This is a genomic window from Streptomyces sp. NPDC060064 (assembly GCF_042736455.1).
Classification (GTDB): Bacteria; Actinomycetota; Actinomycetes; order Streptomycetales; family Streptomycetaceae; genus Streptomyces.
This window is the reverse complement of sequence record NZ_JBHWWF010000021.1, coordinates 55233-166737: the sequence shown is the minus strand read 5'-3', so window position 1 is coordinate 166737 and position 111505 is coordinate 55233. Positions and strand designations below refer to the sequence as shown.

At 69.0% G+C, this 111505-nt stretch carries 83 protein-coding genes and 5 pseudogenes (1 of these 88 running past the window's edge); 52 read left to right on the top strand and 36 right to left on the bottom strand.

Annotated features, from left to right (window positions below; genetic code table 11):
- Window positions 1–25: 25 nt before the first annotated feature.
- Together ACFWDI_RS24800 and ACFWDI_RS24795 are read right to left on the bottom strand one after the other, a co-directional pair.
- Window positions 26–832, bottom strand: a complete 807-nt coding sequence (locus tag ACFWDI_RS24800; RefSeq protein ID WP_385306915.1) for a class I SAM-dependent methyltransferase — start codon at window positions 830–832, stop codon at window positions 26–28.
- Window positions 833–1304: 472 nt separating this feature from the next.
- Window positions 1305–1685, bottom strand: a pseudogene (locus ACFWDI_RS24795) (ATP-binding domain-containing protein); the annotation flags it as partial.
- On the opposite strand from ACFWDI_RS24795, the gene ACFWDI_RS24790 reads away from it, so the two are divergent.
- The 13 genes from ACFWDI_RS24790 to ACFWDI_RS24730 all read left to right on the top strand — a co-directional run bounded on the left by ACFWDI_RS24790 (window position 1651) and on the right by ACFWDI_RS24730 (window position 17940).
- Window positions 1651–1782: a hypothetical protein gene (locus tag ACFWDI_RS24790; RefSeq protein ID WP_385306913.1), complete on the top strand. Its 132-nt coding sequence runs from the start codon at window positions 1651–1653 to the stop codon at window positions 1780–1782. The pseudogene ACFWDI_RS24795 and the gene ACFWDI_RS24790 sit on opposite strands and share 35 nt — an antisense overlap.
- A gap of 164 nt (window positions 1783–1946) precedes the next feature.
- The gene (locus tag ACFWDI_RS24785) at window positions 1947–2279 is read left to right on the top strand and encodes a hypothetical protein (protein ID WP_326653779.1); all 333 of its coding nucleotides are present in this window, start codon (window positions 1947–1949) and stop codon (window positions 2277–2279) included.
- Between the two features lie 12 nt (window positions 2280–2291).
- A complete protein-coding gene (locus tag ACFWDI_RS24780; RefSeq protein ID WP_326653780.1) occupies window positions 2292–2603 on the top strand; it encodes a pore-forming ESAT-6 family protein in 312 nt (103 codons plus the stop codon).
- 52 nt (window positions 2604–2655) lie between these two features.
- Window positions 2656–3045, top strand: a complete 390-nt coding sequence (locus ACFWDI_RS24775) for a DUF6507 family protein (protein WP_326653781.1) — start codon at window positions 2656–2658, stop codon at window positions 3043–3045.
- Between the two features lie 2 nt (window positions 3046–3047).
- Complete coding sequence (locus ACFWDI_RS24770) at window positions 3048–5630, top strand: hypothetical protein (RefSeq protein WP_385306911.1); 2583 nt, start codon at window positions 3048–3050, stop codon at window positions 5628–5630.
- Entirely contained in the window at window positions 5627–6487 is an 861-nt protein-coding gene (locus ACFWDI_RS24765) for an immunity 49 family protein (RefSeq protein WP_385306910.1), read from the top strand. Before ACFWDI_RS24770 ends, ACFWDI_RS24765 begins: the two co-directional genes overlap by 4 nt.
- A 178-nt stretch (window positions 6488–6665) precedes the next feature.
- Window positions 6666–6938, top strand: coding sequence for a hypothetical protein (locus ACFWDI_RS24760; protein ID WP_385306925.1), 273 nt, complete (start codon window positions 6666–6668; stop codon window positions 6936–6938).
- 46 nt (window positions 6939–6984) lie between these two features.
- A complete protein-coding gene (eccD, locus tag ACFWDI_RS24755; RefSeq protein ID WP_385306908.1) occupies window positions 6985–8316 on the top strand; it encodes a type VII secretion integral membrane protein EccD in 1332 nt (443 codons plus the stop codon).
- A gap of 247 nt (window positions 8317–8563) precedes the next feature.
- Complete coding sequence (locus tag ACFWDI_RS24750; protein WP_326653786.1) at window positions 8564–9487, top strand: type VII secretion protein; 924 nt, start codon at window positions 8564–8566, stop codon at window positions 9485–9487.
- Window positions 9484–13476: a type VII secretion protein EccCa gene (eccCa, locus tag ACFWDI_RS24745; RefSeq protein WP_385306906.1), complete on the top strand. Its 3993-nt coding sequence runs from the start codon at window positions 9484–9486 to the stop codon at window positions 13474–13476. The genes ACFWDI_RS24750 and eccCa overlap by 4 nt, the downstream gene beginning before the upstream one ends.
- The gene (locus ACFWDI_RS24740; RefSeq protein WP_385306904.1) at window positions 13473–14873 is read left to right on the top strand and encodes a DUF6177 family protein; all 1401 of its coding nucleotides are present in this window, start codon (window positions 13473–13475) and stop codon (window positions 14871–14873) included. Before eccCa ends, ACFWDI_RS24740 begins: the two co-directional genes overlap by 4 nt.
- A gap of 690 nt (window positions 14874–15563) precedes the next feature.
- Window positions 15564–17399, top strand: a complete 1836-nt coding sequence (locus ACFWDI_RS24735; protein ID WP_385306902.1) for a DUF262 domain-containing protein — start codon at window positions 15564–15566, stop codon at window positions 17397–17399.
- Window positions 17392–17940, top strand: a complete 549-nt coding sequence (locus ACFWDI_RS24730; protein ID WP_385306900.1) for a GNAT family N-acetyltransferase — start codon at window positions 17392–17394, stop codon at window positions 17938–17940. The genes ACFWDI_RS24735 and ACFWDI_RS24730 overlap by 8 nt, the downstream gene beginning before the upstream one ends.
- A gap of 120 nt (window positions 17941–18060) precedes the next feature.
- Here ACFWDI_RS24730 and ACFWDI_RS24725 read toward each other — a convergent pair.
- From ACFWDI_RS24725 to ACFWDI_RS24710, 4 genes and pseudogenes are all read right to left on the bottom strand, one after another.
- Window positions 18061–18243, bottom strand: a pseudogene (locus ACFWDI_RS24725) (hypothetical protein); the annotation flags it as partial.
- A gap of 638 nt (window positions 18244–18881) precedes the next feature.
- A complete protein-coding gene (locus ACFWDI_RS24720) occupies window positions 18882–19289 on the bottom strand; it encodes a redoxin domain-containing protein (RefSeq protein WP_385306898.1) in 408 nt (135 codons plus the stop codon).
- Between the two features lie 202 nt (window positions 19290–19491).
- The gene (locus ACFWDI_RS24715; protein WP_385306896.1) at window positions 19492–21321 is read right to left on the bottom strand and encodes an AMP-dependent synthetase/ligase; all 1830 of its coding nucleotides are present in this window, start codon (window positions 21319–21321) and stop codon (window positions 19492–19494) included.
- A 103-nt stretch (window positions 21322–21424) separates the two neighbouring features.
- Complete coding sequence (locus tag ACFWDI_RS24710) at window positions 21425–22174, bottom strand: CDP-alcohol phosphatidyltransferase family protein (RefSeq protein WP_385306894.1); 750 nt, start codon at window positions 22172–22174, stop codon at window positions 21425–21427.
- A 106-nt stretch (window positions 22175–22280) separates the two neighbouring features.
- Between ACFWDI_RS24710 and ACFWDI_RS24705 the strand changes: the two genes are divergently transcribed.
- From ACFWDI_RS24705 to ACFWDI_RS24685, 5 genes and pseudogenes are all read left to right on the top strand, one after another.
- Window positions 22281–23273 (top strand): zinc-binding alcohol dehydrogenase, encoded by a 993-nt coding sequence (locus ACFWDI_RS24705; protein WP_385306892.1) that lies wholly within the window; start codon window positions 22281–22283, stop codon window positions 23271–23273.
- A gap of 103 nt (window positions 23274–23376) precedes the next feature.
- Complete coding sequence (locus ACFWDI_RS24700) at window positions 23377–23775, top strand: 6-pyruvoyl tetrahydropterin synthase family protein (protein ID WP_385306890.1); 399 nt, start codon at window positions 23377–23379, stop codon at window positions 23773–23775.
- 47 nt (window positions 23776–23822) lie between these two features.
- Window positions 23823–24893, top strand: a complete 1071-nt coding sequence (locus tag ACFWDI_RS24695) for a glycosyltransferase family 4 protein (protein ID WP_385306923.1) — start codon at window positions 23823–23825, stop codon at window positions 24891–24893.
- Window positions 24821–25735, top strand: coding sequence for a class I SAM-dependent methyltransferase (locus tag ACFWDI_RS24690; RefSeq protein ID WP_385306888.1), 915 nt, complete (start codon window positions 24821–24823; stop codon window positions 25733–25735). Before ACFWDI_RS24695 ends, ACFWDI_RS24690 begins: the two co-directional genes overlap by 73 nt.
- A pseudogene (locus ACFWDI_RS24685) lies at window positions 25732–26562 on the top strand (lysylphosphatidylglycerol synthase transmembrane domain-containing protein); the annotation flags it as partial. The gene ACFWDI_RS24690 and the pseudogene ACFWDI_RS24685, both read left to right, overlap by 4 nt.
- Window positions 26563–26838: 276 nt before the next feature.
- Here the strand turns inward: ACFWDI_RS24685 and ACFWDI_RS24680 are convergent.
- Together ACFWDI_RS24680 and ACFWDI_RS24675 are read right to left on the bottom strand one after the other, a co-directional pair.
- Window positions 26839–27486: pseudogene (locus tag ACFWDI_RS24680) on the bottom strand (RibD family protein); the annotation flags it as partial.
- Window positions 27483–28229: a creatininase family protein gene (locus ACFWDI_RS24675; RefSeq protein ID WP_327327095.1), complete on the bottom strand. Its 747-nt coding sequence runs from the start codon at window positions 28227–28229 to the stop codon at window positions 27483–27485. The pseudogene ACFWDI_RS24680 and the gene ACFWDI_RS24675, both read right to left, overlap by 4 nt.
- 127 nt (window positions 28230–28356) lie before the next feature.
- Here ACFWDI_RS24675 and ribA point away from each other — a divergent pair, with 127 nt between their 5' ends.
- On the top strand, window positions 28357–29010 hold the full coding sequence (gene ribA, locus ACFWDI_RS24670) for a GTP cyclohydrolase II (RefSeq protein ID WP_385306886.1): 654 nt from the start codon (window positions 28357–28359) through the stop codon (window positions 29008–29010).
- A 15-nt stretch (window positions 29011–29025) separates the two neighbouring features.
- Here ribA and ACFWDI_RS24665 read toward each other — a convergent pair whose 3' ends face one another.
- The gene (locus tag ACFWDI_RS24665) at window positions 29026–29646 is read right to left on the bottom strand and encodes an L-threonylcarbamoyladenylate synthase (protein WP_385306884.1); all 621 of its coding nucleotides are present in this window, start codon (window positions 29644–29646) and stop codon (window positions 29026–29028) included.
- Between the two features lie 309 nt (window positions 29647–29955).
- Window positions 29956–30129: a CsbD family protein gene (locus ACFWDI_RS24660; RefSeq protein WP_327328560.1), complete on the bottom strand. Its 174-nt coding sequence runs from the start codon at window positions 30127–30129 to the stop codon at window positions 29956–29958.
- Window positions 30130–30462: 333 nt separating this feature from the next.
- Here ACFWDI_RS24660 and ACFWDI_RS24655 point away from each other — a divergent pair, with 333 nt between their 5' ends.
- Window positions 30463–30810: a PRC-barrel domain containing protein gene (locus ACFWDI_RS24655; protein ID WP_385306882.1), complete on the top strand. Its 348-nt coding sequence runs from the start codon at window positions 30463–30465 to the stop codon at window positions 30808–30810.
- Window positions 30811–31185: 375 nt separating this feature from the next.
- Here the strand turns inward: ACFWDI_RS24655 and ACFWDI_RS24650 are convergent, their stop codons facing one another.
- From ACFWDI_RS24650 to ACFWDI_RS24635, 4 genes are all read right to left on the bottom strand, one after another.
- Window positions 31186–34032 carry an NHLP bacteriocin export ABC transporter permease/ATPase subunit gene (locus ACFWDI_RS24650; RefSeq protein WP_385306880.1) on the bottom strand — a complete coding sequence of 949 codons (2847 nt, stop codon included), beginning with the start codon at window positions 34030–34032 and terminating at the stop codon, window positions 31186–31188.
- Between the two features lie 88 nt (window positions 34033–34120).
- A complete protein-coding gene (locus tag ACFWDI_RS24645) occupies window positions 34121–36391 on the bottom strand; it encodes an NHLP family bacteriocin export ABC transporter peptidase/permease/ATPase subunit (RefSeq protein ID WP_385306878.1) in 2271 nt (756 codons plus the stop codon).
- Window positions 36388–37194 carry an HlyD family efflux transporter periplasmic adaptor subunit gene (locus tag ACFWDI_RS24640; RefSeq protein WP_385306876.1) on the bottom strand — a complete coding sequence of 269 codons (807 nt, stop codon included), beginning with the start codon at window positions 37192–37194 and terminating at the stop codon, window positions 36388–36390. Before ACFWDI_RS24640 ends, ACFWDI_RS24645 begins: the two co-directional genes overlap by 4 nt.
- A 191-nt stretch (window positions 37195–37385) precedes the next feature.
- Window positions 37386–37622 carry a type A2 lantipeptide gene (locus ACFWDI_RS24635; RefSeq protein ID WP_385306874.1) on the bottom strand — a complete coding sequence of 79 codons (237 nt, stop codon included), beginning with the start codon at window positions 37620–37622 and terminating at the stop codon, window positions 37386–37388.
- A gap of 598 nt (window positions 37623–38220) precedes the next feature.
- Here ACFWDI_RS24635 and ACFWDI_RS24630 point away from each other — a divergent pair.
- Complete coding sequence (locus ACFWDI_RS24630) at window positions 38221–40098, top strand: endoglycosylceramidase (protein WP_385306873.1); 1878 nt, start codon at window positions 38221–38223, stop codon at window positions 40096–40098.
- Window positions 40099–40240: 142 nt separating this feature from the next.
- Here ACFWDI_RS24630 and ACFWDI_RS24625 read toward each other — a convergent pair whose 3' ends face one another.
- Both ACFWDI_RS24625 and ACFWDI_RS24620 read right to left on the bottom strand, forming a co-directional pair.
- Window positions 40241–41878 carry an IS200/IS605 family accessory protein TnpB-related protein gene (locus tag ACFWDI_RS24625; protein ID WP_385306871.1) on the bottom strand — a complete coding sequence of 546 codons (1638 nt, stop codon included), beginning with the start codon at window positions 41876–41878 and terminating at the stop codon, window positions 40241–40243.
- Window positions 41871–42446: an IS607 family transposase gene (locus ACFWDI_RS24620; protein WP_385306869.1), complete on the bottom strand. Its 576-nt coding sequence runs from the start codon at window positions 42444–42446 to the stop codon at window positions 41871–41873. The genes ACFWDI_RS24625 and ACFWDI_RS24620 overlap by 8 nt, the downstream gene beginning before the upstream one ends.
- 107 nt (window positions 42447–42553) lie before the next feature.
- Between ACFWDI_RS24620 and ACFWDI_RS24615 the strand changes: the two genes are divergently transcribed.
- A complete protein-coding gene (locus ACFWDI_RS24615) occupies window positions 42554–43249 on the top strand; it encodes a CPBP family intramembrane glutamic endopeptidase (protein WP_385306867.1) in 696 nt (231 codons plus the stop codon).
- Window positions 43246–43584 carry a hypothetical protein gene (locus tag ACFWDI_RS24610; protein ID WP_385306865.1) on the top strand — a complete coding sequence of 113 codons (339 nt, stop codon included), beginning with the start codon at window positions 43246–43248 and terminating at the stop codon, window positions 43582–43584. Before ACFWDI_RS24615 ends, ACFWDI_RS24610 begins: the two co-directional genes overlap by 4 nt.
- A 55-nt stretch (window positions 43585–43639) precedes the next feature.
- Here the strand turns inward: ACFWDI_RS24610 and ACFWDI_RS24605 are convergent, their stop codons facing one another.
- Window positions 43640–45271, bottom strand: coding sequence for an FAD-binding oxidoreductase (locus ACFWDI_RS24605; protein WP_385306863.1), 1632 nt, complete (start codon window positions 45269–45271; stop codon window positions 43640–43642).
- 60 nt (window positions 45272–45331) lie between these two features.
- Here ACFWDI_RS24605 and ACFWDI_RS24600 point away from each other — a divergent pair, with 60 nt between their 5' ends.
- A complete protein-coding gene (locus ACFWDI_RS24600) occupies window positions 45332–46021 on the top strand; it encodes a TetR/AcrR family transcriptional regulator (protein WP_385306861.1) in 690 nt (229 codons plus the stop codon).
- A 263-nt stretch (window positions 46022–46284) separates the two neighbouring features.
- Here ACFWDI_RS24600 and ACFWDI_RS24595 read toward each other — a convergent pair whose 3' ends face one another.
- On the bottom strand, window positions 46285–47082 hold the full coding sequence (locus ACFWDI_RS24595; RefSeq protein ID WP_385306859.1) for an N-formylglutamate amidohydrolase: 798 nt from the start codon (window positions 47080–47082) through the stop codon (window positions 46285–46287).
- A gap of 831 nt (window positions 47083–47913) precedes the next feature.
- On the opposite strand from ACFWDI_RS24595, the gene ACFWDI_RS24590 reads away from it, so the two are divergent.
- The 4 genes from ACFWDI_RS24590 to ACFWDI_RS24575 all read left to right on the top strand — a co-directional run bounded on the left by ACFWDI_RS24590 (window position 47914) and on the right by ACFWDI_RS24575 (window position 62633).
- The gene (locus ACFWDI_RS24590; protein WP_385306921.1) at window positions 47914–54174 is read left to right on the top strand and encodes a protein kinase; all 6261 of its coding nucleotides are present in this window, start codon (window positions 47914–47916) and stop codon (window positions 54172–54174) included.
- A 29-nt stretch (window positions 54175–54203) separates the two neighbouring features.
- Complete coding sequence (locus tag ACFWDI_RS24585) at window positions 54204–57116, top strand: DEAD/DEAH box helicase (protein ID WP_385306857.1); 2913 nt, start codon at window positions 54204–54206, stop codon at window positions 57114–57116.
- Complete coding sequence (locus tag ACFWDI_RS24580) at window positions 57116–61261, top strand: Eco57I restriction-modification methylase domain-containing protein (protein ID WP_385306855.1); 4146 nt, start codon at window positions 57116–57118, stop codon at window positions 61259–61261. Before ACFWDI_RS24585 ends, ACFWDI_RS24580 begins: the two co-directional genes overlap by 1 nt.
- A gap of 67 nt (window positions 61262–61328) precedes the next feature.
- A complete protein-coding gene (locus ACFWDI_RS24575; protein ID WP_385306853.1) occupies window positions 61329–62633 on the top strand; it encodes a hypothetical protein in 1305 nt (434 codons plus the stop codon).
- A 61-nt stretch (window positions 62634–62694) separates the two neighbouring features.
- Here the strand turns inward: ACFWDI_RS24575 and ACFWDI_RS24570 are convergent, their stop codons facing one another.
- The 3 genes from ACFWDI_RS24570 to ACFWDI_RS24560 form a co-directional block, all read right to left on the bottom strand.
- Entirely contained in the window at window positions 62695–62901 is a 207-nt protein-coding gene (locus ACFWDI_RS24570; protein ID WP_385306851.1) for a DUF397 domain-containing protein, read from the bottom strand.
- The gene (locus ACFWDI_RS24565) at window positions 62898–63755 is read right to left on the bottom strand and encodes a helix-turn-helix domain-containing protein (protein WP_385306850.1); all 858 of its coding nucleotides are present in this window, start codon (window positions 63753–63755) and stop codon (window positions 62898–62900) included. Before ACFWDI_RS24565 ends, ACFWDI_RS24570 begins: the two co-directional genes overlap by 4 nt.
- A 135-nt stretch (window positions 63756–63890) precedes the next feature.
- Window positions 63891–64244, bottom strand: a complete 354-nt coding sequence (locus tag ACFWDI_RS24560) for a hypothetical protein (RefSeq protein ID WP_385306848.1) — start codon at window positions 64242–64244, stop codon at window positions 63891–63893.
- A 185-nt stretch (window positions 64245–64429) separates the two neighbouring features.
- On the opposite strand from ACFWDI_RS24560, the gene ACFWDI_RS24555 reads away from it, so the two are divergent.
- Window positions 64430–64906 carry an ATP-binding protein gene (locus tag ACFWDI_RS24555; RefSeq protein ID WP_385306919.1) on the top strand — a complete coding sequence of 159 codons (477 nt, stop codon included), beginning with the start codon at window positions 64430–64432 and terminating at the stop codon, window positions 64904–64906.
- Window positions 64907–64915: 9 nt separating this feature from the next.
- Window positions 64916–65326, top strand: coding sequence for a hypothetical protein (locus tag ACFWDI_RS24550; protein ID WP_385306846.1), 411 nt, complete (start codon window positions 64916–64918; stop codon window positions 65324–65326).
- A 19-nt stretch (window positions 65327–65345) separates the two neighbouring features.
- Here the strand turns inward: ACFWDI_RS24550 and ACFWDI_RS24545 are convergent, their stop codons facing one another.
- On the bottom strand, window positions 65346–68657 hold the full coding sequence (locus tag ACFWDI_RS24545) for a type ISP restriction/modification enzyme (RefSeq protein WP_385306844.1): 3312 nt from the start codon (window positions 68655–68657) through the stop codon (window positions 65346–65348).
- A 663-nt stretch (window positions 68658–69320) separates the two neighbouring features.
- Between ACFWDI_RS24545 and ACFWDI_RS24540 the strand changes: the two genes are divergently transcribed.
- Window positions 69321–69923 (top strand): hypothetical protein, encoded by a 603-nt coding sequence (locus ACFWDI_RS24540; protein ID WP_385306842.1) that lies wholly within the window; start codon window positions 69321–69323, stop codon window positions 69921–69923.
- A gap of 138 nt (window positions 69924–70061) precedes the next feature.
- Here ACFWDI_RS24540 and ACFWDI_RS24535 read toward each other — a convergent pair whose 3' ends face one another.
- Both ACFWDI_RS24535 and ACFWDI_RS24530 read right to left on the bottom strand, forming a co-directional pair.
- Complete coding sequence (locus tag ACFWDI_RS24535) at window positions 70062–70736, bottom strand: class I SAM-dependent methyltransferase (protein WP_385306841.1); 675 nt, start codon at window positions 70734–70736, stop codon at window positions 70062–70064.
- Window positions 70737–70893: 157 nt separating this feature from the next.
- Window positions 70894–71334: a hypothetical protein gene (locus tag ACFWDI_RS24530; RefSeq protein ID WP_385306839.1), complete on the bottom strand. Its 441-nt coding sequence runs from the start codon at window positions 71332–71334 to the stop codon at window positions 70894–70896.
- Window positions 71335–71534: 200 nt separating this feature from the next.
- Here ACFWDI_RS24530 and ACFWDI_RS24525 point away from each other — a divergent pair, with 200 nt between their 5' ends.
- Window positions 71535–71927 (top strand): ATP-binding protein, encoded by a 393-nt coding sequence (locus ACFWDI_RS24525; RefSeq protein ID WP_385306838.1) that lies wholly within the window; start codon window positions 71535–71537, stop codon window positions 71925–71927.
- 40 nt (window positions 71928–71967) lie between these two features.
- On the opposite strand, the gene ACFWDI_RS24520 is transcribed toward ACFWDI_RS24525, so the two are convergent.
- Window positions 71968–72459 (bottom strand): DUF4240 domain-containing protein, encoded by a 492-nt coding sequence (locus ACFWDI_RS24520; protein ID WP_385306836.1) that lies wholly within the window; start codon window positions 72457–72459, stop codon window positions 71968–71970.
- 552 nt (window positions 72460–73011) lie between these two features.
- Between ACFWDI_RS24520 and ACFWDI_RS24515 the strand changes: the two genes are divergently transcribed.
- From ACFWDI_RS24515 to ACFWDI_RS24495, 5 genes are all read left to right on the top strand, one after another.
- Window positions 73012–75390: an AAA family ATPase gene (locus ACFWDI_RS24515; RefSeq protein ID WP_385306835.1), complete on the top strand. Its 2379-nt coding sequence runs from the start codon at window positions 73012–73014 to the stop codon at window positions 75388–75390.
- On the top strand, window positions 75387–75764 hold the full coding sequence (locus tag ACFWDI_RS24510; protein WP_385306833.1) for a hypothetical protein: 378 nt from the start codon (window positions 75387–75389) through the stop codon (window positions 75762–75764). Before ACFWDI_RS24515 ends, ACFWDI_RS24510 begins: the two co-directional genes overlap by 4 nt.
- 301 nt (window positions 75765–76065) lie before the next feature.
- The gene (locus tag ACFWDI_RS24505; RefSeq protein ID WP_385306832.1) at window positions 76066–77994 is read left to right on the top strand and encodes a DUF4357 domain-containing protein; all 1929 of its coding nucleotides are present in this window, start codon (window positions 76066–76068) and stop codon (window positions 77992–77994) included.
- A complete protein-coding gene (locus ACFWDI_RS24500) occupies window positions 77991–79199 on the top strand; it encodes an McrC family protein (RefSeq protein ID WP_385306830.1) in 1209 nt (402 codons plus the stop codon). The genes ACFWDI_RS24505 and ACFWDI_RS24500 overlap by 4 nt, the downstream gene beginning before the upstream one ends.
- Before the next feature lie 39 nt (window positions 79200–79238).
- Entirely contained in the window at window positions 79239–81380 is a 2142-nt protein-coding gene (locus tag ACFWDI_RS24495) for a UvrD-helicase domain-containing protein (protein ID WP_385306828.1), read from the top strand.
- Between the two features lie 11 nt (window positions 81381–81391).
- Here ACFWDI_RS24495 and ACFWDI_RS24490 read toward each other — a convergent pair whose 3' ends face one another.
- On the bottom strand, window positions 81392–83050 hold the full coding sequence (locus tag ACFWDI_RS24490) for an N-6 DNA methylase (protein WP_385306827.1): 1659 nt from the start codon (window positions 83048–83050) through the stop codon (window positions 81392–81394).
- A 333-nt stretch (window positions 83051–83383) separates the two neighbouring features.
- Complete coding sequence (locus ACFWDI_RS24485) at window positions 83384–84133, bottom strand: hypothetical protein (RefSeq protein ID WP_385306826.1); 750 nt, start codon at window positions 84131–84133, stop codon at window positions 83384–83386.
- 122 nt (window positions 84134–84255) lie between these two features.
- On the opposite strand from ACFWDI_RS24485, the pseudogene ACFWDI_RS24480 reads away from it, so the two are divergent.
- Window positions 84256–84375 (top strand): annotated as a pseudogene (locus tag ACFWDI_RS24480) (SAM-dependent methyltransferase); the annotation flags it as partial.
- Between the two features lie 112 nt (window positions 84376–84487).
- On the opposite strand, the gene ACFWDI_RS24475 reads toward ACFWDI_RS24480, so the two are convergent.
- Window positions 84488–84637 (bottom strand): hypothetical protein, encoded by a 150-nt coding sequence (locus tag ACFWDI_RS24475; RefSeq protein ID WP_385306824.1) that lies wholly within the window; start codon window positions 84635–84637, stop codon window positions 84488–84490.
- Window positions 84638–85113: 476 nt separating this feature from the next.
- Here ACFWDI_RS24475 and ACFWDI_RS24470 point away from each other — a divergent pair, with 476 nt between their 5' ends.
- The 4 genes from ACFWDI_RS24470 (at window position 85114) to ACFWDI_RS24455 (ending at window position 88656) form a co-directional block, all read left to right on the top strand.
- Entirely contained in the window at window positions 85114–85926 is an 813-nt protein-coding gene (locus tag ACFWDI_RS24470; protein ID WP_385306823.1) for an SAM-dependent methyltransferase, read from the top strand.
- A gap of 70 nt (window positions 85927–85996) precedes the next feature.
- Window positions 85997–86902: a LysR substrate-binding domain-containing protein gene (locus tag ACFWDI_RS24465; protein WP_385306821.1), complete on the top strand. Its 906-nt coding sequence runs from the start codon at window positions 85997–85999 to the stop codon at window positions 86900–86902.
- A 102-nt stretch (window positions 86903–87004) separates the two neighbouring features.
- Window positions 87005–87592 carry a cysteine dioxygenase gene (locus ACFWDI_RS24460; protein ID WP_385306820.1) on the top strand — a complete coding sequence of 196 codons (588 nt, stop codon included), beginning with the start codon at window positions 87005–87007 and terminating at the stop codon, window positions 87590–87592.
- Window positions 87592–88656, top strand: coding sequence for a YeiH family protein (locus ACFWDI_RS24455; RefSeq protein WP_385306818.1), 1065 nt, complete (start codon window positions 87592–87594; stop codon window positions 88654–88656). Before ACFWDI_RS24460 ends, ACFWDI_RS24455 begins: the two co-directional genes overlap by 1 nt.
- A gap of 89 nt (window positions 88657–88745) precedes the next feature.
- Here ACFWDI_RS24455 and tsaA read toward each other — a convergent pair whose 3' ends face one another.
- The 3 genes from tsaA to xylB form a co-directional block, all read right to left on the bottom strand.
- Entirely contained in the window at window positions 88746–89180 is a 435-nt protein-coding gene (gene tsaA / locus ACFWDI_RS24450) for a tRNA (N6-threonylcarbamoyladenosine(37)-N6)-methyltransferase TrmO (protein WP_385306817.1), read from the bottom strand.
- The gene (locus tag ACFWDI_RS24445) at window positions 89177–89638 is read right to left on the bottom strand and encodes a pyridoxamine 5'-phosphate oxidase family protein (protein ID WP_385306815.1); all 462 of its coding nucleotides are present in this window, start codon (window positions 89636–89638) and stop codon (window positions 89177–89179) included. Before ACFWDI_RS24445 ends, tsaA begins: the two co-directional genes overlap by 4 nt.
- A gap of 219 nt (window positions 89639–89857) precedes the next feature.
- On the bottom strand, window positions 89858–91333 hold the full coding sequence (gene xylB / locus ACFWDI_RS24440; RefSeq protein ID WP_385306813.1) for a xylulokinase: 1476 nt from the start codon (window positions 91331–91333) through the stop codon (window positions 89858–89860).
- A gap of 171 nt (window positions 91334–91504) precedes the next feature.
- Between xylB and xylA the strand changes: the two genes are divergently transcribed.
- Entirely contained in the window at window positions 91505–92674 is a 1170-nt protein-coding gene (gene xylA, locus ACFWDI_RS24435) for a xylose isomerase (RefSeq protein WP_385306811.1), read from the top strand.
- A gap of 67 nt (window positions 92675–92741) precedes the next feature.
- Here xylA and ACFWDI_RS24430 read toward each other — a convergent pair whose 3' ends face one another.
- Genes ACFWDI_RS24430 through ACFWDI_RS24410 form a run of 5 tightly spaced genes read right to left on the bottom strand, consistent with a single transcriptional unit; the run spans window position 92742 to window position 97874 of the window.
- Window positions 92742–93995, bottom strand: a complete 1254-nt coding sequence (locus ACFWDI_RS24430; protein ID WP_385306810.1) for an ROK family protein — start codon at window positions 93993–93995, stop codon at window positions 92742–92744.
- A 34-nt stretch (window positions 93996–94029) separates the two neighbouring features.
- Entirely contained in the window at window positions 94030–95475 is a 1446-nt protein-coding gene (locus ACFWDI_RS24425; protein WP_385306808.1) for an FAD-dependent oxidoreductase, read from the bottom strand.
- Window positions 95472–96659 (bottom strand): MAB_1171c family putative transporter, encoded by a 1188-nt coding sequence (locus ACFWDI_RS24420; RefSeq protein WP_385306806.1) that lies wholly within the window; start codon window positions 96657–96659, stop codon window positions 95472–95474. Before ACFWDI_RS24420 ends, ACFWDI_RS24425 begins: the two co-directional genes overlap by 4 nt.
- A gap of 3 nt (window positions 96660–96662) precedes the next feature.
- The gene (locus ACFWDI_RS24415; protein WP_327328562.1) at window positions 96663–97196 is read right to left on the bottom strand and encodes a toxin-antitoxin system, toxin component; all 534 of its coding nucleotides are present in this window, start codon (window positions 97194–97196) and stop codon (window positions 96663–96665) included.
- Between the two features lie 45 nt (window positions 97197–97241).
- Window positions 97242–97874: a helix-turn-helix domain-containing protein gene (locus ACFWDI_RS24410; RefSeq protein ID WP_385306805.1), complete on the bottom strand. Its 633-nt coding sequence runs from the start codon at window positions 97872–97874 to the stop codon at window positions 97242–97244.
- 238 nt (window positions 97875–98112) lie between these two features.
- Here ACFWDI_RS24410 and ACFWDI_RS24405 point away from each other — a divergent pair, with 238 nt between their 5' ends.
- The 9 genes from ACFWDI_RS24405 to ACFWDI_RS24365 all read left to right on the top strand — a co-directional run.
- A complete protein-coding gene (locus tag ACFWDI_RS24405; protein WP_385306803.1) occupies window positions 98113–99192 on the top strand; it encodes a helix-turn-helix domain-containing protein in 1080 nt (359 codons plus the stop codon).
- Between the two features lie 90 nt (window positions 99193–99282).
- Window positions 99283–100740 carry a M20/M25/M40 family metallo-hydrolase gene (locus ACFWDI_RS24400; RefSeq protein ID WP_385306801.1) on the top strand — a complete coding sequence of 486 codons (1458 nt, stop codon included), beginning with the start codon at window positions 99283–99285 and terminating at the stop codon, window positions 100738–100740.
- A 120-nt stretch (window positions 100741–100860) separates the two neighbouring features.
- Window positions 100861–102681, top strand: coding sequence for a glycoside hydrolase family 15 protein (locus ACFWDI_RS24395; protein WP_385306800.1), 1821 nt, complete (start codon window positions 100861–100863; stop codon window positions 102679–102681).
- Between the two features lie 90 nt (window positions 102682–102771).
- Complete coding sequence (locus ACFWDI_RS24390; RefSeq protein ID WP_385306799.1) at window positions 102772–102972, top strand: hypothetical protein; 201 nt, start codon at window positions 102772–102774, stop codon at window positions 102970–102972.
- Between the two features lie 49 nt (window positions 102973–103021).
- Window positions 103022–104797 (top strand): fatty acyl-AMP ligase, encoded by a 1776-nt coding sequence (locus ACFWDI_RS24385; protein ID WP_385306798.1) that lies wholly within the window; start codon window positions 103022–103024, stop codon window positions 104795–104797.
- Window positions 104794–106728, top strand: a complete 1935-nt coding sequence (locus tag ACFWDI_RS24380) for an acyl-CoA dehydrogenase family protein (RefSeq protein ID WP_385306797.1) — start codon at window positions 104794–104796, stop codon at window positions 106726–106728. The genes ACFWDI_RS24385 and ACFWDI_RS24380 overlap by 4 nt, the downstream gene beginning before the upstream one ends.
- On the top strand, window positions 106722–108464 hold the full coding sequence (locus ACFWDI_RS24375) for an acyl-CoA dehydrogenase (protein ID WP_385306795.1): 1743 nt from the start codon (window positions 106722–106724) through the stop codon (window positions 108462–108464). The genes ACFWDI_RS24380 and ACFWDI_RS24375 overlap by 7 nt, the downstream gene beginning before the upstream one ends.
- Window positions 108465–108492: 28 nt before the next feature.
- Complete coding sequence (locus tag ACFWDI_RS24370; RefSeq protein WP_327327128.1) at window positions 108493–108822, top strand: acyl carrier protein; 330 nt, start codon at window positions 108493–108495, stop codon at window positions 108820–108822.
- A 2-nt stretch (window positions 108823–108824) separates the two neighbouring features.
- Window positions 108825–111505 carry the 5' portion of a type I polyketide synthase gene (locus tag ACFWDI_RS24365; RefSeq protein WP_385306794.1) on the top strand. It continues 355 nt past the right edge of the window, so the window shows 2681 of its 3036 coding nt (coding positions 1–2681); the start codon lies at window positions 108825–108827; its stop codon lies beyond the right edge, outside the window.

The following is a 111505-nucleotide window of genomic DNA, read 5'->3' as shown; positions in this document are numbered from 1 at the left end:
CGAGGTACGACAAACTCGCCGTCCGCTACGAAGCCACCGTGCTGGTCGCAGCCATCAACGAATGGCTTTGACCAGCACTTTCGCAACAGACCCTAGAGGACTCCCCACCTCGCTGGCCGAGGATGAACGCGAAGCGGTCCGGAAACACCAGCACTGGCTCCGGATGAGCGACTCGCATCTCTTCGATGCCCTTCTCGATCTCGCTGTCGCTGAAGGTGGAGAGCAGGGACATGTAGCGGGCGCGCACCATGCCGAGGTACTTGTCCCGGTCGATGCGCAGCTCATGCTCGACATAGCTGAGACCGGCTTCCAGCCCAGCAGCTCGCATGTGTCCCTCGATAACGGCCGGATCCGGCTGCAGTTCCTCGAAGCGTGCGAGTGCCGCCTCGAACAGCGGGTACTGGATGGTGGCCGGGAGCATCACCACCAGCAGCCAGCCTCCGGGCGCCAGTCGGTCGGCCAGGCCGCGAAGCGTGTGCGCCGGATCGGCCACGTGATGCACCGACTCTTTCAGCCACATCGCATCGAGCTGTTCGTAGGGCAGCTGCGTACGTCCTTCGGCGATGTCCTCGGCAGAAGCAACGATTGGCGTCAGGTCGGCCGGAGGCGGCGTCCCGAGCTGACTGAGCATCGCTTCGGAAGGATCGACGCACAGAATGGGATGGCGAGGCTGGAGCTGCTGGGCCACTTCCCTGGCGAACAGGCCCGTACCGGAGCCGATGTCGGCGATCCGGCCCGCAGGGCCGAGCTGCAGTGCCTCGACGATCCGGCCGGACATCCAGGGAATGTAGTCCGGACCGTAGACCCAGTGCTCGTCGTACTCGGACGCCAACTCCTTGTAGTGCCCTCGCACATCGCGCCCCTCCACGATCCCCCTCGTGCCCCTCGCGTGTGGCCGGTTGTGCCGCACTGGGCAGGTTATCGCGGGTGCTTGCGCGGCAACAGTCGGTAATTCGACGATCGTTGGACGTTGATCGACTTATCTCGGGCACATGTGAACACTGGACGTGTAGCCGTGGGATGTGACGGTGGAGGTCGTCGGAATCCCGGAATCGGAGCTCGCGGCCGACGCTGGGCCGGGATTTCGCAAGTCCGCGTAGGCAAGAGCGGGCGAGGCTGGGTGGTGGAGCGGCGTCCAGCGGGGTGTCAGTCCCAGGCCAGTTGCCCGGCCGGGTCTGGGGGCGAGGTTCCGGTATGGCGGCCTCAGCGTGGGTACTGCGATAGGTGAGGGCTGTGTTGCGGCGCTGGGTCCGGTTGTTGGCGATCGCGCGTTCGACGGCTTCACTCTGGCCGATGAGCATGACGCCGTTGCGGGCGCGGGTGACGGCGGTGTAGAGCAGGTTGCGCTGGAGAAGCATCATTCCGGCGGCGTTGACCATGGGGACGATGACGTACGGGTATTCGCTGCCCTGGGAGCGATGGACGGTCAGCGCGTAGGCATGGACCAGCTCGTCGAGGTCCGTGAAGGGGTAGGCGGCCGCCTCGCCGTCTTGGAAGGTGACGGTGAGCTGGTGGGTCTCCTGGTCGAGGGCGGTGATGGTGCCACTGCTGCCGTTGAAGACCCCGGCTTCGCCGCGATGGGGGTTGTTGCGGACTTGCTGGACTCGGTCGCCGAGCCGGAAGGCGGTCCCGCCCTGATAGTGCTGGGGCTTGCCGTCAGCCGGAGGGTTGGGCCTGTCCTGCAGGCGCGTCGACGCCCCCGAGGAGAAGACCGAAGCCCTCGCCGCAACAAAGCAGCTTCTCAACCTACTCAAGCTGATCGACCACGATCCGCTGCCCTGACCACACACACGTGGCCGGATTCCTGTCAATAGGCGCTGAACCTCATTGCGTATGCAACATGCTTTCGATACACATGAGTTCTGCGCAGTGGGGCGCGCGGGGCACTTGTGCACACAGCGACGGATGCCCGGCCGCTACGCATACGACGATTCGGGGGTGGGTGCATGAAGTTCGACATGGGCAGTACGACGCTGTCCGACCTCGGCAAGGCCACGGAGGGGTCCGGTACTGATCTGGGCACGCTGATCCGGCAGTTGATCGCGGCGGCGGAGCCGCTGGAGGGGAAGTTCAACGGGGCCGGGAAGGTCGCGTTCGACACCTTCAAGATTCATGCGGACGAGATCACTGCGGACCTGAACGGTTCGCTGCACGACATCCTTGGCGGGCAGTCCGGCATGAACACCGCGTTCGGCACCGGCGACCAGGAGCAAGAGTCCAACGCCCACCAGAGCATGGCTGGGGCGAATTTCGACGCGGCCCGGTTCTCCGGGCGATAGGGGGATTAAGTCATGGGGCAGAACCTGGACCGGCTCAGCTACGACACCGGCGCCTCCACCGAGGTGCAGGGCGGGCTGCACGGGATCGTCGGGCAGCTGGAGGCCGTGCTAGGCGATCGGGACCGTGCGGTGAAGGCCGCGATGACCGAGTTCCAGGCCGACGGGGTCTCCGACGAGTACCACGGCAAGGAAATCCGCTGGAACAAGGCGGCGCACCAGGTACGGGAGATCATCCGACTCGTACGCACGACGCTGGAGCAGAACGACGGCACGGCGCAGTCGACGCTGGCCAAGGCCAAGGCTGCGGTCGACGCCATCGGCTGACCGAATCGGCGGGCGAGGGTAACGGGGGCAGAACAGCAAATGGGGGATTGGCATGTCGGGGTGGGACATCTCGCCGTCCGGGGTCTCGTCGGTGACGTCGCTGGTCGGGCTGGCGATGGACGACGTGGCCAAGAGCGCCAAGTCGTACGGGACGAACATCGACAGCGCGGCAAGCTCGGCGGGCACGATAAGCGAGGCGTACTGCGGGCCGACGCCGACCGGTCCGATCGGGGCGGCACTGGCGCTGTTCGTCGAGAAGACGGCTGTCGATGTGCTGTTTCTCGGGGCGCGTGCGGCGAAGTCCGTGAACGGCGCGCGTGAGGCCACCGCGTACTACGTTGCTGGGGATCTTGAGCATGCCGCGAACGCGGAGCATCTCGCCCTGGCCGCGCCGGAGGTCAAACTGCCCAAGCCGGATGGCTCACAGGGCGGGAAGAAGTAGCGATGATCGAGCCGTCTGGCATACCCCAGTTCGTCGGCAACCTCGACCAGCTGGAGAAGGACGTCTCCGCGCTGCGCAGTGATGCCATCGGCGTCCGCAACGGCGGCAAGGACGTGCATTCCCGCTTTCAGGCACTGGCCGGCGTCTACAAGGCGCCCGAGGACACCCAGCTGTTCGACACCACCCGTCCGGTCATGGACAAGGCCGAGGCGTTCGCGACGAAGCTGGAGACGGTGGCCGACGCACTGGACACCTTCTCCATCGAGGCCCGGCCGCTGGCCAAGCAGCTGGCCCAGCTCAAGGCGGATGCCCTCGCGTTCGTCGACAGTGTCGCGGGCGACGACGACTGGACGTACGACGAGGACAAAATCGACCGCCATCAGAAGCTCATCGATGGCGTGAGCGCTGCGGAGAGCGCTTTTCGGGACGCCGAGCGAAGAGCCGCCAGCAAGATCTCGGCGCTCGTGGGCGGTCCGCGGTTCGTGGTCGACGACGGCAGCCACACCGTCAACGACAAGTCGGTGATGTACGGCTACGGCCTCGAAGCCCTCAAGCATGCAAAGGAACTGCCCTGGGGCACGCCCGAATCCGAATCCCACCACGCCTGGGAGGTCGGTTACTGGGCCAAGAGCTACGTGTGGGACGGGCTGGTCGTCGACAACATCTGGGGCGGCATCAAGGGCCTGGGGACCCTGGTCGGTATAGGCCCGGAAGACACCAGCGACGCCTGGGGCCACATCTGGGACATGGTCGGGGGCATCGGCCAGTACACCGCCAAACCCTACGACTGGGTCATGGACCATACGATCGGCCCGGACGAGGAGAGCGCTGACGAGCTCCGGCAGAAGCACGCTGCCAAGGATTTCGGCAAAGGCCTGGTCGCCTGGGACATGTGGGGCGAGAACCCCGCCCGCGCGTCGGCGACCGTCACCTTCAACCTCCTCACCCTCGGCGCGGGACCAGCCGCGATGGCGGCCAAGGGAGGCGAGGCCGGCGCGCTCGCCAAAGCAGCCGGTACGGCCTCCAAGGTCGGCACCTACCTCGACCCGCTCTCAGCAGGCCTCACGGTCGGGGGGAAGGCGATCAGCGCTCTGCCCAAGCTGTCCGAGGTCACGGCCGGGATCCGCAACGTCTTCGACACCACGGCGAGTTCGCAGCGCCTGCACAGCGTCATCGAACTCCCCGACGGCTCCAAAGTCCTCATCAAGGACGGCAAGTTCATCCCCGTCAACGCGGAAGGCAAGGTCAACACCACCGCTCCTCACCAGGAGAAGCCCCCCGTCGAGCGGACAGGCCCTGAAGAAGTACCGTCCCAGCGCGAGCCTGCCCTGGTCGGCGCCGGCGCCCGGGCGCCTGAGGATCCAGCCCCTGCGGGCGGAAACCTCCCGCCACAGGCCAGTCATGACGCTGCGACCAGAGGGGGCGGCAGCCATACCCCTCGCGGCCCGGGAGAGGCATCGGGCAGAGTCGGAGCCGCACACGCTGTCGGTTCCGAGACGCCCAGGTCGGGTGCTGGAACGGTCGGCAATGGCCATGCCGGTACTGGCTCCGGTAGCCACGGAAGGGGCGGACTGGACGACCTCGGCCGGACCGGCGACGACGCGACCGGCGATGGTGTGGATGGCGCGACCGGGCCGGACAGTGACATCGCCGGTGGGCACACGGAGGTCCAACGCCCCAGCTTCATACGTGAGGGAGCCAACCCTTATGGCCCTCGCGGGTCGCTCACGCTGAAGCAGATCGAGGAGATCCAGCTCTACCGGGCCAACCATGAGCCCGGATACTTCGAGCGCTACTACAGGAAGGACGGCACGCGCCGAAGCCTGGAGATCCACGACGAAAGCGGGTTCACTCCGCCTCAGCTCACCCGGCTGTCGGACGACGCCCCGTTGATTCGCGCCAGGGACGTTCCTGCGCCGCCCAAACCGCATTTCCTAGATGACGAGTACATCAGCGTGGGGGCGGACACCGTCAAGAGCAAGGCGAGGCTCCGGGTCCTGGAAGAGGCCGCGCAGACACGCCACTTCGCCGTCGAGTGGGACAACAAGGTCGCGGACTGGAAGGCAGAGACCGGCAGGGCCCACGAAATCCAAGGCACCGTCGATTCGGCCGCGCAGTGGGGAGAAGCCAGGGGGACGTACAAGGAATCCCACACCGCGATGGGCGAAGCAACGGAGAAATTCGGTGAGAAGGCAGCGGAACATCACTACATCGCCGAGCGCTACGCGGACTTCGAGAAGGAGACCCTCCTCGGGCCCAAGAACGGCAATGACCAGTTCGACCAGGTGTGGAAGCACGAGGACGGCCGAGTGGTCGTCATCGAGGCCAAGAGCAGTCCTGGCACCGAGCTCGGCAGGCGCACCCTTCCGGATGGTAGGCAAGTGTCCCAGGGAAGCCGGGAGTACTTTTCCGACATCCTCGCCGCCATGGAAAAGCGAGGTGAATTCGAGCTCGTAGATTCCCTGGAAAAGGCGCTCAAGGAGGGCAAACTGGAATACGTTGTCGTCAAGGGGGAGAGGAACACGGGAACGTATACTGGCTATCAGTATCGACGGTTCGACATCAGCAAGGGGACCCTTCCGTGACTGTGACTGTTGCCCGGCATGGTGCGCCAGGACCCGACGCCGAGCGATTCGCGGAGCGGCTGGGCCGGCGAGTGGCCAGCCGAATCGACGATCTCGAAGAGTCAGCGGACATGATCGACTTCGCGTTCAGCACAGCTGTCATGGCGTTGCGCGCTCGCTGCATCGTCGATCCACGAGCGGCGGCGGCGGAGACGTGGGAGGCCGCAGTCAAGGCGATGCAGCTGGGCTCGGCGCTGTTCGCCGTGACGAGTGCGAGCGAGGGCACCGTCGAGTGCCGTATCGACCGGAAGATGCGGACCCTTCCGGCTATCGGACCACGGTCGTTCGCCGACGCGGGGAACTGGCTGACGGCATTCTGGCTGGCAGTCGTCTGCCGTGAGCAGCAGAGGATGACGCAGCTGTGCGAGATTCCGCTGGAGCGGCTGCGTTCGCCGGAGGGGCAGTACGACGAGTACATCTACTACTGGGTGGACACTCTGCAGACGTACTGGCTGCAGCGGCCGGGGCTAGTGGAGAAGCTCACCGCCGCGTTCCAGGTGTCGGATCCCGCTGTGGCGCGGGTCGCCCCGCGGGACATGCTGCAGGGTCTGCTCTATCCGCCGATCAACCTCTTCTACCACTTCGTGCGCAAGGACGAGGAGGGCTTCAGTCCGGCCCTGGTGGAGGCACTGAAGCTGCACAAGGCGTACTGGACCTTGGACGAGGACCGGGAGGCGGACCTCGACGGCACCATCGCCCTCGGCCCTCTCGCCATCGCCTGCCTCGCCCACGACGGCGGAATCCCCATCCAGGTCGAGTCCGAGTACCTGCCCAAGCACCTGCTCCAGCACGGCTGGCTCGGTGAGTTCCCCACCTGAGGCGCACGTGACGGCAATCGCTCCCTCGGCCCTCTCGCCATCGCCTGCATAGCCTACGATGCCGGATTTGCCGTTGAGGTCGGGTCCGAGCGCCTGCCCAAGTACCTGCTGGAGCGTAGCTGGCCAGGCGAGTTCGAGACATGACAGTCGATCAGCACGAGGTAGGTGATGGGTAGTGGTGGCGGCGCAGGATTATGACAGCCAGTTGCTGGAGTCTGTGTCGGTGCGGCGCCGCCGGTTGCGGGACGCGTTGTTGTTCGGCGGGCAGCGGCAGCGCCGTACGTTGGATGAGCGGCTCGGCAAGGCATTTGCCGGGATTGTGATCGCGGCTGTGCTGTGTGCGGGGTGTGTGGGGTGGTCGTTCGTTTCGCATCGGCTCATCGGGAAGAGTCCGTACGGGCCCTCGGTGCAGCAGACTTCCGCGCCCAGTAAGGCTTCTTCTTCTCGATGATAGGTTCGAACGCGTGATATCTGCGGGATCGTTGAACCGTACAGCGTTGAGTCGGGTCACTCTGGTCGGCGAGCGGCGGCGGGTGGATCTCGTACTGCCTTCCCGGGAGCCGGTCGGTCTGCTGCTGCCCGAAGTGATCCGGGTCCTGGACGATCAGACCTCGGCCCGGCCGCAGTTGCGGCATCTGGTGAGGGCGGACGGTTCGGCGCTGGCCGATGACGCCACGCTGGAGTCGGCGGGTGTGCCAGATGGTGCGGTGCTGCGGCTGGTGCGGGCGGAGGATGCGCCGTCGGCGCCAGTCGTGCATGACATCACCGATGAGGCCGCGGATGATCTGGATGTACGAGCCTGGCGGTGGCGGCCCGCGGCGCGGCGGGTGGTGGCCGGAACGGCTGCCGTGCTGTGGGCGCTGGCCGCCGGTGTGCTGGCCCGAGGTGAGCTCAGACTGTCGGCTGTGGGTGGCGTACTCGTGGCCGTCGCCACTGTGGCTGCGCTGGTCGGGGCCCTGCTGGGGAAGGCCGGTCGGGGCGCACTGGCCACCCCTCTCCTTGTCATGGGCGGGGCCCTCGGGGTGCTCGGCGCTTGGACCCTCGCAGACGCGCACGGCTGGCAGGGCGGGTTGCGGCTCGCGGGCGTGGCCGGGTCTGTGGCTGTGGCGTTGCTGCTGCTCGGCTGGGTCTCGCCGCTCGGGCGGGGCGGGATTGCCGGCGCCGGAGCGGTGACCGTGACCACGGTCTGCTGGGAAATCGCCCTCGCGGCGCAGTCGGGAGCCGGAACAGCCATGGGGCAGGCACGCACAGGTGCGGTGCTCGCTGTCGTGTCGGCGGCGGTGCTGGGATTGTTGCCCCGGCTCGCGTTGATGTCTTCGGGGTTGTCGGGGCTGGATGACCGGCGTTCGGGCGGGGCTTCGGTGAGCCGGTATGAGGTGTCGACCGCGCTGGCAGCCACCCATCGCGGGCTGGCACTCGCCACCATTGTCCTGGCGGTCTCTGCGGCCATGGCCGGGGTTCTGGTGCTGCGCGAGCCGACCGTGTGGACGGTTTCGCTCGCGGTGGTCCTCGGTGTCGTACTGGCGCTGCGGGCACGGGCGTTCCCGCTGGTCGCCGAGGTGGTGGCGCTGCTGGCGGCCGCGGCTGCGGTGACCGGGCGGCTGGCCTGGGTGTGGCTGGAGCATTCCGGGACAGTGGGGGCCCTGGTACTTCTGGTGGCGCTGGTCGTCATGCCGCTAGTCCTGCTGTCCGTGCAGCCGGCCGAGCATGTACGGGTGCGGCTGCGGCGGTTCTGGGATGCGGTGGAGTCGGTCGGCGTGATCGCTCTGTTCCCGCTGCTGCTCGGGGCGTTCGGTGTGTACGGGCGTCTGCTCGGCACCTTCGAGTAGGGGGTCGGGCATGGGGCAGGGCGACTGGCAGCGGGATTTGGTGCGGGAGCTGGAGCAGCAGACAGCCCCCGTGATGCCCGCCGCAGGGGGCCCGGCAGAGAGCGCGGGACCGGAAGTCGGGGCCGCCGTGCCGCCTCTGTCACCCGAACCCGTATCGGGACCGGCCCAGGCACGGCCCGCGCATCGCACGCCTGACCCGAGCACCCCATCACCTGCGCCGCGCGCCTCCTCGGCGCCCCGGCTCCCGATGACCACCCCCGAGTCCGTACCGACCGTGGATCCGCGGCTGGCCATTGCCCTGGGCCGCGCCCAGCACGGGGATTCACTGACCCGCCGCACCGGGCGCTCGCTGCGCAAGCTCGCCGCGTCCGCCTCCCAGGATGTGACCGCCCGGTCGCACCTTGCCCGGGAGATCCAGCAGCCGGTGACAACCGGGCGGGTCATCGCCGTCACCGCGATCCGCGGCGGGGTCGGCAAGACCACCGCCTCCGCGCTGCTTGCCCGTACCTTCAACCACTACCGGCACGACCCCGTCCTCGCCCTGGAGGCGGACGCAGCGCTCGGCACCTTGCCGGTGCGGCTCGGGGCCGAGTCGGTGCGCTGGTCGTGCCGGGAGCTCGCGGAAATCCTCACCCCGGCCATGCAGTTGACCGACATCACCGGGTACCTGGTCCCGGTGGCAGACGGGGGGTGGCTGCTGCCCGCGAGCCAGGGGCGCGTCGGCGCACCGCTGGACATGCCGACGTACCGGACGGTGACCCTCGCCTTGCGACGCTACTTCGCGGTGACGGTGGTGGACTGCGAGAGCCTGCCGGGGGAGGTGGCCCGCACCGCGATGGATACCGCGCACGCGCGGATCGTGGTCGCCCCGATGACCGCGGAAGGCGTCGGCGGCACCCGCCTGGTGCTCGACTGGCTGGCCCAGCTGCCGCACTCGGCGCTCGCCACCACAGTGGTCGCCCTCACCTCCCACTCTCCGGACATGACGCTTGATCTCAAGGCGGCCACCGCCCATCTGCGGGAGACCGGCGTCACGGTCGTGCCGCTGCCCTATGACCGGCATCTGGCCCAGGGAGGCCCCATCCACACCGCACAACTGGGCGAGGCCGTCCGGCAGTCAGCCATGCGACTGGCCGCCGAGGCGATGGAACGGGCGGTACGCGTGCGATGACCCAGCAGCTCATCCACCGCCCGGCCCGCTCCACCCGCCCCCTCGCCCCGCCCCACGCCCGTACGGTCGAGCCGCCGCCCAACCTTCCCGAGGGCAAGATCGGCACCCCCGCGACCGCGCTGCTGCCGATGGCTGGTGTCCTCAGCTCGGTCGTGATGATGACCGTGATCCGCAACAGCCAGTTCGCCGGCCTGGGCGCCATCGTCCTCATCGTCGCGCTGCTCGGTGCCGTGGCGCTGTTTCTGTCCCAGCGCGGCAAGGCCCAGCGCACCCGCCGCACCCAGCGCGAGCGCTACCTCGAATACCTGGAGGAGCAGCGCGAGGAACTCGGGGGTATCGAGTGCGAGTTGAGGCGGCAGGCGCGGCTGCTCAATCCACCACCGCAGGCCTTGTACGACCTGGTGCAGGATCCGGCACGGCTGTGGGAGCGGCGTCGAAGCGATTCCGATTTCCTGCGGGTGCGTATCGGCACCGGGAACGTGCTCACCCAGGAGTTGTCGGTGGGGCGCAACAGCACCGGGGGTGTCCTCACCCCGCCGGATCCGTTCATGCTGAACGAGGCGCGGGCCCTGGTGGCCCGGTTCACCACAACCACCGACTTCCCCCTGACCGTCCCCCTGGACCGGGCCGGGAATGTCAGCGTCGTCGGGGACCGGGAGGGCGTGCTGCGCGTCGCCCGCGCCCTGCTGATCCAGGCCGCCGTCACCCACGCGCCCGACGACTTGGCACTCGCGCTCGGCGTGCCCGGCGAGCGGCTTGAGGAGTGGGAGTGGGTCAAGTGGCTGCCCCACATCCTGGATACGCAGACGAACGACGGGCCGGTCGCGGCGCGCCGTATCGCACCGAGTCTGCCGCAGCTGGCGCGGTTCATCGGACCGGATCTGCGGCAGCGCGCCTCGTACGCGGCCGAGGTCCGGCGCGGGCTGTCCGACAGAAACGCGCTCGCGCTCATCGACCGGCTCCTGGTCGTCAGCGACGAGTACGGGCAGAACGCCGATGAACTGCCCCGCCCCGACGTGGCAGTTGGCCTCACGGACATGGGTGTGACCGTGCTGCATCTGCTGGAGCATCAGGTGCACGAACCCGACCAGGTGGCGGTGCGGATCACGGTCGACGGCGACCAGGTCGTGGTCGAGGACCTGCGTACCCCCGATGCCCCCACCACCTCCGGAACGTCGGACAACATCGGCACCGCCGGGGCCGAGGGCATCGCCCGGATGCTGGCCCCCCTGCGTCTGTCAGCCGAGTCAGTGGCCGAGGGCACCCCGGTGTCCGGCCCCATCGACTTCCCCGCCCTGCTCGGCATCGACGACCCGGCCGCCCTCGACCTTGACCGGCTCTGGGCGCCCCGCAGCGAACGCGACTTCCTGCGCGTACCCATCGGCCTCAACGACCGCCACGAACCGGTACTGCTGGACCTGAAAGAGTCCTCAGAACTCGGCATGGGCCCGCACGGCCTGTGCGTCGGCGCGACCGGCTCCGGCAAAAGCGAACTCCTGCGCACCCTGGTCCTGGCCCTGATCGCCGCCCACCCGCCGGAGGATCTTGCGATGGTCCTGGTCGACTACAAGGGCGGCGCGACCTTTGCCCCCTTCGCCGGCCTGCCCCACGTCGCCGGAGTGATCACCAACCTGGAGAACCAGGCCGGGCTCGTCGAACGCGTCCACACCAGCCTCGCCGGCGAGGTCAAGCGCCGCCAGCAAGTACTCAAGGACGCCGGCAATGTCGCCGACATCGGACACTACGCAGCCTTGCGCGCCCAGCGCCCCGAACTGGAGCCGCTCCCACACCTGTTCGTCGTCATCGACGAGTTCGGCGAACTCCTCACCGCCAAACCCGACTTCATCGACCTGTTCCTCTCCATCGGCCGCATCGGACGCTCCATCGGCGTACACCTGCTCCTGTCCAGCCAGCGCATCGAGGGCGGCAAGCTCAAGGGCCTGGACACCTACCTCTCCTACCGGCTCGGCCTGCGCACCTTCTCCGCCGATGAGTCCCGCACGGTCCTGGAGACCACAGACGCCTTCCACCTGCCGCCACTGCCGGGCTTCGGCTACCTCAAGGTCGACACCTCGACATACGAACGCTTCAAGGCGGGTTACGTCTCCGGCGCCTACCGAGGACCTGCCCTGCCCGAATCTGCGGAAGAGCGACCGCTCGCCCTGCCCTATCCCGCCTTCAACTCCCCCACGCAGGCGGACGCTTCGGATGCAGCGGTCGACGCGCCCGCGATGCGAGAACGCGAGACCGGACCGACCGTGATGTCGACCCTGGTCGACCAACTTCGCGACGCCGCCGAGCCGGTACGCCGCATCTGGCTGCCCCCGCTGCCGCACGCGATCTCCCTGGACGCGGCCGCAGGCCCCCTTGACGTTTCCGAACGCGGCATGCAGCTGACCCGCCGGGCGGGCACCATGCGAGTACCCCTGGGGCTGCTCGACGATCCAGGCCGCCAGTCGCAGGGCCAGTGGATCCTCGACCTCACCGTGGCCGGTGGCCACATAGCGGTCATCGGCGGCCCGCAGTCCGGCAAGACCACCCTGCTGCGCACCCTCGCGCTCTCCCTGTCCCTCACCCACACAGCGACCGAAGTCGCTCTCTACGGACTGGACCTGTCGGGAGGCGGGCTTGCCGCCCTGGCGGGTCTGCCGCATGTGGGCGGCATCGCCGGCCGCGCCGACCGCGAACGCGCGGCCCGCACCGTCGCCGAGGTCCGCGCCATGCTGAGCGCCCGTGAAGAAGCCTTCCGCACGCACAGCATCGACTCCCTCGACCAGCTCCGCCACCTGCGCGCCCAGGGCGGACTTCCCGAGCTCGGCGCCACCGACATCGTCCTGTTCATCGACGGATTCGGTGCTCTGCGCGACGAGTTCGCGGATCTCGACGACGCGGTGGTGGATCTCCTCAAGCGCGGCAGCGGCTACGGCATCCACATCGTCGCGGGCATGCTCCGCTGGAACGACGTCCGCATCGCCTCCCAGTCCCTGTTCGGCACCCAGCTGGAGCTCCGGCTCAACGACCCGACCGACTCCTCCATCGACCGTAAACTCTCCGAGACCCTCAGCCCCGACACCCCCGGCCGCGCCCTCACCGGTGGCAAACTCTTCGCCCAGGCCGCCCTGCCCCGCATCGATACCGTCCCCACCGCCGACGGCCTCGGCCCGGCACTGGAAGACGCGGCCCGCACCATTCGCGCCACCTGGAACGGCCACCTCGCCGCCCCCGTACGGGTATTGCCCACCCACTTGCCCGCACAGCGACTCCCGTCGGTGGCCGCCGAGCCGAAGAAGATCCCGATCGGCGTCGACCAGGACACCCTCGCACCCGTCCTGCTGGACCTGTTCGAGCAGGACCAGCACCTGCTGATCCTCGGCGACAACGAATGCGGCAAGACCAACCTGCTGGGGCTCATAGCCCGGCAATTCACCGCCCGCTACAGCGAAGACGAACTGGTCTTCGCCGTCTTCGACCCACGCCGGGGACTGCGCGCCGTCGTCCCCGAGCCGTATCGCGGCGGTTACGCCCACAACGCGAAACTCGCCGCGGCGCTGGCCACCGGCATCGCCGCCGAACTGGAAAAGCGGCTGCCGGACGGGAGCGTGGACTTCGACGCGCTGGCAGACCACTCAGGCTTCACCGGCCCCCGCATCGTGATCCTCGTCGACGACTACGACATCCTCACCACCGCCGGCCAGCAGCCGCTGGCCCCGTTCCTGCCCTACATCTCCTCCGCCCAGGACATCGGCCTGCACTTCGTCGTCGCCCGCCGCACCGCCGGCTCCTCCCGCGCCCTGTACGAACCGTTCCTCACCGCCCTGCGCGAGACCGGCACCGCGGCCCTGGTCATGACCGGGGACCGCACCGAGGGCCAGCTCTTCCCCGGCCTGTACGCATCCGCCCAGCCGCCGGGCCGCGGTGTGCTGGTCCGCCGCGGCCGCCCCCACCAGCTCATCCAGACCGCTCTCGCAGACCAGGAACCCACTCTGTGACCAAGGACGTCATCGCCCTCACGCCCACGATGCCGGATATCCGTACGTTGCTTGCGGGTCTCTACGCGGGCGGCCCCGACGTGCGGGTGGACTCCGCGGGCGACGGCGCGGTCGTCCAGCTCCGCGCACCCGGCGGACATCCCCTCATCTCAGTGGAGGCCCCCATCTTCGTCCAGGTCCCCGGCGAGGCCTCACGCCTCCTCGGCACGGCCATCGATGACGCCCAAGGTCCGTTCTGGTGGACCGAGACGCGGTCCACCACCGCCGTCCCCGACGCCGAATCCCTCGCCCGCGCCTTCGCCGGCCGACTCGTCTCCGTCCTGGGCGGCACCACTTGGCCCCCCGGCCCCGTGACCACTGATGTCGTCCCGCTCACCTCCGACAACGCCCAAGCCCCGGCAACGGACACCTCGCCTCCTGGCATTGACGTCCTCACCGATCAGGCTGCCGTGGTCATCCAGGACCGGCCCGTCGTCGCCATGAGCAGCTGGCTCTCCGACGCCCTGCGCACCGCGGCCACCACCAACCGCGCGCTGCAGATCGTCACCCCCCACACGACTCGACTCACCGTCCCCACCCGCACCGCACTCCAGGGCCACCCCAACCGCTGGATCGTCCAGGACCCCGAGCATGGCTACTACGACGGCCTCTCCGGCGCCGCACTCCGCTGGCACAACGGCGCCTTCACCCCCATCCGTACGCATCCCGGCCCGGTCCCCGCCTTCACCGAGCAGCCCGTGTCCGGTGACCGCCAGCTGATCGTCTCCCTGCGCACACAGCACGCCCCGGACGCGGGCCTGCTGCTGGGCGGCGCCCTGGAAACCACCTGGCAACACCTCACCGGCGCGCCCCCGACAGGCTGGAGCACCGCCGAACCCGTCAACCTCCCCTGGTCAACACGCCAGCTGACCGACCTGGCCCGCACCCGGGCCCCCCGCCCGACCTGGCTGATCGCCGTCGGCCACCCCGACCGCCCCGCCATCGCCACCCAGCGCATCACCCGCACCACCGCCGGAGTCGAAGAAGACATCACCCTCGCCCTCGGCTACGGCCCCGTCGAAACTCCGCCCCTCGACACCATCCAGCCCCTCGCCGAGGCGCTCGTGAGCAGGCACAACCTGACCTCGATGCTCACCTCCCTCCGCCCGGGGCGCCGCGACCTCACTGTCCCCCCGCACTTCGAGAAGCCACCGGTCCCGGTCACCTTCACTCTGGGCGCCGGTCCCGTCAGCGACATCGGGTTCGCCCACGCCAGTCGCCCACCTCTGAACCTGCACCCCATACAGCTCGGCCCCACCGCAGCGCCCGCCCTGCACTACCCCCTCGGCGACAGCGCGACCACCTGGGGCGCCCTCCAACAGCTCACGACCCACCTCACGGCCGCCCGGGAGAAGTGACAGGATTCTGGAGTCCCTCACCCGCCGCGATCGACGAAGCAACGGCCACGCACACCCATCGCTCCGGGGCCAACCGGCACCGGCCGGGACCGCCGCTCAGCCCGTCCCCCGGCCCGAGTGATCAGTCAGCGCCGTAGACCCGACCAGGCACATCTTGCGGTCGCGATCAGACAACGCGCGTCTTAGGAAGATGCGTCGCCATCTGCACGACCGGCGAATCTCCGCAGGTCACGGCGGATGCGGCACGACCAGCCCTTGACGGCGGCTCCCGCCAGGGACTCGAACCTGCGGCCAAGCGCTGACGGCCTACCGATTGAGCCGAACGACCGTCCGGATCACGAGCTGCCCACCCCCGACCACCGGCTCCCCCCGTTCCCATGTTCCGTGTCCCCCGCCGGGGATTCGCACCTGCGTGGACGCACGACCAACACTTCCCCTCGCCCAGACTCCGGTCGGCAACTACGGCAGAGCCAGCTCCAATTCGGCGCTGAGTGGCGCGATCCGTGGGCTCCCGGTACAAGTCCCCCCTCGGACACCATCACATTGCGGGATATGCGGATCGTGACTTACTCGTCACGATCCGCTTCTGCGTTGTGCCGCCGGTCGGCTGTAGCGGGCTGGTGCAAAGCATCTGCAAGCGGTTCAACTGATCGATACGGTGATCCCTCGTATGCCGAGGGAGGGGCGCACATGCGTGCAGACACGGTCGATCTCAAGCGGATTTTCGGCAGGGACATCCGGTACATGGTCCCCCTGTTCCAGCGTCCGTACGTCTGGAACAGGGACGACAACTGGACCGCGCTCTGGGAGGACATCCGCCGCACAGCGGAACACGCTGAGCTGGCGGCCGAGACGGGGGACGCCGTTTTTCCGCACTTCCTCGGGGCCGTCGTCTTCGATGAGATCCCCTACCTGTCATCGAATCTCGAAGCCCGTCAGGTCATCGACGGACAGCAGCGGCTGACGACCCTTCAATTATTCGTGTGTGCCCTCAGGCTGGTGGCCCAGGAGCTGAAGCACGACCGTTCCGTACGCCTCCTCAGCAAGTTCCTCGAGAACGACCAGGATCTGTACGACAGCGTCAAGGACCCCGACCACCGGTTCAAGGTGTGGCCCACAAACGCCGACCGGGACGAATTCCGCTCGGTCATGCGCGGAGATGGCGGCACGGGCCGCCTGGCCGGAGCGGTGCTCTACTTCCAGCAGGGCATCAGCAGCTGGGTCGCGGAAGTCTCCCGACCCGAGGAGCGGATCGACGGCCTCGTGCAGACCCTGCGCGAACATCTGCGTCTTGTCATCATTGATCTTGAGGAACACGATGACGCCCAGGTGGTCTTCGAGACGCTCAACAGCCGCGGCACGCCGTTGGAACACGCGGACCTGGTGAAGAACCTGCTCTTTCGCGAGGCAGAACATGGTGGTGCCGACGTACACCGCCTCTACGACTCGTACTGGGCGCCGTTCGACCAGGACGAGTGGCGGACCGACCAGACCACCGGACGGATCACCCGCAGCCGGCTTGATGTCTTCCTCACCCACTGGCTGAGCATGCGCACGCAGCGGGAGTTCACATTCCCGGCCCTGTTCAAGGAGTTCGAGCGCTGGCAGCGCACTCGCAAGGGGGCTGTCGAGGACATCTTTGCCGAACTGTCGCGCTATGCGGGCATCTACGACGAGCTCGATTCCCACACCCCGCACGGGGTCGAGGGCCGATTTCTCTACCGCATGAAGGTCATGCAGGTCTCCACGCCCATGCCGCTGCTCCTCTGCCTGTACGGACTCGGTGACCAGCTCTCCGTACCGCGCCGGCGACGGGCTGTTCGGGCCCTCGACAGCTATCTGGTGAGACGCGCTGTCCTCAACCTCAGCAACAAGGACTACAACCACGTCTTCCGGGAGCTTGTGACGGCGGCGTCTCTGCAGCCGGAACGGGCGGACGAAGCCATCGTCAAGACGCTGGCAGGCATGCAGGGCCACCACCGGCAGTGGCCGTCGGACGAGGCCTTCCAGTCCGTCCTCGAAAACGATCCGATCTATGCGCGCCTGTACCGGCACCGTGTCCGCATCCTCCTTGAGGCGCTGGAGGATGCGCTGCGTTCGGATCTGACGGAACAGCTCACCGTGCCGAACGGGGAACACTTCGGCGCCAAGCTCACCATCGAGCACGTCATGCCACAGAGTTGGCAGGACCACTGGCCCATCAGCGACGACAGCACCGAGGGGTGGGCGGTTCGTGATGAGCTCGTTCACACCCTGGGCAACCTCACCCTCGCCACCGGCAAGCTCAATCCGGCACTCGGCAACATGGGATGGGACGACAAGCGGAACTGGCTCAGCGAGCACAGCCTGCTGCGGCTCACTCACGGCACTTTGCTCACTCCGCCGCCCGGCGCCGCCAAGGAGCATTGGGGGCAAGGGTGGGACGAACAACTCATCCGGCAGCGAGGCCACTACCTCGCGGGGATCGCGCGTCGGGTCTGGCCGTCGGCGGCTGAACTGCTCGCCGAGGACGGCATCAGTGAGTAGGGGAGCCCCTGACGCGGTTGTGGGTGTCCACTGGCCGGCATCTCTCACGACGGCCCGTCTGGTTCTGCGTCCCATCGAGACCTCTGATGTGCCGGCTATCTCGCGTCTGTGGACGGATCCAGAGGTGCGCCGCCATCTCGGCGGGCCCGTAGCCGAGGACGAAGTCCGCGTCCGCGAGCAGCGCTGCGTCGCTGCCCCAGGTGCGTTCAGCGTGGTGCGGCGTGCGGACGGCGTCGTCGTCGGACTGGTGACAGTGCAGCCAGGAGCACGGGACGGCCGGACGGAGGTCTCGTATCAACTGCTCCCGGAGTACTGGGGCTGTGGTTATGCCCACGAAGCGGTGGCCGCCTCCGTCGACTGGGCGCTGGACGAGGTGCCTTCGGTCGCCGCCACTGTGGTGGCGGTGACCCAGGAGGCCAACCGCCGCTCCCGGCGGTTGCTCGAAGGACTCGGCGCCGTCCTGGTCGACACGTTCGTCGAATGGGGTGAACAGCAGGTGCTGTACGTCCTCGAGAGGCAGAGCATGCCCGCCGCCGACTGACCCGCGAGGGCTGAGGCGGCCGGGCCGACGACCGTTCTCAGGCAGGTCTCTGTTCACGCAGGGAAGGACGTCGGCCAAGGCCGCTTCGGCGTCCTGTACCGAACGCTCGACCGCGCCGACTCAGGTGCCTGGCTTACGGGGAGGGGTCTCCTGGCCGCCGGCCGTGATCCGGTGGCCTGGGGTATGGGCGACGAACAGCAGGCACCGTTCGGACATCATGTCCGCCTCGTGCTGAAGCTGGCCCACATCGACCGGGGTGACCGCACGCGGGAAGGGCAAGACTCCGTCGTCGACGCCGATGACAGGCGGCGATCCGGCGAGGGCACTGCCTCACCGACGTTGGGTCCGGCTCCTACGCGACCTCGGGGTTGAGCGTGTCGAAGTAGACGCAGTCGGTGCTCGGGTCGAAGTGGAACTGTCCCTGGTAGGCCGACTTGGTGATGTGCTGGTCATAGCGGGGGCTGCTCATCCACTCAGGGTGCTCAGGAAGGAATTGCGCCAGCGCCTCGGGCACCTTCGACGGGCCGCCGAGAGCAAAGCCGTACGCCGGACTCCTGACGATCGATGTGGCTGCGCCTGCCGGCAGCTGAGCGATTCCGACAACCCGGATCTGAGGATCTTGGTTGGGGATGGGCTCACGTCCGGAGTCGTTCGGGTTGTAGCCGAGCCAATGTGGATCGGAGAGCTGCCCGACGGCACGGAATCGACGCAGCAGGGGTTCAGCGTCTTTGCGCACTCTCTGGCGATCAGGGACGGGCGAGTCACCGCTGGCCGCATAGACGCCAGTCCCGCCGCCCAGCACAGCCACCCCACTCAGGACGAACAACGTGCGGCGGCTCAGAAAGCTTGGTCTGGTCACTCGCGTTGCCCCCTTGTCCGGAGGACGGATCTTATCCCGTCACCCAATCCTCAACCCGGGGACGAACAGATCAGCAGCCCCATCAGGCGCCGCTCTCCCCGGCGAGGCCGTCAAGCCTGTCCAGTTCGTCCAGCACGAGGGCGGCATGCTGCGCGGGGTCCGGGACCGGGTGCAGCAGCGCCCGTACTTCTCCCGAGCGGTCGAGGACAACGGCGGCCCTGGAGAACAGGATCCGGTCGCCCACCTGGACCTCGGGCACCCCCACCGCGCGGCCGAGCGTCAGTTGGCTGTCACCGACGAGCGGATAGCCGAGGTCGCGCTCCTTTGCGAAGGCGGACAAATGGCCCGGTGTGTGAGCACTGACGCCGAGTACACGGGCGTCGGCCCGTGCGAAACGCGCCGAAGCGTCGCGCACGGAGCACAGCCCGGTCGTGCAGCCGGCCAGCTCAGGGAGCACCTCTCCGATGCCCGGCTCTGTGATGAAGAACAACACGGTCCACCTGTGATCCGGTGAGGGAACAGCAACTGAGCCTTCGGAGGTCTCGACGATGTGGTCCATGAAGGTCCTTGCCGGTGGTTGTTCGGATGGCGAAACGGAATCAGACCGTCTCCGCCTGCTGCCCAGGTTCTCAGGGGTGAGCATGCAGTGCCGGTTGGATGTCCCGTTCGAATCCGGACCATAAACGACAAGATCAGCGCGTGTACAGCGCGTCGATGTCCGCCGCGTACGCCCCTGCGATCGCCCGCCGTTTGAGCTTCAGCGTGGGTGTCATCAGACCGGCGTCCAGACTGAATTCGTTCGGCAGGATCCGGAACGCCCGGATGGACTCCGCCCTCGAAACCCGGGTGTTGGCCCGCGAGACCGCCCGCTGGATCTGCGCCCGCAGGTCCTCGTCGTCCGTCATCGCCGTCATGTCCGACGGCTGCTTCCCCTTCAGCGCCTGCCAGTGCGCCAGCGCCTCGGGGTCCACCGTGATGAGTGCCGCGATGTACGGCTGGTCGTCGCCCACGATCAGACACTGCGAGATCAGCGGATGGTGGCGCAGCTGCTCCTCCAGGGGCAACGGGGCCACGCTCTTGCCGCCGCTGGTGATGATGACGTCCTTCTTGCGCCCCGTGATGACGAGGTAGCCCTCGTCGTCGAGGTGGCCCGTGTCGCCGGTGGCGAACCACCCGTCGCGCAGCACCGCTTCGGTGGCCTTGGGGTTGTTGAGGTAGCCGGCGAAGACCGTGTCGCCGCGTACCCACACCTCGCCGTCAGTCGCGATGTGTACCGCACAGCCCGGAATCGGCCGGCCCACCGTGCCGAATCTGACCGCTCCCGGCGGCTGGGCCGTGATCCCGCCCGCGGTCTCCGTGAGGCCGTACCCGTCGTACACGGTGACGCCCATGCCCGCGAAGAACAGCCCCAGCTCCCTCCGCAGCGTCGAGCCGCCGGACACCGCGTTGCGTACCTGGCCGCCCAGTACGGCGCGCAGCTTGCTGTACACCAGGTGGTCGTAAACGGAGTGCAGGACCTTCAGGGTCGGGCTCGGGCCGTGGCCCGAGCCGATGGAGTGGCGTTCCACGGCCTCGGCGTAGCGCACCGCGACGGCCGCGGCCTTGTCGAAGAGGCTGACGCGACCCGCATCCTCGGCGGCGCGGCGGGCCTTGTGGAAGATCTTCTCGAAGATGTACGGCACGGCGAAGAGGAACGTGGGCTGGAAGGACGCCAGGGCGGGGAGCAGCGTCTCGGGCGTCAGATCCGGCTGGTGGCCGAGGCGGACGCCGCCACGCAGACAGGCGACCACGACCATCAGTCCGTAAATATGGGCCACGGGGAGGAAGTTGAGGATCGCCGGCTGCACACCCGGCTCGGCGATGATCCCGCCCCAGCCCTCGAGGAGGATGTCGCATTCGGCGGCGAGATTGGCGTGGGTGATGAGGCAGCCCTTGGGCGTTCCGGTGGTGCCGGAGGTGTAGCAGATCGCGGCGACCTGGTCCGGCAGTACGGCGGCGCGGTGACGGTGGATCAGGTCGTCGTCCGTACCGAGGCCCTGGTGGATCAGGGCCGGCACACAGCCCAGGTCCATCTGCCAGATCGCGGACAGCTGGATCTCCGCGTCGGATGCCGCCGCCACGGTCATCGCATGGTTCTCGTGCTCGACCACGATGGCCCGGACCTGGGCGTCGTAAAGGATCCAGCGCACCTGCTCGATGGACGACGTGGGGTAGACCGGAACGATCTCTGCGCCGACGGACCACAGGGCGTATGCCAGCACCGTCCACTCGTAGCGCGTACGGGACATCAGCGCGACCCGGTCGCCGAACCGGATGCCGTTGGCCAGGAATCCCTTTGCCACGGACAGGACTTCGTCGCGGAACTGCTCTGCGGTCGTCGGTTCCCAGTCGTCCGACCGTGTCGACGCCCGGCGGGAGAACTGCACCAGGGAGGGGTCGTGCTCAGCGGTTTCGTAGACCGAGTCGGCGAGACTCCCCGACCGCGGAGGTTCGGTACGGCGCGGAGGACCGATACCCGGCATTTGGCGTCTCCCTTCCCCGAGTTGGGGCGCCGCACTGTTCAACTCAGGGAGCGAAAGGTACCTGTCGGAAGCACTTTTGCCTAGTTTCGGGGCACATCAAGCGTCAGCCGGCGGTCGGCTCCTGGACCCTGACGCGCCACAGCCACCGTATGTCCCGTCCGAAGGACCAGATCAGCAGCATCAGCGCCATGAGGACCGCCGCGAATGCCGGCAGAGGCGGGAGGATTCCCGCGCCGGCCACCAGCAGCACGATCCCTTGCAGCGCGGCCACCGTCTTACGGGCCGTGCTCGGGGGCAGCGGCCCGTACGACAGCCACGGCATCACCCGGGCCGCCGCCACGAAGGCGTACCGCAGGGCGCCGATCAGCAGCACCCATGGGCCCATCGAGGTGGCGACATAGATGCTGAGCACCAGGATGAGGAACGCGTCGACCTCCATGTCGAAGCGTGCCCCCAGGGCGGACGACGTGCCGGTGCGCCGGGCGACCTTGCCGTCGACCGCGTCGAGGATCAGCGCCACCGTCGTGAGAGCGACCAGGACCGTGACCGGCGGCGGACTCTCGAAGGAGTCCGCGACCAGCGCGGTCACACCCCCGACGAGCGTCGCGCGGGCCAGCGTGACGCGGTTGGCCGCTCCGAAGGACTGGAGCCACGACCGGCGCAGGGCGCGGGTGAGCACGGCCCAGGTGCCGACCGCGAAGGCCAGGCCCGTCAGCCAGCCCGCGGGCCCCAGACCGATTGCCGTGCCGAGCAGGGCCAACAGGAGGACCTGAGCGCCCGCTCCCACGGCGGTCTCGTGCCGCAGCAGCTCGTGCCGCAGCAGCCTCGTGTCGTACGCGTTGTTCAAGGCCACCGTGCATCCTCCGGCCGAGTGACAGATCCATGAGCGCCGCGTACCGTGTGCGCGGCTTCTTAAAGATCAGTACGCGAATCGTCGCCCGATTGCTCAGGAGACGCCAATGGAACGTGAGGCCCGAGCCTTCTGGCTTCGTTCGCCGGGTCATGGCGAGATGCGGGATGTCCGCCTGCCGGAGCCCGGCGACGGCGACGTTGTGGTGCGCACCCTGTGTTCCGGTGTGAGCCGTGGAACGGAGACCCTTGTCTTCCGTGGCGGCGTGCCGGAGAGCCAGCACTCCACGATGCGGGCACCGTTCCAGGACGGCGACTTCCCCGGGCCCGTCAAGTACGGCTATCTCAATGTCGGCCTTGTCGAAGAAGGACCGCGGCACCTGCTGGGCCGAACGGTGTTCTGCCTCTACCCGCACCAGACTCGGTACGTCGTCCCCGCGAGCGCCGTGACGCCCGTCCCGGACAGCGTCCCCGCCCCGCGAGCGGTGCTGGCCGGCACGGTGGAGACCGCGGTGAACGCCCTGTGGGACGCCGCGCCGCTGATCGGCGACCGTATCGCCGTCGTGGGAGGGGGCATGGTCGGCTGCAGCGTCGCCGCCGTCCTGGCCCAGTACCCGGCCGTGCGCGTCCAACTGGTCGACGCGGATCCTCAGCGCGCCGGCATCGCCAGGGCGCTCGGCGTCGACTTCGCGCTCCCCGAGGAGGCCGCGGGCGACTGCGATCTTGTCGTCCACGCCAGCGCCACGGAGGCAGGGCTCGCGCGCTCACTGGAACTCCTCGCCCCGGAGGGGACGGTTCTCGAACTGAGCTGGTACGGCGACCGGCGGATCAGCCTGCCGCTGGGCGAGGCCTTCCACTCCCGCCGCCTGGTCGTGCGCAGCAGCCAGGTGGGGACGGTGTCCCCGGCCCGGAGCTCCCGCCGGACCTTCGCCGACCGGCTCGCGATCGCGCTCGACCTGCTCGCCGACCCCGCCTTCGACGCACTGGTCACCGGTGAATGCGCCTTCGACGAACTGCCGGAGGTGCTGCCGAGGCTCGCCTCCGGAGAGCTGCCCGGACTGTGCCACCGGGTTCTGTACGACGCCGCCGCGGATCCGGCCTGAACAAGCTGCAGATCTGGCCTGAACAAGGAGGCCAGGTCGGCCGTACTACACGACAGGCCCCGGCAAAAAAGGGCCGGACGCGCCGCACCTGGAGGGTCGCCCGTTGTTCAGCATCACCGTCCGTGATCACATCATGATCGCTCACAGCTTCCACGGAGAGGTCTTCGGACCCGCGCAGCGCCTGCACGGAGCGACGTTCCTCGTGGACGCCACCTTCCGCCGCGCCGAGCTGGACGCCGACAACATCGTCGTCGACATCGGACTGGCCACTCAGGAGCTCGGGACCGTCGTCGGCGAGCTGAACTACCGCAATCTCGACGACGAACCCGACTTCGCCGGCACCAATACCAGTACGGAATTCCTGGCCAAGATCATCGCCGACCGCCTCGCCGACCGGGTGCACGCAGGGGCACTGGGCGAGGGCGCCCGCGGCCTGGCCGGCATCGCGGTCACCCTGCACGAATCGCATATCGCCTGGGCGAGTTACGAGCGCACCCTGTGAACCGCGCCGCCGTTACCACCGTGACCGCACGCTCCGTGCACATCGTGATGCCCGGCGGCGTCGACGACCCGGCCGCGCCGAGTGGCGGCAATGTCTACGACCGCCGCGTGTGCCGGGACCTGCCCGGCATCGGCTGGCAGGTCTACGAACACACCGTCGCGGGCACCTGGCCACAGCCCGGAGCGGCCGCTCGCGCCGAGCTGTCCCGCATCCTGGCGGAGGCGGCGGACGGCACCGTCGTCCTCCTCGACGGACTCGTCGCCTGCGCCGTTCCCGACATCGTCGTCCGAGAGACCGAACGGCTGCGCCTGGTGGTACTGGTGCACCTGCCGCTGGGCGACGAGACAGGACTCGTCCCCGCCCGGGCGGCGGACCTGGACGCCCTGGAGCGCGAAACTCTGCGCGCCGTTCCGGCGGTCGTGGCGACCAGCAACTGGGCGGCCCGCCGGCTCGTGTCCCACCACCGGCTCGCCTCCGGCCGGGTCCATGTCGCCGCCCCCGGCGCCGACATCGAGCCTTCGGCGCCCGGCACCGACGGAGCCTCGCGGCTGCTGTGCGTTGCCTCGGTGACCCCGCGCAAGGGGCAGTACCGGCTGGTGAAGGCACTTGCGACCGTCGCGGACCTGCCCTGGACCTGTGTATGCGTCGGCGGCCTCGACCAGGATCCCGGCTATGTCGCCAGTCTGCGGGAGCTGATCGAGAAGTCCGGTCTCGGCGACCGGGTCCACCTCGTCGGACCGCAGGCCGGCGCGGAGCTGGACGCGAGCTACGCCGCCGCCGACCTCATGGTGCTCACCTCGTACGCCGAAACGTACGGCATGGCCGTGACCGAGGCACTCGCGCGCGGTATTCCCGTGCTGGCGACGGCCGTCGGCGGGCTCCCGGAGGCTGTCGGGCGCGCGCCCGACGGCAGCGTGCCGGGCATGCTCGTACCGTCGGAAGACCCCGCGGCACTCCCGACGGCACTGCGTCGCTGGTTCGGCGAGCCCGGCCTGCGCCGCCGGTTGAAGACAGCCGCACACGACCGGCGCACCGCGCTGGACGGTTGGGAGACGACGGCGCGGAATCTGGCCGGCGCGCTCGAACAACTCCGACTCGAACCCCGGAGGGCCGCGTGAGTACGACCGACGCGCCTGGTTATGCACCCGAGTGGCTGGAGCTGCGGGAGGGCGCCGACGCCGACGCCCGCGCAGCCGGGCTCCTCGAGCCGCTCCAACACTGGTTGGCGGGTCAGGAGCGAGGGCCCGACGGGATCGTGATCCGCGATCTCGGCTGCGGCACCGGCTCCATGGGACGCTGGCTCGCACCCCGGCTGAACGGTCCCCAGCACTGGATCCTGCACGACCGCGACCCCGTTCTGCTCGACCTGGCCGCCGTGCGAACGCCCCGTACGGCGGCAGACGGCAGCCGCGTGACGGTGGCGACCGAACGAGGTGACATCGACCGCCTGACCGCGGAAGACCTGGACGGCGCCTCGCTGTTGACGGCCTCCGCTCTGCTGGACGTGCTCACCCGCGACGAGGTGGACGGGATCGCCGCGGCCTGCGCGGAAGCCGGCTGTCCGGCCCTGCTGGCCCTCTCCGTGGTGGGGCGGGTCGAGCTGACACCGGCCGATCCGCTGGACGCGGAGTTCGCCGACGCCTTCGACGCCCACCAGCGCCGCAGCGGGCTGCTCGGACCCGATGCCGTGTCGGTGGCCTCGGTGGCCTTCGCACGGCAAGGGGCGATGGTACGGGTGCTGGCCAGCCCGTGGCGGCTCGGCGCCGATGAGTCGGCGTTGATGGCGGAGTGGCTACGGGGCTGGGTCGGCGCGGCCTGTGAGGAGCGCCCGGCCCTGGCGCAGCGCGCCGACGCGTATCTGCGCCGCCGCCTGGAGGCGTGCGCGGCGGGGGAGTTGCGGGTGGTGGTGTACCACAGCGATCTCCTGGCGCTGCCCCGGCCTGCGGGCGGGACATCATGAGCGCGCAGACGGTCCGGGCCCGGGTCGGCACGATCGCCGGAGCGGGCATCCTCGCGGTGCTGGTGTGGCGTCTTGGCACCGGCGCATTCCTGGACGGGCTGAGCAGGATCGACGGCCCGACCCTCCTGGCCGCTCTCGGACTCGGTCTGCTCACCACCGTGTTCAGCGCCTGGCGCTGGCGCCTCGTCGCCCGCGGCCTGAGCATCCGGCTGCCACTGGGCCGGGCCGTCGCCGACTACTACCGGGCCCTGTTTCTGAACGCGGCGCTGCCCGGCGGCGTACTCGGCGATGTGCACCGCGCGGTGCGGCACGGGCAGAACACGGGTGACGTCGGCCGCGGCGTGCGCGCGGTCGTCCTCGAACGGACCGCGGGCCAGCTGGTCCTGATCGCGGTCGGTGTGACGGTACTGGTCGCCCAGCCGTCCCCGGCCCTGGCGGAGACCCATCACCTCGCCACGTCACCGGTGGTCGCTCTGGCTCTCGCCGTGGTGGGCGGGCTGATGATCACGGCAGCCGTACGTCTCGGCAGGAAGCCGGGCACATCCCGATGGCGCCGGGCGGTCCGAGCCGCGCTGGCGGAAGCGCGGCTCGGACTGCTCGCCCGCAGAAGCTGGCCGGGAGTGGTGATGTCGTCGGTCGTGGTGCTCGCGGGGCACCTCGGCACGTTCCTTCTCGCCGCCCGGGCAGCGGGGTCAACGGCTCCGTTCGCCCAGCTCGTGCCCCTGATGGTGCTGGCCCTGCTCGCCATGGCGCTGCCGCTGAACGTCGGTGGCTGGGGTCCCAGGGAAGGCGTCACCGCCTGGGCCTTCGGCGCCGCCGGCCTGGGCGCCGCCCAGGGGCTGACCGTCGCCGTGATCTATGGAGTGCTCACCTTCGCCGCGAGCCTGCCCGGTATCGGGGTGATCGCCGGTCAGTGGCTCGTCCGTCTGCGGCGCCCGCAGCTCCAGCTCGAACAGCGTGTCCTCGCCGAGGACGGCGCGTCGTACCGGCGGGCGAAGGGCGTCCCGCATCACCGGCTGACCGGCGAAGCGGAGCCCCGGGATGCCGTCGCCGAGCAGGACCGGTGCCACGGTGACGTAGAGCCGGTGCAGTGCGCCCTCGCCCAGGAAACGCGACACGGTGACACCGCCGCCCTCGATCAGCACCCGGCCGAGGCCGCGCCGGGCGAGCGCCTGCACCAGCCGGTTCGGGGCGAACGCGTCGCTGTCCGGCAGCGTCAGGATGTCGACGCCGTCCGGAACGGCCTCGCGGTGGTCACTGCCCGCGCCCACCACCCACAGGGTCGGTGCTGCCCCGTCGGTGAACACCCGGTGACTCAGCGGTACGCGGCCGTGCGGATCGACGACGACGCGCACCGGGTTGGCCCCGGGGCAGGCACGCACGGTCAGTTGGGGGTCGTCGGCGACAGCGGTGCCGGCCCCGACGACCACCGCGTCGGCGAGCGCGCGCAGGCGGTGCAGATGGCAGCGGTCCTCCTCGCCGGTGACATAGTCGGCGTCGCCGGTACGGGTCGCGATGAACCCGTCCAGGCTCTGCCCGAGTTGGGCGAAGGTGAGGTGCGGACCGGCCAGGCACAGCGGCAGATAGCGGTCGGCGAGCAACTCCGCCTCGGGCGAGGCCTCCTGCCTCCAGAGCCGTCCGCCGTCCGCTCCCCGGACCAGCCCGGCGGCCTCGGCGTCCGGCTCGGACCGGATGCCCCGCAGCCGCTCCCAGGCCTCTGCCGCGTCGAGTACGGTGCTGCGGCCGGTCATCGCGTCTCCCGCGGGGTGAGAAGTGAGACGTACTCACCGAAGGAGTCGACAAGTCCGGCCAGCAGCTCCTTTCCCTTCTCGGCGGACGCCATTGACGGACGGCCGATGACACCGGACTCCGTATAGGAAGGCATGCCCAGAGTGAGTAGATGCTTACGGTCGTCGGCAAGGAAATCGGCGGTTTCATAACCGGAGCGGACGAGTTCGGGGTGGGCGTGCAGCAGAATCGATGTCTCGACTTCACCCGCGTGCATATCGCTGTGCGACGGGGTCTGGACACCGGCCCTGACCCGTGCCGCATCCCAGTCCGCCGAGCCCGGGAAAAGCGCCATACGGATTCCGCTGCCGGCGGATTCCTGAACCACATTGCGCAGTACGTAATTTCCGCCGTGCCCGTTCACCAGAATCAGGGCGCCGACACCGGACCGGCGGAGCGAGTCGGCGATGTCCCGTACGACGGCGTAGAGGGTCGCGGCGGAAATGCTCACGGTTCCGGGCCAGGCAGCATGCTCGTGCGAGCAGGAGAACGTCAGCGGAGGAAGGAGGTGAACCGGATGGGCGGCAGCGACCTCCCCGGCGATGGTGGAGGCGATGACCGTGTCTGTCACCAGGGGGAGAAACGCCCCGTGCTGCTCGAAGCTGCCGATGGGAAGGACGGCGACATCGGCCCGCCGGGTCCTCACGTCCTCCGTGGAGTCCAGTGGCCACAGGCCCCATGGCTGTGGCGTTCCCGAACCGCTCATGTCTTTCCGGCCTTTCGTTGTGCACTCTGCGCGCCCGTGGTCGAACGTGATGAAACGGGCAGCCAGTTGATGTACCTTCGCCATTTTCCCTCACACTGCCAGAAGTTTGCCAGATAGGATCAGGGTCATGACAGAAAGTGATGGCGTGCTCGTTGACAGTGTTCGTCCATCAGGTGTCGAACGAGTGGTGGAAGTGCGGCTGGCCACCATGCACGGCGAGTTTCTCGCTATCGGCTACCTGGACCGCCAAAGCGGCGATGAACAAATGGTGCTGGTATACGGCGATATCGAGAGAGACGGAGCGCTGACCCGTGTGCATTCCGAGTGCCTGACCGGAGATGTCTTCGGGTCCAAGCACTGTGAATGCGGCGACCAACTGTCCGCCGCGCTGCACACCATCGTGACGGAGGGGCGCGGCATTCTCGTCTATCTTCAGGGGCACGAGGGGCGAGGAATCGGTCTCTTGGGCAAGCTCCGGGCGATGAAGCTCCAAGCGGAGGGTCTTGACACGGTCGAGGCGAATCTCGCCCTCGGGTTCCCGGCCGACGCCCGCGACTACCGGGTCGCGGCGGACATCCTGCACGACCTCGGTGTGCAATCCGTGCGGCTGCTGTCGAACAACCCGCTCAAGAGCGAAGCGCTGCTGCGGTACGGCATCAAAATCGCCGAGCCGGTTCCGCTGCTGATCCCGCCGCGCGAAGAGAACATGGCCTACTTGTGGACCAAGCGGGAACGCCTCGATCATTTCTTGCCGCACTTGGACGGCGCGGCCGACGGTTAGGGGTTGTCCTCGCGGCTACTCGAACCGTGTGGTGTCGCCTGCCCCTCGGCGTACGATCTCGAGTTCGCCGCCGGAGAAGTCGATGACCGTGGTCGGCTCGGTGCCGCAGTCGCCCGAGTCGACCACGGCGTCCACCACGTGGTCGAGTCGTTCCTTGATCTCCCAGCCCTGCGTCATCGGCTCGTCCTCGTCGGGCAGGAGCAGGGTGCTGGAGAGCAGCGGCTCGCCGAGGTCGGCGAGCAGAGCCTGAGCAACGACATGGTCAGGAATCCGGACTCCGACCGTCTTCTTCTTCGGGTGCAGCAACTGGCGCGGCACCTCCTTCGTCGCAGGCAGGATGAAGGTGTAACTGCCGGGCGTCGCTGCCTTGATCGCGCGGAACACGTCGTTGTCGATGTGCACGAACTGACCCAGCTGCGCGAAGTTCTGGCACACAAGGGTGAAGTGGTGACGATCGTCGAGGTTCCGGATCGACCGGATCCGGCTGATGCCGTCACGACTGCCCAGCTGGCATCCCAATGCGTAGCAGGAGTCTGTCGGGTACGCGACGAGCGCGCCGGATCGGATGCTGTCGGCCACATTGCTGATGGTGCGCCGCTGAGGATTCTCGGGGTGCACGTCGAAGTACTTCGCCATTCACCGAGTCTAATGGCCCGTTCCGTAAATGATCTCCGACTGGGTGCGGGCACGGCCGAGTGGCTTGTGGCCGGACGGTCTGTCCGGCGAGATTCCCGGGCGCCGCGACCAGCAGCGGCATGTCTTCCAGGGGCCGACCCCAAAGCCGGCCCCTGGACGACATTGCCGGCTCCCTCGCGCGCAGCACGGTCTCCGGCTTGCAGAACTGGCACGGAGAACAGTGCAGTTGCGAGGTTTCGAGGTCCGCCGTTCACAAACGGACCAACGAGAGCCGTGCTTCATGCGCGGTGAGGCGTCGGACGTACTCGGCTAGTCGCGGAAGACGTCCTTGATCTTCTCCTTCGCCTGGCGGGCGTCACCCTTGACCTGATCGGCACGGCCTTCGGCGGTCATCCGCTCGTTGCCCACCGTCCGGCCCGCCGCCTCCTTGGTCTTGCCCTTGGCCTGCTCGGCCTTCGCCTTGGCCTTCTCATCGGCAGCCACAGTGCTCACATCCCAACAATCGACATCAGCAGTTCGTCCTCCGTGTGACCTCGATACGTGGCCGCAAACTCGCGCACCCGCGATTCTGGGAATCGAGGCGCGATTTCGGCCATGCTCCAGCCCGGCGCAGAGCGGTGCGCCCCCGGGATCTGCGCCTCCAGTTCGCCGCCCCCCCGCCCGTTTCAGAAAGAAGCTCGTTATTCGGTGTGAGGAAGAAGATGCAGGGAACTCGCCTGGAGTCGCCGCACCGAAGGGAAGCGCATCTTCTCGGCCGATGTGCGGCGGTTACCGATTCAACTGTTTTCCCTGCGTCTTCAATATGAGGGAGTTTCCATGAGTGAGCACATCTGGGGCTACGTTCCGACCGCGGGCCACACCCCGGACGACGATCTGACGGGCTACAAGGTCGAGGCCACCGACGGGCATATCGGCAAGGTCGACAAGCACTCCACCGAGGTCGGCTCGCAGTACATCGTCGTCGACACCGGTGTCTGGATATTCGGCAAGGAGGTCATGCTCCCGGCCGGCACGATCACCAGCATCGACCACGAGGACAGGACGATCCGGGTCTCCCGCTCCAAGGACGAGATCAAGGCATCGCCCGAGTTCGACAAGGAAAAGCACCTCGGTGACCCCGCCTACCGCGACCAGCTCGGCGGCTACTACAGCTCCGGTCACTGACGAAAACGCAATGCGGCCGGTCCGGGGGCGGATTCCTGCGGGGATCCGCCCCCGGCGTATGCGCGGCCACGGATCGTTCCGCGACAAGTCGAACTCGACGCCGGGTCCGATGCTCTGCTTGATGGTCCACACCCGCTGAAATTCGTGGCGTTCCTCCTGTTGCAGACGGTGCGTTCGCCTTCAGTTCCGCCTGAACAGCCGATGTGCGCCACATCGGGCACAGCGCTTCTGGATTCGCCCGAAGAGAAACGGCAGGCGAATTACCTGACCATGTCAATGAGACCTCCGAACACGGCTCGGTCATAGAGCCGGTGGTGCCACTCATTGGCGTCCGGAGCGGGCTGGGCCGACCGTTGTCGTCGGTGCGGGCGGCCATCACGTCATCTGGCGGCGCACCAGTTCGTGCAGATGGCCGCCCGCACGCGCGAGCAGTTCGGACGGTGCGCCCTCCTCGACGATCCGCCCGTCCGACATGACGATCACGCGGTCGGCATCCATGACCGTGGAGAGCCGGTGGGCGATCACCAGCCGGCTCGCGCTCAGCCTGCGGGTGCTCTCGATTACGATGCGCTGGGTCTCGTTGTCCAGCGCGCTGGTGGCCTCGTCGAAGAAGAGGATGCGGGGGCGGCGAATGAGGGCCTGGGCGATCATCAGGCGTTGGCGCTGGCCGCCGGAGATCGCACCGCTGCCGGCGATCATGGTGTGCAGACCCATCGGCATCCGCTTGATGTCCTCGGCGAGGCCGGCCATCTCGGCGGCCTCCCACGCCTCTTCCTGGCTGAAGGCCTCGGCGCCGCAGATGCAGTCCAGGATCGATCCGGTGAGCGGCTGCGCGTTCTGCAGGACCACCCCGCACTGGCGGCGTACCGCCGACTGGTCCAGAGCGGCCAGATCCTGGCCGTCGTAGAGCACGCTGCCCGAGGCCGGCTTGTCGAAGCCGATCAGGAGCCGGAGCAGTGTCGACTTCCCGCAGCCGCTGGGGCCGACGATCGCCACGAACTCGCCCGGCTGCACCTGAAGCGACACGTCGTCGAGGACGAGTGGGCCGTCGTCGGAGTAGCGGAAGGAGAGCTTTCGGGCCTCGATCCCGCCGGAGAGTGCGCCGGGCTGCGCGCTGGTGCCGCGGACCTCCGGCGCCTCGTCCAGGACCGGCTTGACCTGTTCGAACATGGGCAGGACGGCAGCGGCCGAGACCAGCGCCCCGGAGATCTGCGTGACCGAGGTCAGCAGCATTGTCACCGAGGTGTTGAAGGTGAGGAACTCGCCGGCCGACATGCTGCCGCGGGCGGGACCGGCCAGCAGCATGAACATCAGGAGCGAACAGAGCGGCAGGTAGACCGCGTCGAGGACGGTGGTCAGGTTCCTGATCCGGCCCGCCCGCTGCTGCAGTTCGCGGGAGCGGGCGAACTCCCGGGCCCAGGCGGCGTACGCGAAGCTCTCCGCCGCGGCGACGCGCAGCTTGGGAAGTCCGCGCAGGGTCTGGAACGCCTGGTTGTTCAGCTTGTTGCCGAGCTCGACCAGCTGCCGCTGCCACCGCAGCTGCCACATGCCCATCCCGAGGAACACGGCTCCGATGACGACCAGCATGGCGATCGCCGCCAGCGCCAGCGGCACGCTGTAGCAGAGCAGCAGAACGAGGTTCATCGCACCGACCGTGCCTGCCTGTACGGCCACCGGGCCGATGCCGGACAGCACCCGCCGGATGGTGCTGATCCCCATCGCCGCACTGGCCAGCTCTCCGGTGGAGCGCTCGGTGAAGAACTTCGTCGGCAGCCGCAACAGCCGGTCCCATACGGCCGGCTGGAGCGCGCTCTCCATACGTCCTTCCATCCGCAGCACGGTCAGGTTCTGCAACAGCATGAAAGCGGCGGAGACAATGCTGGCGATCATGACGGCCAGTGAGAGCTGGACGATGAGGCTTCTCTCGGCCGTCGGTACGTACACGCCGAGCACCTGGCCGGTCGCGATCGGCACCAGCGCACCGAGAGCGACGGTCACCAGCCCGGCGAGGGCCAGATTGCGTACGTCGGTGCCGGAGTCGCGCAGGCTGAAGCGGAGCAGCCGCCACGGGGTCATGGGACGTTCCGGCAGCGGGCGGTAGAACATCACGGCGCGCGGCTCGAACTCGTCCGCGCTGTCCTTGCCGATGCGCCGTCGCAGCCCCGATGCCGGGTTCACCGCCTCGTACCGCCCACGGCGCCACAGCAGCGCCACCGGTGCTCCGGACTTCGCCCAATGGCCCACCAGCGGACCGGAGTTCGTACGCCACCAGCGGCCGTCGAGCCTGATCGGGCGGGTACGGATCCGCGAGCCGACCGCGATCCGCTCGACCGGAGTGACGCGGTCGTTGACCGCGCCGCTCTTCGGGGGCTCGGTGAGGGTGATCCCGGCTGCCTCCGCGACCCGGCGGCAGACGGCGAACGTGGCGTCGTCGGTGGCCCGGTCCACGGCGGCAGTTGCCCGCCCCGCCCGGTCCCGCTTGCCGATGGACGCCAGCAGCGCCTGGTCGGCCCGCGCGCGGACGGCTTCGCCCGCCTTGATGCCGGCCGCCGTACGGTCCTCGTGAGCGCGCTCGAGCCGTTCGATCCAGCGGTCCACCGCGGACAGCAGCCGGTACTGCTGGTTGACCATCTGCTGCCACATCGCGCCGTCGACCAGGAGGTCGCCCGCCGCCTCGGCGCTGTAGGAGGCGCCGTACTGCACGCTGCCCGGCGGGACCGGCATCCACAGAATGTCGTCGTCGGCCACGGCCTCGTCGATGGCCGGGCGGTCCTCCAGCGGGGCCTCGAACAGGACGCCCAGGCTGCGGCCGATGCCGAGCGCGAAGGCATGTTCCAGCGGAGTCGGCGCCTGGTACTGGGTGTCGTACTGCGCTGCGTACGGGTCGTACCCGTCGTACCCACCGTGCCCGCCGCCGTATTCGCCGTACTCGGGCCGGTACAGCTCCCGCAGCGCGATCCGGCGCAGCAGACAGTCCTGCGAGGGCCTGCCGAGCAGCGTGTGCTGCGGGCCTTCGACCGGGCCGAGCAGCAGCGTTCCCGCCTCGAGACGGCCGAGGAAGTGCCAGTGCCCCTGCTGAGCGGTGTCGACCGTGAACAGATCCAGGGACCCGCCCACGACGAGCCACAGCACCAGCGGCCCTTCCAGCGGCACGCTGCGCAGGCCGGAGCAGTCGACGGGCGTGCCGAGGCCACCGAGCGCGTACGTCACCGCGTCGGTCACGCCCGGCCCCAGGACCCCGGACGGGTGAGTGGACGGTTGAGCGGACGGGTGACTGGACGGTTGAGCGGACGGATGTACGGATGACACGTCAGTGCTCCTTGACCAGCTCGGCGTACGGGCCCCCGGCGGCGACCAGGTCCTCGTGCCGGCCACGCTCGACGACCGAACCGTGGTCGAGGACCACGATCTCGTCGCTGTCGCGCACCGTGCTCAGCCGGTGGGCGATCACGACGCACGCGCAGCCGCGCCGCCGCAGATTGTCGATGATGGTCTGCTCCGTCTGCGCGTCCAGAGCGCTCGTCACCTCGTCGAGGACGAGGATGCTCGGCCGCCGGACCAGCGCCCGGGCGATCTCCAGACGCTGCCGCTGCCCGCCGGAGAAATTGCGGCCGTCCTGCTCGACCCGGCTGTGGATGCCGTCGGGCCGCCGTGCGATCACGTCGTCGAAGAGGGCGGCGTCCTTCAGAGCAGTGACGACGGCCTCGTCGGTTATCGACGGGTCCCACAGCGCCACGTTGTCCCGGACGGTGCCTTCGAAGAGGAAGACATCCTGGTCGACGAAGGAGACCGAGGCGGCCAGCGCGCTGCGGGAAATGTCCTCCAGGCGCTGCCCGTCGATCCGGATGGTCCCCTCCCACGGGCTGTACAGGCCGGAGATCAGCCGCGAGACGGTGGACTTGCCGCTCCCGGATCCGCCGACGAGGGCGACCTGCCGACCCGGACCGACGGTCAGCGAGAAGCCGCTGAGCAGCGGCTTGTCCAGTGGGCTGTAGCCGAAGGTGATGTTCTCCAGCGTCACATGGCCCTTGAGCCTGCGCGTGCTCGCATCCCGCTCCCGGCGCGAGTACAGCGAGTCGACCGGGAAGCTCTCGACGTCCTTCAGCCGGGCCACATCGGCCGCGAAGTCCTGAATCCTGCCCGCCACTCCGTTCAGCCGGGTGATCGGCGCGGTGAAGCGGGTCACCAGCGCCTGGAAGGCGACGAGCAGACCGATCGAGATATGGCCTTCCACCGCCCGCAGTCCGCCGATCCAGAGGATCAGCGCACTGTTGAGCGCCGCGAGGGTGGGGGCGACGACGGCCAGGGCCGCGCTCGGCACGCCCAGCCGCTGCTGTTCCTCCAGCGTGGTGGCGTGCTGGCCGGCCCAGCGCCGGAAGTAGCCGTTCTCACCGCCGGTGGCCTTCATGGTCTCGATCAGCTGAAGGCCGGTGTACGAGGTGTTGGTCAGCCTGGCGCTGTCCGCGCGCAGCTTCTGGGTGTGGGTGGCCCGCAGCCGGATCACGATGCGCATCGCGACCACATTGAGCAGTGCGATCAGCACGCCGATGACGGTCAGTTGAGGGTCGTACGTCCACAGCAGGACGGCGTAGAGGATCACCACGACCCCGTCGACACCCGCGGCGGCGAGGTCTCTCGCCAGTGTTTCGGCCACCGCGTCGTTGGACTGCAGACGCTGGACCAGATCGGCCGGGCTGCGCTGGGCGAAGAACGTGACCGGCAGTCTCAGCAGATGCCGCAGGAACCGGGCGCTGCTGAGCGTGGACGAGATGATGCGTCCGCGCAGCAGGTTCGCCTGCTGAAGACCGGTCAGTACGGCGGTGAGCCCGATCATCGCGGCCATCGACGCGAAGAGTGGTCCCAGCAGCGAGGTCTGATTGCCGATCAGGAACATGTCGATGTACGTACGGCTCAGCGCGGGCACCGCCGCGCCGACCGCGACGAGCAGAAGGCTGGCCAGCAACGAGGCCAGCAGGGTGCCCTTCGTGCCCCGCAGCCTCGCGGGCACGGCGCCCATGACTCCCGGCTTGCGGCCGCCGCGGCGGAAGTTGTCGGCGGGCTCGAAGACCAGGGCGACACCGGTGAAGCTGGTGTCGAAGTCCTCCATCGCCACAAAGCGGCGGCCCTTGTCGGGGTCGTTGATGTGAACGCCCCGGCGGCCGAGCTTGCGTCCCATGCCGTCGTAGACGACATAGTGGTTGAACTCCCAGAAAAGGATGGCCGGAGCCTGCACCTCGGCGAGCGCTGCCGGTTCCATCTGCATGCCCTTGGCCTGCAGACCGTAACTGCGCGCGGCCTTCAGCAGATTGCTGGCCCGCGAGCCGTCGCGGGAGACGCCGCACGCGATACGCAGCTCCTCGAGCGGGACATGCCGCCCGTAGTGCGCGAGCACCATGGCCAGCGAGGCGGCACCGCACTCCAGGGCCTCCATCTGGAGGACGGTGGGCGTACGAACGGTCCTCCGTTTCTTGACCTTGGGGGCAGGGGCGGGGGCGCGGCGCGCACGGCGCCCAGGGGTCGGCGCGTTCTCGGGGCGGTGCCGGCCGCGGCCCGCCGGTGGCAGTTGCTGCTGCGCGGTCATGGAAGCAGCCAATCGATCGGATGCTGCTCGGCCAGATGGATGGCCCCGGTGGCCAGGGTCATGGAGTCGACCGCGTACGGCGGACCGTCCGAAGAGGACCAGGCGTAACCGGACTTGGTCTGCGACGACCGGTCCAGGCGCACCAGGACCGCGACGGGCTGGCCGTGCTGCGAGAACTGCTCGCCCAACTGGCTGCTGCCGAGGAGGGCGGTGATCCGCTGGCGGGTCTGGGCGGTCCGGCCGACGGCCTTCACCTTGCCGCGCAGCACGCCGTACTGCTGCGTCGGCACCGACTGGACGGTGATGTCCACCGTCGCGCCCACGGGCACCGTCGATCCGCTGTCGGCCGGCACGTACAGCATCGCCATCAGGGGATCGTCGGCCTTGTCGACCCGCTCCACGGCCGCCACATCCGATCCGGTCGTGACCACGGAGCCGATCGTGGCGGCGAGTGTGGTCAGCCGGCCTGCGGCGATCGTGCGGACGACCGTGCTGCCCTGCGCCGTACGGACCTTCACCAGGGGCGTGTTGGCGGGAACCCGCTGGCCTTCCTCGGCGAGTACGTCGGTGACCTGGCCCGCGACGGGGCTCTGCAGGACGTAGCTGCCCTGCGCATGAGTGAGGATTCCGGGTGCGCCGATGGTGGACGACACGGAGCCGGTCAGTGCCCAGACGGATGCGCCGATCATGACGATGACCGTGACGGTCAGGACGAGCCAGCCCTGTGGCCGGGCGAAACGCACCGGCAGATCGATGTCCTCGGGCGACTGCAGCTTGGAAAGGGCCTGTTGGCGGAACTGCACGACACTCTTCCCTCAACTGCACTGGTTCTTCGGGGGGTCAGCGCGCACCCATGGTGGCGCGCGGGCGGCGGCCGCATGCCCCGGACCCGTGGGGGATCCGGGGCATGAGGTCCGGCGCGTCGGCAGGAGGGGAACGCCGACGAGCCGTAGTCACCGCTTGGCTGTGCCGCTCTCAGCGGCACAGGACCGGCTCAGAGACCGGCGACGAGGCCCGTGACGCCGGCGGTGTTCAGACCGGTGAGGCCCTCGGCGGTGCCGACGACGGAGCCGACGGTGCCGGAGGCGGCGCCGAGGACACCGGAGACCGGGACGACGGAGTCGACGGTGCCGGTGAGGGCGCCCGCAGCCTGGCCCACCAGACCACCGGACACGTTGTCCAGGTCGGCGTCGGAGATTACCTGGGTCTCAACCTGGGGGGTGGAGTTCATGATGAGCTTCCCTTCGCATGACTAACTCGAATTGCTGCGATGGAGTCTTTCGACTCCCGCAGTGCGAAGGATCAAAGCACGCAGGCGCGTTGTGCGGCGAATCGGACAGCTCCCGATCGGGGCGGTACAGGGCCGTTGAATAACGTCGCGTGCACGCGCATCCATGGATTGGGGTCATCTTCTTCACGTATCCGCACAGCTCAATTGCGCTGAACCGGCGCCCCCTTGGCGCCGAAGGGGACATTCCCGCATCAAACGACGGATGGGCAGGTCAGCACGGGGAGGGTGCACCGGAGGCCGTGTGACGCCTGCGTATTCCGTGTGCAGATTCACTGAAGAACCCCTCCTTGTGTCAGGTGTCGCGCGCGCCGCAGGCGTCTATGTGTAGGGAGTGTTTCCGGCAGGTGTTGAGAGGGTGTTACTCGGTCTTATGGGTGCCCATTTCGGAGAAAGTGGTTCGGCCACCCGGAGAAGTGAAATAGCCGTATAACGGAGCTGCGCCGGACCCGGGCGGAATGGTCGATTCCGGTCGAAAGTGCGGTGTGTGGGGGTCTCGACGCCATTGACAATCTGACGGTCCGTCAAGATTGTGGTGGGCATGTCGAAGATGCGCATGCGTCTGATCGGTGTCCTCATCCTGCTGGCCACGTCCCTGACCGTCGAAGGCGCGCCGTCCGCCGCCGCGCCGTCCGCTGCCGCGCCGCTGCCCGGCTCACTCTGGTTCGACGAGCAGGCGGCCGCGGCGTTCACGGTCGACCACGGACGCTTCACCGACGGCCTCGGTCGCGAGGTGGTACTCCGTGGCTACAACGTCTCCGGCGAGACCAAGCTGGAGGAGAACGGCGGACTGCCCTTCGCCTCCGTCGCCGATGCCGAGAAGTCCGCGACCGCGCTGCGCGCGCTCGGCGGTGGCAACAGCGCGCGCTTCCTGCTGTCGTGGGCCCACGCCGAACCCGTACGAGGCCAGGTGGACCGCGCGTACCTCGCCGCCGCCACCGCACAGATGCGGGCCTTCCTGAAGGCCGGCGTCCGCGTCTACCCCGACTTCCACCAGGACCTCTACTCCCGGCACCTGTTCAACGAAGGCAGCTGGTACACCGGCGACGGAGCTCCCAAATGGGTGGTTGAGGCGGGTGGCTATCCACGCGAGTCGTGCGGGATCTGTCTCTTCTGGGGCCAGAACATCACTCAGAACGAGGCCGTGAAGCGGGCGGCGTACGACTTCTGGCACAACCGCGGCGGGGTCCAGGACGCCTTCCTGGCGACGGCTCAGGCGACGATGACCTACTTCGCCGAACACCTCGACGGCGCCGAGTTCGCGGCGGTCGCAGGCTTCGACCCGTACAACGAGCCGCACGCCGGCTCGTACGACTCCGGCCAGAGCAGCCGCATGTGGGAGCGGGACGTGCTCTGGCCCTTCTATACGAGGTTCCGGGCGCGCATGGACGCGGCCGGGTGGCAGAACAAGCCCGCCTTCGTGGAGCCGAACCTCTTCTGGAACTCCAATCTCTTCTTCCAGAAGCAGGAGGGCGGCCTCCTCGACGCCGGCGTGCTCGGCTCGCGGTATGTCTTCAACACCCACTTCTACGACCAGAAGGCGATCTCCGGCGTCTTCATGTGGGGCAAGGCCGCCGACGGCCAGTACGCCGGGCACTTCGGCGCCGTCCGTGACCGCGCGGCCGCCTCCGCGACAGCGGCGGTCGTCAGCGAGTTCGGCCATCCGCTGACCGGCACGGTCTCCGACAAGGCCCCGACGGTCGGCAAAGCGATGTACCAGGCCCTGGACTCCCGGCTGCCCGGCGCCACCTGGTGGTCGAAGCCCGAGCAGTCGGGGCCGGTGCTGTCCGGTTCGCAATGGCAGTGGGACATCTACCACGGCCGTCACCACGAGCTGATGAACGGCAACCCCGACAAGGTCCTGACCGCCGCGGACGCCTGGAACGAGGAGGACCTGTCGGCCGTCCGCCTCGACGACTCCGGCGCGGCGGTGCTGCGCCAGGACGCCCGGCTGCTGGACCGCCTCTACCCCAGCGCCACCGCGGGGCACACCGTCGCCTTCACCTACGAGGACCGCTCCCGCGACGGCTCCACCACACTCACCTGGAACCCCGTCCCGAAATCGCTCCCGCGGGTCTCGGAGCTCGTCGGTTCGGGCCAGTACGCCCTGCTCCTCTGGAAGTCGAACGCCTCGGCGGCCCCCACGGAGCTGCACCTCCCCGCCTCGTTCGACCCCGCCCGGACGACGGTGGTCTCCGACCTCGGCAAGGCTCACGGTCTCCCGTCGTACGACCGGGGCACCCCCATCGCCGCGGCCCCCGAACCCGGCGGCACCGGCAGCCGCCGCCTCCTGCTCACCGCACCGAACGCGACGGTCCTCCACCACGCCCTGATCACCAATGGCGCGGCGGCGCCCTCCGCCGAACTGCTGCAAGCGGCGCGAGAGGAACTGGCGGCGTGGTCGGAGGGCCGCGGCTGACGTCCTGATGTCCTACGGCTGGGACAGGGTGCCGGCGGCGGTGACCGACTCGGCCGGAGCCGAGGCGAGCGCGGTGAGACCGGGTCCGGCGCGTCAATCACCGCTGTGGTCTGCTGAGCGGCGAGTTGCGGGGAGACCGTTCCTAGCCAGTGTGCGTAAGTGAGTCTTGGACCCACTGCTGCGAACTGGGCGCATCCCGAACGGTGTTGGATGCATTGGGTCTCCGCTTTCTCGTCCCGTTCGGCGACGTACCTCCAGGGGTGCGGTCCGTGGCGGGTGGGCGGTTTCCGTCCCGCCCTCGGGTCTGCGGTCGGGCCTGGACGGTCCGATGCCCCGCGGCATCGCTCTGGTGTTGCGGGGGCGGTGTCGTCCGTCGCCTGATCGGATGTCCGAGGGCGCGTCGCCCGATCGCGATGCCGGCGGCATCGTGACGGGTCGTCCTACGTTCTGGGGTGGTCAGCGGTTTCTGCCAGTGCTGGCCGCTCCAGCGGGAGGTATAGGCCGGGTCGACCGCGACGATCGCGAGGCCCTGCTCGGTGGCCATGGAGATGAGCCGGGCTTTGAGTTTCGCGGTGGGGAAGCGGGAGAGCAGCCGCCGAAACCGCTTGTTCCGGCCGTGCTTCTCCCGGGTCTTGGCCTGCGTGAAGTCCAGGTCCTCGATCGCGATGGCCTGGACGCCGACCCGCTTGGCCCAGTGGAGCAGGCGGGTCAAGGCGTGGCGGATCTGCGCGTCGCGGTGATCGGCCGTCCTCGAGAGGTCGTAGAAGAAGCGGTGGGGTTCACCTACCGGGTTGCCGTGGGTGTCGAGCTGCCAGGCGGCGAGGTGATCGTCATTGGTGTCGACACCGATACAACCGGAGGACAGCGCGGCGTCGAGCGGGATCGTCTGGAGGAGTGGGCGCTGCCACGAGGCGGTCACATACCAGCGGTCGCGGCCGACGTCGTGATGGATGCGGTACGCAACGGCACGGTTCGCGACGATGCGGTCGGCCCACTCCTGCCCCCGGTGCTTGAACGCGACGGTGCAGGCGAGGATGTACCTGCCATGTTCGGCGTTGGCCAGGTGGGCAAGCGGCACGGGCAGTCTGATGGCGATCTCGCCGTGCGGGGTGATGCGGATCGTTTCGTTCCCGAACCGCTTCCCCGACTCCCCGTCCGCCGACAAGAACATGCGCTCGGCTCCCCAGCGGTCCCGCCACTCCTCGGCGGTGAGATTGGCCTTCTCCAGGTTGTGGCGGGTGTTGAGCAGTCGCTTACCGCCCCGTACTACGCGTACGCGCCCGGCCTGCCAGTCCGCGAGCGCGGCAGCATGCCGGGCCTGAAGAGCGGCCAGGCGCCGGGACTTGTGAAACCACTCGCCTTTGGACCGGTAGCCACCCGGAGCCTGCTTGGATCCGCGCTCCCCCAAGGGCAGGGACAGTCGGTGTTGCAGCGTCTTGATTCCGGCTTCCAGGCTGTGGATGCAAGCGGCGAGGCAGCGGCGGGCGAGCGCCCACTGATCATGCGTGCTCTTGGTGACCGATCCGGCCCACCGTGACGAAGACACCGCCGTCAGGCCCCGTTTGCGGGCCGCCCACGTCTCACTGTCGTGTTCAAGGCCGTCTGCGCATCGGGCCTTGAGGTCGCGGGACGCGAGCGTGCCCATATGCTCGCCCACCAGCCGCAGGACGTTCTCGTCCTGGAGGGTCAGGCTCCGCAGGCGGTCGCGTACCGCTACACCGGACGGCCCCGGGGCCACAAACGACGGAGCGATCGTGCGCAGCTTCTTCGGCTCAGCCACGCTCAGCCGCCTCAACTGCCTTCTGCGCCCGGTTCTTCGCCGACCTCCGCCCGTACAGGCGGGCACAGAAGGAGGTCAGCACCTCGACCATGTCGCGCACCAGATCGTCTTCCACTTCCCCGTCATCCAGCACGACGAGCCGGCGGCCATGGGCGCACAGTGCGGCCTCGACCAGTTCGGTATTCACCCTGCCGAGCCGGTCCTTGTGCTCCACCACCACGGTCGTCACATCCGGATCGGCCAGCAGCCTACGGGCCTTCGTGCGACCACCGTTCATGCCGGAACCGACCTCGGATTCCACCCGCACCACCCGATGACCGGCCTTGGCCGCCCACCGCGACAGCCGCGCGACCTGGCGCTCCAGGTCCGCCTTCTGGCCGTGCGAAGAGACGCGGGCATACAGACCGACACCACCGACCACGTCCGGCGCGGTATTGGCCTCGACATTCACCAGAATCGTGCGCAGCCCGACCCGCTCAGCCGGAACCGGCAAAATACCCTCGCGGAACCAGCGATACGCAGTCTGCGGATGCACACCCTGCGCCTGCGCCCACTCCTTGAGGTTCATGCACCCGACCGTAACAACACTCACCAAAGTGCACTATCACTCACAAGAGTGAGCTAACGAACCAGTAGCCCACAACCCCCTGGGGGATCGGGCATTCTGGCGTGACCATGCGGATGCTCATTCTGGCCGTGGTGGTGCTCGCGGCCGCGAATACGCTCGTCAACCGGCTCGGGCCCGAGCTGTACGTCCCTGTCTGCGTGACCACCGCCGCCGCGCTCGTGCTGATCGCCCGGCGGGCCGGGATCACATGGGACGAGCTGGGGCTCGGCCGTGCGTCGGCGCGGAGAGGCCTGCGCTGGGGACTGGTCCTGGCCGGAGCCGTCGTTCTGATCTATCTGGTGGCACTTGCCCTGCCGTTCACCCGTGAGGCATTCCAGGACGAGCGCGCCGCGGAACTGTCGGGCGGGCAGCTGGTGTACCGCGTGCTGGTGCGGGTGCCGTTCGGGACCGTGCTGCTGGAGGAGATCGCGTTCCGGGGAGTGCTGTGGGCCATGATGCGGAGACGGTGGGGCGCCGCCTGGGCCACCGCCGTCTCCTCGGGGCTCTTCGGGCTGTGGCACATTCAGCCGTCCCGCGGGCTCACACGCTCGAACGCGGCAGTGGAAGCGGTCTTCGGTACGGGCGGGACCGGGGTCGCGCTGTCGGTGGCCGCGGCGGTCGCCGGCACCGCCCTCGCGGGTGTGGTGTTCTGCGAGCTGCGCCGCCGGCCGGGCAGCCTGATCCCGCCGGTGGCGCTGCACTGCGCCCTCAACAGCGCCGGTTACGCCCTGGCGTGGGCGGTCGGCCGCTGGTGGGGCGAGTGACTCGAGCGTGCGGCGGAAGGCAGGAGTTCCGCCGCGCGGCGAAGTCGGCGGCCGACCGGCGGGCCGGGTTCCGTGCCGCTCGGATCCGGCTGCCCGGGGCCGTGTCGCTCGACAGCCGCTGGGCGACGTGGATCGGGATCACCGACAGCAGCATGAGCGCGGCGGCAACGACATGCCTGCTCGGCAGCGGACATGCGGGACTGGCCGCCGATGTCGCGTGCGCGCATGGGATTCGGCCGGGCGGCGCTGTCCGTATGCTCGCTGTCCGCACGCTCGTCGTCGCCCGGGTTCGAACCACCCTCCCGGCCGTCGCCGCGGCGCCGGCCGCACGCTGAACTCCCGCGAACGCCCCTGTCAGCCGGCAACAGGGAACTCTCGCGAATGCCCCTGTCAGCCGGCAACCGCCGGATCGAAAAGCACGCCCGGGTTGAGAATTCCGGCTGGGTCGAGCGACTGCTTCACGGCCCGGAGGGCGTGGGCGAACGGCTCAGGACGCTGGCGGTCGTAGCCCGGCCGGTGGTCGCGGCCGACCGCGTGATGGTGGGTGACGGTCGCGCCGTGGTCGGTGAGGATCCGCATCGCCGCGGACTTGATCTCGTCCCACATCGCGACTTCCTCGCCGCGCCGCCCCGGCGCGATCACGGTGAAGTACGGCGCGGGCCCGTCCGGGTAGACATGGGTGAAACGGCAGTTGATCGTGCCGGCGGCGCCCGTCACCTCCCGTACGACGTCTCCCAGGTCCCTGCGCACCGACTCGTACAGTCCCGGTGCGCGGTCCCAGGTGCAGGCCGTCTCGAACGTCTCGGTGATCACGCTCATCCGGGCAAGCGCGTCACGGAGGTACGGCATCCGCAGGAACGCCGAGCGCCAGGTGCCGGCGGCGGAGTCTTCGGCGTCGGTGGCAGCCGGAGCGGGTGAGCCGCCGTGGTCACGGGCCAGGGTGACGAGTTCGGCGAGGCGCTCGCCGACGGGCGAATGGGCCGACTCCACACCGAGGACGAGCACGCTCTCGCCGTCCCGCGCGACACCTGCCAGAGTGGCCTCCCCGGGGTCGAGCAGCCGGCAGTTGGCCGGGTGCAGGCCCGACTGCGCGATGGCGCGTACGGCGTTCATCGCGGCGTGGACGTCACTGAACGGCACCGTGGCCGACGTCTTGTGACGCGGGCGGTCCTGGAGCCGCATCCAGGCCTCGGTGATAACGCCGAGCGTGCCCTCGGACCCCAGGAACATCCGGTCGGGGGAGGGGCCCGCTCCCGAACCTGGCAGCCGCAGCGATTCGTTGACTCCGACGGGCGTCACCACGCGCAGCGACTCCACCAGGTCGTCGATGTGGGTGTAGAGCGTGGCGTAGTGCCCGCCGGCACGGGTGGCCAGCCAGCCGCCCAGGGTGGAGAACTCGAAGCTCTGCGGGAAGTGGCGCAGGGTGAGTCCGTGCGGCCGCAGTTGCGCTTCGAGGTCGGGGCCCAGGGCGCCGGCCTGGATCCGGGCGGCCCGGCTGACAGGGTCGATCTCCAGTACGCGGCCCAGGGACGAGAGGTCCAGTGACACCACACCGCGGTGCCGGTCCGCGCGGTACTCGACCCCGCCGACGACCGAACTGCCCGCTCCGTACGGCACGACGGCGACGTCCGCGTCCGCCGCCCAGTCGAGGACATCGATCACATCCTGCTCGGTGCGTGGGTGGGCGACCTGGTCGGGTGCGGCCGAGAGGTCTCCGTTCAGGGCCCGGACCACATCGCGGTACGCCTTGCCGTAGGTGTGCGATGCCCGGTCCCGTGGAGCGGCCGACATCAGAGGGGCGAGCGCGGAGGGCGGCTCGATGCGCACCTTGGGCAGTTCGAGGGCGGAGATGTCCGGCACCGGCAGTGGGGTGGCCGCCGAGCCCGGGACCAGCCCGCCGAGTGCGGTGCATTCGGTGTCGGGCAGTGCTTTGTCCGCGGTACCCCACCCCCACCAGGAGCGGTTCCGCGAGGAGTTGGAGTGGGACACGGGCGGAGTCACGGGCGAAGTGCTGTCGACCACGTGTATTGACCTCTCGGTAATTTACCCCTTGGTAAGTTACCGCAACGTATAGTCTCTGCCATGACCACTGCAAGAGCCTCGGCCGCACCTGATCCGGCAGACTCCGTCGCGTCCGCCGGTGGCGGTGCGCCAGAAACCCGGGGCCGGAGCCGCGGCGCGGGGACCAAGGGTGTCCCGCGCGCCCGCCGCGAGGAACAGATCGTGTCCGCGGCCCTGGAGGAGTTCGGCAGGCACGGCCACGCCGCGGCGTCGATGGCCGCGATCGCCCGGCGCGTCGGCGTCACCAAGCCGATGCTGTACACGTACTTCGGCTCCAAGGACGGCCTCTACGCGGCCTGTCTCGAACACATCGGCCACCGCCTCCTCGCGGCGATCAACGCGGCCATGGCGTCGAGCCCGTCGGGGGACCGGCTGCCCCACGCGGTCCTCACCGCGGTCTTCGAAACGCTGGAGGAACAGCGGCACGCCTGGTTCGTGCTGTACGACCGGACCCTGCCACCCGGCTCCGAACCGTGGCGCGCCGCCCACCGCCACCGCGCGGCCATCGACGACCTGGCGGCCTCCGGCACCGCCGCGCTGCTGCGCGGCCACGGCAATGACGACGCCCTCGACGCGGACGCCCTCAAGCATGTGTGGACGGGCACGGTCAGCGCCCTCGTCGGCTGGTGGGTGTCCCACCCCGACCTGTCCGCGCACGACATGAGCGCACGGTGTGCCCGTCTGCTCTCCGCCATCCGCGACGGAGCCTGAGACTGCGGGCAGGCGGTCGCCGGGCAGGGGGGCGCGGTCGCTGACAGCACCACCCCCATTGCCGTGGCTCCAGAGCTGGGTGGGACGGACGGGCAGCCGCCGCCTCCTGCTCACCGCGCAGCAGCACGTGGGCGGCCGTGCACCACGCCATGGTGACGAACGGCGCGACAGTACCTTCGGCGGCCCTGCTGAAGGGCCCGCAGGACGAACTGGCGGTGTGGGCGGCGGGACGGACGTGGTCCTGACTCGGACCAGGTTCCGACTCAGGCCGACAGCGCGTCGACCAGACCCGCCAGCGAGGCGGCGAGGGAGATGAGTCCGGGGCCCGCCGCCCCGCCCGGTTCCGACATGTACGTGTCCCGCCGGATCTCGATCATCAGGGCGCTCACGCGCGGGTCCTTGCCGTAGCACTTCAGCGGCACATACGTCCCGGCGAAGGGGCTATAGACCCCCGTACCGCCGAAGTAGGCGAACACCTCCTCCGCGTGGGCGAGCAGCTCCTCAGGGGTGTGGAAGTCGTCCGTACCCAGGCAGACCGGCGGCCGCGGGCCATCGCCGTGCAGCTCGTACGGCAGGCGCTCGGTCGGATACGAGTGGACGTCGATGACGACGGCACGGCCGACAGCCTCCAGCCGCGCGCCGACCGCAGCGGCCATCGCCTCCGAGTAGGGATGGAAGTAACGGTCGATCAGCGGCCGGGGGTCCGCGCCCGGCGGGCGGAGTCGCTCGCGATGCGTGGTCTGCATATAGACCGCGCCCATGCCGACGGCCAGCATCTCCTCGCGCTCGTCGGGAAACCGCTCAGGGTCGATCACCAGGCGCGAAAGCCCGTTGACGAACCGCCACGGCGCGATCCGAGCCGCCTCCACGGCGGCTGCGGCGATCTCCGCAGTGTGTGAGTCGGTGATGTGGTCGAGCTCCAGCTCGAGTGCGCGGTCGTCCAGCTCGATGCCGTCGCGCACCGACTCGGGTATGACCCTCGAGCTGTGCGGGACATGAAGGATCACCGGCGAGCCGGCGGCGCCGGGAAGGAGCTGGAAGGACTGGGGTGCGTGGTTCATATCTCTCTGCCCTAGTTGCGAAGACACCAGCGGCGCACAGTGCACCGTCCTGTTCATGCGCGTTGTTCATGAGCGTCGGCTACCCGCGCAGCAGTACTTGTCGGGAGACCTGAGCAGCCGCCGGGGGGCACGGTCTCTCCCTCGTATCCAAGGGCACCTCACATCAGGCGCTTGCTCGATTGACGATGACGATGCCGAGACGGTCGAGATCCAAGGTCCCCTTGTGAGCAGTCGGACTGATCTCGAGTGGAGGGCCGTCCACACGGATGAGCAGACCTCTCCGTTTGTGTTGTTTCTGTGCGTGGCCGTACAACCTTCTTCACTTCTCGCGTGTCGGTAGTGGTTGAGAACTGAACAATTGGGGGTCTCCAGTCGCAGTACCAGCCGAGTTGCTCCGAGGCAAGCCGCGCCCGCGGTTTGTCATCCAGCTCGAGGCTCGCCGTCTCCGCTTCCAAGGTTGGGAGTGGTGTGACACCGTGGTCGCCGCTCGCTGGAGGTTGCGACACGGGCAGCGAGTGAGGCCTTGAGGTTGAATGCCGTCCGACTTTCACGCGACGACCGTGTTCCGAATGTGGAGTGGGGGACCCCGCTCCGCAACGGTAGGTTACGCTTGGTCTGTTGACGATGTAAACGCTCAACTGCCCTGATTCTGGGGCCAGTTCTCGTGTACGCTCTGCGAGTCGGGTTGCCCCTGCTGTGATTACGGCAAAGGCGGCCGCCGAGGTGAGTCCTGATCAGGACCGTGCGGGGAGTGCGCAGGAGGGAATGCCAGTGGATCTCGAGACGGTCGCAGGGAGATTCCGGCTTCGGGGGCCGATCGACTCCGGAAACATGGGGGAGGTCCACCGGGCCGAGGATCTACAGGCGCCTGAGAGAACGGCCGACCGCCTGGTCGCCGTCAAGTTGATCCTGCGTCACCGGTCCGGTGCTCTCGTTGACACCCGGGCCGATGCGAAGGCCGTGGAGCGGTTCGCCCGCGAGGTGCGCATCATGCGGCGGCTCGATCACGCAAACCTCACCCGCATCGTCGACGGCGGCGTGGACGCCACCCAGGAAGGCGGCTTGCCCTATCTCGCGATGGAGCTCCTCGACGGCGACACCCTGGGCGACCTCATTGACGAGGAGCGGCAGCTGCCCCTGACCTGGGCCGCGGCCATCGGAGCCCAGATCGCAGACGGCCTCTCCCATGCCCACATCGCGGGCGTCATCCACCGGGACCTCAAGCCCCGCAACGTCATGCTCACCCGCGGTGGCGTCGTCAAGGTCCTCGACTTCGGTATGGGACGGATAGCCGACGACCCGGACGAGGCCCGGCTGACCAGCACCGGCGTTGCTGTCGGCACGGCCCGCTACATGGCGCCCGAGCAGTTCAAGGCCGGGCTCGTCACACAGGCCGCCGATCTCTACGCGCTCGGCTGCGTGCTGTACGAGATGCTGACCGGCGTCCCTCCCTTTGTCGGTGACGGAGCGTACGAACTCGGCGAGAAGCACGTCCACGACGCCCCGACCCCCGTACGCCTGATCCGTCAGGAGATCCCGCAGGAGCTGGCACGGCTTGTCGACCGGCTGCTGGCCAAGGACCCGGCGGACCGCCCGGCCGACGCCGTCACAGTCCGCGACGCGCTGCTGCCGCTCGCCGAGCTCGAGGGCGAGGCGTCGGAGCTCGTAACGTGGGCCGCCCTCGATCCCGTACGGGGCCTCAGGAACCTCCGGGCAGAGGGGCCGATCGCCTCCGCGGTCGTCGAACCCGCGCGGTCCGCCGAAACCACCGGCTCGCGCCGCGCTGCCGCCCCCGGCATGGACGTCTTCAACGTCCACCGCACCCTTATCAAGGACTACCGCTCTTTCACCGAGGGCGGCACCGTCATCCGTGACGAGCTGATCAGGGCGTTCGTCGAGAAGGACCTGAACAACAAGTCCCAGTGGCCCGACCCCTGGCTGTCCCTCAACCCCTTCTTCGCCGGCGGCGGCACCGTCCTCGAACTGGCCGGCCAGAAGGTCCTGCACGACGAGTGTGCCCGGATCTTCCAGGCGAAGAAGACCGAGGGAGGCACCGTCTGTGACGGCCGCCCGCTCACCCTGCACCAGCATCAGCGCGAAGCCGTCGACGCTGCCAAGTCCGGAGCTTCGTACGTGCTGACGACCGGCACCGGATCCGGCAAGTCGCTCGCCTACATGGTCCCGATCGTCGACAAGGTGCTCAAAGAGCGCGATGAGGAGGGCCCGAAGGCCGAGAAGCGTGTGCGGGCGATCATCGTCTACCCGATGAACGCCCTGGCCAACAGCCAGCTCAAGGAGCTGGAGAAGTATCTGCGCGACGGATACGGCGAGGGCCGCGAGCCCGTCACCTTCGCCCGCTACACCGGCCAGGAGGACGACGCGCGCCGCAAGGAGATCCGCGACAACCCGCCGGACATCCTGCTCACCAACTACGTGATGCTCGAACTGATGCTGACGCGCCCCGCGGACCGCGCCAGCCTCATCAAGATGGCCCGGGGCCTCGAGTTCCTCGTCTTCGACGAGCTCCACACCTACCGCGGCCGCCAGGGCGCCGATGTCGCCCTGCTCATCCGCCGCGTCCGTGAAGCCTGCCAGGCACAGGATCTGCAGTGCATTGGCACTTCGGCGACCATGTCCACCGAAGGCACTCCGGACAACCAGAAGAAAGTCGTGGCGGAGGTCGCCACGACTCTCTTCGGTACACGGGTCCGTCCCGAACACGTCATAGGCGAGACCCTGGTCCGCGCCACCGACCCGGCGCCCGACACGGTCGCTGCCGAGCGCCTCACGGCCGCTGCCGCCCCGCGCGCGTACGCCGACCTTGTCCGCGACCCGCTGGCCCGCTGGATCGAGACCCGCTTCGGCCTCGCCACCGACGAGGGGACCGGCCGTCTGATCCGTCAACAGCCCGCGAAGATCGAGATCGCGGCGAAGGAGCTCGCCGACCAGTCCGGCGTCGACGAGGAAGGCTGCATCGCGGCGATCCGGGCCACCCTGGAGGCCGGCTCGCAGGCTCGCCACCCGGTCACCGAACGCCCCCTGTTCGCATTCCGCCTCCATCAGTTCCTCTCCAAGGGCGACACCGTCTACGTCACCCTCGAGGACAAGAGTTCCCGTCATCTCACCCGCGCCTACCAGCTCGAACAGCCCGGCAGCAGCGGCAAGTTGTTGATGCCGCTCGCCTTCTGCCGCGAGTGCGGGCAGGAGTACCTGACGGTCTGGCGTGACGAGAAGAACGGCGAGGTGCGGTACGAGGCGCGCCGCGACACCAACGCGACCGGTGGCCGCCAGGGCGACGGATACCTCTACATCGACCACGACCGCCCGTGGCCGCTCAATCCTCAGTACGCCGTCGACGACCGCCGGCTGCCCGAGTCGTGGCTGGAGCTGGACGACAAGGGCCAGGAAGTGGTCAAGAAGGCCTACCGCGACCGTGTGCCGCGGGCTGTCACCGTCGACCCGCTCGGTTACGAGGGGCGTGGCGAGCTGCAGGCGGCGTTCATCCCCTCGCCGTTCCTGTTCTGCCTGCACTGCGGCGTCGCCTACGAGCAGACCCGCGGCAAGGACTTCGCCAAGCTGGCCACGCTCGACCAGGAAGGCCGCTCCTCGGCGACCTCCCTGATCTCCGCCTCCGTCGTCCGCTCTCTGAAGTCCGTTCCTGAGGAGGCCCTCGACAAGGAGGCGCGCAAGCTCCTCACGTTCGTCGACAACCGCCAGGACGCCTCCCTCCAGGCAGGTCACTTCAACGACTTCGTCCAGATCACCCAGCTCCGCGGTGCCTTGTACCGGGCAGCCCTGGACGCCGGCGAGGACGGCCTGCACCACGAGGAGCTTGCCTCTTCCGTCGCGAACGCGATTGCACTCGACCCGGCCGACTACACGGGCGAGAGTGACCTGCCGCCCGCGCTCGCCCGCAACGCCGCACGGACCCTGCGCGACGTGATGGCCTTCCGGCTCTACCTGGACCTGGAGCGCGGCTGGCGCATCACCATGCCCAACCTGGAGCAGACTGGGCTGCTGGAGATCGACTACGAGGACCTGGCCTGGGTCGCCGACACGCAGGACCGCTGGGCGGGCACCCACCAGGCGCTGCGGGAGGCCGACCCCGCCCTGCGCGCCGAGGTGATGAAGGCGCTGCTCAACGAGATGCGACGTGGCCTCGCCATCGACGTCTCCTACTTCCGCGACGACTTCGACTCGCTCCAGCGGGCGAGCGAGGAGCGACTCATCGACCCATGGGTTCTCTCCGCCTCGGACAAGCCGAAGGCCGGCACCGCCTATCCCCACCCGTCCCGCCCCGGCATGGACCGGGCGAGCCTGTTCCTCTCTGCCCGAGGCAAGTTCGGCAAATACCTGAAGCGCACCGACAAGGCGTTCAAGGACCTCGACAACGAAGACCTCCAGCTGGTCATCGAGGAACTGCTGAAGGTCTTGACCAAGGCCGGCCTGGTGAAGGAGGTTTCCGAGGCCCCGCAGCGCGCCGGCCGCTTCCGCAGGCCGGCCGGCCCCGCCGCCATCGGGTACCGGGTTGCCGCTCAGTCCCTCATCTGGCGTGCGGGCAAGGGCGAGACGGGCGCACACGACCCGCTGACCCGTACGTACCAGAGCGGCGACGGGCCGCGCGTCAACAGCTTCTTCCACGGGCTGTACAAGGACGCGGCCGGCGAGCTGGCCGGCCTGTTCGCCCGAGAGCACACCGCTCAGGTGTCGCCCCAGGAGCGCGAACAGCGCGAAGAGGCCTTCCGTAAGGCTGAGTTGAAGCTGTTGTACTGTTCGCCGACGATGGAGCTGGGCGTCGACATCTCCTCCCTCAACGCGGTGATGATGCGCAACGTCCCGCCCACGCCCGCCAACTACGCCCAGCGCAGCGGCCGCGCGGGCCGTAGTGGCCAGCCCGCTCTCGTCACCACGTACTGTGCGACGGGCAACAGCCACGACCAGTACTACTTCCGCCGCTCCGAGCGCATGGTCGCGGGCGCCGTCGCCCCACCGCGCCTGGACCTCGCCAACGAGGACCTGGTCCTCTCCCACCTGCAGGGCATCTGGATCGCGGAGGCCGGACTCAAGCTGGGCCGCGCCATCCCGGAGGTTCTCGATGTCTCGTACCCGGAGACCGGCGACCGGCCCCGGCCCGAGCTGAAGCTGCTGCCGGACATCCACTCCGCGTCGCTCGATTCCGACGCGCAGCGGCGCACCGTCGACGCCTCTCTGCGCGTGCTCGCGCCGTTGTTCCCGCTGTTCGCGGAGACCACCTGGTGGTACGACGACTGGATCCAGGACCGGGTGCGGACCGTGCCGACGCGGTTCGACGACGCCTTCGACCGCTGGCGCGACCTGTTCAAGGCCGCCCTCGACGACCAGTACATCCAGAACAAGCGTCGCCTCGACTACAGCCTGACCGAGGGCGACCGCATCCGCGCCAACGGACGCCGCCGTGAGGCCGAGACCCAGCTGAACCTGCTGATGAACGAGAGCGCCGACAGCAAGTCCGTGCTCTCCGACTTCAACCCCTACCGCTATCTCGCCTCCGAGGGCTTCCTGCCCGGGTACTCCTTCCCGCGCCTCCCCCTGGCCGCATACATCCCCACGGTCGGTCGGCGCCGCGGCGACGGCGACTACCTTCAGCGCCCCCGCTTCCTCGCCATCCGCGAGTTCGGTCCCGCCGCGCTGATCTACCACGAGGGCGCCCGCTATCAGGTGACCCGAATCCAGCTGCCGCCGGACGCCTCGGGCGACCTCGCCACGACGGAGTCCCGCCGCTGCTCCCACTGTGGATACCACCACGACCCGAAGGAGCGCGCCGACCGCTGCGAGATGTGCTCCGAGCCGTTGGGTTCGGCGACGTACGGCCTGTTCCACCTGCACACCGTGTACACGACCCGCCGTGAGCGGATCTCCTCCGACGAGGAGGAGCGCCGCCGCGCCGGGTTCCGGCTTGAGACGTCGTACCGCTTCCAGGACCACGGTGCCCGCAAGGGCCGCCAGGACGCGAAGGTGTCCGACGCGTCCGGAGAGCAGATCGCGGAGGTGGCGTACGGCGACTCCGCGACCGTCCGTATCACCAACACTGGGCGTGTGCGGGCCAAGAAGGACGAACCGGCCGGCTACTGGCTCGACCTCGCCGACGGCCGCTGGATGAACGACCGCGACGCCGCCGAGGCGTCCGGCGACTCCAGCGAGATGCCGGTCATCGACGCCGACGGCAACGAGCGCCGCCGCAAGAAGCGCGTCATCCCGTTCGTCGAGGACCGCCGCAACATCCTCGTCGTCACGCTCGACGAGCCGTTGCCCGAACCGATCGCGCTCTCGCTGATGTACGCAATGGAGCGGGGTATCGAGGCCGCCTTCGAGCTGGAGGACTCCGAGCTCAGCAGCGAACTCCTCCCGCCGGACGACGGCCCGCGCAACCGCATCCTGTTCACCGAGGCCGCGGAGGGTGGCGCGGGTGTGCTCCGCCGCCTGCAGTCGGAGAAGGACGCCCTCGCGAAGGCGGCAATCAAGGCGCTCGAGATCTGCCACTTCGACGCCGACGGCAACGACCTGGGCGGCCCGCACCCCGATCGGCCGTGCGCGCTGGGCTGCTACGAGTGCCTGCTGACGTACGGCAACCAGCTCAACCACGCCTCCATCAACCGCCACACCGTGCGCGAGCTGCTGCTGCGCCTCGCCTCGGCGACGGCGAAGCGGGACAAGCGTGGGGAGTCGCGGACGGAGCAGTTCAAGCGGCTGCTGAACCAGGCTCCCGGCACACCGACCGCCGGCGAAGCCGCAGTGGAGGCCGTGGTCGGGGAGGCGGTCGCCCAGGACAACCTCCTGAACTGGCTCAAGGCGAAGGGCCTGCGCCTGCCCGACGACGGCGAGACGCTGATCACCGAGGCGAACGCCCAGGCCGACTACGTCTACCGGCTGCCCAATGTCAACCTCGCCGTCTTCGTCGACCTTCCCGGCACCGAGACGACGGCCCTGCGCGACGAGGACGCCGAGGAGCGGCTGCTCGACGCCCGCTGGGACTTCATCCGATTCCCGCACGACGCCGACTGGGACACCATCGCCGCCGAGCACCCCCGATACTTCGGCTCCGTCGCCAACTGACGTCTGACCACGAGGACTTGACGACCAACATGGCAATCACATACTCCGCCGGTTCCCTGGTGACGGCCCGTGGCCGCGAATGGGTGGTGCTCCCGGAGAGCGCCTCCGACATGCTCGTACTGCGCCCCCTCGGCGGCTCCGACGACGACATCGCCGCCGTGTTTCCCGCCTTCGAGGACGTGAAGGGCGCCCAGTTCGCGCCACCGGAACCCTCCGACCTAGGCGACCAGCGCGCCGCCGGCCTGCTGCGCACCGCTCTGCGCATCGGATTCCGCTCCGGCGCGGGCCCCTTCCGCTCCCTCGCCGGAATCGCGGTGGAGCCCCGCGCCTACCAGCTGGTGCCGCTGCTCATGGCACTGCGTCAGCAGACCGTACGCCTGCTCATCTCCGACGACGTCGGCATCGGCAAGACCATCGAGGCGGGCCTCATAACAAGCGAGCTGCTGGCCCAGGGCGAGGCGACCGGCCTCGCCGTCCTCTGCTCGCCCGCGCTGGCCGAGCAGTGGCAGGCGGAGCTGCGCACCAAGTTCGGCATCGACGCCGAGCTTGTTCTCTCCTCCACCGTGTCCCGCCTGGAGCGGGGCCTGGACCTGGGCCAGTCCCTCTTCGACAAGTATCCGCACGTCATCGTCTCGACCGACTTCATCAAGTCGACCCGCCACCGCGACGACTTCGTGCGCCACTGCCCCGACCTGGTCATCGTCGACGAGGCGCACACCTGCGTCGCCGCCGACGACACCTCGACCGCCTCCCAGAACCAGCTCCGCTACGAGCTGCTGCGCCGCGTCGCGGAGGACGCCACCCGGCACCTGCTCCTGGTGACGGCCACCCCGCACAGCGGCAAGGAGTCCGCGTTCCGCAACCTGCTCGGCCTGGTCAAGCCCGAACTGGCGAACGTGAACCTGGAATCGGAGGCCGGCCGTAAGCTCCTCGCCCACCATTTCGTGGCGCGCAAGCGGGCAGACGTACGCCAGTACCTCACCAAGGAGGACGGGCTCGCCGACGACAGCCTCGCCGAGAAGACCGCGTTCCCCTCGGACCGCTACTTCAAGGACGAGACGTACAAGCTGTCCCCGGCCTACCGCGCCCTGCTCGACGACGCCATCGCGTACGCGAGCGACCGCGTCGAGGCGGCCGGCTCCCAGGGCAAGCGCGAGGCTCGTATCGCCTGGTGGTCCGCGATCGCGCTGCTTCGCTCCCTCGTCTCTTCGCCGCGCGCCGCCGCGCAGACCCTGCGTACGCGCTCGGCCGCCGCGGCCGCCGCCAGCGCGGAGGAGGCCGACAAGCTCGGGGCGCCCCTCACCCGCGACTCCGCGGACAGTGACGCCCTCGAAGGTCTCGACGTGGCCCCCGGCGCCGAGACCGATGGCGCAGGCGCGCGCCTGGCCGAACTGGCGGAGCGCGCGGCGACGTTGGAGGGTCCGGCGGAGGACCTCAAGCTGAAGGCCCTCGTCAAGCACCTCAAGGCCCTCCTCGCCGACGGCTACAACCCGATCGTCTTCTGCCGCTACATCCCGACGGCCGAATACGTCGCCGAACACCTCGACAAGAAGCTCGGTGCCAAGACCGTCGTCCGCGCCGTCACCGGCACCCTCTCCCCGCAGCAGCGCATCGAACGCATCGAGAAACTGGCCGACGACGCCGGCGACGACCAGGCCGCCCGCCGCGTCCTCATCGCCACGGACTGTCTCTCCGAGGGCGTCAACCTCCAGCACCACTTCGACGCCGTCGTCCACTACGACCTTGCCTGGAACCCGACCCGCCATGACCAGCGCGAGGGTCGCGTCGACCGATACGGCCAGAAGCGCGACGAAGTCCGCGTCATCACCATCTACGGTGCGGACAACGGCATCGACGGCAAGGTCCTCGAGGTCCTCATCAAGAAGTACCGCCAGATCCGCAAGGACCTCGGCATCGCCGTCTCCGTTCCCGATGAGATGTCCTCGGGTGTGACGGACGCGATCGTTGAATGGCTGCTGATGCGCGGCCGCGACAACGACGACGCGCTCTTCAGCGCGGACGCGTTCAAGGTGAGCACTGCCCAGCTGGAGAGCGACTGGAACTCGGCGGCCGACCGCGAGAAGGCGTCCCGCTCACGGTTCGCCCAGCGGTCCATCCACCCGGAGGACGTCGCGCTCGAGGTCACGGCGGTCCGTGACGCACTCGGCAGCGCGGGCGAGATCGCCACCTTCGTACGCGAGTCGCTGACCGCGCTCGGAGGTGTCCTGCGCGACGCGGGCGAGGACTTCACGGCGCAGGTCCGCGGTACTCCCCTCGGTCTGCAGGACGCGCTCGCGCCGGTGGTCGGTGCGGACGTGATCGAGAAGGACCGCCCTATCCCGTTCCGCGCCGACCCGGCGGTGGGGCGCGGCGAGGCTGCCCTCGTCCGTACGGACCCGGTGGTCGGCGCCCTGGCCGCGCACGTCCTGAACGCGGCCCTGGACAAGGACGCTGACGGGGTGCGTCCCGCCCGGCGGTGCGGGGTGATCACCACGGACGCAGTGGCCACGCGTACGACGCTGCTGCTCGTCCGCTACCGCTTCCACCTCACGCTGCCGTCGCGCAGCGGCGAAAAGCAGCTGGTGGCGGAGGACGCCCGCCTGCTCGCCTTCCGCGGCTCCCCGAAGAACGCGGAGTGGCTGGCGCAGGAGGGGGCGCTGGCGCTGCTCGACGCGACCGCGTCCGAGAACACGGACTCGCATTTCGGTGAACGGACCATGACCCGCATCCTCGGCCAACTGCCGGAGGCGTACGACTATTTGGAGTCGTACGGTGACGAGCTGGCCGATGGTCTCGATGCATCGCATCGCCGGGTACGCGCCGCCTACGGCGAGATCGTCCGAGGCCTGAGCGTCACCGCCCAGAAGCCCGCAGACGTCCTCGGTGCGTACGTCTACATGCCCGCCACCCCGTCCGCTGCCGCCGGAGAGGCCACCGCCTGATGTCTGCCACCACCCGCAACCAGGTCTTCTCCGCCGTCCACACGGTGGGCGCGCTTCTGCCCGCCGACATGCTGGTCCGCATCAGCGAGGGCAAGGACGTTCCCGGCTCCAAGCCCGCCGACTACGGCCTGCCCACTTCTCGCTCGGTGCGCGATGAGGCCGAGCGCAGCTGGGAGTACCTCAAGCCGCTGTGGCGCGACCTGCGCACCCGTCTGCCCGAGGACCCGCAGACCGGAGCACCGGCCGGCGACCCGACCGGCCTGGCGACCCACGACTGGCTGGCGCCGCTCTGGCGCCAGCTGGGCTTCGGCCCGCTAACGCCGATGGGCGCGTCCGGCCTCCCGGCCGATTCCGACCCGGAGAAGACCTTCGCGGTCTCCCACCGCTGGAGCCATGCCCTCATTCACCAGACGGCCTGGAACGCCAACCTGGACAAGCGGCCGGGTGGGGCGGGTACGGTACCGCCGCAGTCGATGCTCCAGGAGTGTCTGAACCGCACGGAAGCCCACCTGTGGGGCGTCCTGACGAACGGCCGCCAGGTGCGGCTGCTGCGGGACTCCAGCGCGCTGGCGACCGCGTCGTACGTCGAGTTCGACCTGGAGGCGATCTTCGACGGGGAGCTGTTCAGCGAGTTCGTCCTGCTCTACCGGCTGCTGCACGTCTCCCGCTTCGAGGTGGGGGAGGAGGCGGCTCCGTCCGCCTGCTGGCTGGAGAAGTGGCGCACGGAGGCCATCGCCTCGGGCACCCGCGCGCTGGACCAGCTCCGCAAGGGCGTCCAGACCGCCATCACCACGCTCGGCACGGGCTTCCTCAAGCACCCGAACAACCGCGAGCTGCGCGAAACGCTGGACGTTCAGACCTTCCACTACGCCCTGCTTCGCATGGTCTACCGGCTGCTCTTCCTCTTCGTCGCCGAGGACCGCGACGTGCTCCTGGCGCCGAATGCGGAGGCTGGCGCCAAGGAGCGCTACGCCACGTACTTCTCCTCCGCCCGGCTGCGCCGCCATGCTCAGCGGCGCCGGGGCACCACACACGGCGACCTCTACCAGGCGCTGCGCTTCGTCCTGTCCGGTCTCGGCAATGACGATGGCCGCCCGGAGCTGGGCCTGCCCGCCCTCGGCGGCATCTTCGACGACAACGAGAGCGACAAGGTCCTGCACGGCCTCGCTCTGTCCAACGGGCCCCTGCTCGACGCCGTACGTGCCCTGTCGGTCGTCCGCGACACCAACTCCAGGCGAAACCGTGCCGTCGACTACCGCCACCTGGATGCCGAGGAACTGGGCTCCATCTACGAGTCCCTGCTGGAGCTCGTTCCCAAGCACAACGCCACCGAGCGCACCTTCGAACTCGTCGAGCTGGCAGGCAACGCGCGGAAGACGACGGGCTCGTACTACACCCCGTCCTCGCTCATCGACTGCCTCCTCGACTCCGCCCTCGACCCGGTCATCGACGACGCGGTCAAGCGCGGCGAGATCCGGGCCACCCGTGCCGGACAGCCCGAGGCCGGCCCGGCCATCGTCGAGGAACTACTCAGCCTCACTGTCTGCGACCCCGCCTGCGGCTCCGGCCACTTCCTCGTCGCCGCCGCGCGTCGCATAGCCAAGCGGGTCGCCGCAGTCCGCGAGCAGAACCCCGAGCCGACCCTGGACGCCGTACGCCATGCCTTGCATGAGGTCGTCGCCCGCTGCATCTACGGCGTGGACCTCAACCCTATGGCCGTCGAACTCGCCAAAGTGTCCTTGTGGTTGGAGGCCCTTGAGCCCGGCAAGCCGCTCGGCTTCCTCGATGCCCACATCAAGCACGGCAACGCGCTCCTGGGGGCGACCCCGGCCCTGCTGGCAGGTGGCATACCCGACGACGCCTTCAAGCCGATCGAGGGCGACGACAAGAAGATCGCTTCAGCGGTGAAGAAGCGGAACGCGGCTGAGCGCGGCGGCCAGCTCAGCTTCCACACTGAAGAGCGCATCTGGGTGTCCAACGCCTCCTTCGCGGCGAGCCTGCGTGGCATCACTGCCGCCCCGGCCGACACCCTGCGCGATGTGCGCCTGCAGTCCAGCCGCTTCCGCGACCTGGAGCAGTCCGCGACCTACCTCCGCGCCCTCCACATTTCCGACGCCTGGTGCGCCGCCTTCGTCTGGAACAAGAACCAGGGTGCGCCGACCCCCGTCACCGAGGGCGTCTTCCGCGACCTCCAGAGCGCGGGTGGCGGAATCCCCGTCAGCACCAACGAGGAGATCATCCGCCTCGCCAAGCAGTACAACTTCTTCCACTGGCACCTGGAGTTCCCTGAGGTTTTCCACGTCCCTGCGTCCGCTGACGCCACTGTTGACACGTCCGTCGGATGGAACGGTGGCTTCTCTTGCGTGCTCGGTAACCCGCCGTGGGAGCGCATCAAGCTCCAGGAGCAGGAGTTCTTCGCTGCGCGCCACGAGAAGATCGCCAAGGCGGCCAACAAGGCGGCTCGCGAGAAGCTGATCAATACGCTCGCAGGGAGCGATGAAATGGCGGACCGCGAGCTGCACGCCGAATTCATCGCGGCCCGCCGGCTCGCGGAAGGCGTCAGTCACCTGCTGCGCGATTCCGGCCGCTATCCACTGACCGGCCGTGGGGACGTCAACACCTACGCTGTGTTCGCGGAGACCGCTTCCCGAGGTATTGGCGCGCACGGTCGCTTCGGGATTGTCCTCCCTACCGGCATCGCCACGGACGCGACGACAGCGCCCTTCTTCTCCGACTTGGTGCGCACAGCTCGCCTTGCCTCCTTCCTGGACTTCGAGAACGAGGCCTTCATCCTGAGCAGGGACGTCCATCACTCGGTCCGCTTCGCTCTGCTGACCGTGACGGGCGTCAGTGAGCGAGTGAATCGGGCATCCTTTGCCTTCGGCACCCGGTACATCGAGGACCTGGACAGCCGCCGGTTTGCCATGCCTCCGGAGGAAATCCTGCTGGTGAACCCCAACACGGGCACGCTTCCAGTGTTCCGGTCACGTCGTGACGCTGAGATCACGCTGGGGATCTATCGCCGGATTCCCGTACTGATCAAGGAGCCCGATGAAAACGGCGCGGGCGGCAGTAACCCGTGGGACCTGTCATTCATGAGGATGCTCGACATGTCCAATGACTCTCGCCTGTTCTGTACGAAGGGTGAACTGGAGGGCGAGGGCTACGACCTCACGGGAAACATCTTCAGCAAAGGTGAGCAGCGGTATCTGCCGCTGTACGAGGCGAAGATGCTGCATCACTTCGACCATCGCCTGGGCACGTACGAGGGCCAGACGCAGGCCCAGGCCAACATGGGCACGCTTCCGCGGCTGACGCCGGAGCAGCACGACGACCCGAACTTTGTTCAGATGCCACGCTACTGGGTTCCGGAGTTCGACGTTCCGAGGCGGGAACTGGATCGCAATGGGAACATCGTCCATGACCTCGGTGTGAGGTCGAGGCTCGATCAGCGGGGATGGAACCACCAATGGTTCATCGGGTGGCGCGACATCTGTAGAGGTACGGACGCCCGTACTCTGATCGCAACAGCGACTCGCATTGATGCCGCGTTTGAGGGGGGCACGCTCCTTGCGCTGCCGCGGGCTGGAGCAACAGCGGCAGCAGTTCTTCTGGCGTGCATGTGTTCATATGTCGTTGACTACATCGCGCGTCAGAAGGTCGGTGGCACGCATCTCAAGTATTTCGTGATGCGGCAGCTGCCCATTCTCGGCCCGGATGTAGCCGAGAGGGCAGTGCCGTGGCAGGGGAACACAACGGTTGGTGAGTGGCTTGCTGCACGTGTTGTAGAACTGAGCGTCACGGCAGCGGATATGAGCCCCTTGGCTGCTGACCTTGGATTCAGTGGAGAGCCTTTCCGCTGGAATGAGGAAAGACGTGCTGTCCTGCGCGCGGAGCTCGACGCCGGGCTTTTCCATCTCTACGGGCTCAACCGCGACGAGGTCGACTATGTCATGGGATCCTTCCCGGTCGTTAGCCGCCAAGACGAGGCAGTTCACGGCACTTACCGCACCAGGGACCTGGTCCTCGACGTCTACGACCGCTTGGTCGAGGCACAGCTCACTGGTGTCGAGTACCAGAGCGCTCTCGCCCCGCCCCCCGGCCACGGTCCCCGGCACCCAGCACCAGCTCCCGACGCGGCTTGATCGCCCCCAATCCACTCTGTCTCCGCCCGCGCAACCGGGCGGGGACACCGCACACCTGTGACCCGTCATGCATCAGAACTCAGCGGCTCCGTCCGCCCACACCCCACCCGATCGTGCGGCCCTTCGCGCCGAGCGACGGAGGCTGCGTGAGGCCATACGCGCCAAGCGCTCCCTCCTGAAGGGGCGCTCCGCCTTCGAGAAGGTTGACGAGCGCCGCAAGTTCAAGGCCGCGGTGGCCCGCGATCGGGCCAACCGTGCGCACCAGGACGCCTTGGCGAGGGCAGATCGCGACAAGCAGCAGAAGCAGCAGTCCGTTGCCGCCCAGCTACGGGCATTCGACAGCGACCAACAGAACTCCGAGGCACGGGAGCTCCAGCTTCTCCGCCGCCAGTTCATCGACGCCGCCCTCCGCCGAGCCCACCTGTCAGTCAAGGAACTCAACGGCCTGGGCGCGGGCCTCATCAACGATCTGGCTGCTCGCGGCATCCGAACGGCCGCCGACTTCACCGGTGTCAGCCGTGGCCCTGCCCCGAACGGCAAGGGCGGCGACGTCATCTGGATCCACTTGTCCGGTGGCCGCAAGGTGCACGTCAACGGTATCGGTGAGCATCGCGCGAAGGCGTTGGTCGAGTGGCGCAAGTCCTACGTCACCCGAGCCGAGGAGCGCGCACCGAAGCGCATCGGGCTGGCCGATCGCAGACGGATCGAGGAACTGGCGAAGCAGAGACGTGCGGAGTTGAAGGCCGAGGAGACCGCAGCGGAAGCCGCCGCCAACGAGACACGAAGCGAGGCCAGGGCCACCCTTGATGAGACCCTCGCCCGGCTGGCCAAAGCGGCGCGCGACGCCGATCGCAAGGCCGCCGCAAAGCGTGCCCAGTACGACGTCCTGGCCGAAGAGCTTGCGCGCCTCGAAGCCGAACTCGACCCGCTGGATGCCGCGTACGGCGGTCTCAGATTCCGGAGACGGACGCACAACCGGACCGTACGGACAGAGCCCTCGTCCGCGACAACCGTCCCGCGACAGCGCCCGAGCTTCACGCCGTCGAGGCCCGTGAGGCTGGACAAGAAGTCGCCCGAGACCGAACCGCAGGCCACCGGCAAGCGGCCCGGCCTACTGTGGCTCATCCCCATCGTGTTCTACTTCGGCTCCGCTCTGACCGGCACGCCCGTACTCGTCGGAGCGCCCATGTGGGCCGTGGCCTTCCTGCGGGTGGGCCATCTCGTGGCAGCCAGCTACCTGTTCGGTCACTGGATTCGACGGCGCCGACAGTGGAAGGAGCAGCGGGCGACCTCACTCATGCCTGCGATCTCGATCCACATCGTCTGGGTATGGCTGATCGTTGCTGTGGTGATCGGTACGCACTACGAGTGAGATCAGCGAAACGGGGTGGTGCCGGATGTCCGGCACTACCCCGGGGTGAAGGCATGCGGTGTCAGCTGTCGGCGGCGTACCGCACGAATCGGGCCCAGTCTGCGTGAGCGACACACAGATGAGGCCGGGCCAAATCCTTGGAGTCGCGCACGAGCACGGCCTGCTCGGTGGCGGCGACCTCGACACAGGCGCCGCCTTCGTTGGAGCTGTGACTGCTCTTCATCCACCTCAGATGCGTGGTGACGTTCGCGGAGCGATCGATGCTCATGCCTCTCCCAGCAACTCCTGGATGACAGCCAGTGATTCGGACGGGGTTAGTGCCTGCGCCCTGATGCTGCCATAGCGTGCTGCCAGGATACGGACTTCATCCGGATCAGTGATCAACCGGCTGATGTTCTGGACCTCCAGATAGGCGACCTGCGGACGGCCCTGGGGTGTTAGCAGAATGAAGGGTCCACCCATCCCCGCATGCTCGTCACGCTTCGTTGGCATGACCTGGAGCTCCAAGCTCCTCAGCTGGCCGAGTTCGAGCAGCTTGTCCAGTTGAGCCTTGTGAACGGCCTCGCCGCCGATGGTCCGGCGCAAGACCGACTCCTCGATGATGCATGTGACGATCGGAGCTGGCCATCTGGTCAGCAGTTCCTGCCGAGCGAGCCGCGCGATCACCCGCTGCTCGATGGTCGCGTCGTCAAGCAAGGGCTTGCGCATGGCGAAGAGAGACCGCGCGTGATCCTCCGTCTGCAGAAGCCCTGGAATCACGTGATTGCCGTACTCGTGTACCTCAACTGCTTGGCGCTCCAGCCGAGCGTAGTCCTTGAACCACGCCGGGTGCTTCACCCGCGCCCTCGCCTTCGCCCTCCCCACGTCCTCCTTCGCCGCTCGCAGCAGCCCACCCGCCCCCAGCAACTCGTCCGCCGCGTCCAGGAACTCCGGCTGCGGCGTCCTCCGCCCGCGCTCCAGGGAACGGATCAGGTCCTCGCTGTACCCGAGTTGGTCCCCGAGCTCCCGCTGCGTCAGGCCGGCCCGCTCCCGCAGGACCCTCACCTGGCGGCCGATCACGCGGAACAGGTCAGCCGCGTCTTCCACTTCGTCGTTGTGGTCCGCCGGACCCGTGAGCTCCATCCGTGCCCGCTCCCGTTCTGCACGATGCCTGCCCGTATCGGTACGCATAAGCTGCGTACCGGTCTCTTCCGGCAGGTTACGGCGCGGCGGCAACGCCCCATGGTGTAAGAGGGAAACCGCATCCCTTCGAGTGGCTCACCTTCGCCGCACGCCTTGCGGCCGATCACTCGGCTTCGGCTGCGGTGAGGTACCGGCGCAGCTCTGCCCTGATCTCATCCGCTCCGCCGGCCGCTGCCACGGGGTCTCCTCTCCGTTCGCCAACGCGGCGCTGCTCGCGAAACGCGCGACGTGGGATGCGGGCACGAACGAGTTACGCAACCACACGGCGAAGACGGATGCTTCGTCCGCGGTGACATCGCCAAGCGTGATGAACGCGTAGTCGGGATCGGTCATTGACTGCGGGGAAGCGGTGTCGTGCTTGCGGTCGGTGACGATCTCCAGGCATTGGAACCAGCGTTCGCCGGACTGGCCATGGCCGGCTTGTAGCACGTGCGGCGAGATAGCTGCTGCACGAGCAGTGAGCGGGCTCCGCGCCGACTGGCTCGTGTCGGACTGCCTGTACCGGCCGCCGCGAGCACCGGTACTGGCACGTTGCGTACCGCTGTCGTTCCTGGTCAGGGCAGGGGCTTGCCGTCACGCTGAGTTGCGTGAAGAACGAATCCGTACGCATCGACATGCCTCAAACGGCAACGCCCGTAGGACAGTTCACCCAGCTGCTGAGCGCCACTCGGCGCGGGGCCCGACTCGCGCGGCTGCTCGCCGTCGAGCAGATCGCCCAGTGGGGGTGGCCGCGGGAAAGCGAGCGCGCCGAGGCCGCCGCGCTCGTGGTCGCGGAGCTGGCCGCCAACGCGATCACGCACGGGCGGCTGCCCGGCCGCGGCTTCCGGCTCGGACTGACGCTCTTGCCCACGGCTCGGCTGCGGATCGAGGTCACGGACCCGCGTGGCGAGCGACTGCCTGCCGTATCGAGTGTGGCCGATGAAGGCGGCCGTGGCCTGGTGATCGTGGACGCTCTCGCCGCTGGTTGGGGCGTACGCCCGTATCCGCCTTCCGGGAAGACCGTCTGGGCAGAGATCGCCTCGGCCCGCCAGAAGTCGACGGCGGCTTTCGGCGCTTCGGAGGAGCCGTGGGAACGCAGCCGGGTGTGCTAGGCATACGGCATGTACGCCCACGCCCCACTGCCCTCCGTGGACCTCACGGACTCTCAGTGGCACCTTCTCGCGCAGCTGCTGTCCGGTCCGCTCCCCGAACCTGGCAGCAGCGCCGACGCCGAGGAAGCCGTATCCGCGCGCGGTCTCGATGTCGATCAGGCCCGCGCAGACGTCCCCTCCCTTGTCTGGCTGAAGTTCGTGGAACATCTGGACGGGCTGCTGGTGATCACCGATCTCGGAGCGGCGATGCACTACCGGTCTCAGTACGAGTCGTCGGAGCGGCTGTTGAGCGAGATCGCTTTGCTCGCCGAGGCGAACGAGACGATGGCCCCCGAGTTCGCCCGAACGGTGCGCCGCCTGGCCCAGGGAGCCCTCTCTGTCGCCGAAGCGCCGGACGGGGTGCGCCGCCGGCCCGTCTGAACGACACGACACTCACGCGTCAGGTGACGGCCTCCTCGCCGAACAGGCCGTCCGTCGGCCGGCGCCGGGCCTTGCGCGATGTCTCCGGAACAGGCAGGACTCCCGCTTCCAGCAACTCGGACCGTGTGATCACAGGCGCGGCGAGAATGTCGGTGAGAAGTTCTCCTTGGGCGGGGGCCAGGTCCGTGAGGCGGCGAAGTACGGACAGCAGCTCGATCAACTCCTTTGTCCACTCGTACGGCCAGGAATCCACATGGATGTCGTCGAGCGGGCTCGTCTTCTTGCTGCTCGGCTTGGCCTTTCGGTAGCCGAACCACTTGTTGACGATGCGCATGCCGCCGACATCGAAGGTCCAGACGGACTCCGGCACGGGCGCGAACGAGCCCTCACCCACGTAGAGCGTCTGTGTCCCGGTGTCGTACCGCATGAGGTCCGGGACCTCATGGCCGATGTGGGTGAGATAGCGAACCTGACGTGGGTCCCCCTGGGGGAACTCGACTCGTCCCTCGGGGCGCGCTGCAGCGGGGTCGACGAAGCGCTGCCCGTACGTCGATGCCCACAGCACCTCGCGGCCCAGCGCTACAGCTCGATTCCACAGCTCCAGGTCGCGCGTCAGCGGCAGGCGCACGCCTGGGGTCAGCAGCTCCTCGGTGAATCGCTCCGTGAAGCCGCTGTGTCCGGCAACGCCCAGGGTGTAGGCCGCCAACTCGTCGGCCTTTACTGGTCCGTGGCCGAGTGTGCGGCTGAGGAGAGGCAGAAGGCCACTGAGCACGTTGGGGGAGCCGTCGGGGTGGAGGAGGGGCATGATCCGGCCGCCCCGACCGTTGAAGTGGTGCGTGTCGGGGATGAGGTGGGTTGCCACTACGGCCGGCCCTGAGTCGATCTCGTGCGATGACTGCTGGTTGAGGAAGAACTGATCGTCTTGCCGATCTGCTGCCCAGACATCAGGCCGCGGATAGTCGATGACCCGGTTGTCCGCGATCAGCCACTGCCGATCGAAGCTGCGGAGCGCTGCTTGTACAATCTCAGGCTTGGTCGATACCTCCTGGCCGATCGGGCGGGTGCGAACAAGCTGGCCTGGCAGCGGTATCTGCCTACCGGTCAAGGTCCGGTCCCTCGTCTCCTTGAACAGCTCTGCCTTCTCCACAGGATCGGTCTCGCGGATCAGCCGCGCCCAGCGGCGGCGAAGAGTCTGGCTGGACGGGGCGCTCACCCAGGAGCGGTTGGCCGTCACTCCCAGGCTGCCCCATGGGAAGAGGTCGCTGAGTGCCGGAAATTCGTCCCAGCCCGACTGCGTGCGCGGCGTGAACGGCCGCACGCCCTCGTTATGAGCCTCCCGCCACCCGCCGTCGTCCAGCCGGATGGCCCGTAACGCCTCGAACTTCTCTCGCCGTTTCCCCGTGACCGTCCGGTAGTGGATCTGGGCCCGATGGTCCTCGCGGCGCTCCACTCCTCGCCTGCGGACGAACAGACAGATCGCCAGCGGCTGAGCGACTCCTGGAAACACACGGGTGGCGACTTCGGGACGCTGACCCTCCGGCGACAGGTTGATGACCCACCCCTCGTCGCATGTGCGGCGCAGATAATCCCGCATCCCGCGTCCGCCCGGACCGGTCGTCCACCCGGACGGGGAGATGAAGCAGACGACGCCGTGCCGCTCGTCCTCGTGCGCGTCGAACACCTTCCAGGCCGCCCAGCGCCAGAAGTACACGTACATGTTCTTGAGCATGTGCTCGTAACGCCCGTTGCCCGCAAGGCGGAAGTCGTCGAGCAGCGGGACCTCGTGGCTGCCGTTGCGCTTCTCCACCCAGCCGCCGCGGTTCTCGGCCTTGTCGTCATACGGCGGGTTGCCGATGACGACCGTCACAGGCGTGTTCGCCTTGACGCTGTTGGCGCGCCGTCGGGAGGCTGACAGCGCACCGTAGACGTACAGCTGCTCGTCTTCCACGAACGGGTTGTCGAGGGTGTCGGTGACGAAGAAATTGAGTCCATCCTCCGGAAGCTGTGAATGGTGACGCTTGAGGAGGTCCGAGGCCCGTAGCTCGGCAACAGCGAAGGGGCCCATCTGCACCTCGAAGCCGTACAGGCGTGATGCGAGCCCGGAGATCGCGTCGGGAGCCATAGCGGGGCCGTGGCGCTCGGCTGCCTGTTCCGCGACGCGTTCGATGATCGTGTGCAGATACGTACCGGTGCCCATCGCCGGGTCGACAATGCGTACGTCGTCGCCGCCGAAGCCGTCCGGCTGTCCGAGGCGGGAGCGCAGCACGTCGTCGGTGAGACGGACCATCTCCTCCACGACATCGTGCGGCGTGTAGAAAGAACCGCTCTTCTGGCGGAGAACCGGGTCGTAGACGGTGAGGAACTGCTCGTACAGGTGGAGATAGGCATCGCGGTTGCCGGACCTGATGGCCGGCCAGTCCACATGGGTGATCGTGCGCTGGAGGAGGTCGAGAGTGACGCTGAAGCGCTCGTTCACATGGTCGGTGAGAAGCTGCAGCGCCTTCCCCATGAGTGCGTGGCCCGCGTCGAGGCGGCGCCCTACCTCGTGCAGGCCGACGCCCTCACCGAGCAGGCCTTCCGAGCGCGCGAGCAGAAGGGCGAAGGTGACAGCCTGCGCGTAGCCGTCCGCGAAGGTGGCGTCGTCAGCGGAGGGGAAGAGCAGCTTGCGCCACTCGTTCTTGAGCCCCGTGAACGGCCGAGCACGCACATCGTCGTCGGCGCTGGGCGACTTCGCCTCGGCGGCCAACTGCTCCAGAACGGCTGACCGCAGCAGGCGGCACAGCGGTGCGACGTGCTGGACGAGACGGGCGACGTGGGTGATGTCCGGCGGCTTCCAGAGGAGGAAGACCCTGAGCAGGGCGTCAAAGGCCGCCGGGTCTGCCGGGGCGAGCTTCGCTCCCACACTCCTGAGGGAACCGCTGAAGACGACGGTCTCGCCGAGCTGGCGTCCGTCGCGGAAGAGCCGCCATTCGGTGCCGTTGGAGTAGAGCAGATTGGGGAGGTTGCGCAGCTTCTCCCACTGCTCCCTGTTGGCCCTGCCGAAGGTCTCCGGGTCCACGGAGAGACCGGGTTTCTTGAGCTCGATGTAGCCGACGATGTCGGCGCTCGCCCGCACCGCGTAGTCGGGTCGGACGCCGAGATCGGCGACACGATACTCGTCGTGCCAGGTGACTTCGGGCAGGTTGTGGTGTTCGCCCACGGCCTGGAGCAGGGTTTCCAGTGGGCTGCGGATGGACGCTTCGGGGCTTCCGCCCCCGGAGAGCTTGATCTTGCAGGATTTGCCGAACTGCGAAACGGCAGCAAGAAGCCAGTCGTACACGTCCCCTGACATGTTCCCCCCAGGATCGCGCCAAATCACGAGCGTAACTACGTCAGGTCAGTGTGGGAAGACGGAGCGTAAGTGTCCTTGCGGTCTGCACGCTCCCATGAATCGGCACCTCAGCGACCAATGTCCAGGGCAGAGGCCAGGCCCTGGCCGACCTGCGGTGCGTGACCCCTGGGCGGAAGCTGGTGGAGGGAGCCGCAGGGAGGAGCGTCGTCATGGAGGAAAGGGGGAGACGCCCGCGCGGACAGGCAGTCCTGACGGCAGCCGGTGTTACGGCAGCCGTGTGTCTGCTGGCAGGCTGCGGCGGGACCGGCACCGCAGGTCAGGGCCGGTCCGCAGCGACCAGCGCCGGGCCGGTCGTCATCACGTCCCCGGCAGGCCCGTCGCAGGACAGTGTCCGGACCCTGAAGGAAGGCCAGACCCTTCCCGTCGCGATCTCGCCCAACGAACCGTTCGACATCCCGGCGAGCTCTGCCGAGGTGACACTCACGGCCTTGAAGCAGGATCCTCGTGACACAGGCTGAACGGCACGCGCGCCGCAAGGCCCGTATCGCCAGGGATCAGTAGGGCCCGACGGAGCCTGAGGACTGGCGGCGTCCGACGCCTGCTTCGGCAGCAGCGGGATCACCGCCGCGTCAGCGCGGCAGCAGCGGACCTATGCTCCGAATCATGGGAATGGGCATCACAGTTCTTGTCGTCGACTGGTCACACCTCAGCGCCATAGCCGCCGACGAGCGCATGCGCCAGCTGGAGGACGCCGGATATCAGGTCGACGACGTCGAGGACATCGAGGAAGGCTGGAGGTGGCCTTCAGGCGACGGTGACCCCTGGTTCGGCACCTACGAGTTCCGTTCCACGCTCGGCTCCTTCAAGCCGCACTTCTGGGCTGGCGAAGCGTGGGACGACGTACGCGCCTTCGCAGATCCCGCGCTGAAGGCTGCCCTGGACCGCTTTCTCACACCGCTGTTCTGGGACGATGCCACATGCGACGACGACGCCGAGGCCCAGGACGAGGCCCGTGACGGGATGGATCCGCTACGGCGGCACCTGCTGGTCACCTGCACGCCCGAGGCCGTCGAGGATTTGGTCGACGCCTGGAACGAGGCGGCACCTCTCCTCGCGCAACTCCGGGAGCCGTACGCAGGACACGCCGCGCGCCCGGGGCGATGGATCGCGAACTTTGAGGAGTTCAGCGACCTGCTCCACGGCTGGGCCGAGGTGGCGATGGAAGCCGAGCGGCGCGGATGGGGGCTGGTGGGGCTGCGGGCCTGAGTTGCGCCGCAGAGATACCGCTACGTCCGAGCTACGCCCAGCCCACGACCGCAGAATTCACCTGCACCGGCCGCAGTTCTTCTCCTGCGACGCTTCGGGGACCGCCCGTGCTCAACCGTTGCGAGCTTCTGTCCCGCCCTACCCGGCGATGCGTGCCCGAATCAACAGCGTCCCGAGCTTGTCGCCCTCCGGAGCCGAGAGCACGCGTGCGACGATGTCCGTGAACCCGTGGCGCTTGAGTAGGTCTGACCAGACCTCAGGCGTGTACTGCCAGCGCAGCACGGTCAGTTCATGCTCCCGGCCCTCCAGCCACTTGCCGCGCATAGGCTGAGGTCCGTGCGAGCCGACGACCGGCTCGGCCTGGCTGAACGCGAAGATGCCACCGGGCGCCAGCCGCTTGGCCACCAGAGGGAACACCTGCTCGGGGTCGGTGAACCACACCGCTCCCCATACCGAGTAGACGGCGTCGAACGGCTCGCTGTCGGAGGCGAGGTAGTCGCACACGTCCCCGCACACGAAGGAGACGCGTGGCTCCTCCCGCCACCACCCACGGGCACGTGCCACCTGCACGGGGGAGAGATCGACCCCGATCACCTCAACCCCCTGCCGGGCCAGGAACACCGCCTCCTTGCCCTCCGCGGGCCCCAGTTCCAGCGCCCGGCATGGATGTCCGAGTACTTCCGCCCCCGGCCCATGGCCCGGGTACTGGGTCCACTCGAACCGGTCGACTACAGGCGCGGGCTGGTCGCCCTCGCCGCGGTGCGGCATGTACGTGTCCCAGTAGGCGGCCGGCGTGTGGGGTGGATGCGGCATGGCGTTCCTCGGGGGACGGCGGTGACCGGTGGAGCTGATCACCGTACCGGCGCCACCAAGTGCCCGTTGGGGAATGACACAGCGCTGCCGCGCCCTGCGCGAACGCAGGCCCATTGGATGCTCACGGCGTCCCCGGGCCTGATCGTTCGCGAAAGATTCAGTGGCAGTTCTCGCCCGGTCGGCACGGTCCGCACTTGGCGTAGTCGGCCTCCCACAGCTTCCAGTCGACGTCGAAGCCGTTGTTCGCGATGACCTGCGCTGTTCGCTCTACAGATCCGTCGTACTTGAACTCGATCTCAGGGATGTGCTCCAGGAACCGGCCGTCGAAGTGCCGGTGGCAGAACTCGCGGTAGTTGCGGGTGTCCAGGATGAAGACGTGCACCGCGATGTCGACGGTCCGGCCGCAGCACAACTCCAGGGCCTGGCCCCACTTCTCGATGGCGGTGATCAGGTACGAGACGGCCGCGCCGAACAGGCGGGTCGCCATCACCTCGTCGAACGGGTAGTCGCGCATGAGGAGCTGGATCTCGCGGTCCCACACCTCGGGGTCCACGAAGTCCCTCGGGTCACAAGGCTTGGTCTCGACTGCCGTTGCCATGCTGTCCTCCGGATCTCTATCGACACCCGCCACTCACAGCGGGGCGTGCTCCCAGGCAACCGCTCCCCGATGTTCTGCGGTGATCCCCTGTCATCGTGTGCAAGCCGTTTGCACATCCTGCACGCGCCGTAAACGAGCTGCTGATCACCACTTACGGTGGGTAGGCGGCCCGCCCTGTCGGGCGCTGGCGACTCCTCGGCATGACCCGGCGCGGGGCCCGCATGGCGCGGCTGCTCGCGGAGCAGCAGATTGCGGATTGGGGCCTGCCGCTGGAAGGCGATACGGCCCAGAACGCTGTACTGATCGTCGCCGAGTTGGCCGCCAACGCGGTCCGGCGCGGAGGTGTCCCCGGCCGGGACTTCCGTCTGACTCTCAGCCTCGGCCCAGACGGCGTATTGCGTATCGAGGTGACCGACGCCCGTGCCGAGCGTCTGCCCGAGCAGGCCGCGCCGGAAGCCTCGCGCGACCCTTCGGCGGAGAGCGGGCGTGGGCTGCTGATCGTCGCCGCACTCGCGGACAGCTGGGGTGTGGACCCCAGCTCGGAACCTCCTTCACACAAGACGGTTTGGGCGGAGCTCACACCGAGGCACTGAGCCGTCCCGGCGCCCCGGGGGAAGCGGCGCCCGACCAGGCTCAGGCGGCGTTGGCCTCCAGGTACAGCGCGGCCAGACGCGGCAACCGGCCGTGCATTTCCTTCGTATCGTCGAAGTCGAAGTCCTCGCCCATGTCGCCGTCGCTCTCCTCGCCCGGGAGATGCTCCGATCGGTAGCGGTCCCAGGCTTGGTAGAAGTCCTCTCCGCCGGCTGTGATCCGCTCGAAGGCTTCGCTGGCCGCGTAGTTGACCTCCTCGTAGAACAGTGCCTCGTCGCGGTACGCCGATGCGGCGTCGACGACCACCGGATGGTCGGCGAGGCTGTCCGGGCAGGCCGCTGCCCGCTCGTACCACTCCCGCCCCAGCGAGATCAGCCCGGCGCGGAAGTCCATGAAGCTGTCGTCCGAACAGCCGCCGCCGATGAGATAGGCCGCTGCCCATACGTCCCAGCGGTACAACGCGCTGTGCACCTCGTCGAACCGCTCCTGGTACTCGAGGATGTCCTGCTTCGGGCAGGTGGCGAGCCGGTCCACAAGGGCCTCGTCGAAAGGCTGCCCGCGTCGGCGGCGGCCGCCCTCGCGGATTCAATGACGTTCCAGAAATGGTCGATGTGCATGCCGGGCACTGTGCCATGGGGGTACGACACTGCCCGCCTCACCCGTGGGGAGCTCGTCCGCGCTCAGCGTGGATACAGGGTCGTGCTGTTCCCTCAACCCTTGCCGCTGCTTGGTGACATGCCACAACTGATCTTGATGTACGTGTGCGCGGTCGGTCAAAGGCTCAGCCGCCTGCAAACCGAAGCCGACCCAAGCAGGAGGCCACGCACATGGGACTCCGCAGGTCGGCCAAGGCGGCTCGCTGTACCTGGGCTGTAGTCCTGGGCGTCGCTGCCTCACGGCCAGGGGGCCAATCGTGTGACCCAGCGGCCCGGACATGTTGACGAGTCATGTACACAAATTCGAATCTCGGATTATCGGAAGTGTGTTGACGACGCTAACAGGCATGCGCCATGCTCGGTCGGGCAACGGTGTGTCGTGACTGGCATGTCGCTCTCAACTGCCGTACCCAGCACAGGAGTCCGAACCATGACCGACGATGCCCAGCCCGCCCCCGCGTCCCTGCGCGACCTGCTGCTCGGCCGGCTGCCGCAGTCCGGGCTGGCAGCAGATGCGCAGGAATTACTCCGCGACCTGTTGCCCGACGCCCAGGCCAGGAGCGATGGCCGGGGCCACCCCCTGTTTCTGCGATCCATCTCGGCTGCCGGCTGGCGTGGCATCGGGCCCGCCACCACGCTCGAACTCCGGCCCGAACCCGGCCTGACGGTGATTGCCGGCCGAAACGGCTCCGGAAAGTCGAGCTTCGCCGAAGCCGCAGAGATGGCGCTGACAGGAGACAACTTCCGGTGGCAGGGGCGCACTCAGATCTGGAAGCAGGGCTGGCGCAATCTGCACGACCACACGGACCCGCAGGTTGCCGTCGAGTTGTCCTACGGCGACGGGAGCCGGCCGGTCACCGTGCGCCGCAGCTGGACCGGCACCGGCGTGGACGACTCCCGCACGGTGGTCGAGGGAGTTGCGGCGGAGCTGCACGAGATCGTCGGCTCGGAGGAACTGTCGCTCTACCGGCCGTTCCTCCCTTACAGCGAACTCGGCGCGATGATCAACGGGCCGCTGACTGGCCTGCATGACGCGCTCGCCCAGATCCTCGGCCTGGAACTGCTCGGTGATATCGACAAGCAGGCACGCATTCTTGCCAAGACCCTCACCGACACCGTCGGGGCCGCCACCGAACTCACCGGCTATGTCGCCCGGGAGCTGTCCGAACTCGATGACCCCCGGGCCGCGGAGGCGGTCGCGATACTCGGCGGACGCCGGCCCGACCTCGACCGGGTGCGCGCGCTTCTCAAGGACCACACCGTTGCCGACGACAGTGCGCTCGCCCGCCTGCGACGGCTTGCCGGTCTGGAGGCCCCCGCCCGGCAGACCGTCAGCGCTGCCGTGACGCGGCTCCGTACGGCGGCCGCCGAGGCCGAGGATGCGCGTTACAGCTCGGCCGAGGACGCGAGGCGACTGATCGGGCTGCTGGAAAAGGCCCTTGACCATCGTCGCCGCCACCCCGACTCCGCCGACTGCCCCGTTTGCGGTGGAGCGAACCGCCTCGACCGAGCCTGGGTGGAGGGAGCCCGGGAGCAGGTCGAACGACTCCAGGCGGAGGCCGCCGCGGCGCAGGCCGCGCGCCGGGAGCTGGACGCGGCCGTCCGGGACGTCCATGACCTGGTGCAGCCCGTTCCACCCTGGCTCCAGGCCGACGAGACGTCGCTTGCCGCGCTCTGGCGTGACTGGGCGGCGTGCCGGGCGGTCGGCGAACCGCGGGAGCTGGCGGACCGGGCCGAGCGGGCCGAGGCAGTCCTTGGTGATGCCTGCCTCCAACTGCGCGAGGACTCCGCGCAGCGGCTCTGCGAGCAGGACGGGCGCTGGCAGACCGCTGCCGGACGCCTCAACGAGTGGTTGCGGAACGCAGAGGCTGCGGAGCAGGCACAGCCCCGCATCAGGCAGATCAAAGCCCTCCGCGCCTGGCTCAGGAAGACCACCGATGAACTGCGCGACGAGCGGCTGAAGCCCATCGCCGACCAGTCCCAGATGGTGTGGAAGCTGCTGTGCGAGCGCAGCAGCGTCGCGCTCGGATCGATCAGCCTCGCGGGCGCCGCGAACCAGCGCAAGGTTGTGCTCGACGTCTCCGTGGACGCGATGGAAGCGCCCGCGTTCGGTGTCATGAGCCAGGGCGAACTGCACTCGCTGGCGCTGTCCCTGTTCATCCCGCGCGCCACGCACCAGGGCAGCCCGTTCAAGTTCCTGGTGATCGACGACCCGGTCCAGTCCATGGACCCCGAGAAGGTCGACGGCCTGGCCAAGGTTCTCGACATCTACGCACAGCACCGGCAGGTCGTCGTCTTCACCCACGACACCCGGCTCGAGGAGTCCATCCGTCGTCTCGGCATCAAGGCAACGGTCAAGAGGGTGTCCCGGCAGACCGACTCGGTCGTCGAAGTCGTCCCGGTCAGTGACCCGGTAAGCCAGGCGCTGGACGAGGCGCGGGCGATCGCCCTGGACCAGAACCTGCCGCAGAAGGTTGCCGACAGGGTGCTGCCCGCGATGTGTCGCGTGGCGTTGGAGGCGGCCTATCTGGATGCGGCCCGGAGCACCCTGCGCAAGGCCGGGCACGGTCAGCGTGCCATTGCGGAGATGATCGCGAAAGCGGGGCCCCTCACCGGACTTGCGGCGCTTGCCCTTTCGGTGGAGCCCGCCACGGTCCTCGACGCCGTCGCCGGCGACCATGGCCCCTGGGCCAAGGACCTGATCAGGCAGTGCAACGCAGCTTCCCATCAGGCCGGCACGCCCGTCGGCGATCGCAAGGAACTGGTACGGCGCACGGAGCGCCTCGCGAAGGCGGTGCAAGCCCGGTGACTCTTCCCACCAGCGGCCTCCTCGCCGCCGCCGACGAGCTGCTCTGCCCTCCTCCGGACATCGTCCACACCCTCACCCCCGGCCTGCGGGCCCGCGCTGCCGCAGTCCTGCTCCGGCTGGCGCTGGACGAGACACTCGACGACTTCTGGCGCAGCGTCAGCCCGAACATGACCCGCACCGGACGCAGCAGGATGCTCAGCCTGCAGTGGTACGTCAGACCGTCCGTCGCCCGGCAGTGGTTCGCCATCTGGTCCGCTCTCAGCGCCGCCTGCCACCACCATTCGTACGAGCTTCCGCCTACCCCCGCCGAGGTACGGGCCTGGCACCAGGACGTCAGCGAGCTGCTGAACGTACTGCCCTCCGCCAGGCTCTGACCCCAGGCCAGGCTGCCGCCGACAATGCGAGGAACCACACCATGGACACCCGCCGCTACCGAATGGTGGTCACCAGCGGACTCGACTGTGTCAAGACAGGCGCCCACGTCGACGATCAGCTGCGCCGCTGCGCCGACCACGGGTTAGCCGTCCGGTGCAATGTTCGGCACTTGGACCAATACCCTCACGTGAGGGGTCGGTCTCCGTGGCCAGTGTCGGCTGCAGGGCCCCGCGGATAGGGTCGCAGAGTGTAGTCATCCCAGGGGTGGGGCATCGCGGGGTGCCGGGCCGAGGAGCGAGTGTGAGCGAGCAGCACGAAGGGCGTCCGGAGCCAGTGGAGTACCCGCAGTTCCTGTTGCGGCTACCGGGCGGCGGGTCGCTGGCCAGGGGCCGCCTGCTGGCGGAGAAGGGGACGAACGGAAGCCAGAAGTTCGTCGTCCTGACGGCGTCTCCGGTCCGGTCCGAAGTGGTGCCCTCGTTCCCGCTCCGTATGCCGTCGTCCCACCGCCTCAGGCAGCAGTTGATCGAAGAAGGCGCGATCCGCGAGTCGATGACCTGGCAGGGCCGACTGGAGACGGTCCGGGACATCGAATGCAATTCGCCGTCGGCCGCGGCCGAGATCCTGCTGGGCCGCAGTGCCAACGGATGGGTGGAGTGGAAGACCGCCGACGGGCATCCGCTAGCCGACTTCCTCAACAACGTGGGGTGGGGACCCAACCGGGCCTGGCTCGTGCGCGGCTCCAACGTCTCCGGCCTCGACCTTGTACAGCGGATGTGGCTTCCCGATCAGCGGGTCTCTCTCGCCGCCTCAAGACTGCGGCAGGGTGTCGAGCAGGGGGTGACCAAGGATCAGTTGCGGTCCTCGGTCGAGGAGGACTACGAGTCGGCGGCCACGTACAACCAGAAACTGGAGCTGGTCGAGGAACTGCATGCCTTCCTGTCTCGGATGAAGCCCGGCGACACGGTGTGCACCATCTCGGGCGGACGGCTCTACATCGGTGAGGTCAGTGGTTCCGCCGAGCAGACCGTCTCGGACGGAGGCCGGTCCAACCTGCGCCGGCCCGTCGAGTGGCAGGCCGACGGATATCCGTACGACGAGCTCCCCGAGGAGCTTCAGCAGAAGCTTTCCGTACAGCATGACGTGGTGGACCTGAGCGTGGTCAAGCCCCTTCTCGACGGCCTCGGCCTGTCCGATGCGGAACTCGCCGCGGAGGCCGAGGCGGCCGCCGAAGGCGACGTGAGCGCCGAGATCGCCGCGATCACCGAGCGCCGCCGCGAGCTCGAACTGCCTGAGCCCGGACCGGAGCTCGCCGCCGAACTCCTTGTCCACGACGTTGCGTGGCTGCGTGAGCTGCGTGACCTGCTGTGGGACGAGCGGCAGCTCGTCTTGTACGGGCCGCCCGGCACCGGCAAGACCTTCCTGGCGCTCGAGCTCGCCACGTTCCTCGGTGGCGGACCCGAGCAGGTCAAACTCGTGCAGTTCCACCCCTCCTACTCCTATGAGGACTTCTTTGAGGGCTTCCGGCCCCGAGAGGACCCCGAGACCCGAGAGGTCGCCTTCCGTCTCACCGCCGGGCCGCTGCGTGAACTCGCTGATCTCGCCACCCGCGAGGGCAACCGGCACATCCCGCACTTCCTGATCATCGACGAGATCAACCGGGCCAACCTGGCGAAGGTCTTCGGCGAGCTGTACTTCCTCCTCGAATACCGCAACAAGTCCGTACGGCTCACCTACTCCGGCGACGACTTCGCGCTCCCGCCCAACGTCTTCGTCATCGGCACCATGAACACCGCCGACCGCTCCATCGCCCTCGTCGACGCGGCGATGCGCCGGCGCTTCGCGTTCGTCGAGCTCTCGCCGCGCATCGAGCCGACGAGCGGGCTGCTGCGCCGCTGGCTCGCTGACAGGGCGCTGGACTCCGAGCCCGCCGAACTGCTCGACGCGCTCAACTCCCGTATTGAGGAGCCCGACTTCCGTATAGGCCCCTCGTATCTCATGAAGAAGGGCGTCTACAGGGAGGGCGGGCTGGAACGCACCTGGCGCACCAAGATCCTGCCGCTGCTGGAGGAACACCACTACGGCGACAGCCTCGACGTCCAGGCCCGCTACGGGCTCGAAACCCTCCGCAAGGTCGTGGCCGCCCGTAAGCAACGCTTCGCCGCTCAGCCCGGCGACCTCGTGTGGGGCGAACCATCTGCCGCCGACACTGACGCCGACGACGCGTCGTGACGACCATCCACCTCGTCGAGCACGCCCCGCCGGTCCCGCGTCCTCTCTCGGACGCGGTCGGGCGGGCCCTCGCCGCCTCCCGCATCGTTGACGCCGCGCCCGACCCGTACCTGCCGGGCCACTGGCGGCTCCGCGCGGGCAGCAAGGTCGGTGCCGTCACCCTCACCGTCCCCGGCGCCGGGACCGTCACGCTGCGCATCACCCCGAAGGTTCCGATCGCCCGGCTGTTCTTCCTCCTCGGCTACGCGCTCTCCCCGCACACCATCCCGGACGATGGCGCGGTCGATGTTGCGGAACACACCGAAGTGCTGCCCGCCTTCGCCCACGCCTTCGAGCGTCAGCTGGCCCGCGCGCTCACGCAAGGGCTGGTCCAGGGCTACCGGACGACCGAGGAGAGCGCCTTCGTCGTACGCGGCCGCATCCGCGAGGCGGACCAGATACGGCGTCACTTCGGTGCCGCTGTGCCCGTCGAGATCGTGTACGACGAGTACTCCACCGACATCGCGGAGAACCGCATCCTGCGTGCCGCGACCGAGCGCCTCCTGCGCCTGCCGGGCGTTCCCGGAAACGTACGCCGCCGTCTCGCGCATCACAGGTCGCGCTTGGCGGACGTGACCCCACTCGTACGCGGGCAGGCCCTGCCGGTATGGCGGCCCACCCGCCTCAACGCCCGCTACCACGGCGCGCTCCGGCTCGCCGAGACCATACTGCGCGGGGCTTCGGCCGAGCACGACGAGGGACAGCTGCGCATCGACGGCTTTCTCTTCGACATGAACAAGCTCTTCGAGGACTTCGTCTGCACCGCGCTGCGCGAGGCGCTCGCTCAACACGGCGGCCGCGCCGAACTCCAGGCCCGCGGAATCCATCTGGACCGCGACGACGCCGTCCGGATACGCCCCGACTTCGTCTGGTACGCCGACGACGGCCGACCGCGCGCCGTCGTCGACGCCAAGTACAAGGCGGAGAAACAGGAAGGCTTCCCCGACGCCGACCTCTACCAGATGCTCGCCTACTGCACGGCGCTCGGACTGCCGGACGGCCATCTTGTCTACGCCAAGGGCAACGCCTCCTACGCGGCCCACCGGATCCGCAACGCGGGCATCACCATCCAGCAGCACGCACTGGACCTCGACCAGCCGCCAGGCTCACTCCTGGACGAGATCCGGGACCTCGCCGAGAGGCTCGCCGCCACTACGCTCGTATGATCAACGCGCTTGCCTGATCGGTGTAAAGGAGCCCACCTCGTGCCTCAGCTCGCCTTCGCGAACACCTTCTGGGAGAGCTTCGATGCCCTGGAGAAGCCGGTCAAGGCAGGCGTACGCAAGGCCATGGCCAAGTTCCACCAGCTCACCGTCGCCGAGATGCATGCGGACAAAGGCCTGCACCTGGAATCGGTCGACAAAGCACGCGACCCGCGGATGCGCACCATCCGCATCAACGACTTCTGGCGGGGGGTCGTACTCGCTCCCGACGACGGCAGCGACACCTTCCTGCTCCTGAAAGTCGTGCCCCACGACGACGCCTACACGTGGGCCGCCAGGCGGCTCTACACCGTCAATACGGCGACCCGCGGTCTCGAGGTACGCAATGTCGTGGCGCTCGAGCAGCTCACGCCCGCGCTGGAGAAGGCCGCAAACGCGGCGCCCGCTCTGCTGTTCGCCTCGTACTCGGACACGGTATTGCGGGAACTCGGCATCGATGACCAGGTGTTGAAGGCTGTCCGCACCATTGTCGACCGCTGCCAGCTGGACGCGTTCGGGACCCTGTTGCCAGAGGACCAGTTCGAGGTGCTGACCTTCCTCGCCGAGGGGTTCAAGCCCGACGAGGTCTACCGGGATGTCGTTGCGGTTCGCCGCCCCGTCCACGCGACCCCCGAACCGACCGAGGACCTGGCGGCCGCCATTGCCAACACGAGCAGCCGCATCACCCTGATCACCGAGCCCGATGAACTCGCCGAGATCTTGGAGAAGCCCTTTGCGGCATGGCGGGTGTTCCTGCACCCGTCGCAGCGACGCCTTGCATACCGGGTCTCGTACAAGGGTCCCGCGCAGGTCTCCGGCGGGCCGGGCACTGGCAAGACGGTCGTGGCTCTCCACCGGGTCAAGCACCTGCTGTCCCGCTCGCCCGGCACTCGTGTACTGCTCACCACCTACACCAACGCGCTCGCGGCTGCTCTGCGGGAGAACCTCGCACTGCTCCTCGACGACGAAGCTCAGCTGGCCCGGGTGGATGTGACCACCGTCAACGCCTACGCCCACCGCATCATGCGCGAGCTGGGCGGGCGGAGGCCTTCGCCCATCGGGGACCAGGAGGAACGCCACATCTGGCAGAAGGTGGGCAAGCAGCTCGCTCTGCCGTGGACCGAGCAGTTCCTTTCGCAGGAGTACCGGCATGTGATCCTCGCCCAGGACCTCCGGTCCGGCGAGGACTATCTGGCCGCCACACGAAGGGGTCGAGGCACCGCACTCGGGCCGTTGAAGCGGGCTCAGCTTTGGCGGGCAGTCGAATCGTTCAAAGCCGCGCTGGTTGCCAAGGGGGCCAGCACACACCTCCAAGTGTGCGACGAAGCGGCCCGATTGCTGGACGGAGCGGACCGTGCCACACACGGATATGCCCACGTCGTCGTGGACGAGGCGCAGGATCTTCACCCAGCTCAGTGGCGCGTGCTGAGAGCAGCCGTCGAGTCAGGACCGGACGACCTGTTCATCACCGGAGATCCGCACCAGCGGATCTACGACTCCCATGTGTCCCTGGGGTCACTAGGCATCTCGGTGACCGGCCGTTCGAGTCGGCTGCGGATCAACTACCGCAGTACAGAAGAGATCCTCGTGTGGTCCACCGGCATCCTCGACGATGCGCCCGTCGAGGACCTGAGCGGTGACGGCGGCGACAGCCTGAGAGGCTACCGCTCGTTGCTGCATGGCAGAAGGCCGCATGTAAGCGGTCACGCCTCCGAGCAGGCGGAAATTACCGTGCTGGTGGAGCGCATCGAGGGGTGGATCGCGCAGGGGATCCGGCCTGCCGAGATCGCCGTGTGCACCAGGTTCAATGTGCTGCTGGACAAGGTGCGCGACCGGCTGGAGGCGGCGGGTGTTCTCGTGGTGAAGGTGAAGGACAATCCGGGAGCGGGCGTCGACGGAGTACGGCTGGCGACGATGCACGCCATGAAAGGGCTCGAATTCCGCTGCGTCGCGGTAATCGGTGTCACAGCCGGTGCGGTCCCGTTCGCCCGGGAGATCACGTCGGCTGAAGTCGACCGGATCCAGCACGAGTCGGACCTGCTGAGGGAACGTTGCGTACTGTTCGTGGCCTGCACCAGAGCCCGTGAGGCGCTCCATGTGTCGTGGAGCGGCGCGGCGAGCCCCTTCCTGCCCGTCCGGGAGTAGTGGGCGGGACGTCAGCCGTCGGACGGCGGTGGGACGAGCGCTCCGCTGGTGAGACCGTCACGCGCCAGGGACGCCGCTCGCTCGGTCAGCTCTCTGAGCCTGCTCACGTGCTGCTCGAACTCCGCGAGCGCACGGAAGGCGGCTCCATAGCGGCGCTGCTCATCGACGGCCATCTGGGGGATGCGAGCGCCCCGGGTGTCCGTTCGAAAGGTTCCGCTGGTGCTGGTTGAGCGGCGATTGTTGAAAACGCTGCGCAGGAAGCCGTTCAAGTAATCCGTGTCGAGCTGCTCGCTGGTCGACACGGCCGCGTCTGCCGACGTCTCCACCAGCCCGGCTCGGGCAAGATCCGCGAGGCTGACCGTGGCCCCTTCCTGGATGGCGCCGACGGAGCCCTCTGCGAGTGCGGGCAGCAGGTTCAGCAGGGTCGCCAGTTGTTGGTCGATCTCGGCACGTGTGGCTTCGTACTCCGCCGTGAAGTCGGTGCGCGTGGCCGTGATGTGCGTCGCAGGGGTCAGATCGACAGTGTCATCGAGCAGATCGATGCGTGGAACTTCAGCGGTCTGCTCGGCCGCAGGCTCGAAGGTGTCCGCCGGATCGTTGCCGGTGAGGTCCGTCATGCGTACGAACTCGGCGGTGTCGTCAGGTCCCGTAGGCCGTCTGAGCAGCCACAGATGGACTGAAAGGGCATGCGAAGCGGCCATCCCCGGGGGAAGCGCGACGACATGAGTGAGCAGCCCGCGGCGTACGATCTCGGCGCGGATCCTGCGCCCGGCCTTGCGGTAGGCGACGGACGCGGGCATCACCAGGACGACGCGACCCGCCGGGGCTGTGTGGAAGTAGCAGTGCTGGAGCCACGCCAGTTCGCTCTCGGCGCGGGAGGGAACGCCGAACTCCCAGCGTGGGTCCAGAAGCAGGTCCTCGCGTCCCCAGTCGGGAACTCCCACGGGCGGCTCGCATACGACGAGTTCCGCCTTGAGTTCGCGGTGCTGGTCCGCGCGAAGGGAGTCCCCGGTGGCAATGGTGACTTCGGGGAGTCCTGTCAGATTCGCTCGCAGCTGCGCGTAGCGTGCCCTGACCGGGTCGATGTCCTGGCCGGCGAGGGCACGTGCCTGGGTGCTGAAGGCCAACAGCAACGAGCCGATACCGCATGCCGGATCCAGGACTGTGCCGCTCTGTACGTCCGCGAAGTGCTGGATGGCCCGGATGAGCTGGGGCGATGTGATTCCGTCCGATCCGGCGCGACCGGAGGATTCGACATAGCGGACGGTCAGGTTGGTGAGCAACTCAGCGGGAGAGATCTCGGCGGTGAGCTCGTTCACCAGGGCCACGAGAGCCGAGTCCCCGTCGACTCCCTTGCCGACGCCAGACCCTGTGAGGAGCTCCGCGAGGGTCGCCAGGCCACGAATCATGTCCTCACCGTGGGTGCCGCGCAGTTGCTCCCACAGCCTCACCTCGTCCGACATCTCCCGGCCCTTGCGCTGTTTGTCGAGCCAGGACCGGACCTCGGGGAGGTGGAACAGCGGGCTGCTGGTGCTCCCGGTCGCGGGGTCGGGAAAGTCGTCGTGACGCCGGCGCCAATTGGAGACGGCGGCGCGGGTGACCCCTGCGAGCCGAGCGATCTCAGCAGCTGTGACGAGGGGCTCTGCGGTGGGGCGCACGGCGTCCTTCATAGCGCTCACGGTACACGGCACACTCGAACAATCGGCAGGCTGGTCCGTTGGCGATGTAAACGAACGCAGGGTCACGGCGTGCGTACGCGGCGGACGGTGTCAGGGCGCTCCCGGAAGGGCGTACGCCGTGGATCGGGCCGGTCCTGGGCTGGGCGGCGACCGTGAGGCCCGCGATGGCGAGGAGTTTCGGCCCGGGCGGCAGCGCGCGGACTGGGACGGGTGAGCCGCGGTTGTCACCGCCTCGGTCGGTGCAAGTCCTCAAGGTCGACGGGGCTGCCATGAGCTGCGTTCCGGCGTCGTTGGGGTGCGGATGGTCCTCGCTGTCGTAGGCGGTTAGGAGCCGGGCCGGAGCCGCCGGGTCTGCCACCGCCGCATCGAAGTCCACCGCCTGCCCGCGGCGTGGGACCCGGCGGTGATCTGCCGGTAGGCCGCGATCAGGTCGGCGGCAGTGGGGGCAGAGGTCGCCTTGATGTCGTTGACGCCTTCGAGGAGCACGACGGTGCGCAGGCCGCGCTGCGCCAGGATGTCTCGGCCGGGCCGTGCCAGCGCGCTCTGGCCGACGCCGTCGCTGAGGACCTGGTTGCCCGAAATGCCTTCGCAGGCGACGCCCTTGATACGGGAGCGGGGGCGTCCTGGAGAGCGCGGGCCAGGTAGTCGGGCGAGCGGCGGTTGGTGTCGGCCGTCGACTTGGAGCCGTCGGTGATCGAGTCGCCGAGCGTGGCCACGGCGCCGGTGCCGCGTCGGGCGCGGACCACGGCCGCGTCGAGATAGAACCAGGAGCTGGTGCGTTCGGTGTACGCGGTGGCGGCATCGTCCGCGGAGTGGTCGCCGGCGGGTGCGACGAACGAGGTCTGCTGGGCCAGCTTGTGGCCGGTGGCGGGACCGGCCGGTCTGCTGGACGTACAGGCTCACGGCCAGATCGGACTGCGCGCGCACCGCGCCGGGCAGCGGATAGCTGTAAGCGGAGCCGCCAGGCGGGACGGTGACCGTGGGCGAACCGCGGAAGGGCAGCGGCCGGTTGCTGCCGGGCACCAGGGCCACGCCCGAGGTCGGCAGTCCGGCGAAGGCGCGGCCGAAGGTCACCGGCTGATCGCCGAAGGCGTTGGAGAGGCGGATCCGCAGCCCGCTGCCGCCGACGCTGGTGCGGACGACGAGCCGGTAGGTGCGCTCCTGCGCCGCGGTGCGACCAGGTCGGTGCTTGCGCGCGGCGCGTCACGCGATGGATGGCGGGCGAGGCGGGCATGCGCCAGTACCTCGATATCGGCATCCCGACCGAGCTCAATCTGCATCCGACAACCCAGGACCCGGTGCCCGACTCCCGCGTCTGACACGCGGCAAGGCAAGCCCCGGGATCCCCCGCCCGGCTGGAGGGCCGGGCGGGACGACGGACCTACATGAGGTGCACCTCGACGGTGAAGCCCGGAGCCATGACGCCGTTCAGGCATTCCGCATGAGCGCGCCGCTGGGATTTGACATGTCCTTCACGACGATGTCGAATTTTCCATTCCCGGTCTCGAGGATCTTGACGAGCTGACCATCGTCCTGGATGTACATCTCACCGTTCTCCCAAACGTCCTTTACATCCACGCCGCTGGAAGTAGAGCCGCGCCGCCCGCGCTGCCGCCAGCTTCTCGGCTTGCGACGTTCCCGCTGCGGCCTCGCGTCGCATCAACTCCTGCAGCGTCAACCGAGTGCCTGGCTGCGCTACGCCCCCGTGCGTATCCATGCCGAGAATGATCACACACGCCATTGTTGTGTGCACGATTGCCCGAGCCGAGGGGCACGAACTGCACGGCGCCAGTGCGACGAACGACAGCGCCGCAGCCTCCTCCTGTTCCTACTCCTGTCGGCGCACATCTTGCAGGGCAGCTTGACCAGTGCGTGTGCCTCCCCCTCGGCCGGCCGCCGTGCGGATGGAGGACGCGTCCCAACTCCGCTGTCTTTACTCCTACCTGCTCCCAACTCCTCGTTCCCGGATGAGCAGTTGCTTGCTCGTGCTCCCTCCTCCTGCGAGGATCACAAGATCGTCGAACCAGAATTCCTGAGCACCCAGGGAGCATCCAATGACCGGGACCGAGCCGGCTGCCGCACGGATCGACACCAGCAAGCCGCATCCGGCCCGGGTGTACGACTGGTTCCTGGGCGGCAAGGACAACTACCCGGTCGACGAGGAACTCGGCCGCCACATCATGAGCATCGACAACCGCGCCAAGCATGTAGCCCGGACCAACCGGTGGTTCATGCACCGTGCCACCCGGTGGCTGGTCGGCGAGGCGGGCGTGCGCCAGTACCTGGACATCGGCACCGGCATCCCCACCGAGCCCAATCTGCACCAGATAGCCCAGACCGCCGCCCCCGAGTCACGCGTCGTCTACACCGACAACGACCCGATCGTGCTCACCCATGCGGCGGCGCTGCTGCGCAGCACCCCGGAAGGCGTCACCGACTACATCCAGGCGGATGTGCGCGACCCCGGCCGTATCCTCGAACAGGCCAGGAAGATCCTGGACTTCGAGCAGCCGATCGCCCTCTCGCTCGTGGCGCTGCTGCACTTCGTCGGCGACGACGACAGCCCGTACGAGCTGGTGCGCCGACTGGTGGACGCGCTGCCCTCCGGCAGCTACCTCGTACTGTCACAGCTCACCGCCGACTTCGACCCGCTGGCCGTCCAGCGGGGCGTCGACATGTACGCGGCAGGCGGCGTCACGCTGGTGCCGCGCTCGTACGCCGAGATCGGCCGCTTCTTCGAGGACCTCGAGCTGACGGAGCCCGGCATCGTGCAGTTGACGCAGTGGCACCCGGAGCTCGGCGTGGACGAAGTCACCGAAGGGAACGAGGCGGCCTCGCTGTACGCGGGAGTGGCACGCAAGCCGTAGTCGTAGCCCGGTCGGGCGGGAGCGGGAGGCCCCGGTCCCGCGGTACCCAAATTCTGCTTATGATGCGCGGGTGTTCGATTCCCGGCACATCAAGACGTTCCATGAAGTGGTCCGCACCGGTTCGTACTCCGCGGCCGCTCGCGCGCTCGGCTATACGCAGCCGGCGATCACGCAGCAGATGAAGGCCCTCGAGCGGGACGTCGGCACACCGCTGTTCATCCGGGTCGGCCGCGGCATGCGCCTCACCGAGGCCGGAGAGGCGCTGTCGCGACACGCCGCGGTCATCCTCGACAGCATGTCCGCGGCCCAGCAGCAGATGGGCGCCCTCACCCGGCTGCGCGCCGGACGCGTCCGTGTCTGCGCCTTCCCCAGCGCCAACGCCACCATCATCCCCGAGGCGATGGCTCGGCTGGCCGCCGGCCATCCCGGGGTCCGCGTCGAACTGCTGGAGAACGAGCCGCCGGAGTCGCTGCAGCGGCTGGTGCGCGGCGAGTGCGACATCACGCTTGCGTTCACCTATCCCGGGCTGCACGAACACGTACCCGACGAGCTGGTGGAGATCGCGCTCCTCGAGGACCAGTTGACGGTGCTGCTGCCGACCGGGCATCCGCTGGCGCGGCGGCGGGCGGTACAACTGGGGGATCTGGCGGAGGAGCGGTGGATAGCGGGGTGTCTGCGCTGCCGGGCCAACCTCCTCCACGAGTGCGCGGAACAGGGCTTCGCGCCGGACATCGCGTTCACCACGGACGACAATCTTGTGGTGCAGAGCCTGGTCGCCGAAGGTCTCGGCGTCGCCATGATCCCGGCGCTCGTACTGAACTTCCTCTGCCACCGGAAGGTCACCGGGCGGGCGCTGCAGCCCGCCAGGCGGCGGCAGATCTCGGCGTACGTCCTGCGGGAGCATCTGCGGATTCCGGCGACGGCTCTGGTTCTCGAGGAGCTCAAGACGGTCGCCGCGAACAAGATCGGCTGCTGAAGTCATGAGCTGAGTCATGAGCTGAACTCATAAGCGGGGCTTGGGAAGTCGCGAAGAAACCCTCGTTGGACGTGATGGATCAGGCGGCACGACGCTGCCCGTATGACCACTTCGACCGCATCCAGTGCATCCGCAGCTTTCCGGGCGGCGCGTACGACCGACCGTCTCGACGCGCTGATCGCCGAGGTGCGCGAGGCCGTCGGGCGCGGACTGCCACCGGACCTGACGGCGTATCTGGTCGGTGAACGCCTGGCGCCGCATCTCGGAGCGGACGATCTGCTCACACCGGAGCAGTGTGAGAGCGACCCCGCGTGCTACCGCCAGCATCTGCTGCACGCCGAGCACGACGGGAGCTTCTCGGTCGTCGCGCTGGTCTGGCTGCCGGGACAGGGCACGTCCGTGCACGACCATGTGTCGTGGTGTACGACGGGTGTGCACGAGGGCGAGGAGCGCGAGCGGCGCTACCGCCTCCTCCCCTCCCCGACGACCGGCACGGCCGCGCGCCTGGTCGCCACCGGCGATGTGATCAACGCGCGGGGAGCGGTGTGCGGCTTCGCTCCGCCCGGCGACATCCACCGGGTCTGGAACGCGGGCGCGGACCGGGCGATATCGCTCCACGTCTACGGAGCGGACATCTCCCGTCTCGGCACGAGCGTCCGCCGGGTCTACGAACTGCCGGCCGACCGCTGATGGCGCTGCTCCGGGAACGGGCGGCCACAGCCTCACCGTCCGGCTCCGTCCCGGCGCCGACTCACTGGCCCGGGCTCGCGCTCGCGGTGCTCGGCGTCGCCGTGGCCTGGTCCGTGCATCAACTGGTGCCGGACATACCGATGCTGACGGCTGCCGTGGTGCTGGGCATCGTGGCCGCGCATCTGCCGGTGGCGCGCTCGATCGTCCGGGGAGCGGCCCGCCCGGGACTCTCGTACGCCGCGAAACGCCTGATGCGCATCGGCATTGTGCTGCTCGGACTGAAGCTGAGCCTGGACGATGTGCTCGGACTCGGCTGGGCGACGGTCACGATGGTCCTCGGAGTCGTCACGCTGACCTTCTTCGGCACCTGGTGGCTGGGCCGCCGGATGGGGCTGCCCGGCGACCAGCCGCTGCTGATCGCAGCCGGGTACTCGATCTGCGGTGCGTCCGCGATCGGCGCGGTGAGCGAGGCGACGGACAGCGACGAGCGCGACGCGGCGACATCGGTGGCGCTGGTCACCCTGTGCGGGACCCTCGCCATCGCCGTACTGCCGCTGCTGCAGCAGCCGTTGGGGCTGAGCGACGCGGAATTCGGCCGGTGGGTCGGCGCGAGCGTGCATGACGTGGGCCAGGTCGTCGCCACCGCGCAGACCGCCGGTCCCGGCGCGCTCGGTGAGGCGGTCCTGGTCAAGCTGATGCGGGTGGCGCTGCTCGCGCCGCTCGTCGCTGCGGTGGCCGTGTCCGTACGCCGTCGGCGGCGGGCCGGCGCGGCATCGGGCTCCGGTACGGCAGGCAGGAAGCGGCTTCCGCTCGTCCCGCTCTTCGTGGTCGGCTTCCTGGTGATGGTGGCCCTGCGCAGCACGGGCCTGCTCCCGACGGCCGCGATCGACGCGGCGCAGCGGGTGCAGGAACTGCTGCTGGCCGCCGCGCTGTTCGGCCTGGGCAGCGCGGTCGACCTGCCGTCGCTGACGCGCACGGGCGGGCGGGTCGCGGCGCTCGGACTGTGCGCGTGGGCGGTGGTGGCGGGGGTTTCGTACGCGGGAGTGCTGCTGGTGATGAGCTGAGCCTCGCGCGGACGCGCTTCGTGAAGCCGCCGCGCGTCGCCTCTCGTGCGTCGTGCGTCGTGCGTCGTGCGCCGCGTGTCCGTCCCGCGTCAGCGCTCGGAGTCTCGGCCGAGCAACGGTTTCACGTCGATGACGGGTGTGCCGTCCAAGGCTTCCAGGTTGCGCACACGGACCCGTAGCCCCTCGATGGCGACGATCTCCACGCGGTGCAGCCCCACCGGATTGGGACGGTCGGGGGAGCGAGTGCTGAACACGCCCGTCTCCGGCCGCGACCGATCATCGCGCGGGCGCACTGCCAGCACGTCCCGGTGGGCGCGGTCGAGCCAGGTCAGCACGAGCACCTCGGTCCCGGCCTGCAGGTCGCGCATACCCTCCGCCACGCCCTGCTCGAACACCAGCCACGCCTCGGGCGAACCCTCGTCTCCCTGCTTCGGAGCCTCGGCGCGACGCAGCAAGGGAGACTCGACCCAGCCGATGGGCTGCAGAACGTACGGCGGCCGCTCAGGGGCGTTCTCGCCGCTCATTCGGGGATGAGCCATTGTCCGTCGCGCATGAGCTCGCGGCCCTTGAGTTCGTTCTCTTCGCGCCAGGCCTGGAGCCGCTGGGGGCGAATGCGGAAGTAGAGATAGGTGCTGCTGAGCCGGCGCGGGTCGAAGCCGGTCTTGTCGGCGAAGGCGTCGCCGGTCCCGTCCGGGAGATCGGCGGCCGCCAGAGCCTGCACCGTTCCTTCGATGAGGACGACATCGCGGGTGGGCCCGACGGCGAGGCGGACCTTGCCGGTGGCCTGGAGATTGCGGGCGGTCGGGCTGGCAGCTGCTGTGGCCACCAGCAAGGTGGTGCCGTCCCAGAGGAACGACAGCGGAATCAGATAAGGGGTCCCGCTTTCAGCGTCGGCCGTGGCCACCCATACGTCGGTGTCCTGCTCGAGCCGGCTCAGTACGTCCTGCTTGCGTTGTTTCGCGGTCCGGGCGGGCGGGGTCATCGGGAGCAGCCTCCTGAGTGCCGATCGAGATCGAGTCCGGACGTGAGGGCGGTGGTGATGGCGGTGGTGATGGCGGTGGTGATGAAGGGCAGTACGACGGGCGGGACGACGGGCGGCGCGGTCCTCGCGAGTCTGTCACGACGACCGCGCTCCACGGTGCTGTCCGGCCCCAAGAGCCCGGATCGGACCCGCGTCCACTCTCTCGTCGGCCGTCGCCGATCAGCTGAGCAACGTCGGCGCCGCCCGCTCCAGTACGGCGGAGACCCGCTCCCATGTCTCCATGTCCCGTTCCACCGGCGGCAGTTCGGCCGCGTTTCCGACCTGCCAGCTGCCCGCCACCGCCACCGGGTCCTCGCCGGTCGCCGCGCCCGCGGCCAGTGCCGCCGCGCCGAGGGCGACGAGTTCGCCGCTCTCGGGGATCAGCAGGGGACGGCCGGAGAGGCGGCGCACGGTCTCCACCCAGTGCCGCCCCTTGGCCCCGCCGCCCACCAGTCGCAGCGGGCGGGCGGCGACTTCCCCGTCGGCCGGGTCGAGGCCGCAGGCGCGCAGCACCTCGTCGAGGGCGCGCAGCACTGTGACGACCGCGCCTTCGTAGGCTGCGCCGAGGAGTTGCTGACGGCTGGTGGTGTGGCGCAGCCCGGTGAGCAGACCGGAGGCGGCGGGCAGATCAGGGGTGCGCTCGCCGTCGAGGTAGGGCAGCAGCACGACCTCACCGCCCGCCTCGGCGGTGTCGCGGTGCAGGCCCAGCAGGGCGGCGATCTTGTCGACCGCCAGCGTGCAGTTCAGCGTGCAGGCCAGCGGGAGGTACGTACCGTCGGCTGCGGCGAACCCGGCGAGTGCCGTGGACGCCGGCCGGGTGCGGCTGGCGGCGAAGACCGTGCCGGAGGTGCCGAGGCTGAGGGCCGGATGATCCAGCAGCCCGGCGCCGCCGAGCCCGAGGCCGACGGCGGCGGCCATGTTGTCGCCGGTGCCCGCGGCGACCGCGATGCCGGCGGGCAGGCCGAGTTCCGCGGCGGCAGCGGCGGTCAGTGAGCCGATACGGGCCGCGCCGGTGGTGGCCACCTCGGGCAGCAAGTCGACGTCCAGGCCGATCAGTTGGAGGAGTTCGGGGTCGTACGCTCCGTCGGCGGTGGAGTACCAGCAGGTGCCCGATGCGTCGCCGGGGTCGGTGGCCGCGATGCCCGCCAGCCGTTCGGTGAGGAAGTCGTGGGGAAGGCGGACCGCGGCCGCTGCCTTGGCCGCACGCGGTTCGTGCTCACGCAGCCACTGCCACTTCGCGGCCGTCATCGAGGCCACCGGCACCGATCCGGTACGCGCCGTCCAGGCGTCCGGGCCGCCCAGCGCCTCGGTCAGGGCGGCGGCCTGCGGGGCCGAGCGGGTGTCGTTCCAGAGCAGCGCGGGACGCACCGGATGCCCGGCGCGGTCGAGGACGACCAGGCCGTGCTGCTGCCCGGCGACCGCGATGCCGGTCACGGCCGACGCGGCGAGACCGGACTCCTTGAGGCCCATGGCGACGGCCTCGCGCAGCGCGTGCCACCACACCTCGGGATCGCTCTCGCGTGCGCCGCTCTCGCCGGTGACCTGGTGCGCGGCCCGGCCGACGGCGAGCGTACGGCCGGTGGCGGCGTCGATGAACGCGGCCTTGGCGGACTGGGTCGAGCTGTCCACGCCGATGACGACCGTCTGGGTCGGCATTGCCTCACCTCTCCCTCCCGGCCTATTTTGGCCGACGTCCAACAAATTACGTCACCCGGTCCCGCGCGAACAGATCGAGAACAGGTACTGATGGGCCCCTGTGATCATATGGGCGGGTGCAGTATTAGTAAGGTAAGAAAACAAACACCTGGATCGAAGGCGGTCATGGCGATGTCGGAACGCTTCACACCCACCCCCGAGGACAGGTTCAGCTTCGGCCTCTGGACGGTCGGCTGGCAGGGCAGGGACCCCTTCGGAGAGGCGACCCGGGCGCCGCTGGACCCCGTTGAATCCGTGCAGTACCTCGCCGGGCTCGGCGCTTACGGCGTCACGTTCCACGACGACGACCTGATCCCCTTCGGCGCTACCGAGGCCGAGCGTGAATCGCACATCAAGCGCTTCCGGCAGGCGCTGGACGCGACCGGTCTGGTGGTGCCGATGGCCACCACCAATCTCTTCACCCACCCCGTCTTCAAGGACGGCGGCTTCACCGCCAACGACCGGGACGTACGTCGTTACGCGCTGCGCAAGACCATCCGCAACATCGACCTCGCCGCCGAGCTCGGGGCCCGTACCTACGTCGCCTGGGGTGGCCGCGAGGGCGCGGAGTCGGGCGCGGCGAAGGACGTACGCACCGCTCTGGACCGGATGAAGGAAGCCTTCGACCTGCTGGGGGAGTACGTCACCGAGCAGGGGTACGACCTGCGGTTCGCCATCGAGCCCAAGCCCAATGAGCCGCGCGGGGACATCCTGCTGCCCACCGTCGGCCACGCGCTGGCCTTCATCGAGCGCCTGGAGCGGCCCGAGTTGTACGGCGTGAATCCGGAGGTCGGCCATGAGCAGATGGCCGGGCTGAACTTCACGCACTCCATCGCCCAGGCGATGTGGGCCGGCAAGCTCTTCCACATCGACCTCAACGGGCAGAGCGGCATCAAGTTCGACCAGGACCTGCGCTTCGGCGCCGGCGATCTGCGCTCCGCGTTCTGGCTGGTCGATCTGTTGGAGACAGGCGGCTACGAGGGGCCGCGGCACTTCGACTTCAAGCCGCCGCGTACCGAGGACTTCGACGGGGTGTGGGCATCGGCGGCCGGCTGTATGCGCAACTATCTGATCCTCAAGGAGCGGGCCGCCGCCTTCCGCGCGGATCCGCGGGTACAGGAGGCGCTGCGGGCCGCTCGCCTCGACGAGCTGGCCCGCCCCACCGCCGAGGACGGGTTGTCCGGGTTGCTCGCCGACCGTGCGTCGTTCGAGGAGTTCGACGTCGAGGCGGCGGCCGAGCGGGGCATGGCCTTCGAGTACCTGGACCAGCTGGCCATGGACCACCTTCTCGGCGTGCGCTGACAGCCCGGGGCCCGGTGGCTCCGCCCCGGACCCCGCGCCTCAAACGCCGGCGGGGCTGGATTGCCCCCTAGGAAACCGCGTACGCCACCGGGTCGGCCAGCACGTCCCGCACCACGAGAGCCGCCGCGCCGCGCGCCGCGTCCGCAGCCGCCGACGAGGCGCGCAGCCGCCCGCTGCCCTCGGGCCACAGCCCCGACACCACCCGGCCGGCCAGCTCGCCGCCGGCCGGCGGCGACAGCCAGGGCAGCAGCGGCCGGTAGATCCCGCCGAGCACCACCGCGTCCGGGTCGAAGAGGTTCACCGCGCCGGACAGCACCCGGCCCAGCATCAGCCCGGCCTGTCCGATCGCCGTCACCGCGCGCTCGTCGCCCGCGCCGGCCCGGCGCTCCAGTTCGGCCACGCCCGCCGCGCCGGTGGACTCGTCGATGCCCGCGGCCCGCAGCAACGCCGACTGACCCGCGTACTGCTCCAGACAGCCCCGCGAGCCGCAGCGGCACTCGGGGCCGTCCGCGGACACCACGACATGGCCGATCTCCCCGGCGAATCCGTGCGCCCCGCGCAGCAGTTCACCGTCCAGGACCAGCGCGCCGCCGACGCCGATCTCGCCCGACAGATAGAGAAAGCTGCGCACCTCGCCCAGACCGCCGAACCACAGCTCGGCCAGGGCCGCCAGATTGGCCTCGTTCTCCGCGTGCACCGGCAGCGCGGGCAGGCCGGGCCGGAGCGTTGCGAGCGCCTCGGCGAACGGAGTCTCGGCCGCGACCCCGGTCCAGCCCAGATTGGGCGCCTGCCGGACCGTACCCGCCGAGATGAGCCCCGGCAGCGCCAGTTCCGCGCCGACCGGCCGCAGCTCCTGCTCGGCGGCCGACGTCAGCGCCCGGGCAGCTATCCCGGCAGCCCGGGCGAGTACCTGGGCGGGCGGCGCGCCACGGTTGTCGAGGTGCTCGACGAGACGCACCCGGTCGGTGCCCGCCAGATCCACCACACACACCGACACATAGTCGACGTTGATCTCGACCCCGATGCCCGCGACGCCGGTACGGGCCACTTTCAGTACCGTGCCGGGCCGGCCGGCCTGACCGCTGAACGTCTTCCCGGACTCCGACAGGAAGCCGCTCTCCAGGAGTTGCTCGACCAGCGAGGAGACGGCCGCACGGGTCAGCCCCACCCGCGCCGAGACACCGGCCCGGGTCACCTCGCCCTCGTCGCGGACAGCCCGCAGCACCAGGCTGAGATTGTGCCGTCGCACCGTCTCCCGGTCGGCCTTGGGCTCCAGCGGTGTGTGGTTGCCCGCGGAGCCGCTTCTGTCATTGCCGTTCATCTCGCGGCCGAGCCTAGGCGATCCGCTGCCGATCTCACGCCTCGGCCGGGTCGGTCTCCGGCTCGCTGTGCGGTTGCTCGGCGATCTGCAGTTCCTCGTCGGTCAGCGGTGGCCCCGGCAGGCGCGGCAGCCGGGGCCCGCGCAGCGCGGCCAGCACGACCCGTGGCCCGACCAGCGAGGTGAGCGGTGCGGAGAGCGTCATCACATCCGTCAGAGCGGTGGTGACCAGGAAGTTTCCGGTCGAGGTCAGCATCAGACGGTCGACGTAGCGGCCGAGCAGCCGGTCCACCGCGCCCGGCTGCTTGCCGGTCGCCCCCGGGTAGAAGATGTCCTGTCCCGTGGCCAGGTCCCAGGCCGTTCCGGTGGACTTGGAGATGGCTCGCTGTGCCCGCCGGGCCAGCCCTGCCGAGGTGGGCCCGTGCGTCCGGATCTGGTCGCGCAAAGCCCGTACGCCCTGCGCCGCCACGGACATTCCGTGGCCGTAGACGGGATTGAAGGTGGCCACCGAGTCACCCACCGCGACGAAACCGTCGGGCCATCCGGCGACCTTCTCGAAGTACCTGCGCCGGTTGGCCGTGTTGCCGAACGTGACCACGTCGCTGATTGGCTCGGCACGCGAGATGAGCTCACCGACTATGGGGTGCCGCACTCCGCGCGCGAATGCCTCGAAGGCATCGGCCGCCTTGGTGGGCTGCCCGCCCCGGGTGCCGGACAGTGTCACGAGCCAGCGCCCGTCCTCGACCGGCAGGACGAGTGCGGACTGGCCGGGACGCTGTTCGCGCGCATTGGACTGCACATTGACGATGGGGAACTCCGCCGTGCCCCGTGGGGCACGGAAGAGGCGGCTGGCGTACACCAGGCCGGCGTCCACCTGGTCCTCGCGCACCGCATCGACGCCCAGCGCCCGCAGCAGTTCCGGCGCGCGAGTGCCGCGGCCGCTGCAGTCGACGACCAGATCGGCAGCCAGGACGCGCTCACCGCCGTCAGGGGTCCGCACCCGCACCCCTGTCACACGGACGGAACTTCCTTCGAGGGCGAGCAGTTTGGTGTGCTCGAGCAGGGTGATGCGCGGCTCTGCCAGGACCTGCTCGCGTACGACCCAGTCGAGCAGATCGCGGCTGCAGGCGATCAGGTAGTGAGTCTCGGTCCAGCGCCGGTACCAGCCCTGCGGAGACAGTCCGACCATGCCCGTCGGCAGTGGGATGCGGCGGGCGCCGGCCGCCAGCCAGCGAGCGGTGACACCGGGCAGCAGGGACTCGATCGCCTCGACTCCTCCGCACCACAGTATGTGGGCATGACCTGCCTGAGGCAGGTGCTTACGGGGTTCGGGGCCGGCCGGGAGGGAGTCGCGTTCCACGACGGTGACCTCGTCGGCGAACTCGCCCAGTGCGGCGGCCGCCAGCATCCCGGCCAGTCCTCCGCCGACGACGACGGCGTGACGGAGGGCAGGGCCCGCGCCGGGTCTGTGTGGTTGGCTCATGGGTGACTGCTCTCTGACCTGGCCGCACAACGGCGGGCTGCTGCAACGACAGGCGAGTGACGCAACGCTCGGGAGATACCGACGAGATCGCGCTGTGCCTGCTCGGGTGCGGCGGAACGGGTGTCCGCCGCGGTGATGATCATCCCTTGCGGGTCGGCGTCCCGGGCGATCACCGCGGCGGCCAGCATCGCCGCCTCGGCGACGGCCTCCGCCTGGTGCGTATCGGTCCCCGAAGCGAGCGCCGCGGCATGGGACTCCGCCCGCAGGCCGTGGTCGAAGTACGGGTCCAGAGCAAGGATGCCGTCGTGGATGAAGGCTTCCCGCTGGGTAAGCCGGAGGTCGAGGGACGACCACCGGGAGATCGGGACCGCCATGGCACCTTCAGGAGCGGTGGAGCGCAGTTCGCGCCAGAGCGCGCCCAGCTTCCAGTAGGTGGACCAACTCTGCCAGGACTCGGAGAGACGCTGTCCGGCCACCGGGAGAATGAACCCGGCGGCGATGATCAGAGCGGAGGCGGACGCCAGCGGCGGTGCCACGCGGGTGCTCAGGGCGTCCCAGTTGTGCCCGGCCCACCGAGCGGACACGGCGGAGTACTTGGCCGCGTCGAAGCCGAGGTTGAGGAAGTAGCCGATCATGATCAGCACCAGACCGGTGCGCAGCCAGCCGTGGACCCGCAACGACCAGCGCCAGCACAGGACGGTCATCACGACCGCCGCCACCGTGTGCGCCACAAGATAGAGGACGATCATCTCGCGCATGTACGGAGTGTTCGCGTAGTACGTGTCCAGGTCCCGCAGTCGCTCGACGGGAGCGTCACCGAGGGCGAACAGGACGATCATCGCCACGATGACCGTGCCGTACGCGGTGATGCAGCGGCGGGACGCACGCCGGGTGACTTCGGGCGGGCCTCCGCGCCAGTTGATGATGAGCACAAGGCAGGAAGCACTGAAGGCCGTGAGGATGCAGTAGACGAGCGGTGCGGAGAAGTTGGGTACACCGGTGATGCGGTTCACCGCGGCGATGGTGGGCGGCGCCGCGAAGAAGAACACCGAGACGGCCACCAGCAACAGCGCGCTGACGGACCGCAGCAGCGGATCACGCCAGGTGCGGCTGATTCCGGGCAGCCGGAACGCGAACGCGACGGCGAGCGCGGCCCCGGGTATGTAGAAGTCCAGACCCTCCACGCATCAGCCCTGCGGTTTTCGGTATCCCAGCGACGCTTCGATCCGGCCTTCGATCGCATCCCGGCCGGGAACGCGGCCGCGTGTGTGCGAACCTGCCAGCCAGGAACGGCATTTGGTGCTCAGCAGCAGTCCGAAGGTCTCCGCCTCGTTCTCCTCGGCCGCGTCGAAGCGCGTACGGGCGGCGACCTTGAGCACGGTGTCCTGCAGATCGGCGCCGTCCGTCAGCAGCCGCGCCGCGACGGCCGCGCCTTCGACATGGTGGCTGCAGTGACCGGCCTGCATATGCCACAACTCATGTCCGAGGATCACCAGTTGGTGGTCGGGAGCGGTACGTTCCTCAATGACGATCAGGTCCTGGTCGGCCATGTCGAGCCACAGTCCGCTGGCGGTTCCCGGCGGGAACGAAGCCACGCGGAACTGGACCGGCCGGCCCCGGCGGCTGCCCATCTTCTTGCACAGCGCCGCATAGAGATCTGCCGGTTCCGCAGGGACGGGCAGATCGATTCCGGCCATGAGCTCGCCGCACAACCGCCGCATCTCTTTGCCTATGCTCACCGTTCTCCCGTCGGCGCAGAGTTCATTTCAGGACTCCGTCGGCTTGACGCTCTCCAGGAGCATGTCGAGCCACTCGGTGACCTTGTCCCGGTGTTTGTCGGTGGGGAGTTGGGCCGCACGCCAGGCGATGCCCCGTACCCCGTGGTCCTGCAGCAGACGCTCCAGCGGATCGCCGTCACCGGCGAAGTCCTGCAGCAGGGTCTGCTCGGTGCGCTGCAGGGCGCCGTCGAGTGCGTCGGCGTCCTCGGCGGTCAGGAATCCGGCGTGGACCTTGAAGAACCGCTGGATCGCGTCGCAGTGTTCCATGGTCGGCCGGCGGTCGCCGTTGATGAGGGCCCCCGCCTGCTGTCGTGACATGCCCGCGCCGTCGGCGATCTCCTGCTGGGTGTAGCGGCGGCCGTTGGGCTTCAGCCGTGTTCTGCGCAACAGATCGAAGCGCTGCAGAAAGCGTGCCTGGAGGTCGGGTTCGCCGGCCCGGTGCCCGGCGAGCAGGGCGCCGACGACGTCGGCGGGGACGCCCGAGGCCTCGGAGAGCTGATGGATGTCGAATACCTCGCCGTGGGGCAGCCCGAGCTTGTCCGCGAGCTCGGCGACACGGGCAACGGATGCCGTCAGGGGGACTGTGGCCGTCGAACCCGGAACCGAGAAGCCGTCTGTCACCAGTAGGTCTCCTAGATCACGCGAGGCAGCCCCGCATACAGTGGCGCTGCCGGGAGATTATCCGTTTCGGAAGAGCGTAGCCAGGTCTTGCCACAGCTGTGGCGCGAATTGAGCGGTCAATGGCGGGCAATGCCACGATAGTTGACATGGTCGTTGTTGCGGTAGCAGGATCGCCACGCGGTGATGATGATCCAAATGGCCCTGCCGCAGCGGGACTTCGAGAAGGGTGGCGTTCTCGATGACACATGAGGCAGGCGTGGAACGGCCTGGTGTCCAAGGGCGCCGAGGGTGTGCCGGAACGGGCCGTGGCGCGGTGCGGGCGAGGCGGGTCACCGACGTCCTCCGGCGGCGCCGGGAGGAGCTCGGCCTGAGCGTGGAGGACGTCGCCGCGCGGCTCGAGATCAGCACGGGCGCGTACGGCAGCTGGGAGCGGACACCCGCCCAGGAGTGGACCGACGAGACGCTCTGTGCCCTGGTCAAGGCTCTCGAGATGAGCGATCAGCAGGGAGGATGGCTCTTCCGCCTCGCTGTCGACCGTGATCCGCCGCCGCCCTGGAAGACGCCTGTCGGGGCGTCCGTTCCGGCGCCTGTGCTGGGGCCCGCGCGTCCGTCCGGTCCCGCGTTTCCGTCCGGGCCCGTACGTCCGTACATCCCTGTGTCCCCGTCGTTGCCCGCGAGCCCGTCCGGTCCTGCCGATCGGGCTGATCCCGCGGAGAGTTCCGACCCCGAGACACGGGCCTATCTGCGGGACTACGCCGTGATGATGGACGCCGTGCCGCTGCCCTCCGTGCTCTTCGACCGGCGCTGGGAGGTGGCGCACGCCAACCCGGCCTTCGACGCGCTCTTCCGCGGCATCGGGCCGCACCCCACGGCCATGCCGGACCAGAACTTCCTCCGGTTCGTGCTCTTCCACCCGGACGCGGGCACGGTGCTCGCCGACCGCGAGACGAGCTGGTGCCTGCCATTGCTGGCGCAGTTGGAGTCCGCCCTGGAGAGCGACGACCAGGACCGAGTCCTTCAGGCCATTCGTCACGACATCGCCGAGGACCCGATCATGGACGCCGCCTACCGGTGCGGTCTTCCGCACTGGATGCGCGCCGCGGGCGCTGCCGCCGTCCATCACGATGGCGCCCTGCGGCCGCTCCATCACCCCGATCCCCGCCGGGGACGCACCGAGTGCCGGATCGTCGACGAGACCCCCGCGAGCCTTCAGGGCCGGGGGTTCACCAGGATGACGCTGGTACTGCGCGAAACGCGCGTAGCCGAACCGGTGCTGCGGCGGGGCAAATCTCATCTGAGGGCCGTCTCCAGCGGTTGAGCCGGGACCGGGGGCCGAGCCGGGGCCGACGCCGGCGGCAGCGGTCCCCTCACCCTTGTCAGTGGTTGGCGCGTCCATGACGATGAGCTCATGTCGCAGCAGACCTCAGGAAACGCAGGCGGCCCCACCAACCCCCTTGGCACCGGCCGGAGAACGGTTCTGTCGGCCGCAGCCGGAACCGCCGCGCTCGGCGCGGCGCTGACCGGCGTCGGCGCACCGCCCGCGGCCGCCGCGGCGCGCACCCCCGACCGGGACCGCCCCGCCACCGCCCAGCTCCCCTCCCGCGAACTGCGCGCGCTCCTGCGGGAGATCGACCGGGACCGTATCGAGGCGACGGTGCGCAAGCTCGCCTCCTTCGGCACCCGGCACACCCTCTCCAGCCAGGACGACCCGAAGCGCGGGATCGGCGCGGCCCGCGACTGGATCCTCGCCGAGCTGAAGCGGTGCGCCATCGGCAGCGGCGGCCGGATGACGGTCGAGCTGCAGTCGTACATCCAGGAACCGGTGCCGCGCATCCCCGTGGCGACCCGTATCACCAACATCGTCGCGACCCTGCGCGGCTCCGCCGACCCCGACCGTGTCTATGTCGTCTCCGGGCACTACGACTCACGCGCCACCGACGTCATGGACGCAACCAGCGACGCGCCCGGCGCCGACGACGACGCCTCCGGGGTCGCCGTCGCCATGGAGCTCGCCCGGGTCATGGCCACCCGCCGCCCCGCCGCGACCATCGTCTTCGCGGCCGTCGCCGGCGAGGAGCAGGGCCTGTTCGGCGCGGCCCACATGGCGCGGACCTTCAAGACGGCCGGCGTGGACCTCCAGGGCATGTTCACCGACGACATCGTGGGCAGCCCCACGGCCGACGACGGGGCCCGGGATCCGTACACCATCCGGCTGTTCGCCGAGGGAGTCCCCACCTCCGAGACCCCCGAAGAGGCCGCGACCCGCCGCTCGGTGGGCGGCGAGAACGACTCCCCGTCCCGCCAGCTCGCCCGCTTCGTACGCGATGTGGCCGACAACGACGCCACCGGTATGCACGTCCGCGTCGTCTACCGCCGCGACCGCTATCTGCGCGGCGGCGACCACATCCCCTACCTCGAACGCGGCTTTCCCGCCGCCCGGTTCACCGAACCCGCCGAGGACTTCGCGCACCAGCACCAGGATGTGAAGGTGGTCGACGGCAAGCAGTACGGCGATCTGCCGGAGTTCTGCGACTTCGGCTACATCGCGCGCGTGGCCAAGGTCAACGGCGCCGCCCTGTGGACCCTCGCCCAGGCGCCCGGCACCCCCAAGGGAGCGAAGATCCTCACCAGCGCGCTGACCAACGCGACCGAGCTGGTGTGGCAGCGCGGCAGCGAAGCCGATCTCGCCGGCTACGAAGTGGTGTGGCGCGAAACCACCGCGCCCGAGTGGACCCATGTCGTCCCGGCCGGTGACACGACCAGCCACACGGTCGATCTCTCCAAGGACAACGTCTTCTTCGGCGTCCGCGCCGTGAACCGGGCCGGGCTGCGCAGCCCGGTGGCATTCCCCGCTCCCCAGCGCTGATGTCGGCGGCCAGCCGAGACTTGAGGTGTCACGCGTAACGTGCCCGAATCCCCTGCGTTCCGCGGGGGAGACGGGGGTCCGCCTCCGGAAGACGGCTGCGACGGTGTTCCGGGAGTTCGTGTGGCTGCGCTCATCGAGGACTATGCACTGATCGGGGACATGCAGACCGCCGCCCTGATCGCCAGGGACGGATCGGTCGACTGGTTCTGTCTGCCGCGCTTCGACTCGCCCGCGGTCTTCGCCGGGCTGCTCGGCACCGAGGACCACGGCTTCTGGCGGCTGGCGCCCGCGGGGCCCGCCGACGCCGCGGGCACCGCCACCCGCCGCCGCTACCGCGGTGACTCACTTGTCCTGGAATCGGAGTGGGACACCCCGGAAGGAACGGTTCGGCTGATTGACTTCATGCCGCCCAGGGGCGCGGGCCGCGGTAGGCCGGATGCCGCACCGTGTCTCGTACGAATAGTGGAGGGCGTCTCAGGCCGGGTCCGCATGAGTTCCGCACTGCGGATGCGCTTCAGCTACGGCCGGATCGTCCCGTGGGTGCAGCGCGAGCACGGACCCGGCGGCCGGGACCGGCTCGTCGCCGTCGCCGGCCCGGACGCGCTCTGGCTCGACGCGGACGTCGGCACCTACGGCAGCGATCTGACCACCCACGCCGCCTTCAGCGTCGGCGCGGGCGAGCGCGTCACCCTCACCCTGAGCTGGCAGCCCTCCCACGGCGACGCGCCGCCCCGGCCCGACGCCGCCCAACTCCTCACCGACACCGAGAACTTCTGGTCCCACTGGACCGGCCAGTGCAGCTACTCGGGACCCTGGCGCGAGGCCGTGGTCCGCTCGCTGATCACCCTCAAGGCGCTCACCTACGCCCCGACCGGCGGAATCGTCGCCGCGCCCACCACCTCCCTGCCCGAGGAGATCGGCGGCGTACGCAACTGGGACTACCGCTACGCCTGGCTGCGCGACGCCGCCATGACCCTCACCGCACTGCTGCGCACCGGCTACCGCGAGGAGGCCCGCCGGTGGCGGGAGTGGCTGCTGCGGGCCGTGGCCGGGGACGCGCAGAACCTCCAGATCATGTACGGAGTCGCGGGGGAGCGCGAACTGCCGGAGGCCGAACTCCCTTGGCTGCCCGGCTACGAGAAGTCAGGACCGGTTCGCATCGGCAACGGTGCCGCCAACCAGCTCCAGCTCGATGTGTACGGCGAGGTCGTGGACGCCCTCTGGCTGGGCCAGACCTCGGGACTCTCCCGCGACGACAGCACCCACATCCTCCAGATGAAGCTGATGAACCACCTCGAGTCCAACTGGCGGGAGCCGGACGAGGGCATCTGGGAAGTGCGCGGCCCACGCCGCGACTTCGTCCACTCCAAGGTGATGACCTGGGTCGCCGCGGACCGCACCGTACGCAGACTGTCGAGACTGCCGCTGGAGAGCCCGGTGCAGCGCTGGCGAGCGCTGCGCGACGAGATACACCGCGACGTCTGCGCCCACGGCTACGACCCCGAGCGCAACACCTTCACGCAGTACTACGGCTCCAGCGAACTGGACGCTTCGCTACTGCTCATCCCGCAGATGGGCTTTCTGCCGCCCGACGACCCGCGTGTGGTCGGCACCATCGAAGCCGTGCAGCGGGAGCTGTGCGACGACGGCTTCGTACGCCGCTATCCGGTGCCCGGGGGCGGTTCGGAGACGCTCGGCGGAGACGGACTGCCCGGCGGCGAAGGCGTCTTCCTGGCCTGCTCCTTCTGGCTCGCGCACGATCTGGCGCTGATCGGCCGCAGGTCCGAGGCACGCCAACTGTTCGAACGGCTGCTGGCGCTGCGTACGGATCTCGGTCTGCTGGCCGAGGAGTGGGACACCCGGCGCGGCCGGCTGGTGGGGAACTTCCCCCAGGCCTTCAGCCATGTGCCGCTGATCGACACGGCTCTGCGACTGTCCTGAACGCAGGTCCGCGGCCCGCGCCTAGAGCGAGAGTCGACCGGCCCGGCGCATGGTCGTACGGCACTTGCATTTCCGCAGAGGAGAGTGGCCATGTCGTCATTAAGAAGTTTCGTCCTCGTCAATGTGCTGCGTCCGATGGGCCGGGCACTGATCGCCTACGGGATGTACTGGGTGTGGATCCCGGGCGTCAACCATGAGGAAATCATGCCGCGAGACAGTTTCCCCCGAGAAGACAGCCAGGAATATCTCAGTCTTTTCGATCAGATCGAGCCGCCTTCAAGGCGGTCTTGAGACGCATTTCCCAAGCTCTGGCCATAAGTACGCGGCTCTGGGGGAAAAAATGGCTGCACACCGGAACTTCACCGAACTCGCGTTGCACAGAGCATCGGAACTCGCGCGCCAGGAGGCCTATTTCTGCGTCCGCGCGAATCAGCAGGGAGAGCTGGAATCCGATGTGCTCAGCTATGGCGAGCTCGATGAAAAAGCGAAACGGCTGGCCTCCTGGCTCCAGGAACACGGATCGCACGGCCACCGGGTGCTCATCCTCCAGAGCGGCGTACGGGAATTCATGAGCAGCTTCCTCGGCTGTCTCTACGCCGGGGCCGTGGCCGTGCCCGCACCGGCGCCCGTCGGATCGCGGCAGAACGTCGAACGGGTTGCCAACATCGTCCGCGACGCCTCCGTCAGCTACATCCTGACCGACGCCGCGATGGCGTCGACCGTCTCCCAGCTGCTGGCCAACATCGGCCACCCCGAGGTCGCGTGCCTGGCCACCGACCGCGCGGAGGTCGGCGACCCGGGCGCCTGGCAGGAGCCCGGCCTGTACCCCGACGATGTGGCGTTCCTGCAGTACACCTCGGGATCGGTGAGCGATCCCAAGGGCGTCATGGTCACCCACCGCAATCTGCTCGCCAATCAGCGCGCCATCCAGCAGGCAATGCGCACGACCCGTGACTCCCGGGTGGGCGGCTGGCTGCCGTTCCACCACGACATGGGACTCGTCGGGCATCTGCTGCACCCTTTGTGGCTCGGCGGCGCCGGAGTGCTGATGCCGCCGATGACCTTTGTGAAGCGCCCGCTGCGCTGGCTGCAGATGGTGGACCAGTTCGGCATCACCACCGGCGGCGGTCCCAACCTGGCGTACGACCTGTGCCTGCGCCGCATCAAGGACGACCAGATCGAGCAACTCGACCTCTCCCGCTGGGAGACGGCCGTCAACGGCGCGGAGCCGGTGCGGGCCGAGACCATGGAGGCCTTCGCCGAGCGCTTCGCACCCGCCGGCTTCCGCAAGGAGGCCTTCTACCCCTGCTACGGACTCGCCGAGTCCACCCTGCTGGTCACAGGTGGGGAACCCGGGCGAAGGGCCAACTCCCTGATCGTGGACGCCGTCGACCTCGAACACCACCGGCTGAGTCCCGCCCCGGCAGGCCGGCCGGCCAGGACACTGGTCAGCTCGGGCAGGCCGCAGCAGTGCGAGGTGGCCATAGTCGACCCCGCGAACTGCAGAAAGCTGCCCGGCGGCGAGGTGGGCGAGGTCTGGTTGCGCGGCGAGAGCGTCGCCCGCGGCTACTGGAACCGCCCGCTGGAGAACGCCCACGCCTTCAAGGCCACCACCGAGGACGGCGACGAGGGCTATCTGCGCACCGGAGACCTCGGCGCCATGGTCGGCGAAGAGCTCTACATCACCGGGCGGATGAAGGACATCATGATCGTGGCGGGCCGCAACCTCTACCCGCAGGACATCGAGCGCAGCGTCCAGCGAGTGAGCGCCCTCTTCGGCTCCAGCGCCGCCTTCGCCGTCGAGTCCGACCGGGACCATGTCGTCGTCGTCCAGGAGGTGCGCACCGGTTCCGGCTTCGAGGCCGAACTGGCCTCGCTCTCCGCCGCGGTACGGATGTGTGTGTCCAAGGAGTTCGAGGTCGCGGCCGAGAACGTACTGCTGGTCCGCCCCGGCACCGTACGCCGCACCACCAGCGGGAAACTCCAGCGCACCGCCATGCGGCAGCTGTTCCTCGACGGACGGATCCAGCCGCTGCACGAAGTGCTGCACCCGGAGGTCCGCGAGCTGGTCTCGGTGAGCGGCGGCCAGGACGGCTCCGACGGGACCGGCGGATGACGGCGATCACCGAACCGGCGGAGGCGGTACGGACCGAGGCCGTACGGACCGAGGACGCCTTGGCCGCCGAGGCGGTACGGACCGAGGACCCCGCGGCCGCCGCGGATGCTTCGGCCGCCGTGGACGCCGCGGAATCCGACACGGCCCCCGGCCTGCGCTGGCAGCTCGCGGAACAGCTGGACCGGCGGCTCGGCGACCCCAACGCCGCGGGTCCGCTCTCCTACGCCCGCGCCGCCGGCGACGACGCCGCCGAGGAGTTCCCGGCGGCCGCCTGCGAACTGCTGAGCGCCCTCGGCGTCCACCACTACTACATCCCCGCGGAGTACGGCGGTTCGCTCACCGGCTGCCCGCAACTGCTCGAAATCGTGCGCACCATCGCCCGCCGCGATCTGACCACCGCCATCGGACACGGCAAGACGTTCCTCGGCGCCGTCTGCGTCTGGGTCGCCGAGGACCGCGCCGGAGCCGAACGCCTCGCCTCCCTGGTACGAGCCGGTGAACCGGTCTCCCTCGGACTCACCGAACGCACCCACGGCAGCGATCTGATGGCCGGCGAGGTCGTCGCGGAACACACCGACGGCGGCTACCTCATCAGCGGCGAGAAGTGGCTCATCAACAACGCCACCCGGGGCCGGCTCGTCTGCCTCCTCGCCCGCACCGCCGCCGAGGGCGGCCCGCGCGGCTTCAGCCTGCTGCTCGTCGACAAGGACGAACTGCCGGACCACACCTACCGCACCCTGCCGAAAGTGCACACCCTCGGTATCCGCGGCGCGGACATCAGCGGCATCGCCTTCGACCGGGCGCCCGTCGACGCCTGCGGCCTGGTCGGCCGCGAGGGCGAAGGCCCCGAGACCGTACTCAAGGCCCTGCAGATCACCCGTTCGCTGTGCACCGCACTCTCGCTCGGCGCGGCCGACCACGGACTGCGTGTCGCCTACGGTTTCGCCGCCGAGCGCGAGCTGTACGGACGTAAGCTGCTCGACCTCCCCGCGGCCCGCCGGACCCTGGCCGAGACCTACGCCGATCTGCTCGCGATGGAAGCCCTGAGCACTGTCGCCGCACGTTCCATCCACACTCTGACCGACGAACTCAGCGTCACCTCCGCGGTGGCCAAGTATCTGGTGCCGACCGTGGCCGACGACATCCTGAACCGGCTGCGCGGGGTGCTCGGCGCACGCGCCTTCCTCACCGACTACTACGCACACGGCCGATTCCAGAAGCTGGAGCGCGACCACCGCATCGTCGGAATCTTCGACGGCAACACCATGGTCAACCTCTATGCCCTCACCGCCCAGTTCCGCACCCTGGCCCGCCGCCACCCCGTCCACGACCGCGACCCGGACACCGTCGCCGCCACCTTCTGCCACGCCCGCGAGCTGCACGGGCTGCGCCCCGGCCGGCTCAGCCTGCTCGCGCGGCGCGGCAGCACCGTACTCGGATCGCTGCCGAAGACCGCGGAGGTGCTCGGCGCGCAGGCGTCCCGGGAGCCCGAGCTCGGCCCGGCCGCCGCGCTCGCCCACACGCTGGCGCGGGCGGCGGCCGAACTGCACACCAGGATGCGGGCCGCACGCCCCGTGCCCGGCGGCGCACCGGTCGAGAGCTTCGACCTGGCGCGCGGCTACAGCATCTGCTTCGCCGCCGCCTGCTGCCTCGGCGTATGGCATCACAACCGGCGCCTCGCACGCGAGGTGCGCACCGCCGGGCTGTGGACGTCGGGCCTCTGGCTCGAAGCCGTACTGGCCCGGCTCATGGACCGGCTCGAGCAGGCGGTCCCAGGGATTACGGGCCCGCAGCCACGGCGGCCCGCGGCCTACGACGCCGGGCTGGAGTCGCTGTTCGAGCGGTTGCTCGGCCGGCTGACCGCGCAGTACGAAGCCGGAGACCTCTTCTCGCTGCTGCCAGGCCGTATCGCAGAAGGACCGCCATGCTGACTCCGAACGCGGAAGAAGTTCTCATCCAGCAGCGCGTCGCCCACCTGGAGAGGTGCCTCGGCGACCCCGGAGATCCCGGCAACCCGCTCGGCCTGGCCGCGCTGCTCGCCGCCGACGAGCGCGGCGAACTGCTCGCCGAGGCCGAGCAGGCCCTGGCGGAGTTCCGGCTCAACGCCGAATTCGTACCGACGGAGCTCGGCGGCCGGCTGGAGCGGATCGACACGCTCGGCCGGGTGCTGCGCGGAGTCTTCCGCAGGGACGCCAGCCTGGGACTCGGCTACGGCGCCACCACCTTCCTCGCGGCGATCGCGGTCTGGGCGGCCGGCACCCCCGAACAGCAGCGGAAGGTCGCCGATCTGCTGCTCGGCGGCGGTCGGCTGGCCATCGCGTACCACGAACTCGCGCACGGCAACGACTTCGTACGCAATGAGTTCCGGGCCACGCCGACCGACGACGGCTTTGTGATGTCCGGCGCCAAACACGTCATCAACAACGTCGAACGGGCCGAAGCGCTGGTGCTGTTCAGCCGCACCGAGGAGACCGTCGGCAGCCGCAGCCACTCCGTGCTCCTCGTCGACAAGGCCGCCGTCCCCGCCGACCGCTACAGCTATCTGCCGCGGTACGAGACCGTCGGCGTACGCGGCTGCCAGAACGCGGGCGTGGAGTTCACCGACTGCCCGCTGCCCGCCGACGCGCTGGTCGGCAAGCTCGGCGACGGGGTCGAACTGGCCCTGCGCTCCTTCCAGATCACCCGCAGCGTGCTGCCTTCCATGATCCTCGGCGGCGGTGACACGGCACTGCGCACCGCGGTCGGCTTCGCACTGGACCGCAAGCTCTACCACCGCTCCGTCCTGGAGATCCCGCACGCCCGCGCCACCATCGTCGGCGCCTTCACCGATCTGCTGATCAGCGACTGCCTGGCACTGACCGCCACCCGGGCCGTACATCTGGTCCCGGAGTCCACCAGCGTCTACGCGGCCGCCGTGAAGTATCTGCTGCCCAAGCTGCTCACCGAGACCGCCTACGACCTGTCCATCGTCCTCGGCGCCAACTTCTATGTACGCGACGGGGCTTACGGAGCCTTCCAGAAGCATGTGCGCGATCTGCCCATGATCAGCCTCGGTCACGCGGGCACCGCAGCCTGCCAGGCCACGATCATCCCGCAGCTGCCGAGGCTCGCCCGCACCGCCTGGTTCTCCGGAAAGCCGGCACCCGAGGGGCTGTTCCGGGTCCGCGACGGACTCCCGCCGCGCGACCCGGCCCGGCTGGTACTGGTCGCCGGAAGCGATCCGCTCGTCGGCTCGCTGGAAGGCGCGGCGGAGACCATCGCGGGCGCCGCCGGCTCCCGGGCCGGCGAGTACACCGAGGCGCTCACCGCCCTGGCCGCGGCGCTCGAGGACGAGCTGCGCAGCCTCCAGGCCGAGTGCCGGGACATGTCACCGAAGGACCGCACCGTCCTGGCAAGCCCCAAGGCGTACGCCATCGCGGACCGCTACACGCTGCTGCTGGCCGGTGCGGCCTGCCTCGGCGTATGGCTGCACCAGGACCCGGACGACGACCCGTTCCTCGCCTCGCCCGCCTGGCTCGCCGCCGCGCTCACCCGGCTGGTGAAGCGGCTCGGCCATCCGCTGCCCGGGCTCCCGGACGGCTGGGACGACCGGCTGCTCCACGAGGTCCTGAACCGTTATCACGAAGCACGCAGTTACGACCTGTACGACACCCCGATCGCCGGCTGACCGCAGACACGTTGTTGAGGAGCATCAGATGGTGCTGCATTCCACCGGGGGAGAAGCCCCGGGTCCCTGGTCGACCAAGCCTGTGGCCGAATTCGACGAGCGCGACTTCCGCAACTGGCTGATCACCCGGCTGAGCGAGTATCTGCAGCGCCCCGCCGAGGAGATCGGCCCGCGCACACCCTTCGCGGAGTACGGGCTGGACTCGGTGGCGGCGCTCAGCCTCTACGGGGACATCGAGGAGGAGTTCGGTCTCTTCCTCGAACCGACCGTCGCCTGGGACCACCCCACGGCCGACGATCTGGCCCGTCACGTTGCCGAGGAGTTCACGAAGGCCGGCGGCGAGCATCGGGAGGTGTGACCATGGGCCGTTCATCGGGCCCGTCCCGGCACCCGGTCGCGGTGGTGGGTCTGGACTGCAGATTCCCCGGCGCGCCAGGACCGGAGGCGTACTGGAGGCTGCTGCTGAGCGGGGCGCACGCCATCGGCGGACGTCCCGCCTCACGCGGCCCCTCGGCCGTGCCCGGTGGCTTCCTGACCGACGCCGACGCCTTCGACCGTTCCTTCTTCGCCGTGCCCACCGCCGACGCGAAAGCCATGGATCCGCAGCAGCGGCTGCTGCTCGAATGCTCCTGGCGGGCCGTCGAGGACGCCGGGATCTCCCCGACGCGTCTGGCGGGCGGCTCGGTGGGCACCTATGTGGGCTCCATGTCCGACGACTGGATGCGGCTCAGCCTCGCCTCGCCCGACGGGGTCACCCCGAGGACCGGCACCGGCAGCGGCCGCTCCATGCTCGCCAACCGCATCGCCTACCAGCTCGATCTGCGCGGCCCGAGCCTCACCGTGGACACCGCGTGCTCCTCCTCCCTGGTCGCCGTGCACCTCGCCTGCACCGCACTGCGTTCCGGCGAGTGCGACCTGGCGCTCGCCGGCGGCGTCAATATCGTCGTCGGCTCGGTCCTCGACGAGATCTACGCCCAGTCCGGGCTCGCCGCCCCCGACGGCCGGTGCAAGCCGTTCTCCGAAGCTGCCAACGGCATCGGGCGCGGCGAGGGCGTGGGCGTGGTGGCGCTGCGCCTGCTCGAGGACGCGGTACGCGACGGCGACCCCGTCCACGCGGTCATCCTCGGCAGCGCCGTCAACCAGGACGGCCGCAGCAACGGCATCATGGCGCCGCACCGCGCATCCCAGCGCGAGGTGATCGCCACCGCCTGCCGCCGGGCCGCGGTCGCGCCCCACGAGATCCGCTTCATCGAGGCGCACGGCACCGGCACACCGCTCGGCGACCAGATCGAAGTGCTGTCGCTCGGTGACGTGTTCCGCGACGAACACGGCGTACGGGAGTGGCCCCTGGCCATCGGCGCGGTCAAGGGCGCGATCGGGCACACCGAGGGCGCGGCCGGGATCGCCGGACTGATCAAGACCGTGCTGTCGCTGCGGCACGGAGTCGTGCCCGGCGGTCCGTGGTGCGGTCAGGAGAATCCGCGGCTCGGGCTGGCCCGCCGCTCCATGGAACTGATCAACGAGCCGCTCGCGCTGCCCGCCGACGGCTGCCGGGCGGGCGTCTCCAGCTTCGGCATGGGCGGCGCCAACGCCCATGTGGTCCTCGCGACGGCCCCGCAGCCGGCGGCACCCGCCCTCGAACCCGGCCCGCGCGTCGGGGTGTTCACGCTGTCCGCCGACACCCCGCGGGCCCTGCGCCGCAACCTGCGGCTCCAGGCCGTCGATGTCGCGGACCGCACCGGCGCCGAACTCGCCCGGCTCTGCTGGACCAGCAACCGTTCCCGCGCCGCACTGCCGTACCGCTTCGCCACCGCCGCCGACGGGCCCGAGGAACTCGCCTCCCGGCTGTTCGCCGCGGCGGAGCTGGAGACCGCATACGCCGAACCCGCCCCGGCCGACGAAGAACCCGTGCTGGCCTTCGCGTTCACCGGACAGGGCGCCCAGTACCCGCGGATGACCGCCCGGCTGTACGAGCAGTCCCCCGTCTACCGGACCTTCCTCGAAGAGGCTTCCAAAGCCCTGCAGCCGTACACCGTCACCCCCGTCCACGAGTCGATCCTCGCCGGGGACCCTGCCATCCACCGGACCGGCACCACTCAGCCCGCTCTCTTCGCCGTGCAGTACGCGCTGTCCCGCACGCTGATGGAGCTCGGCGTGCGGCCCGCGGCGGTCGTCGGGCACAGCATCGGCGAGTTCGCCGCGGCCGTCGTCGCCGAGGCGCTCGACCTCGCGGACGCGGCACGGCTCGTGGCCGTCCGCGGCGCCTTTATGCAGCAACTGCCCGAGGGCGGCGGGATGCTGGCCACCAGGGCCCGTCCCGCGGAGGCCGCCGCACTTGTCGCCGACGAGCCCACCGTCGGCATCGGCGCACTCAACGGACCCGGCGCCACGGTTCTCTCCGGCGACCTTGCGGCTCTGGGCCGGATCCGCGCCCGGCTCGAGGAACGGGGCCTTGTCTGCACGCCGCTGCGGGTCTCGCATGCGTTCCACTCGCCACTGATGACACCCATGCTGCGCCGCTTCGAGCGGGCCGCCTCACGCATCCCCGGCGGCCGGCCCCGGCTGCCGTTCCACTCGACAGTACGCGGCCGACTGCTGGCGCCCGGCGAGGAACTGGACGCCGCCTACTGGACGGAGCACATCTCGGCGACCGTACGCTTCGAGAGCGCTGTCACCTCGCTCTGCGACCGGCCGCCCACCCATATCGTCGAGATCGGCCCCAAACCGGTGCTCAGCAATCTGATCCGGCGCATCGGGCCGGCCCGTGACGTGCCCGCCATCGGCGTCTGCCGCAACGAGGACTCCGGGCTGCGGGAGCTCGGTGAACTCCTCGCCCACCTGCACCAGGACGGCCTCGACCCCGCCTGGGACGCCTTCTACCCGGACGCCGCGAAACGGGCCGTGCGGATGCCCGCCCATGTCTTCTCCACCGAATGGCGTTCCTGGCAGCAGCAGCCCACGGCGACAGGCCCGGCTCCGCAGCCGGCCGTCGCACCCGCCCGCGCTGCCACCGGCGCCGCCGCGCCCGACCGCGTACGCCA

Excerpts from the sequence above, each read along its gene's own strand:
- ACFWDI_RS24785 (WP_326653779.1), top strand. The coding sequence starts at position 1,947 with ATGAAGTTCGACATGGGCAGTACGACGCTGTCCGACCTCGGCAAGGCC.
- ACFWDI_RS24780 (WP_326653780.1), top strand. The coding sequence starts at position 2,292 with ATGGGGCAGAACCTGGACCGGCTCAGCTACGACACCGGCGCCTCCACC.
- ACFWDI_RS24775 (WP_326653781.1), top strand. The coding sequence starts at position 2,656 with ATGTCGGGGTGGGACATCTCGCCGTCCGGGGTCTCGTCGGTGACGTCG.
- ACFWDI_RS24770 (WP_385306911.1), top strand. The coding sequence starts at position 3,048 with ATGATCGAGCCGTCTGGCATACCCCAGTTCGTCGGCAACCTCGACCAG.
- ACFWDI_RS24750 (WP_326653786.1), top strand. The coding sequence starts at position 8,564 with ATGACCACCCCCGAGTCCGTACCGACCGTGGATCCGCGGCTGGCCATT.
- eccCa (WP_385306906.1), top strand. The coding sequence starts at position 9,484 with ATGACCCAGCAGCTCATCCACCGCCCGGCCCGCTCCACCCGCCCCCTC.
- ACFWDI_RS24735 (WP_385306902.1), top strand. The coding sequence starts at position 15,564 with ATGCGTGCAGACACGGTCGATCTCAAGCGGATTTTCGGCAGGGACATC.
- ACFWDI_RS24715 (WP_385306896.1), bottom strand. The coding sequence starts at position 21,321 with ATGCCGGGTATCGGTCCTCCGCGCCGTACCGAACCTCCGCGGTCGGGG.
- ACFWDI_RS24705 (WP_385306892.1), top strand. The coding sequence starts at position 22,281 with ATGGAACGTGAGGCCCGAGCCTTCTGGCTTCGTTCGCCGGGTCATGGC.
- ACFWDI_RS24695 (WP_385306923.1), top strand. The coding sequence starts at position 23,823 with ATGCCCGGCGGCGTCGACGACCCGGCCGCGCCGAGTGGCGGCAATGTC.
- ACFWDI_RS24675 (WP_327327095.1), bottom strand. The coding sequence starts at position 28,229 with ATGAGCGGTTCGGGAACGCCACAGCCATGGGGCCTGTGGCCACTGGAC.
- ribA (WP_385306886.1), top strand. The coding sequence starts at position 28,357 with ATGACAGAAAGTGATGGCGTGCTCGTTGACAGTGTTCGTCCATCAGGT.
- ACFWDI_RS24665 (WP_385306884.1), bottom strand. The coding sequence starts at position 29,646 with ATGGCGAAGTACTTCGACGTGCACCCCGAGAATCCTCAGCGGCGCACC.
- ACFWDI_RS24655 (WP_385306882.1), top strand. The coding sequence starts at position 30,463 with ATGAGTGAGCACATCTGGGGCTACGTTCCGACCGCGGGCCACACCCCG.
- ACFWDI_RS24645 (WP_385306878.1), bottom strand. The coding sequence starts at position 36,391 with ATGACCGCGCAGCAGCAACTGCCACCGGCGGGCCGCGGCCGGCACCGC.
- ACFWDI_RS24635 (WP_385306874.1), bottom strand. The coding sequence starts at position 37,622 with ATGAACTCCACCCCCCAGGTTGAGACCCAGGTAATCTCCGACGCCGAC.
- ACFWDI_RS24630 (WP_385306873.1), top strand. The coding sequence starts at position 38,221 with ATGTCGAAGATGCGCATGCGTCTGATCGGTGTCCTCATCCTGCTGGCC.
- ACFWDI_RS24620 (WP_385306869.1), bottom strand. The coding sequence starts at position 42,446 with ATGAACCTCAAGGAGTGGGCGCAGGCGCAGGGTGTGCATCCGCAGACT.
- ACFWDI_RS24615 (WP_385306867.1), top strand. The coding sequence starts at position 42,554 with ATGCGGATGCTCATTCTGGCCGTGGTGGTGCTCGCGGCCGCGAATACG.
- ACFWDI_RS24600 (WP_385306861.1), top strand. The coding sequence starts at position 45,332 with ATGACCACTGCAAGAGCCTCGGCCGCACCTGATCCGGCAGACTCCGTC.
- ACFWDI_RS24595 (WP_385306859.1), bottom strand. The coding sequence starts at position 47,082 with ATGAACCACGCACCCCAGTCCTTCCAGCTCCTTCCCGGCGCCGCCGGC.
- ACFWDI_RS24590 (WP_385306921.1), top strand. The coding sequence starts at position 47,914 with ATGGGGGAGGTCCACCGGGCCGAGGATCTACAGGCGCCTGAGAGAACG.
- ACFWDI_RS24585 (WP_385306857.1), top strand. The coding sequence starts at position 54,204 with ATGGCAATCACATACTCCGCCGGTTCCCTGGTGACGGCCCGTGGCCGC.
- ACFWDI_RS24580 (WP_385306855.1), top strand. The coding sequence starts at position 57,116 with ATGTCTGCCACCACCCGCAACCAGGTCTTCTCCGCCGTCCACACGGTG.
- ACFWDI_RS24575 (WP_385306853.1), top strand. The coding sequence starts at position 61,329 with ATGCATCAGAACTCAGCGGCTCCGTCCGCCCACACCCCACCCGATCGT.
- ACFWDI_RS24570 (WP_385306851.1), bottom strand. The coding sequence starts at position 62,901 with ATGAGCATCGATCGCTCCGCGAACGTCACCACGCATCTGAGGTGGATG.
- ACFWDI_RS24565 (WP_385306850.1), bottom strand. The coding sequence starts at position 63,755 with ATGGAGCTCACGGGTCCGGCGGACCACAACGACGAAGTGGAAGACGCG.
- ACFWDI_RS24555 (WP_385306919.1), top strand. The coding sequence starts at position 64,430 with ATGCCTCAAACGGCAACGCCCGTAGGACAGTTCACCCAGCTGCTGAGC.
- ACFWDI_RS24550 (WP_385306846.1), top strand. The coding sequence starts at position 64,916 with ATGTACGCCCACGCCCCACTGCCCTCCGTGGACCTCACGGACTCTCAG.
- ACFWDI_RS24545 (WP_385306844.1), bottom strand. The coding sequence starts at position 68,657 with ATGTCAGGGGACGTGTACGACTGGCTTCTTGCTGCCGTTTCGCAGTTC.
- ACFWDI_RS24540 (WP_385306842.1), top strand. The coding sequence starts at position 69,321 with ATGGGAATGGGCATCACAGTTCTTGTCGTCGACTGGTCACACCTCAGC.
- ACFWDI_RS24535 (WP_385306841.1), bottom strand. The coding sequence starts at position 70,736 with ATGCCGCATCCACCCCACACGCCGGCCGCCTACTGGGACACGTACATG.
- ACFWDI_RS24530 (WP_385306839.1), bottom strand. The coding sequence starts at position 71,334 with ATGGCAACGGCAGTCGAGACCAAGCCTTGTGACCCGAGGGACTTCGTG.
- ACFWDI_RS24525 (WP_385306838.1), top strand. The coding sequence starts at position 71,535 with ATGACCCGGCGCGGGGCCCGCATGGCGCGGCTGCTCGCGGAGCAGCAG.
- ACFWDI_RS24515 (WP_385306835.1), top strand. The coding sequence starts at position 73,012 with ATGACCGACGATGCCCAGCCCGCCCCCGCGTCCCTGCGCGACCTGCTG.
- ACFWDI_RS24490 (WP_385306827.1), bottom strand. The coding sequence starts at position 83,050 with ATGAAGGACGCCGTGCGCCCCACCGCAGAGCCCCTCGTCACAGCTGCT.
- ACFWDI_RS24470 (WP_385306823.1), top strand. The coding sequence starts at position 85,114 with ATGACCGGGACCGAGCCGGCTGCCGCACGGATCGACACCAGCAAGCCG.
- ACFWDI_RS24460 (WP_385306820.1), top strand. The coding sequence starts at position 87,005 with ATGACCACTTCGACCGCATCCAGTGCATCCGCAGCTTTCCGGGCGGCG.
- ACFWDI_RS24455 (WP_385306818.1), top strand. The coding sequence starts at position 87,592 with ATGGCGCTGCTCCGGGAACGGGCGGCCACAGCCTCACCGTCCGGCTCC.
- tsaA (WP_385306817.1), bottom strand. The coding sequence starts at position 89,180 with ATGAGCGGCGAGAACGCCCCTGAGCGGCCGCCGTACGTTCTGCAGCCC.
- ACFWDI_RS24445 (WP_385306815.1), bottom strand. The coding sequence starts at position 89,638 with ATGACCCCGCCCGCCCGGACCGCGAAACAACGCAAGCAGGACGTACTG.
- xylB (WP_385306813.1), bottom strand. The coding sequence starts at position 91,333 with ATGCCGACCCAGACGGTCGTCATCGGCGTGGACAGCTCGACCCAGTCC.
- xylA (WP_385306811.1), top strand. The coding sequence starts at position 91,505 with ATGTCGGAACGCTTCACACCCACCCCCGAGGACAGGTTCAGCTTCGGC.
- ACFWDI_RS24430 (WP_385306810.1), bottom strand. The coding sequence starts at position 93,995 with ATGAACGGCAATGACAGAAGCGGCTCCGCGGGCAACCACACACCGCTG.
- ACFWDI_RS24425 (WP_385306808.1), bottom strand. The coding sequence starts at position 95,475 with ATGAGCCAACCACACAGACCCGGCGCGGGCCCTGCCCTCCGTCACGCC.
- ACFWDI_RS24415 (WP_327328562.1), bottom strand. The coding sequence starts at position 97,196 with ATGCGGCGGTTGTGCGGCGAGCTCATGGCCGGAATCGATCTGCCCGTC.
- ACFWDI_RS24405 (WP_385306803.1), top strand. The coding sequence starts at position 98,113 with ATGACACATGAGGCAGGCGTGGAACGGCCTGGTGTCCAAGGGCGCCGA.
- ACFWDI_RS24400 (WP_385306801.1), top strand. The coding sequence starts at position 99,283 with ATGTCGCAGCAGACCTCAGGAAACGCAGGCGGCCCCACCAACCCCCTT.
- ACFWDI_RS24390 (WP_385306799.1), top strand. The coding sequence starts at position 102,772 with ATGTCGTCATTAAGAAGTTTCGTCCTCGTCAATGTGCTGCGTCCGATG.
- ACFWDI_RS24385 (WP_385306798.1), top strand. The coding sequence starts at position 103,022 with ATGGCTGCACACCGGAACTTCACCGAACTCGCGTTGCACAGAGCATCG.
- ACFWDI_RS24380 (WP_385306797.1), top strand. The coding sequence starts at position 104,794 with ATGACGGCGATCACCGAACCGGCGGAGGCGGTACGGACCGAGGCCGTA.
- ACFWDI_RS24375 (WP_385306795.1), top strand. The coding sequence starts at position 106,722 with ATGCTGACTCCGAACGCGGAAGAAGTTCTCATCCAGCAGCGCGTCGCC.
- ACFWDI_RS24370 (WP_327327128.1), top strand. The coding sequence starts at position 108,493 with ATGGTGCTGCATTCCACCGGGGGAGAAGCCCCGGGTCCCTGGTCGACC.